97 protein-coding genes and 5 tRNA genes (2 of these 102 only partly in view) are annotated in these 115343 nt (G+C 59.9%); 78 read left to right on the plus strand and 24 right to left on the minus strand.

Annotated elements, in window-relative coordinates; all coding sequences use genetic code 11:
* The 3 genes from AC0AII_RS01740 to AC0AII_RS01750 all read left to right on the plus strand — a co-directional run.
* Positions 1-117, plus strand: partial view of a thymidylate synthase gene (locus tag AC0AII_RS01740; protein ID WP_490445861.1) — the 3' portion only. Its footprint begins 759 nt before the window's first position; the window shows 117 of its 876 coding nt (coding positions 760-876); its start codon lies beyond the left edge, outside the window; its stop codon occupies positions 115-117.
* A gap of 89 nt (positions 118-206) precedes the next feature.
* Positions 207-878, plus strand: coding sequence for a dihydrofolate reductase (locus AC0AII_RS01745; RefSeq protein ID WP_490445862.1), 672 nt, complete (start codon positions 207-209; stop codon positions 876-878).
* Positions 878-1417: a low molecular weight protein-tyrosine-phosphatase gene (locus tag AC0AII_RS01750; protein ID WP_490445863.1), complete on the plus strand. Its 540-nt coding sequence runs from the start codon at positions 878-880 to the stop codon at positions 1415-1417. Before AC0AII_RS01745 ends, AC0AII_RS01750 begins: the two co-directional genes overlap by 1 nt.
* Positions 1418-1483: 66 nt before the next feature.
* Here the strand turns inward: AC0AII_RS01750 and AC0AII_RS01755 are convergent.
* The 3 genes from AC0AII_RS01755 to galE all read right to left on the minus strand — a co-directional run bounded on the left by AC0AII_RS01755 (position 1484) and on the right by galE (position 2763).
* Positions 1484-1559: transfer RNA gene (locus AC0AII_RS01755), tRNA-Phe, on the minus strand.
* A 47-nt stretch (positions 1560-1606) separates the two neighbouring features.
* Positions 1607-1680: transfer RNA gene (locus tag AC0AII_RS01760), tRNA-Asp, on the minus strand.
* Positions 1681-1752: 72 nt separating this feature from the next.
* Positions 1753-2763 carry a UDP-glucose 4-epimerase GalE gene (galE, locus tag AC0AII_RS01765; protein ID WP_490446088.1) on the minus strand — a complete coding sequence of 337 codons (1011 nt, stop codon included), beginning with the start codon at positions 2761-2763 and terminating at the stop codon, positions 1753-1755.
* 143 nt (positions 2764-2906) lie between these two features.
* Here galE and trmB point away from each other — a divergent pair, with 143 nt between their 5' ends.
* From trmB to AC0AII_RS01785, 4 genes are all read left to right on the plus strand, one after another.
* Positions 2907-3719 carry a tRNA (guanosine(46)-N7)-methyltransferase TrmB gene (trmB, locus tag AC0AII_RS01770; RefSeq protein ID WP_490445864.1) on the plus strand — a complete coding sequence of 271 codons (813 nt, stop codon included), beginning with the start codon at positions 2907-2909 and terminating at the stop codon, positions 3717-3719.
* A gap of 41 nt (positions 3720-3760) precedes the next feature.
* The gene (locus AC0AII_RS01775) at positions 3761-5782 is read left to right on the plus strand and encodes a GTP-binding protein (RefSeq protein WP_490445865.1); all 2022 of its coding nucleotides are present in this window, start codon (positions 3761-3763) and stop codon (positions 5780-5782) included.
* 114 nt (positions 5783-5896) lie between these two features.
* Positions 5897-6283, plus strand: coding sequence for a VOC family protein (locus AC0AII_RS01780; RefSeq protein ID WP_490445866.1), 387 nt, complete (start codon positions 5897-5899; stop codon positions 6281-6283).
* Between the two features lie 57 nt (positions 6284-6340).
* Positions 6341-7873, plus strand: a complete 1533-nt coding sequence (locus AC0AII_RS01785) for a xylulokinase (protein WP_490445867.1) — start codon at positions 6341-6343, stop codon at positions 7871-7873.
* 299 nt (positions 7874-8172) lie between these two features.
* Here AC0AII_RS01785 and AC0AII_RS01790 read toward each other — a convergent pair.
* Positions 8173-8247: transfer RNA gene (locus AC0AII_RS01790), tRNA-Glu, on the minus strand.
* 60 nt (positions 8248-8307) lie between these two features.
* Positions 8308-9201 (minus strand): glycosyltransferase family 2 protein, encoded by an 894-nt coding sequence (locus tag AC0AII_RS01795; RefSeq protein WP_463427746.1) that lies wholly within the window; start codon positions 9199-9201, stop codon positions 8308-8310.
* A gap of 90 nt (positions 9202-9291) precedes the next feature.
* Here AC0AII_RS01795 and AC0AII_RS01800 point away from each other — a divergent pair, with 90 nt between their 5' ends.
* From AC0AII_RS01800 to AC0AII_RS01845, 10 genes are all read left to right on the plus strand, one after another.
* Complete coding sequence (locus AC0AII_RS01800) at positions 9292-10731, plus strand: AI-2E family transporter (protein WP_490445868.1); 1440 nt, start codon at positions 9292-9294, stop codon at positions 10729-10731.
* Complete coding sequence (locus AC0AII_RS01805) at positions 10731-11957, plus strand: glycosyltransferase family 2 protein (RefSeq protein ID WP_490445869.1); 1227 nt, start codon at positions 10731-10733, stop codon at positions 11955-11957. The genes AC0AII_RS01800 and AC0AII_RS01805 overlap by 1 nt, the downstream gene beginning before the upstream one ends.
* Before the next feature lie 53 nt (positions 11958-12010).
* On the plus strand, positions 12011-12856 hold the full coding sequence (locus AC0AII_RS01810) for an ABC transporter ATP-binding protein (RefSeq protein WP_490445870.1): 846 nt from the start codon (positions 12011-12013) through the stop codon (positions 12854-12856).
* Complete coding sequence (locus AC0AII_RS01815; protein WP_490445871.1) at positions 12853-14484, plus strand: hypothetical protein; 1632 nt, start codon at positions 12853-12855, stop codon at positions 14482-14484. Before AC0AII_RS01810 ends, AC0AII_RS01815 begins: the two co-directional genes overlap by 4 nt.
* Before the next feature lie 110 nt (positions 14485-14594).
* Positions 14595-16019 (plus strand): D-alanyl-D-alanine carboxypeptidase/D-alanyl-D-alanine-endopeptidase, encoded by a 1425-nt coding sequence (locus AC0AII_RS01820; RefSeq protein WP_490445872.1) that lies wholly within the window; start codon positions 14595-14597, stop codon positions 16017-16019.
* A 19-nt stretch (positions 16020-16038) separates the two neighbouring features.
* Entirely contained in the window at positions 16039-17148 is a 1110-nt protein-coding gene (gene tilS / locus AC0AII_RS01825) for a tRNA lysidine(34) synthetase TilS (protein WP_490445873.1), read from the plus strand.
* Positions 17135-17737 carry a hypoxanthine phosphoribosyltransferase gene (gene hpt, locus AC0AII_RS01830; protein ID WP_144085110.1) on the plus strand — a complete coding sequence of 201 codons (603 nt, stop codon included), beginning with the start codon at positions 17135-17137 and terminating at the stop codon, positions 17735-17737. Before tilS ends, hpt begins: the two co-directional genes overlap by 14 nt.
* Positions 17734-19848, plus strand: coding sequence for an ATP-dependent zinc metalloprotease FtsH (gene ftsH, locus AC0AII_RS01835; protein WP_490445874.1), 2115 nt, complete (start codon positions 17734-17736; stop codon positions 19846-19848). The genes hpt and ftsH overlap by 4 nt, the downstream gene beginning before the upstream one ends.
* An 81-nt stretch (positions 19849-19929) precedes the next feature.
* The gene (locus AC0AII_RS01840) at positions 19930-21012 is read left to right on the plus strand and encodes a dihydroneopterin aldolase (protein WP_490445875.1); all 1083 of its coding nucleotides are present in this window, start codon (positions 19930-19932) and stop codon (positions 21010-21012) included.
* Positions 21009-21563, plus strand: coding sequence for a DUF3180 domain-containing protein (locus AC0AII_RS01845; protein WP_490445876.1), 555 nt, complete (start codon positions 21009-21011; stop codon positions 21561-21563). Before AC0AII_RS01840 ends, AC0AII_RS01845 begins: the two co-directional genes overlap by 4 nt.
* A 108-nt stretch (positions 21564-21671) precedes the next feature.
* On the opposite strand, the gene AC0AII_RS01850 is transcribed toward AC0AII_RS01845, so the two are convergent.
* Together AC0AII_RS01850 and ettA are read right to left on the minus strand one after the other, a co-directional pair.
* Positions 21672-22586, minus strand: a complete 915-nt coding sequence (locus AC0AII_RS01850) for an acyl-CoA thioesterase (protein ID WP_313835767.1) — start codon at positions 22584-22586, stop codon at positions 21672-21674.
* A 39-nt stretch (positions 22587-22625) separates the two neighbouring features.
* The gene (gene ettA, locus AC0AII_RS01855) at positions 22626-24302 is read right to left on the minus strand and encodes an energy-dependent translational throttle protein EttA (protein WP_045924742.1); all 1677 of its coding nucleotides are present in this window, start codon (positions 24300-24302) and stop codon (positions 22626-22628) included.
* Between the two features lie 305 nt (positions 24303-24607).
* Between ettA and AC0AII_RS01860 the strand changes: the two genes are divergently transcribed.
* The 3 genes from AC0AII_RS01860 (at position 24608) to AC0AII_RS01870 (ending at position 27110) form a co-directional block, all read left to right on the plus strand.
* Positions 24608-25234 carry an ECF transporter S component gene (locus tag AC0AII_RS01860; protein ID WP_490445877.1) on the plus strand — a complete coding sequence of 209 codons (627 nt, stop codon included), beginning with the start codon at positions 24608-24610 and terminating at the stop codon, positions 25232-25234.
* Between the two features lie 103 nt (positions 25235-25337).
* Complete coding sequence (locus AC0AII_RS01865) at positions 25338-26966, plus strand: peptide ABC transporter substrate-binding protein (protein WP_490445878.1); 1629 nt, start codon at positions 25338-25340, stop codon at positions 26964-26966.
* A 70-nt stretch (positions 26967-27036) separates the two neighbouring features.
* Positions 27037-27110, plus strand: a tRNA-Ile gene (locus AC0AII_RS01870).
* A gap of 590 nt (positions 27111-27700) precedes the next feature.
* Here AC0AII_RS01870 and AC0AII_RS01875 read toward each other — a convergent pair.
* Positions 27701-28477: a helix-turn-helix transcriptional regulator gene (locus AC0AII_RS01875; protein WP_490445879.1), complete on the minus strand. Its 777-nt coding sequence runs from the start codon at positions 28475-28477 to the stop codon at positions 27701-27703.
* 141 nt (positions 28478-28618) lie between these two features.
* On the opposite strand from AC0AII_RS01875, the gene AC0AII_RS01880 reads away from it, so the two are divergent.
* Positions 28619-29830, plus strand: coding sequence for a MalY/PatB family protein (locus AC0AII_RS01880; RefSeq protein WP_490445880.1), 1212 nt, complete (start codon positions 28619-28621; stop codon positions 29828-29830).
* An 88-nt stretch (positions 29831-29918) separates the two neighbouring features.
* Here the strand turns inward: AC0AII_RS01880 and AC0AII_RS01885 are convergent, their stop codons facing one another.
* Positions 29919-30692, minus strand: coding sequence for a (S)-acetoin forming diacetyl reductase (locus tag AC0AII_RS01885; RefSeq protein ID WP_490445881.1), 774 nt, complete (start codon positions 30690-30692; stop codon positions 29919-29921).
* Positions 30693-30899: 207 nt separating this feature from the next.
* Between AC0AII_RS01885 and rpmE the strand changes: the two genes are divergently transcribed.
* From rpmE to AC0AII_RS01925, 8 genes are all read left to right on the plus strand, one after another.
* Positions 30900-31112 (plus strand): 50S ribosomal protein L31, encoded by a 213-nt coding sequence (gene rpmE, locus AC0AII_RS01890; RefSeq protein ID WP_015022244.1) that lies wholly within the window; start codon positions 30900-30902, stop codon positions 31110-31112.
* 103 nt (positions 31113-31215) lie between these two features.
* Positions 31216-32304 (plus strand): peptide chain release factor 1, encoded by a 1089-nt coding sequence (prfA, locus tag AC0AII_RS01895; RefSeq protein ID WP_490445882.1) that lies wholly within the window; start codon positions 31216-31218, stop codon positions 32302-32304.
* On the plus strand, positions 32301-33251 hold the full coding sequence (prmC, locus tag AC0AII_RS01900; RefSeq protein WP_490445883.1) for a peptide chain release factor N(5)-glutamine methyltransferase: 951 nt from the start codon (positions 32301-32303) through the stop codon (positions 33249-33251). The genes prfA and prmC overlap by 4 nt, the downstream gene beginning before the upstream one ends.
* Before the next feature lie 109 nt (positions 33252-33360).
* Positions 33361-34020 (plus strand): L-threonylcarbamoyladenylate synthase, encoded by a 660-nt coding sequence (locus AC0AII_RS01905; protein ID WP_490445884.1) that lies wholly within the window; start codon positions 33361-33363, stop codon positions 34018-34020.
* Complete coding sequence (locus AC0AII_RS01910; protein ID WP_445340982.1) at positions 34017-35207, plus strand: MraY family glycosyltransferase; 1191 nt, start codon at positions 34017-34019, stop codon at positions 35205-35207. The genes AC0AII_RS01905 and AC0AII_RS01910 overlap by 4 nt, the downstream gene beginning before the upstream one ends.
* Before the next feature lie 66 nt (positions 35208-35273).
* Positions 35274-36821, plus strand: coding sequence for an IMP dehydrogenase (gene guaB / locus AC0AII_RS01915; RefSeq protein WP_288804900.1), 1548 nt, complete (start codon positions 35274-35276; stop codon positions 36819-36821).
* A gap of 194 nt (positions 36822-37015) precedes the next feature.
* On the plus strand, positions 37016-37717 hold the full coding sequence (gene orn, locus AC0AII_RS01920; protein ID WP_490445885.1) for an oligoribonuclease: 702 nt from the start codon (positions 37016-37018) through the stop codon (positions 37715-37717).
* A 40-nt stretch (positions 37718-37757) separates the two neighbouring features.
* Positions 37758-39164 (plus strand): PIF1 family DEAD/DEAH box helicase, encoded by a 1407-nt coding sequence (locus AC0AII_RS01925; RefSeq protein ID WP_490445886.1) that lies wholly within the window; start codon positions 37758-37760, stop codon positions 39162-39164.
* Between the two features lie 45 nt (positions 39165-39209).
* On the opposite strand, the gene AC0AII_RS01930 is transcribed toward AC0AII_RS01925, so the two are convergent.
* A complete protein-coding gene (locus AC0AII_RS01930) occupies positions 39210-39680 on the minus strand; it encodes a GNAT family N-acetyltransferase (protein ID WP_490445887.1) in 471 nt (156 codons plus the stop codon).
* 221 nt (positions 39681-39901) lie between these two features.
* Between AC0AII_RS01930 and AC0AII_RS01935 the strand changes: the two genes are divergently transcribed.
* Positions 39902-41716, plus strand: coding sequence for a proline--tRNA ligase (locus AC0AII_RS01935; RefSeq protein WP_490445888.1), 1815 nt, complete (start codon positions 39902-39904; stop codon positions 41714-41716).
* Positions 41717-41845: 129 nt separating this feature from the next.
* On the opposite strand, the gene AC0AII_RS01940 is transcribed toward AC0AII_RS01935, so the two are convergent.
* On the minus strand, positions 41846-42700 hold the full coding sequence (locus tag AC0AII_RS01940) for an exodeoxyribonuclease III (RefSeq protein ID WP_490445889.1): 855 nt from the start codon (positions 42698-42700) through the stop codon (positions 41846-41848).
* 370 nt (positions 42701-43070) lie between these two features.
* Between AC0AII_RS01940 and AC0AII_RS01945 the strand changes: the two genes are divergently transcribed.
* Positions 43071-43580 carry a single-stranded DNA-binding protein gene (locus tag AC0AII_RS01945; protein ID WP_490445890.1) on the plus strand — a complete coding sequence of 170 codons (510 nt, stop codon included), beginning with the start codon at positions 43071-43073 and terminating at the stop codon, positions 43578-43580.
* A gap of 119 nt (positions 43581-43699) precedes the next feature.
* Here AC0AII_RS01945 and AC0AII_RS01950 read toward each other — a convergent pair whose 3' ends face one another.
* Positions 43700-45793, minus strand: a complete 2094-nt coding sequence (locus AC0AII_RS01950; protein WP_490445891.1) for a M13 family metallopeptidase — start codon at positions 45791-45793, stop codon at positions 43700-43702.
* Between the two features lie 176 nt (positions 45794-45969).
* Between AC0AII_RS01950 and AC0AII_RS01955 the strand changes: the two genes are divergently transcribed.
* The 3 genes from AC0AII_RS01955 to AC0AII_RS01965 all read left to right on the plus strand — a co-directional run bounded on the left by AC0AII_RS01955 (position 45970) and on the right by AC0AII_RS01965 (position 49161).
* Positions 45970-46668 (plus strand): HdeD family acid-resistance protein, encoded by a 699-nt coding sequence (locus AC0AII_RS01955; RefSeq protein WP_490445892.1) that lies wholly within the window; start codon positions 45970-45972, stop codon positions 46666-46668.
* 104 nt (positions 46669-46772) lie between these two features.
* A complete protein-coding gene (gene map, locus AC0AII_RS01960) occupies positions 46773-47549 on the plus strand; it encodes a type I methionyl aminopeptidase (RefSeq protein ID WP_490445893.1) in 777 nt (258 codons plus the stop codon).
* Positions 47550-47871: 322 nt separating this feature from the next.
* Positions 47872-49161 carry a citrate synthase gene (locus AC0AII_RS01965; protein ID WP_490445894.1) on the plus strand — a complete coding sequence of 430 codons (1290 nt, stop codon included), beginning with the start codon at positions 47872-47874 and terminating at the stop codon, positions 49159-49161.
* Between the two features lie 19 nt (positions 49162-49180).
* Here AC0AII_RS01965 and dapD read toward each other — a convergent pair whose 3' ends face one another.
* A complete protein-coding gene (dapD, locus tag AC0AII_RS01970) occupies positions 49181-50140 on the minus strand; it encodes a 2,3,4,5-tetrahydropyridine-2,6-dicarboxylate N-succinyltransferase (protein ID WP_490445895.1) in 960 nt (319 codons plus the stop codon).
* Positions 50141-50286: 146 nt separating this feature from the next.
* Between dapD and AC0AII_RS01975 the strand changes: the two genes are divergently transcribed.
* The 12 genes from AC0AII_RS01975 (at position 50287) to AC0AII_RS02030 (ending at position 64623) form a co-directional block, all read left to right on the plus strand.
* Positions 50287-50418: a hypothetical protein gene (locus AC0AII_RS01975; protein WP_255297770.1), complete on the plus strand. Its 132-nt coding sequence runs from the start codon at positions 50287-50289 to the stop codon at positions 50416-50418.
* A 107-nt stretch (positions 50419-50525) separates the two neighbouring features.
* Entirely contained in the window at positions 50526-51659 is a 1134-nt protein-coding gene (prfB, locus tag AC0AII_RS01980; protein ID WP_101432689.1) for a peptide chain release factor 2, read from the plus strand.
* A 98-nt stretch (positions 51660-51757) separates the two neighbouring features.
* Positions 51758-53554: a cell division ATP-binding protein FtsE gene (ftsE, locus tag AC0AII_RS01985; RefSeq protein ID WP_490445896.1), complete on the plus strand. Its 1797-nt coding sequence runs from the start codon at positions 51758-51760 to the stop codon at positions 53552-53554.
* Positions 53551-54474 (plus strand): permease-like cell division protein FtsX, encoded by a 924-nt coding sequence (gene ftsX, locus AC0AII_RS01990; RefSeq protein ID WP_024626676.1) that lies wholly within the window; start codon positions 53551-53553, stop codon positions 54472-54474. The genes ftsE and ftsX overlap by 4 nt, the downstream gene beginning before the upstream one ends.
* A gap of 88 nt (positions 54475-54562) precedes the next feature.
* Entirely contained in the window at positions 54563-55951 is a 1389-nt protein-coding gene (locus AC0AII_RS01995) for a CHAP domain-containing protein (RefSeq protein ID WP_490445897.1), read from the plus strand.
* A 93-nt stretch (positions 55952-56044) separates the two neighbouring features.
* Entirely contained in the window at positions 56045-56521 is a 477-nt protein-coding gene (smpB, locus tag AC0AII_RS02000) for an SsrA-binding protein SmpB (RefSeq protein WP_024626674.1), read from the plus strand.
* A gap of 289 nt (positions 56522-56810) precedes the next feature.
* The gene (locus AC0AII_RS02005; protein ID WP_490445898.1) at positions 56811-57749 is read left to right on the plus strand and encodes an ABC transporter substrate-binding protein; all 939 of its coding nucleotides are present in this window, start codon (positions 56811-56813) and stop codon (positions 57747-57749) included.
* A gap of 109 nt (positions 57750-57858) precedes the next feature.
* Positions 57859-58833 carry an amino acid ABC transporter permease gene (locus AC0AII_RS02010; RefSeq protein ID WP_101432685.1) on the plus strand — a complete coding sequence of 325 codons (975 nt, stop codon included), beginning with the start codon at positions 57859-57861 and terminating at the stop codon, positions 58831-58833.
* 16 nt (positions 58834-58849) lie between these two features.
* A complete protein-coding gene (locus tag AC0AII_RS02015; RefSeq protein ID WP_144085138.1) occupies positions 58850-59662 on the plus strand; it encodes an amino acid ABC transporter ATP-binding protein in 813 nt (270 codons plus the stop codon).
* A 96-nt stretch (positions 59663-59758) separates the two neighbouring features.
* Positions 59759-61651 carry a glutamine--fructose-6-phosphate transaminase (isomerizing) gene (glmS, locus tag AC0AII_RS02020; RefSeq protein ID WP_490446089.1) on the plus strand — a complete coding sequence of 631 codons (1893 nt, stop codon included), beginning with the start codon at positions 59759-59761 and terminating at the stop codon, positions 61649-61651.
* A 6-nt stretch (positions 61652-61657) separates the two neighbouring features.
* A complete protein-coding gene (locus AC0AII_RS02025) occupies positions 61658-62410 on the plus strand; it encodes a pseudouridine synthase (protein WP_490445899.1) in 753 nt (250 codons plus the stop codon).
* A 110-nt stretch (positions 62411-62520) separates the two neighbouring features.
* On the plus strand, positions 62521-64623 hold the full coding sequence (locus AC0AII_RS02030; RefSeq protein WP_490445900.1) for a beta-galactosidase: 2103 nt from the start codon (positions 62521-62523) through the stop codon (positions 64621-64623).
* Here AC0AII_RS02030 and AC0AII_RS02035 read toward each other — a convergent pair.
* Entirely contained in the window at positions 64580-65377 is a 798-nt protein-coding gene (locus AC0AII_RS02035; protein ID WP_490445901.1) for a type III pantothenate kinase, read from the minus strand. The genes AC0AII_RS02030 and AC0AII_RS02035 overlap by 44 nt on opposite strands.
* 145 nt (positions 65378-65522) lie before the next feature.
* Between AC0AII_RS02035 and AC0AII_RS02040 the strand changes: the two genes are divergently transcribed.
* From AC0AII_RS02040 to AC0AII_RS02085, 10 genes are all read left to right on the plus strand, one after another.
* A complete protein-coding gene (locus tag AC0AII_RS02040) occupies positions 65523-67169 on the plus strand; it encodes an ABC transporter substrate-binding protein (RefSeq protein ID WP_490445902.1) in 1647 nt (548 codons plus the stop codon).
* Positions 67170-67171: 2 nt separating this feature from the next.
* Positions 67172-68149, plus strand: a complete 978-nt coding sequence (locus tag AC0AII_RS02045; protein WP_490445903.1) for an ABC transporter permease — start codon at positions 67172-67174, stop codon at positions 68147-68149.
* Between the two features lie 77 nt (positions 68150-68226).
* Complete coding sequence (locus AC0AII_RS02050) at positions 68227-69177, plus strand: ABC transporter permease (protein ID WP_490446090.1); 951 nt, start codon at positions 68227-68229, stop codon at positions 69175-69177.
* Positions 69168-69962, plus strand: coding sequence for an ABC transporter ATP-binding protein (locus AC0AII_RS02055; protein WP_490445904.1), 795 nt, complete (start codon positions 69168-69170; stop codon positions 69960-69962). The genes AC0AII_RS02050 and AC0AII_RS02055 overlap by 10 nt, the downstream gene beginning before the upstream one ends.
* A complete protein-coding gene (locus AC0AII_RS02060; RefSeq protein ID WP_490445905.1) occupies positions 69949-70797 on the plus strand; it encodes an ABC transporter ATP-binding protein in 849 nt (282 codons plus the stop codon). The genes AC0AII_RS02055 and AC0AII_RS02060 overlap by 14 nt, the downstream gene beginning before the upstream one ends.
* A 246-nt stretch (positions 70798-71043) precedes the next feature.
* On the plus strand, positions 71044-71409 hold the full coding sequence (locus AC0AII_RS02065) for a GntR family transcriptional regulator (RefSeq protein WP_463427780.1): 366 nt from the start codon (positions 71044-71046) through the stop codon (positions 71407-71409).
* Positions 71406-72266 carry an ATP-binding cassette domain-containing protein gene (locus AC0AII_RS02070; protein ID WP_144085147.1) on the plus strand — a complete coding sequence of 287 codons (861 nt, stop codon included), beginning with the start codon at positions 71406-71408 and terminating at the stop codon, positions 72264-72266. The genes AC0AII_RS02065 and AC0AII_RS02070 overlap by 4 nt, the downstream gene beginning before the upstream one ends.
* Positions 72263-73225 carry a hypothetical protein gene (locus AC0AII_RS02075; RefSeq protein WP_490445906.1) on the plus strand — a complete coding sequence of 321 codons (963 nt, stop codon included), beginning with the start codon at positions 72263-72265 and terminating at the stop codon, positions 73223-73225. Before AC0AII_RS02070 ends, AC0AII_RS02075 begins: the two co-directional genes overlap by 4 nt.
* A 90-nt stretch (positions 73226-73315) precedes the next feature.
* Positions 73316-75319: a RecQ family ATP-dependent DNA helicase gene (locus AC0AII_RS02080; protein WP_198200328.1), complete on the plus strand. Its 2004-nt coding sequence runs from the start codon at positions 73316-73318 to the stop codon at positions 75317-75319.
* 78 nt (positions 75320-75397) lie between these two features.
* Positions 75398-75880 carry an S-ribosylhomocysteine lyase gene (locus AC0AII_RS02085; protein ID WP_024626660.1) on the plus strand — a complete coding sequence of 161 codons (483 nt, stop codon included), beginning with the start codon at positions 75398-75400 and terminating at the stop codon, positions 75878-75880.
* Positions 75881-75938: 58 nt separating this feature from the next.
* On the opposite strand, the gene AC0AII_RS02090 is transcribed toward AC0AII_RS02085, so the two are convergent.
* A complete protein-coding gene (locus AC0AII_RS02090) occupies positions 75939-76949 on the minus strand; it encodes a LacI family DNA-binding transcriptional regulator (RefSeq protein ID WP_490445907.1) in 1011 nt (336 codons plus the stop codon).
* A gap of 340 nt (positions 76950-77289) precedes the next feature.
* Between AC0AII_RS02090 and AC0AII_RS02095 the strand changes: the two genes are divergently transcribed.
* The 9 genes from AC0AII_RS02095 to dnaG all read left to right on the plus strand — a co-directional run bounded on the left by AC0AII_RS02095 (position 77290) and on the right by dnaG (position 88702).
* Positions 77290-78612, plus strand: coding sequence for an ABC transporter substrate-binding protein (locus tag AC0AII_RS02095; RefSeq protein WP_154312640.1), 1323 nt, complete (start codon positions 77290-77292; stop codon positions 78610-78612).
* Positions 78613-78711: 99 nt separating this feature from the next.
* Positions 78712-79632 (plus strand): carbohydrate ABC transporter permease, encoded by a 921-nt coding sequence (locus AC0AII_RS02100; RefSeq protein ID WP_490445908.1) that lies wholly within the window; start codon positions 78712-78714, stop codon positions 79630-79632.
* 8 nt (positions 79633-79640) lie between these two features.
* The gene (locus AC0AII_RS02105) at positions 79641-80459 is read left to right on the plus strand and encodes a carbohydrate ABC transporter permease (RefSeq protein ID WP_490445909.1); all 819 of its coding nucleotides are present in this window, start codon (positions 79641-79643) and stop codon (positions 80457-80459) included.
* A 37-nt stretch (positions 80460-80496) separates the two neighbouring features.
* Entirely contained in the window at positions 80497-82500 is a 2004-nt protein-coding gene (locus tag AC0AII_RS02110) for a glycoside hydrolase family 127 protein (RefSeq protein ID WP_490445910.1), read from the plus strand.
* Between the two features lie 186 nt (positions 82501-82686).
* Positions 82687-83322, plus strand: coding sequence for an N-acetyltransferase (locus AC0AII_RS02115; RefSeq protein ID WP_490445911.1), 636 nt, complete (start codon positions 82687-82689; stop codon positions 83320-83322).
* A 42-nt stretch (positions 83323-83364) separates the two neighbouring features.
* Positions 83365-84723: an alanine racemase gene (gene alr / locus AC0AII_RS02120; RefSeq protein ID WP_490445912.1), complete on the plus strand. Its 1359-nt coding sequence runs from the start codon at positions 83365-83367 to the stop codon at positions 84721-84723.
* A gap of 70 nt (positions 84724-84793) precedes the next feature.
* The gene (locus tag AC0AII_RS02125; protein ID WP_198189294.1) at positions 84794-85252 is read left to right on the plus strand and encodes an Ohr family peroxiredoxin; all 459 of its coding nucleotides are present in this window, start codon (positions 84794-84796) and stop codon (positions 85250-85252) included.
* An 18-nt stretch (positions 85253-85270) separates the two neighbouring features.
* Positions 85271-86554, plus strand: coding sequence for a deoxyguanosinetriphosphate triphosphohydrolase (locus AC0AII_RS02130; protein WP_101432664.1), 1284 nt, complete (start codon positions 85271-85273; stop codon positions 86552-86554).
* A 57-nt stretch (positions 86555-86611) separates the two neighbouring features.
* Entirely contained in the window at positions 86612-88702 is a 2091-nt protein-coding gene (gene dnaG / locus AC0AII_RS02135) for a DNA primase (protein WP_490445913.1), read from the plus strand.
* Positions 88703-88796: 94 nt separating this feature from the next.
* On the opposite strand, the gene AC0AII_RS02140 is transcribed toward dnaG, so the two are convergent.
* Entirely contained in the window at positions 88797-90716 is a 1920-nt protein-coding gene (locus AC0AII_RS02140; RefSeq protein WP_490445914.1) for an alpha/beta hydrolase, read from the minus strand.
* Between the two features lie 277 nt (positions 90717-90993).
* Between AC0AII_RS02140 and AC0AII_RS02145 the strand changes: the two genes are divergently transcribed.
* Together AC0AII_RS02145 and AC0AII_RS02150 are read left to right on the plus strand one after the other, a co-directional pair.
* On the plus strand, positions 90994-91230 hold the full coding sequence (locus AC0AII_RS02145; protein WP_231575814.1) for a helix-turn-helix domain-containing protein: 237 nt from the start codon (positions 90994-90996) through the stop codon (positions 91228-91230).
* 50 nt (positions 91231-91280) lie between these two features.
* The gene (locus tag AC0AII_RS02150; protein ID WP_490445915.1) at positions 91281-92054 is read left to right on the plus strand and encodes an HAD family hydrolase; all 774 of its coding nucleotides are present in this window, start codon (positions 91281-91283) and stop codon (positions 92052-92054) included.
* Positions 92055-92064: 10 nt separating this feature from the next.
* Here AC0AII_RS02150 and AC0AII_RS02155 read toward each other — a convergent pair whose 3' ends face one another.
* Positions 92065-92397 carry a nucleotide pyrophosphohydrolase gene (locus AC0AII_RS02155; protein WP_490445916.1) on the minus strand — a complete coding sequence of 111 codons (333 nt, stop codon included), beginning with the start codon at positions 92395-92397 and terminating at the stop codon, positions 92065-92067.
* A gap of 67 nt (positions 92398-92464) precedes the next feature.
* On the opposite strand from AC0AII_RS02155, the gene AC0AII_RS02160 reads away from it, so the two are divergent.
* From AC0AII_RS02160 to AC0AII_RS02180, 5 genes are all read left to right on the plus strand, one after another.
* Positions 92465-94615 carry a DUF2075 domain-containing protein gene (locus tag AC0AII_RS02160; RefSeq protein ID WP_490446091.1) on the plus strand — a complete coding sequence of 717 codons (2151 nt, stop codon included), beginning with the start codon at positions 92465-92467 and terminating at the stop codon, positions 94613-94615.
* 105 nt (positions 94616-94720) lie between these two features.
* Positions 94721-95665 carry a uridine-preferring nucleoside hydrolase UriH gene (gene uriH, locus AC0AII_RS02165; RefSeq protein WP_445340283.1) on the plus strand — a complete coding sequence of 315 codons (945 nt, stop codon included), beginning with the start codon at positions 94721-94723 and terminating at the stop codon, positions 95663-95665.
* 5 nt (positions 95666-95670) lie between these two features.
* Positions 95671-97119, plus strand: coding sequence for a uridine transporter UriT (gene uriT, locus AC0AII_RS02170; RefSeq protein WP_490445917.1), 1449 nt, complete (start codon positions 95671-95673; stop codon positions 97117-97119).
* Between the two features lie 244 nt (positions 97120-97363).
* Positions 97364-98545, plus strand: a complete 1182-nt coding sequence (locus AC0AII_RS02175) for an SLC13 family permease (protein WP_490445918.1) — start codon at positions 97364-97366, stop codon at positions 98543-98545.
* A gap of 100 nt (positions 98546-98645) precedes the next feature.
* Positions 98646-99848: an MFS transporter gene (locus AC0AII_RS02180; protein ID WP_490445919.1), complete on the plus strand. Its 1203-nt coding sequence runs from the start codon at positions 98646-98648 to the stop codon at positions 99846-99848.
* 47 nt (positions 99849-99895) lie between these two features.
* Here AC0AII_RS02180 and AC0AII_RS02185 read toward each other — a convergent pair whose 3' ends face one another.
* The 3 genes from AC0AII_RS02185 to AC0AII_RS02195 are packed head-to-tail and all read right to left on the minus strand — an operon-like array spanning position 99896 to position 101633.
* Entirely contained in the window at positions 99896-100501 is a 606-nt protein-coding gene (locus AC0AII_RS02185) for a DNA-3-methyladenine glycosylase (RefSeq protein WP_490445920.1), read from the minus strand.
* Complete coding sequence (gene fdxA / locus AC0AII_RS02190; RefSeq protein WP_490445921.1) at positions 100498-100884, minus strand: ferredoxin; 387 nt, start codon at positions 100882-100884, stop codon at positions 100498-100500. Before fdxA ends, AC0AII_RS02185 begins: the two co-directional genes overlap by 4 nt.
* Positions 100881-101633 (minus strand): helix-turn-helix transcriptional regulator, encoded by a 753-nt coding sequence (locus tag AC0AII_RS02195; RefSeq protein WP_490445922.1) that lies wholly within the window; start codon positions 101631-101633, stop codon positions 100881-100883. The genes fdxA and AC0AII_RS02195 overlap by 4 nt, the downstream gene beginning before the upstream one ends.
* Before the next feature lie 58 nt (positions 101634-101691).
* Between AC0AII_RS02195 and AC0AII_RS02200 the strand changes: the two genes are divergently transcribed.
* The 3 genes from AC0AII_RS02200 to AC0AII_RS02210 all read left to right on the plus strand — a co-directional run bounded on the left by AC0AII_RS02200 (position 101692) and on the right by AC0AII_RS02210 (position 106969).
* On the plus strand, positions 101692-104355 hold the full coding sequence (locus tag AC0AII_RS02200; RefSeq protein WP_490445923.1) for a DUF8744 domain-containing protein: 2664 nt from the start codon (positions 101692-101694) through the stop codon (positions 104353-104355).
* 421 nt (positions 104356-104776) lie between these two features.
* Positions 104777-106327, plus strand: a complete 1551-nt coding sequence (locus AC0AII_RS02205) for a hypothetical protein (RefSeq protein ID WP_490445924.1) — start codon at positions 104777-104779, stop codon at positions 106325-106327.
* 21 nt (positions 106328-106348) lie between these two features.
* A complete protein-coding gene (locus AC0AII_RS02210; protein ID WP_490445925.1) occupies positions 106349-106969 on the plus strand; it encodes an NUDIX hydrolase in 621 nt (206 codons plus the stop codon).
* Positions 106970-107178: 209 nt separating this feature from the next.
* Here AC0AII_RS02210 and AC0AII_RS02215 read toward each other — a convergent pair.
* Both AC0AII_RS02215 and AC0AII_RS02220 read right to left on the minus strand, forming a co-directional pair.
* Positions 107179-107255 (minus strand) — tRNA-Arg (locus AC0AII_RS02215).
* Between the two features lie 44 nt (positions 107256-107299).
* Positions 107300-109195: a 1-deoxy-D-xylulose-5-phosphate synthase gene (locus tag AC0AII_RS02220; RefSeq protein WP_490445926.1), complete on the minus strand. Its 1896-nt coding sequence runs from the start codon at positions 109193-109195 to the stop codon at positions 107300-107302.
* Between the two features lie 179 nt (positions 109196-109374).
* Between AC0AII_RS02220 and purE the strand changes: the two genes are divergently transcribed.
* The 3 genes from purE to AC0AII_RS02235 all read left to right on the plus strand — a co-directional run bounded on the left by purE (position 109375) and on the right by AC0AII_RS02235 (position 111544).
* Complete coding sequence (gene purE / locus AC0AII_RS02225) at positions 109375-109881, plus strand: 5-(carboxyamino)imidazole ribonucleotide mutase (RefSeq protein ID WP_144085170.1); 507 nt, start codon at positions 109375-109377, stop codon at positions 109879-109881.
* On the plus strand, positions 109865-111031 hold the full coding sequence (purK, locus tag AC0AII_RS02230) for a 5-(carboxyamino)imidazole ribonucleotide synthase (RefSeq protein ID WP_490445927.1): 1167 nt from the start codon (positions 109865-109867) through the stop codon (positions 111029-111031). Before purE ends, purK begins: the two co-directional genes overlap by 17 nt.
* Positions 111032-111100: 69 nt before the next feature.
* Positions 111101-111544 carry a Fur family transcriptional regulator gene (locus AC0AII_RS02235; protein WP_490445928.1) on the plus strand — a complete coding sequence of 148 codons (444 nt, stop codon included), beginning with the start codon at positions 111101-111103 and terminating at the stop codon, positions 111542-111544.
* Here the strand turns inward: AC0AII_RS02235 and AC0AII_RS02240 are convergent.
* Positions 111516-114125, minus strand: coding sequence for a bifunctional lysylphosphatidylglycerol flippase/synthetase MprF (locus tag AC0AII_RS02240; RefSeq protein ID WP_490445929.1), 2610 nt, complete (start codon positions 114123-114125; stop codon positions 111516-111518). The two genes, AC0AII_RS02235 and AC0AII_RS02240, sit on opposite strands and share 29 nt — an antisense overlap.
* A gap of 54 nt (positions 114126-114179) precedes the next feature.
* Positions 114180-115343 carry the 3' portion of an alpha/beta hydrolase gene (locus AC0AII_RS02245; protein WP_490445930.1) on the minus strand. It continues 201 nt past the right edge of the window, so the window shows 1164 of its 1365 coding nt (coding positions 202-1365); its start codon lies beyond the right edge, outside the window — the gene reads right to left on this strand; the stop codon is at positions 114180-114182.

A 115343-nucleotide genomic window follows, 5' to 3' on the forward strand; every position in this document is an offset into this window, starting at 1 on the left:
CCCTATCCGACCATGCGCATTCGCAAGGCCGATTCCATCTTCTCCTACCAGTACGAAGACTTCGAAGTGGTGGACTATCACTGCCACCCCGCCATCAAGGCCCCTGTGGCGGTCTGATGGTGCGGTGAGCGCAATACGGGCACCGTCGGATCCGCAGATTAGAATGTACTCGTATATCTACTCGCTATGAGGAGTGAACGCAACAGATGGAGCATGACAATAGTCGAAGCGGCTATCACGAACCCGAGCCCGGTCAGGCCGGGCTTCTAGGTGATGAGGAATGGCGGCATCAGGAAGAAGAAGAGATAGGCCGCCGCTCATCGGTCAATATGATCTGGGCGCAGGCGCAGGCCACTGACGGTCGGCGCGGCGCCATTGGTTACCACAACGCACTGCCCTGGCATCTGAGCGAGGACATGCGGCACTTCAAGGAGCTGACCGTCTCCCATCCGGTCATCATGGGGAGGCGGACCTGGGTCTCCATGGGGGAGCGGCCCCTGCCCAAGAGGGACAACATCATTCTGTCCAGTGATCCAGGGTTTCGGGCTCCAGGCGCCACGGTGGTATCTGCAGCTGACGATGCTCTGGAGCTGGCCAGGCAGGAAGCCATTCCCGACGATGGGATGGATCGCAGCGAAATCTGGGTCATCGGCGGCGCAGGGGTCTTCAGCACCTTCTTCCCGCTGGCTGATGCCGCCTACGTGACGGATCTGGATCTGCGGACTCCAGCCGATGCCTTTGTGCCCGACATGGAGGAGCTGGTCAGCAAGCGGTTCTGGCAGGTGCGCGACGAGAGCCAGTGGATGAACCCTGCCAAACCAGACCAGGCGGCTGCCATCCCGCGGTTCCGGTACATCACCTATGGGAAGGTGCGTTGATGGGCCAGGATTCTGAAGGAAAGGCCTCACGGGGTCCATACAACGTCATGACCGTCTGCACCGGCAACATCTGCCGGTCGCCCATGGCCGAGGTCATCCTGCGCAAGTTCTTCCAAGACCGCGGACTGGATGAGGACCTGGTCAGGGTGGAATCCAGCGGAGTCAGCGACGAGGAGTTCGGCAACCCTATAGATCGGCGTGCCCAGAAGGTTCTGAGCGAGCGGGGCTATGAGGTGCCGGCTGACCATTTCGCCCACCGGATCACCCGGGAGGAGGCCGAAGACGCCGATCTGCTGCTGCCCATGACGGCCGACCATATGCGAGCCCTGCTGCGTCTGCTGCCCTCAGGCAAGCGATCCGCCGTTCACTTGTACCGCAGCTTCGACCCGGACCTGCCCAAGCCGGCACCGGGTCGGGAGAGTCAAATCGACCTGGTGGACCCTTGGTATGGCGGCCCCCATGAGTTCGAGGTGGCCATCGATCAGATCGAGCACACGGCGCCCTACATCGTCGACTGGGTGGCACATCAGCTGTCCTGAACTATAGATCAATGGGAATATCAATTAAGCCCCTGGATTCCTCATGAATCTCAGGGGCTTAATGGCTGGTGGCTCCGAGCGGGATCGAACCGTTGACCTAGCGATTTTCAGTCGCTCGCTCTACCAACTGAGCTACAGAGCCATGAACAGTCGAAAAGACCCGGAAAAACCGGGCCAGACCATTCCCAGCGACTCCGGCCGGACTTGAACCGGTGACCTCCGCCGTGACAGGGCGGCGCTCTAACCAACTGAGCTACGGAGCCGAGGCTGCTTGAACAGCCAAGAGGAAAGTTTACATGAGCGCCGGAGGAATGCAAGCCCCGGCGCGTCGCTGCCTAGTCCTGCTGCTGCCAGCCATCGGTGTCGATGTGGTGGGCAGGATTGGCCTGCCAGGCCTTCCAAGCTGATTCGACGATCTCTTCGACGCCATACTTGGCATGCCAGCCCATCTCGGTGTTGATCCGAGTGGGGTCGCCGATCAGGTGCGGCGGGTCGCCGGCGCGGCGGGGCTTGACGGCCTCGGTGAAGGGCAGACCCGTCACCTTCTTGACCTCGTCCACGATCTGGCGGACGGATGTGCCCTGGCCGGTGCCCACATTGAAGGCATCATAGCGACGCTGATCGCGATCCAGGTAGTCCAGGGCGGCGATGTGGGCGTCAGCCAGGTCGGAGACGTGGATGTAGTCGCGCACACAGGTGCCGTCGGGGGTCGGGTAGTCGTCCCCGAAGATGGCGGGTGCCTTGCCCTGACGCAGCCTGTCGAAGAGCATGGGGATCAGGTTGAGGACCGCCGGATCCTCCAGGCTGACCGGTCCGCAGCCGGCCACGTTGAAGTAGCGCAGGGCGCAGAAGCGGATGCCGTAAGGCTGCTCGCAGGCCCGCGCCATCCACTCGCCGACCAGCTTGGTCTGGCCGTAAGGGTTGATGGGGACCATGGGCTGCACGTCCTCAGGGACCACGTCGACCGGAGGTTCGCCGTATGTTGCGGCCGAGCTGGAGAAGACCAGCTTCTTGGCCTTGGTCTTTGCCATGGCGGACAGGACGTTGATCATGCCGTTCAGGTTCTGCCGGTAGTACCAGATGGGCTTCTCCACTGACTCGCCCACCTGCTTGCGGGCGGCGAAGTGGATGACGGAGTCGACCTTGTTCTCCTGGATGATCTCGGCCAGACGCTGATCGGCGCCCGGTGCGGACACGTCAGCGCCATAAAGACGGGCATTCCCGATCCGGTCAGGCCTGCCGTAGCTGAGGTCATCGACCACGACGACCTCCTTGCCGGCCTCCTGCAGGGCGTGAACCACATGGGCGCCGATGTATCCGCAGCCGCCTGTAACCAAAACTGACATCTGCATGCCTTTCCTATCGAAAACCAGACTATTGTTCGATTTTGCAATATTTTGTTGTATTTTGTTCTGAATTGAGTATATCACGGGCACATGTGACTCTTGTGCCTGCTTGTATCCGCTTCCTAGGATATATATGAGCTGTGATGAGTGCAGAAAGACAGAGCAAGGCCCCCATGAGGTCCATCGTCTCCTATGTGAGGCGGTCCGAGAAGCTGAGCGACCGGCTGGCGAAGGCTTGGGCTCGGTATTCCTCTAGATATTTGCTCGATTTGGGCCAGGCTGAGGGTTCGTTGACGGTTGACGAGGATCTGCGTTGTGATGCAGCAATGGTCAGGTCGGTCTGGGGACGGGATGCGCCGCTGATTGTCGAGGTCGGATCCGGCCAGGGGGAGAACGTCGTGGCCAGCGCCCGGGAACACCCTGATCGGAACTACCTGGCCCTGGAGGTCTACCAGCCGGGATTGGCCCATACCATGCTGATGGCCGGCAAATCGGACTTGGATAATCTGCGGCTTGCCCAGGTTAACGCCCCGGACCTCCTGGCCCGAATGGATCCTGGACTGATCAAGGAAGTATGGACCTTCTTTCCTGATCCCTGGCCCAAGATGAAGCATCATAAGCGTCGTCTGGTTCAGCCGGCTCTGGCTGATGACTTGGCGGCTTGTCTGGAGCCGGGCGGTCTTTGGCGAATTGCAACCGATATCGAGGATTACGCTCTGCATGTGCATGAGGTGATGGATGAGAATCCGAGATTCAGAAACCTGGGCAATCTGCCGGTCAGTCTGCCCACCCAGCATGTAGGCAAGGGGACTGCTGATCAGGCCGAATCCCTGCCTCATGCCATGTTCATGGAGTCGGAGCGGTTCGACGGCAGAATTGTGACCAACTTCGAACGCAAGGGGATTCAGGCCGGCCGGATCATCCATGACCTGACTTATCAGGTTTTGGCAGACTGACCATAGAGTGCACAGAAATATGAAGAGCGAGGGAGGCCCTGATGGCCAAGAGGATAGTGGTGGGGATGTTGGCTCATGTGGACGCCGGCAAGACCACGCTCTCGGAAGCCATGCTCTACCAGGGAGGGAAAATTCGCCGTCTGGGCAGGGTGGACCATGGCGATGCCTATCTGGACACCAACGATTTGGAGCGGCAGCGGGGCATCACCATCTTCTCCAAGCCAGCCCGGCTGACCTATCGCGATGTCGACCTGACCCTCATCGATACACCCGGCCATGTGGATTTCTCAGCCGAGATGGAGCGGGTCCTGTCAATCTTGGATTATGCCCTCCTGGTCGTCGATGCTACCGCTGGATTGGAAGGATACGTTGATACGCTCTGGCGACTTCTGACAGGCTACAAGGTGCCTACCTTCATTTTCATCAACAAGTTGGATGCCCCTGGAGCTGATGCCGCCCGTATTCTTGAAAGCTGCAAGCAGCGCTGGTCTCCGGGCTGCTTCGATCTGAGCCGTGGACTTGAACATGGCGATATGGAGGATGTGGCCTTGCTCAACGAGGACGTCATGGATGAGTACCTCAAAACCGAGGGCATATCTGATGAGAGCCTGGCGCGGCTGGTTGCCGATCGTCGTCTTTTTCCCTGTTTCTTTGGGTCCGCCCTGCGTCTGGACGGAATCGACGCCCTTCTGGAGGGGTTTGAGCGGTACACCCTTTCGCCTGGGTACGGCAGAGAGTTCGGCGCAAGGGTGTTTAAGGTATCGCATGATGACAAAGGCGCCAGGTTGACCTGGCTCAAGGTGACCGGTGGCGACCTGCCGGTCAAATCCTCTTTGACCACCGAATTCCGTCATGGAGATGAACCCAACAAAGCATCGGGTTCTGTTGCGGAGGCGTACGGGACAGCTGGAGGTATGGGGAAGAACGGACACGTTGAGACCAAAGAGACAGTTGATCAGCTTCGTGTCTATTCGGGAGCTTCCTATACGTTGACGGACTGCGCCCAAGCCGGAAGCATCGTGGCGGCAACCGGCCTTGACCTGACACGTCCGGGGCAGGGGCTGGGGTGCGAGCGGAAGGACCTGACTCCTGTGCTGGAGCCGGTGCTGTCCTATGCAGTGGCTGCCGAAGAGGTGGATCCGCACCACTTGTTGAGTGCCTTGCACATTTTGGAGGATGAGGATCCACTGCTGCATGTGGTCTGGCAGGAGCAGCTTCAAGAGATTCACTTACGACTGATGGGACAGGTCCAGTTGGAGGTAATTCAGGAGGAGTTGGAGCGGCGGTTCGGTATACAGGTCTCCTTCAGTCAGGGCGGAATCCTCTATAGGGAGACCATCGCGACCCCCGTCGAAGGGGTTGGACATTTCGAGCCCCTCCGACATTATGCCGAAGTCCATCTGCTCCTCGAACCTACGGAGCCGGGCAGCGGTCTCAGTTTCGCGTCGACCTGCAGCCTGGACCGCTTGGACGGCAATTGGCAGCGGCTCATCATGACTCACCTGGCGGAGAAGGAGCATCTGGGCGTTCTGACAGGCTCGCCCATCACCGATATGCGCATCACCTTGCTTGACGGCCGCGGGCATATTAAACACACCGAAGGCGGGGACTTCCGCCAGGCCACATACCGGGCCGTCCGGCAGGGGCTGATGAAGGCCCGCAATATTCTGCTGGAGCCCTGGTACCATTTCAGACTCGTCATTCCTCAGGCGAACCTCGGCAGAGCAATGTCGGACATCTACCGGATGAAGGGCAACTTCGCAGAGCCGCAGGCAGACGGTGACACGGTTGAACTGGAAGGGGATGCGCCGGTATCACAGATGCGTGATTATGCCATCGAGGTTAGCACCTACAGTCATGGCCGCGGGCATCTGGTCTGTTTCTTCAGCGGATACCGTCCCTGCCAAGACCAGGATGCTCTTGTGGATTCCATCGGTTATGACCCCGAGTCCGACCTGGAGAACACCCCTGACTCGGTTTTCTGCGCCCACGGAGCGGGATACCCGGTCAAATGGAACAAGGTGGAGGACTTTATGCACCTGCCCGGCGGGCGGTACATCTGAAACACAGCCTTGAGGATTCGAGCTCGATCGGTCACCGGCATCGAGCGGCATGGGGCAAGGATCATTCGGGGTCGCCGACCGCTGTTGGCTGACGATTTACCTAGAATTATGGACATGATTGATCATCTGACGCTGAAGGTTCGGGACATCCAGGCTTCCATCGATTTCTATAGCAGAGCCTTGGCACCGTTGGGGTACGTGGCCAAGGCCCACCATGAGCCCACTATTGGGTTCGGCGCAGAGGACGACGGGGCCCACTCGGACTTCTATCTGACACCGAGTGAGGATGGGACCGGCTCGCCGGTGACCCACATAGCTTTAAGGGCTGACGATGCTGCAATAGTGGATGCCTTCTACAGGGAGGCGCTCGCTGCCGGTGGCCGTGACAATGGGGCTCCAGGGCTGCGCGATTACCATCCTCATTACTATTCGGCTTTCGTTTTGGATCCGGACGGGAACAATGTCGAAGCAGTGGTGGACTGGTCAGGGACTCAGGGGTAACTGCGTCAGCCCACATACGGGATCATGCCAGCATCTGAGCGCTTAGGAAAGCCTAGGATGACCGGTATGACCTATACAGCCGCATTCGACGTGGGGACCACCCAGGTCAAGGGCGTTCTTGTGGATAACCAGGGCTCTGCCAGGGTGTGCGCGTCCAGCGGTCTTCTGCCGCTGAACACAGGTGACGGGCGTATCGAGCAGAATCCCGAGGATTGGTTGCAGGCCTTCATTGAGGTGTCCCGTGATCTTTTGGCCAGGGCCGGGCGGAGCATCGAGCACTTCAAGAGCGACCAGGTCACCGGCATCATCATGAGCGGACAGATGCAGGACCTGATTGCCCTGGATGCACAGGGGCAGCCCGTCGGGCCGGCGATCCTGTACGCGGACGGCAGGGCCGAAGAAGAGTCTGCTGAACTGACGGAAACCTATGGGTCTGAGTCCTTTCACACCGTAGTGGGGAATCCCTGCGATGGGTCCCTGCCGGTGGCCAAACTGATGTGGTTGTCCAGGCATCAGCCCGACCGTTATGCGCAGGTTCGCCATGTGCTCATCGATGCCAAGGATTATCTGATTTGGTGGCTGACCGGTGTCTACTGCGGCGATATGACGGCCTGCTCGACGGCAGGCGCCATGGATCTGCGCTCGCGGAAGTGGAGAAGGGACATCCTGGAGGCAGCAGGTGTGGATGCCGCGATCTTCCCGGAAGTCTATTGGCCGTGGGAAAGCGTCGGTACCAGCACGCCGGGCGCATCCGCTGCCACGGGGTTTGCTCCGGGAACCACGGTCTATGCGGGAATGGGGGATGCTGGCGCATCCACCTTGGGCGGCGGGGTATTCCATCCCGGTCAATTCAATATCAACCTGGGCACATCCGGTTGGATTGCCACGGTGACAGACCAGGCTGTAATTGACCGCCCCGGAATGGTCAATTTGGCCTATCTGGGTACTGACAGCATCATCAATACAGTGCCCTTCCTCAATGCTGGCAACGTGCATGCTTGGGCCACCGGAGTCTTTGCAGGGGGCAGTCCGACCGTGGCCGACAGCGATCCCTATCGACGCATGGGGCACTTGTTGGAATCCAGTCCGGCAGGAGCGCGCGGCGTGATATGCCTGCCCTATCTGGTGGGGGAGCGCTTCCCTATGATGAACCCTTCGATTCGGGGAGCCTATGTCGGCGTTTCTTCCGAGACGGAGGCCTGCGACCTTGCCCGAGCCGCGCTGGAAGGTGTGTCCTATTCGATTCGTCAGGGGCTTGACTTGCTGGGCACGCCTATCGAACGCGTCACCCTGATTGGCGGCGGAACCCGCGAACCCCAATGGTGCCAGATGCTGGCGGATATCCTTGATGCGCCCGTTCAAGTGCTAGATGATGCCCATCTCATGCCTGCAGTGGCCCTGGCTCAGCTGGTCTCTGTTGGCAAACAGGCCAAGCCCTCTTCACGGCCTGATTTGGAGGGCTTGGAGAAATTGGTGGAAGCGAACCTTACAGGAGGCGTCTTTTCTCCCGACGGTGCAAACCGTCAAGTGTACGATGTTGGTTACAGCCGGTTCCGGCGTTTATATCCAGCTTTGGATGCACTTCGGTAAATGTCCATCGGATGCAGTTGTTCCTCATGTCCGGTGCGGACGATTCAGGCTGGAGTAATTTTGGCAACTATTTTGTCTGTTTTCGCATGCTCGTAGACTGCGACAAGCAAAGCCATAGAAATTCAAATAAATGTGACTTCACTATGCTGGTGGATTCTTATCGGCGATGATTATAAGTGTGTACTGTTGTGCGTACTATCTTGGTTCAATATCGACCAAAACAGCCCGATTCGAATTTTGCGCTGATTTTTTGCGAATTTGTTGAACGGCGGAATACCGCCACTTTCCAACCCTTTGCCTGGTACCCCCGGAGAGAGTCGAACTCTCGCTGTCAGATTGAAAGTCTGGTGTCCTAACCGTTAGACGACGGGGGCGAACGTGGCCATGATACCCGTCACCTATGGACCAGGCAAGCCTGGTGTGCCGTCCTCCGGTCAGTGATCCTCCTGGTCCAGTTCCTGGTCGCGGCGATGGAAGAGCTCCATCTGTTCGCGGATCCAGACACGTTCCGCAGGGTTGATATCGGCGGATTCCAGGTACTTCTGGTAGACGGGGTAGAAGGCCCTGAGGATGGGGTAGATGGCGTAGAGGGTGTGCTCGGGCTTCTGTTCCCTGGTGTGTTGCGGGTGGGCGTCGAAGGTGTTCTTGAAGCGTTGCATGTAGTGGCGGAAGGATGTGAAGGAAGTGTCCATCCGGCGGGCGCTGATGCCCACGTTCATGTCCTTGCAGTAGACCGTCTTGAACCCCTGATCAATCAGGTGCAAGGAGATATCGACATCCTCGTGCATGATGTCCTCTTTGTCCCTGCAGACGTGGCTGCGTATGGCCCGCCAGGCCGTGGCGCGCAGGGCCATGTTGGAACCGTAGAGCAGGTATTGCCCGTCGTCAGCCCGGTAGATGGCCTTGCGGATGGTGTTGTCGCCCTTGAGCCCGATCCGCTTGCCTGGCATGTCATAGTAGGCCACTGGTCCGGTGGCGCCCATGGCCTTTGGATCCCGGGTGAAGATGCCGGAGACCACTTCGACCCAATTCGGACGAAGCATGCAGTCGGCGTCAATCCTGCCCAGCACGTCGCCGGTTGCCCGGTCAAGTCCGTAGTTGCGGGTGGGGATCAGCCCTTGTTCGCTGTCCTGGTGGAGGAGCCTGACATGCTGGTCAGGGTTCTGGTCAATGAAGTGCTGGACGATGGAGGCCGTTGCGTCTGTGGAGTGGTTGTCGACTACCAGCACCTCCTTGGGTGCCTGGCTCTGCCTGGTGGCGTTCAGGAGGCAGTCCTCAATGCGTTCTTCCTCATTCCAGGCGGGTATGACTATGGAAACGGTCAACATACCCCTCAGGATACGTGTGCCCGGATACACCGTCGGCTCAACCCGTGCCCTATAGCCCGCCATGTCAACCATCTTGGGATAATGGAACATATGGCCAACGAGCAAAAGCAGCGCTTCGATTTCGCGACGGTCTTCCCGCCCAAGGGGGATCCGCGCCGACCTCCGGAATGGTTCGGCCGCGCCCTCCTCTATGTAGCGATAGCGGTCTTTTTGGCCTGGTTCGCTTACGCCTCCTGGTGGAAGATCGAATTCCTGGTGCTGGATGTGGTGATCGCCATCTTTGTCTCCCTTGCCATGGAACCTCTTGTGATCAGACTGGTCAGACATGGCTGGCGGCGGGGAGCAGCCTCTGCGGTCACGTTGATAGGGCTGATCATCATTGTGATCGTCCTTATGGGGATGTTCGGCAATCTGCTGGTTCAGCAGGTCATCGGCATGGCCAACGGGGCACCAGCGCTCTATGAGCAGGTGGCGGAATTCATCGCCAGCCGCACACCCTGGCACCTGCCGGCCATGCAGGATCTTGGCGGGGAGATCGTCAAGAACATCCAGACCTCCTGGGTGACGGACTTCGCAGGACAGGCCCTGAACACCACCGTGGGCCTGGTGGGGTCCTTCATTAATATCATGACCGTCCTGCTGGTCATCTACTACATCTCTGCCGCAGGGCCCAAACTGCGCCGCAGCCTCTGCCAGTGGCTGGCCCCCAAGAGCCAGCGCCGTTTCCTTTTTGTCTGGACCATCGCCCAGGACCAGATCTCCAGCTTCCTGTTCAGCAGAACCATTCTGGCGCTCATCTCCGCAGCCTGCATGTCGGTCTTTCTGGTCATTCTGAAGGTGCCCTATTGGCTGCCGTTGGCCCTCTTCTGCGGGCTGGTGTCCCAGTTCGTGCCAACCATCGGTACCTACATAGGCGGAGCTATTCCCGTAGTGGTGGCTTGGGGAAGCCGCGGACTGCTGGTGGCTGTGATTGTGCTGGTCTACATCATCATCTACCAGCAGATCGAAAACATGATCCTGGCCCCCAAGATCTCCCAGCGGACCATGGACCTCAACCCTGCTATCGCCTTCCTCTCCGTACTGGCTCTGGGTGCGGTCTTCGGTGCCCTGGGCGCCTTCCTGGCCCTGCCTCTGGCGGCCAGCTTCCAGGCTATATTCTCGGCTTCGGTCAGGCACTACGAGCTGATCGACTCTCCGCTCATGCAGGATCCCAAGCCGGTCGGCAAGTCCAAGGTGGTCGAGGGTGTCGAGGCTTTCAATGAGCACGTGGTTCAGCCGGTGGCAAGCCATGTGGGCAGCCGATCGGCCAAGGGGACCAGCGCCAGGGTCCGAGTGGACGATCCGGTCATGACGATTGCCCGCGAGCTCTACCCGACCTCTTCCCCGACGGCCAAGGATCTGGATGAGTCGGCCACGGTTCCCATACCCAAGTCCGCCTCAGCCCCCGTAAGGCACAGGCCGCTCAAGGGCACCGAGACTGCGGACGAGGCCTCCGAGGGGGAGGATAACCCCCGCAAGGAGTGGCGCTGATGGCTCTGCTCAAAGTACTGGACGTTCTGATGATGTTGCTGGGCGGGGTGGGCATCGTCTACCAGGCCATCTGCATCGTCATCTCCTTTGTCTCCAAGCCTACGGTCTTTCCCGAGGCCCCATTCGATAAGCGATTCGCCGTCCTTATTTCCGCCCGCAACGAGGAGCAGGTGGTCGGTCATCTGATCAATTCCATCAAGGAACAGACCTATCCATCCTCCATGATCGACATATGGCTGGTGGCCGACAACTGCACTGACGACACCGCCGGACTGGCCAGGTCCCTCGGCTGCCATGTGGTCGAACGGCAGGATCCGAACCAGGTGGGCAAGGGCTACGCTCTGACCTTCCTGCTGGAGCAGATACTCGATCGAGGTCTTGACTCCCGCTATGATGCCTACTTCGTCTTCGATGCGGACAACCTCCTGGACCGCCACTACATCGAGGAGATGAACAAGGCCTTCCAGTCCGGCTTCCGCATACTGACCAGCTACCGCAACTCGGTCAACTTCTCGGACAACTGGGTCTCTTCAGGTTCGGCCCTATGGTTCATTCGTGAGTCCCGGTTCCTCAACACCTCAAGGATGGTCATCGGCTCCAGCTGCCACGTGGGCGGCACCGGGTTCATGTTCTCCAGGGAGGTTATGGAGCGCAACAACGGCTGGAAGTTCCACTTGCTGACTGAGGACCTGGAGTTCACCATGGACTCGGTGCTGCACGGCGAGCGCATCGGTTATTGCGGCACCGCCATCCTCTATGACGAGCAGCCGGTCACCTTCAAGCAGAGCTGGCGGCAGCGGCTGCGCTGGAGCAAGGGCTTTCTTCAGGTCTTCCGCTACTACGGGCCCGCCCTGATCTCCAGAGCCTTCCGTGAACGCGACTTCTCGGCCGTGGACCTGACCATCCTCATCTGCCCGCTGACCGTCCTGGGAGTGATCCGCTGCTTCTTCGGTCTGCTCTTCCCGGCTCTGGGCTTCGTGACCTGGGCTAGCCAGGTGACCGAACTGATCAATGGCATCGCTGCCGGGGTTCTGGGTGTCTTGGCCATGATGGGCCTGGCCGCACTGACGGTCCTGGCCGAGCGGGACAAGATCGGCGCATCCAACAAGGAGCTTTTCGCCTACTGTCTAAGCTTCCCCATCTTCATGCTCAGCTACCTGCCCATCTCCTTCCAGGCCATCTTTGCCAATCCGGGATGGAAGCCCATCGAGCACTCAGGGCATTGAGGCCAGTCGTCCTTCAATCGGCATCGAGCCAGGGGTGGAATAGACTTAAGGCCATGTCCGACGAAGCGCAACCATCCAGGATGACCGCCCAAACGGCAGTGGTCCCTCCGCCAGATCCGCAGGCAGCAGTCTCTATCCGCGCCTTGGTCAAGTGCTACCGGGGTCGGCCGGCTGTCAACGCCCTCTCTCTGGATATTCCCAGGGGGTCCTTCTACGGGATAGTCGGCCCCAATGGCGCAGGGAAGACCACCACGCTGAATATGATGACCGGCCTGCTGGTGCCCGACTCCGGCAAGGTCATGATCCTCGGCAGAGATGTATGGTCGGACGTGGATACGGCCAAGCGGGTCATCGGCGTCATGCCCCAGGGCGATCAGATCTTCGACAGGCTGACAGGTCTGCAATTGCTGGTCTACTCGGGCATGCTTCGACGGATGCCGCGCAGTGAGGCGCTGGGCCGGGCCAGGGACCTGCTGGAGGCCTTCGACCTGACTGATGCCGGCGGCAAGCGGGTCTGTGATTATTCATCGGGCATGACCAAGAAGATCTGCCTGGCCACGGCCATGATTCATTCCCCTAGGCTTCTGGTGCTGGATGAGCCCTTTGAATCGGTTGACCCAGTTTCCAGCGCCAATCTTAAGGACATCCTGGCCGAGTATGTCGATACCGGAGGAACAGTGGTCATTTCCTCGCATGTCATGGCCCTGGTGGAGCGGATGTGCACCCATGTGGCCATCATCGATCATGGTCTGGTTCGGGCTGATGGCACGGTGGCCCAGGTCGCTGCCGGCGAGGATCTGGAGGATCGCTTCCTGGAGCTTGTCGGAGGCCGCCACCAGGCTAAGCGAATTGCTTGGCTGAACGGTTCCGGGTCAGAGGAAGACCAGGAGACGGAATGAGCACGGCATCCACCATCATCGCCATGCGTTGGTCCATGACCTGGGGAACCATCAAGCACTCCTCCTGGCAGATGGTCGGCGCCATCATCAGCTTGCTCATGGCCATAGGCATCTGCTTGGCTTCGTGGCAGGTCGCGCTGACACTCGGGGGCTGGCTGCCCAGTGCTAGTCCGGGCGACCGGCAGCGTATGGGAACCATATTGGTCTTGTTCCTGGTCGGGCTGACTCTGGGAATGGTTCTGATTCAACTGGCTTTTCTGGGCCAGGGGTCGATTCTGAGCTCTTCGCGATTCGTTCTGTATGGGATTCCTGACAGCCAGCTACAAGTGGGGCTCTACTTGGCCGGGTTGACTGGGCCTGCAGGATTGACCGGCCTTGGCTGCTTCCTCGCTCTGACAGCCATCTATGCCCGCACGGGTGTCGGAGCCACGATCATGGCTTTGATCGCAGCCCTGTTGGCTGTCATGGTGATGCTGGCCTTATCCCGGGCTGTTTTGGACCTGGTCGGTACCTTGATGGTTTCTCAGCGCTCCCGATCCGGACTCTATCTGCTGGTCACCGTGGTGATCATGTTTTTGTGTCTGCTGCCCTCTCTGCTGGACAGCGGGATTATGGATGGCATGGCAGTCGACACTGACTCCCTCAAGACCACGGCCGACATACTGGCCTGGACGCCGCTGGGTGCCGCTGTCCGTCTGCCGGAGGATTTCCTTTCGGGATCATGGCGGGCTCTGGTCGGCCGTCTGTGTATGGAGCTGGCCACCCTTGCTCTCTGTTTCATGATCGGCATGCTGTGTCTGCGTCATGACCGTTTATACGCGGGGGCCAGTGCTGAAAGGTCGTCTGCCCCCAGGGGGCTGGGGCTGCTGGGCCGGTCCCGGAACGTAGTGGATGCCATGATTGCGCGATCGCTGATCTATCTTCGTCAGGACCCCCGCAAGCTTGTCAGCTATCCGCTTCTGCTTGTTGTGGTGATTCTGTACGCGATAATCTTCCGTCAGATGCCCATGATGCTATGGTTGGGACCGATTGTGGGCGCCTGGGTGCTGGAGGTTCCCGAGGGCAACGCCCTGGCCTACGATGGGCTTGCCTTGCGCATGGAGATAGCGGCGGGAGTGAAAGGTCGTGAGGACCGGCTCTCCCGTGTCCGCAGCCATCTGAGTGTAGCTCTGCCCTGCATACTCCTGCTTGGGCTGGCGACTTTGGTATTCTCCGGGGCAATGAAGGGCGGACCAGATCTGGTCATCTCCTTGGATATGTTGGCCGCGACCATAGGATTGCTCCTGTCTGGGCTGGGAGTTGCCCAGGTCTTCTCGGCCCTGCTGATTTACCCGGTACCCTCCATGGACCAGCCTTTCACCTCGCCGCAGGGACGTGCCGTGGCCCAAGGCTTCCTGCCGATGCTGCAGTTGCTGGCTAGCCTGGTGATCATGCTGCCCACCCTTTTGGTGGCATTGTCGGCCATTATCACAGGCGGGATTCTTCCCCTCTGGCTGCCCGTGCCGGTCGCACTGGCGAACGGGCTGATTGTGCTTGCCGCAGGTGTCGCTTTAGGGTCCCGGATCTTCGATCGTCGACAGTCGGCCATTCTACTGACGCTGGATCGCTATGCCTCTCTGCAGTCCTGAGACAGTGACAGGACCAGTACTAGGCTAGTTGGTTGGTGCCTACCGATTCGAACTCGGTTGGCGAAGGCAAGTCTGGGAGTGAGCAATTGGGTGACAGACATCAGCTGCGCATGACACGTCGTCGGCGGATCAAGCGACGCTGGCGGGTGGCCTTGGCCATGCTTGTGGCTGTCATACTGGTCGTCGGCTATGCAGGCATGGATCTGGCCGACCTGGTGCCCGGACCGCTGACCCTGGCGAAGACCAGCCATTCTTCGATCCCCCCTGCAGTCATGGTAGGAGAGCCGCCGACTCTCGCCGCCGACAAGCCTGGGTCTGCTGTGGATGTCAGCCAGGTTCAGCAGCTGGTCGATGCCTTCACCAGCGCACCTGGCCTGGGTAATGGGTACTCATTGGTCATACGACAGGCTGACGGACGGGTGCTGGCCCAGAAAAACGCGGACCAGGCACGCCAGCCGGCCTCCACTATGAAGACCTTGACCGCAGCCGCAGCCGCCTCTGTTCTGGACATGTCTTCACAGCTGGATACTGAGGCGGTTCTGGATTCCTCCACCCCCTCGCAGGCCACGCTGACCCTGCGCGGTCACGGCGATATGCTCTTAGGGGCAGGCAAAGACGACCCCTTGCATGTCAATGGCCGGGCCGGACTAGGGACCCTGGCCGAGAAGACGGCTCAGGCTCTGCACCGGCAGGGGATCGACCGAGTGGCCCTGGCCTACCAAGACACGCTTTTCGGCGACGATCGGGAGCCGGAGGGCATTGCAGAAAATAATCCTGATGGAATCTACTTCCAGGTGCCTGTCTCCATGGCTGTGGATGAGGCTCGGCAGGGACGCACTGAGCCTGTCGCCTACCCGGATGCAGGGGTCTACTTGCCCAGGGTCGAAAACCCGGCTCAGGCCGCTGCCGTATCCTTCGCCAGCAGCCTGATGGAGTCCGGGATCCAGGTGGATCATGCCCAAGGGCCCGAACGGGCTGACCATGCCCAGGGCAGGGTTCTGGCCCGTATCCGCTCGGCGCGGCTCAGCGAGATCATGTCGCTGATGCTGCGCAACTCCGACAACAGCCTGGCCGAGCTTTTCGGCCGTCTGACCGCCTTGGCCCTGGGCATGCCCAACAGCCCAGCTGGGGCTGTGAAAGCCGTGACCAGCACGCTGAATAAACTGGGCGTGGACACCGCGGGACTCAAGATGGCCGACTGCTCGGGGCTTACCCCTGGCTCCGTCCTGCGGGTGGGCACCTTGGCTGACGTCCAGCAGCTGGCTCTTGCCGACAAGGGCTTGACCCCCCTAGTCAAGGGCCTGTCTGTAGTGGGCCTGACCGGCACAGCGGCCAGCCGAAAGGTGGATGACCAGGCTGATGGACTGATTCGGGTCAAGACCGGCACTCTGGATCAGGTGACCTCGCTTACGGGCAATGTGATTCGTCGCTCTGGCGGCGTGTTGGTCTTTGCTGTGATCATCAACGATTCCGAGGACGCGGTTGCTGCCCGACAGGCTGTGGACACCTTGGTCGGATCCTTGGATCGGATTTGAGCAGGAAGAAGCCTGAACCATGGTCTATTCAGCGGCAATGAAAAAGGCGGTGGGGCTCCTGCGTTCTACCCTTGACGGGGAGGGCTTGGGCCTGCAGGATCAGCGGTTCGCCCATCACGGGGTGCATCGGCCCGCTCCGGATGCCCCATTGATTCTGGTGGCCTGCTCGGGAGGCCGGGATTCCTTGGCCCTGGCCTGTGTGGCCCACCTGGTGGCTGATATGACCGGACTGCGGTGTGGTGCCCTGCTGATCGATCATGGTCTGATGCCTGAATCGGATAAGGTCGCTGAGCGGGCGGCTGGAACCTGCCGGAAGCTGGGATTGGATCCGGTCCGCATCACCAGAGTGAATGTACCGGTCACCTCGGCCGGCCCTGAGGCCGATGCCCGTGCAGCCCGCTACCAGGCGCTCTCCGGGCAGGCCCTAGAGCTAAGAGCCAAGGCCGTCCTTCTGGCGCACACCCGTGATGATCAGGCTGAGACGGTGCTGATCGGACTGATTCGCTCCCAAGGGTTGGATGCCATCACCGGCATGGCTCGGCGTGTGGAGCGTGGAGGAATGCGTTACCTGCGCCCATTCCTTGACCTGGACCGGAAGGATACCACGGCTATCTGCCGTCAGCAGGGGATCGACTGGTGGGATGACCCTACCAACGGCGATAATCAGCCGACTGATTCCAGGCTTCCCGAGACGCTGCCGCTGCGCTCGCGGATCCGCCACGACCTGCTGCCCGCCTTGAATCGCTTCGCTGGCCGGGACATGGCCCGCCGCCTGGCCCTTGGCGCCGATATGGCCCGTCTGGATCAGGATTACTTGGACACCCAGGTCGATGGGTTGTCCCAGCGGCTGGTCACCCGCCCCGATTCGGACCAGAGGGCCAAAGGGGTGCTGGCCCGCTTGGATGCCCGCGGATTGGCCGACTGCCATCCGGCTCTGCGCACCCGCCTGTTGGCCCAGGTGCTGACCACGCTGGGCGTACGGTTCACGGCCGTGCAGGTCCGGGCCCTGGATGATTTGGTCTGCCGATGGCACGGCCAGCAGGGCCCCCGCTTTCCCAGCTCCCATACAGCAATCCGTAAGGGTCAAGTCATTCTCATATGCAATGATGGAGACCATGCGCATCGCTGATATTCAATCCCATATCGACCATGAACTGGTGTCCAAGGAACGGATAGAAGAGCTGATCAACCGGACGGCCGAGCAGGTCAGCCGGGATTACCGGGGCAAGAACCCGATCATGCTGGCCGTGCTCAAGGGGGCTTTCAACACGCTTGCCGCCCTCTCACAGGCCGTCACCATTCCGGTTCAGATCGAGTTCATGAGCATCTCCAGCTATCCGGCAGGCAAGACCAGCGTTTCTGAGGGAGACCTGGACATCAGGATGGATTTGGACTGCGATGTGCGCGGTCGGCATATTCTGATCGTTGAGGATATTATCGATTCCGGCTACACCTTGCACTGGTTGGTTGAGCATCTCAAGGAGCGAGGGGCTGCATCGGTGGAGATCTTCACTCTGCTGGACAAGACTTCGCGGCACGAGGTGGAGGTGGATGTCAAGTATCCAGGGTTCGCTATACCCGACGAATTCGTTGTGGGCTTTGGGCTGGATTACGACGAGCAGTACCGTAATCTGGACTCGATAGCCGTACTCAGGTCCGAGGAATACATGGACCCGACCCAGGAACAGGATCATCAGGATCAGGGGGAGCAGTCATGAGCTACTCGCAGGGACCGCAGCAGGGTCCGCCCAATGGGGGCAAGGACAACGGCGACAAGGGCAACAACCCCTTCAACTTCAACCTGGGCAACAACGGTTCTGGCCCCAATGGGGGCAACCGCCCCTTCTGGCGTTCCCCCTGGCTCTGGGGGATTCTGGCCGTGGTCATCATCCTGGCCATCTTCGGCTTCTTCAGCAGCCAGAACGGCGCTCAGACCATCGATACCCAGGACGGCCTGGAGCTGCTGAACGACCGCAGCAGCATGGTCAAGAAGGCCGAGATCACCGAGAAAATGCAGGTCGTCGAGCTCAAGCTCAATAGTGACTTCGTCAAGGATGTGCCCGGCTTCCGCGGCAACCGCACCTCCAAGAACTTCGGCAAGGACGTACAGTTCTACTACGTGGAGGCCCAGGGGCAGCAGGTGGTCAAGGCCGTAGAGAAGGCCAAGCCCTCCGAGGGGTACAACTCGGTGGTGCCACAGACCAGCATGATGAGCTACTTGATTTCCTCCATCCTGCCCATGCTGATCATTCTGGGAGTCTTTTGGTTCCTGCTCTCGCGCATGTCCTCGGCAGCCGGCGGCGGCATGTTCGGCATGGGGGGCAAGAAGAACTCCGCCAAGCTCAGCGACGGGCAGACCCCCAAGACCAAGTTCGCGGACGTGGCCGGCGAGGAGGCCGCAGTCCAGGAGGTGGAGGAGATCAAGGAATTCCTCAAGGATCCCTCCAAGTACAAGGCCCTGGGTGCCCGCATACCCCGTGGCGTCCTGCTTTATGGTCCCCCTGGAACCGGCAAGACCCTGCTGGCCAGGGCCATCGCCGGTGAGGCCAGCGTGCCCTTCTACTCCATGGCAGGCTCTGACTTCGTCGAGATGTTCGTCGGTCTGGGCGCCTCTCGAGTGCGCGACCTGTTCGATGAGGCCAAGAAGAACGCGCCGGCCATCATCTTCATCGACGAGATCGATGCTGTGGGCGGCAAGCGCGGCTCCGGCATGAGCGGTGGCCATGACGAGCGCGAGCAGACCCTGAACCAGCTGCTGGTGGAGATGGACGGCTTCGACAATGACACCAACCTGATCATCATTGCAGCCACCAACCGTCCCGACATTCTGGATCCGGCCCTGCTCAGGCCCGGCCGGTTCGACCGTCAGGTGGCTGTGGAAGCCCCCGACCTTGAGGGCCGTGAAGCCATCCTCAAGGTCCATGCCAAGGGCAAGCCTTTCGTGCCTGACGTGGATCTGCACACTGTGGCCGTGCGGACGCCCGGCTTCACCGGCGCCGACTTGGCCAACGTGCTCAACGAGGCTGCTCTGCTGACCGCACGTTCCGATGCCCAGCTGATCGACAACCGGGCCATCGACGAGGCCATCGACCGCGTGCTGAGCGGACCTCGGCGGCGGACCAAGGGCATGGCTCTGGCCGAGATGCGCAACACCGCCTACCATGAGGGCGGCCATGCCATGGTTGCTGCGGCCCTGCACCACACCGACCCGGTCACCAAGGTGACCATTCTGCCTCGCGGGCGGGCCCTGGGCTACACCGCGGTCATGCCCACCACGGACCGCTACTCGCAGTCCCGCAACGAGCTGCTGGACCAGATGGCCTATGCCATGGGCGGCCGCGTGGCGGAGGAGGTGGTCTTCCATGACCCGACCACTGGCGCCTCCAACGACATCGAGAAGGCCACCAGCATCGCCCGCCAGATGGTCCTGCAGTATGGGTTCTCATCCAAGTTGGGCGCCATCAAATGGGCTGACGAAAATGACCAGGACGCCGGACTCGATGCCCTGAAGCCCCACAACTACTCAGAGAAGACGGCCGAGGCGATCGATGAGGAGGTCCACAATCTCATCGAGACGGCTCACGAAGAGGCTTGGCGGATCATCACTGAAAACCGTGACGTGCTGGATGAGCTCGTTCGACAGCTCCTGATCAAAGAGACTCTGAACAAGGACGAGCTGGCTGCGGTCTTCGCTGGTCTGCGCAAGGCTCCCGAACGTCAGCTCTGGCTGTCTGCGCCGGATCGGCCGGACTCCGAGCAGCCTCCGGTGGAGATTCCTGAGGAGCTCAGGCGCAGCGTAAACGGACCGTCCGCAGAGGACCAGCACTGAATTCTGAATCGGCTCGGTGCCCTGCATATGGTCCCGGGCTCGTGCCAGTGAATCTTCCAAGGCGAGGGAGGAGCGTACATCATGGATTCCATCCGTCTGAGTTCCATCAAGGTCGCACCCCTGCATGGCCAGCAGAAGCCTGGGCTCGGCTACCAGGTCGATGCCGTCCTCTACCTGGATTTGAGTGAGGCAGGCAGGCTCAACGACGGCACTCAGACCGTGGACTATGTGCAGATTGTCCGGCGGATCGTCAACCTGGTCCAAAACGAGCCGGCTGATGAGATTCTGGAGTCCCTGACCGCCAAGGTGGCTGATGCCATCCTGCTCTCCCATCAGATCCGCCGCACCCGGGTCACGGTCACCCGTCTGGGTGCTGACCAGGGAACAGGGGTCGGTTTCCAGGTGGGCGTCACCCTGGAGCGTGCGGCCGACGATCAGGTGGAAGGCAACCCGGCCAGCATGGAATCTGGACGAGTCAGGGGCGGCGGGAATGCTGCTCTAGGGCATCCCTCCTTCCTGCTGTCTGGTCAGGCCGATTCTGGCCATGCGGCACAGGCCCGGCTGCGTCACCCTGTGACCTCCTCCACGCAGAACGGCCTGTCCTCAGATTTGGAGAATGATAGCGAAGCGCCCAGTCAGTCGACTGTTGAGGGTGCCAAGCCACAGGGTCTTCTGATGCGTGATGTGATTGCGCTGGAGGGAGCATCGGGAACCGACCGGTTGACTATGCTCCGTGCTCTGGCGGCTCTGGACGGGATCCCCGGCAGTCAGCTGGTCGGCATCTCGCCCCTGTATGCCTACCGGGATGATCAGGGGGATCAGCGTCTATCGGCCGTGGTTATTCTGCAGACGCCGCTGAATCTGGAGGAGCTGCGGTCGGCTCTAGACATGGTGGCAGCTCCTATCAGACAGATGGGCGGGCTGGATGCCGATGTGGTGGAGGTGGAAACCTCGGACGGCTCGCTGCTGTCTTCCCAGGACCGTCCGCCTCTGCTGACCGCCGATGCTCCCTCGCGCATTGTGACTCCCTGGGCGTATTTGGAGCCTGAACACTGCCTGCCTGATGCTGGCGGATCCTGCCTGGCCAGCCTGGCCAACCGCGCTCCTGACCGGGATCGCATCAGCCTGGTTTCGGAGGACTGGATTCTGGACGGGTTGTCATGAGGGCCCGCCGCACACCGCTCGTGCACTACCTGGTCGCCCTGGTCTTGGGGCTGATCGGAGGCGCCGGCATCTCGGAACTGGGCATGTCCACCAGGACGGACCTCATGGGGGTTCCCTGGCTGGTCAGCGTATTGCTCTTCCTGCTGGGGGCGGCCATCCTGATCATGGCCTTCCAGGTGCATCGCTACGCCAAGGGAGACCGCAAGGAGATGGATTTGCGCTTCGCGGTCAACGTGCTGATCATGAGCAAGGCCTTGGGCGTTGCCTGTGCCGCCCTGTTGGGCTGGTATGGCAGTCAGGCACTGATCAGCATGGGGCATGCAGGCGCGCCCTATTACACACGGGTCATGCAGGAGTGCCTGGTCGCCTCCCTGGTCTGTCTGATCGATGTGGTGGCCGGAGCTGTGGGGGAGTGGCTCTGCCAGTTGCCCCCGGATGACGGGCCTGAGAACCCCGATCGGCGCAAGTCCTCACGAAGACCCATGGCCGATGCGACCGATACCGCTGACAGGGCGAAGATCAAAGCCAATTCAAGTAAAAGGCCGGGCTGAACAGCGTTCGAGGCCGTAGCCTAAGGCATTTCCGAAGATGGCCGACCTGCTGCAGACCAGGCTGTTGACTCGTCGCCTTGGAAAAATACGCGATGACCTTGTGGCCGCTCAGTTTTTAGGCACCCTGATCATGGCCTCCTGAACCATGTAGGCTGCCAAATCACCCTGACGGTTGTAAACCTTGGCCATGCACAGGCTGCGGCCGTGGTCGGCCACTGGGGACTCCTGAATAAAGCAGTGCCAGTCGCAAGGATCCAGATCCTGATACCACCACATGGCATGGTCGATGGAGGCGAAGGAGATCCCCGGGGTGGTCATGCTCAGCCCGGCACGGCGCAGGGCGGGCTCCATCATGATCTGGTCGCATTCCATGGCCAGCAGGGCCCGGCGCATCAGCGGATCCAGGTCGGCACTTCCCTGGGTGCGGCTCCAAACGGCCTGGCGGCTCCTGCTGTCATCCTCGGAATCCCTTTTGTCTGCCTCATCTGCATCATCCAGCAGGACCGTGCCGCCGACGTGGCGCATGTCGAAGGGGCTCTGATGGGCATAGTAGTCAGCGAAGGGGGACTGGTCGGCATAGGGTTCCATCAGCTCCCGGGAGCCAGGCAGGTCCTCCGGATCGGGCAGCCCCGTCGGCATGGGGTCGGCATAGCGGATGCCCTCCTGGCCGACCTGCTGGTAGGAGAGCAGGGCGTTCAGGATGGTCCGTTCCCCCTGGTGCAGATCAACACGTCTGGAGGAGAAGGAGTGCCCATCTCGAATGGTCTCGACTTCAGCTTGAACGTCCTGATCCAGGAGTCCAGTGCGCAGGTAATAGGCGTGCATCGAGTGGGGCAATCGACCTTCCGGCACGGTCCGCCCGCCGGCCATGATGGCCTGACCCAGCAGCTGGCCCCCGTAAAGGCGGCCTGTGGGGAAGTCCAGCGATTTGCCTAGAAAACGGGAACGGCCATCGGCAGGCTGCTGTTTTTGCAAATTCAACCCGGCGATGGCCTGGGCCAGTGCTTCATCCTCGGTGCTCATGCTTCTCCTGGGCCCTCGATCCCTCGTGATGTGCTTCGTTCAGCGGGTCAGCTTGCGGTGGATGCGGTGGGGCCTGGAGGCCTCCTCGCCCAGACGCTTGACCTTGTTCTCCTGGTAGGCCTGGAAGTTGCCCTCGAACCAGTACCAGGAGGCCGGATTCTCGTCCGTGCCCTCCCAGGCCAGAATATGAGTGGCGATCCGGTCCAGGAACCAGCGGTCGTGGGAGATGACCACAGCGCAGCCGGGGAAGGCCAACAGGGCGTTCTCCAGGCTCTCCAGGGTTTCCACATCCAAGTCGTTGGTCGGCTCGTCCAGCAGGAGGAGGTTGCCGCCCTGCTTGAGGGTGAGTGCCAGGTTCAGTCTGTTGCGCTCGCCACCGGATAGGACGCCGGCCGGCTTCTGCTGATCCGAACCCTTGAAGCCGAATGAGGCCACATAGGCGCGGGTGGGCACCTCGACGCCGCCGACCTCGATGAAGTCCAGCCCGCCGGAGACCACCTCCCAGAGGTTCTTGTTGGGGTCGATGCCCTCGCGGTTCTGATCCACATAGGAGATCTTGACCGTGTCGCCGACCTCCAAGGAGCCCGATGTCAGAGGCTCCAAGCCCACAATGGTCTTGAAGAGCGTCGACTTGCCCACGCCATTGGGCCCGATGACGCCCACAATCCCGTTTCGGGGCAGGGTGAAGCTCAGATCGTCGATCAGGACGCGGTCGCCGAAGGCCTTGTGGATGTGCTCGGCCTCCAGCACCTTGGAGCCCAGACGGGGACCCGGCGGAATCTGAATCTCGGAGAAGTCCAGCTTCTTGTTGTTCCGGGCCTCGTTCTCCATCTGCTCATAGCGCTCCAGACGGGCCTTGTTCTTGGCCTGCCGGGCCTTGGGGGAGGAGCGGACCCATTCCAGTTCGTTGTTGAGACGCTTGGCCAGTTTGGCGTCCTTCTGCCCCTGGACCTCCAGACGCTTGGCCTTGGTCTCCAAGTAGGTGGAGTAGTTGCCCTGGTAGGGGTAGAGGTGGCCGCGGTCCACCTCGCAGATCCATTCGGCCACGTTGTCAAGGAAGTACCGGTCGTGGGTCACGGCCAGGACAGCGCCCTTATAGGTGTGCAGGTACTGCTCCAGCCAGAGGATGGACTCGGCATCCAAGTGGTTGGTGGGCTCGTCCAGCAGGAGCAGGTCGGGGGCTTCCAGCAGCAGCCGGCATAGAGCCACCCGGCGGCGCTCCCCTCCAGAGATGACCGAGACCGGGGTGTCCGGGTCGGGGCACTGCAGGGCATCCATGGCCTGATCCAGCTGGGAATCCAGATCCCAGCCGTTGGCGGCATCTATCTGCTCCTGGAGCTGGCCCATCTCGGTCATGAGGGCGTCGTAATCGGCATTGGGATCGGCCATCTGCTCGCCGATCTGGTTGAAGCGGTCCACCTTGCTCATGATGTCGCCGAAGGCCATGCGAATGTTTTCGCCAACGGTCTTGTCTTCGTCCAACGGCGGCTCCTGCTGGAGGATGCCTACCGTGTAGCCGGGGGTGAGCTGAGCCTCGCCGTTGCTGACCGTGTCCAGGCCAGCCATGATCCGCAGCAGGGTGGACTTGCCCATGCCGTTGGGGCCCACCACGCCGATCTTGGCGCCGGGCAGGAAACTCAGGGTCACATCGTCCAGGATGACGCGGTCGCCGAAGGACTTGCGCGCCTTGATCATCTGATAAATGAATTCGGCCAAGAAGCTACCTCACAGAACCATAGAAAGGACAGTGGAAACTGCATTCATGGTAGTGGGAACTTCTGACTTATGCGCCGGGCTGATAAGCAAGGTCAGGCAGGCGGATGGCCGCTTATAAACAAGACCTATGACCAGACCCTGGTTCTGCCGCCGTGGTCGGGGTAGCCTTGAGTCGACGTTCCCGCCCGGCATGCGCAGGTCAAGGAACGCCGGACGGACCTTTGCCGGCTTGGGCGGGTTCCCTCCTATCGCTGTGCGCATGAGGAACGGGCCGTCCGCTCTATGACGGTCGCAAGGGAGTATCAATGACGGAGAAACAGCAGCAGGGTCGGATTTCCACAGCTCATCGGTTGCGTTGGAGGCCGCTTGACATAGCGGTCGGCGCCGGCCTGGGCGCGGTGTCGGGGTTGATTTACTGGTTGGCCAGCCTGCTTGCCTCGTGGATATTCCCGCTGATGACGGCCCTTCTGCCCGGGGCGGCGGCTCTTTTGCATGGGGTCTTCTACTTTCCCTGCACCCTGTCCCTATTGATACTGCGCAAGCCAGGCGCGGCCGTCTATGTCGGCATCATCAGTGTCCTGGTCGAGATTCTGCCTGGCAACGCCTACAACGTGCCGATGATTTTGGTGGAGGCCATCGTCGAGGCCCTGTGCGCGGAACTGGCCTTCGGAATATTCCGCTACCGTCGTTGGACCCTGGGAACGACCGTTCTGGGGGGTGTCCTGATAGCCTTGGTCTATAACGCTTTTCTCCTGGCCTTCTACTATCAGGGGGTCTCCCTCCTCAGCCCGAGGGGGATCATCGGCACCATCTGCGAGCTGATCAGTGGAGTGGTTCTGGCTGGACTGGTCAGCTGGTTCCTCTTCCGGGCCATCGGCAGCACCGGTGCTCTGGATCGGCTGGCATCCGGGCAGGATGTCAGGCAGGTCTGAATATCGGCATCCTCGCCCAACCGACCGTATTGACCATATGTTTATTGACTCAGTGTTTCCCGTGCAGCTGTGACAGCCCATACCGGGCAGGAAGGGCCCTACTATGACCAAACTTCGTTCCTACCTTGCAGCAGCGGTGCTTCCGCTCATCCTGGCAGCGGGCGCCTGCGGCCCCTCCCAGGCCTCCCAAGGAGACAGGATTGACCCTCAGGCCGCCATCAGCGTCAACAATGCCGAACCTACGGCTCCGCTGATTCCCTCCAGCACCAACGACACCGCGGGCTGGAAGGTGGTGACCCAGCTCTTCGACGGGTTGGTCACCTTCGATGCCAAAGGCGGGATGACCCTGGTGGAGGCCAAATCGATTACTCCCAATGAGGATGCAAGCCAGTACACGATTGTCCTCGAACCAGGACTCACCTTCAGCGATGGGGAGCAGATCACAGCCAAGACCTATGCGGATTCCTGGTCCTTCGCGGCGAATGCAGCCAATGGGCAGCTGGGCGCCTCGGCTTTTTCGACCATCGCCGGGTACGGGCAAGTGCAGGATGAGCATGGCGACCCCAAGGCTCCCCTGTCCGGTCTCTGGGTGGTCGACGACCTGACCCTGGAGGTGACCATGGACAAGCCGGATTCCTCCTTCCCCTACAAGGTGGGAGATGTGGCCTTTCTTCCCCTGCCGGCATCCGCCTACAAGGACATCAAGGCCTTCGGCAAGAAACCGATCGGGAACGGACCCTACCGCTTCAAATCATGGGTGCCCAATCAGGGGATCAAGCTGGAGAAAGATCCTGCATACAAGGGACCGCGCAAGGCTCGGAACGGAAGCCTGGAGTTCAGGGACTACCAGAGTCTCGATGCCGCCTATGCCGATGTTCAAGCCGGTCACCTGGATGTGCTTGATACGGTTCCGGTCTCCCGCCTGAAAACCTTCCATAGCGATTCGGGCCTGCAGCCCTTGATCAAGCCGGGGCCGGCCTTCCGGTCCCTGACCATCCCGCAGGGCTTGCAGCATTTCCAGGGGCAGGAGGGCGCCCTTCGCCGGGCGGCCCTGTCGTATGCTCTGGATCGCGCGAAAATAGCTGACAAGGTCTTCGCTGGTACGGTGACGCCGGCCACTGATTTCCTGGCACCCACCATCAAGGGCAATGCCTCCGACATCACTGGCAAAGAGGTGCTGGGCCACGATCCGGACCAGGCCCGTAAACTGTGGAAGCAGGCTGATGCCATATCTCCCTGGGAGGGCACGCTTCGCATTGCGTACAGTGCCGACGGGGCAGACAAGGACTGGGTTGATGCGGTTCTGCATGAGTATGCCCAGGTTCTGGGAATCAAGACGGCACCGAATATCTTCCCGACTGGCAAGGAATTCAATACTGCAGTTCATAACCGTCAGGTCAACAGTATTTTCAATTCGGGCATCACCTCGGACTATCCCCACCCCGAAGGCTACTTGGTTCAGGGATATGCCTCCAGCCAGGCCGATGGCAAGGGTCTGAACAATGGGGACTACAAGAGCGCCGAATACGATGCCATTCTTTCCCGTGCCGCGTCAAAGACCGATCAGGACGAAGCCATGCAGGATTACCGCGAGGCTGAAGCCGTTCTCTTCAAGGATCTTCCGGTGCTGCCGCTCTGGTACAGGAAGGTCTCAGCAGTGGCCGGCAAGCAGGTTCGCCAGGCTCCTTTCGGATACATGGGTCTGCCTGTCTACAACCAGGTCACCAAGTAGGTCCGACAACCCGGATCTGGCTGATGACGAGTCGTTTTGATACCATGACTCTGGCCGGTACGAACGGCGCGGGGCCTTAGCTCAGTCGGTTAGAGCAAACGACTCATAATCGTTCGGTCCAGGGTTCAAGCCCCTGAGGCCCCACACAAGCAAGCCCCGGAACTTTCTAAGTTCCGGGGCTTAAATTCATGGTATGAATCAAGAGTTCAAAGTTTTTATCTCAGAACTGGCGTGCGTCTTCGGTGACTGCCAGTGGAATAGCGAAGGTTTTGCGCCCCGAACTTTCTTGATAGTCTTAGTAGAAGGACCAGCCCCGGCTAATGTCGGGGCCGTCCTCTCGCCGCCTAGCTCTAGCATCCATGATTCACCGATGCACATATGTATGGCTTCACATGTAAGCCGGGGGAAAAGAGCTAGGCGCGTTTTTTATCTCGGATCATAGAGCACCCTCGGTGTATATCCACTTCTCGGTGCCCCAAGCGTGCATACGTAGACAGCCATAAGATCTGCGCATGACACAATAATCCGGAAGCGTTTCCGTAGAACCGCTAAGTATGGGAATTTATCAGGGAAAAGAATACGGGACGTGCTCGAGTCGGAGCCGTCGGCTTATGCCGGGAAACTATACGCATGTACATCTCCTCTGGGCCTGAAAATAGTTCAGCCCCTGTAGGTCCATCGTGTATACGTCCCCCGTATATCTGTTGTTAATCATACACCTTGGAGGGGGTGTGTCAAAGCTGAGCAGGGCGAGCCGAGGTGCTCTGATCAGGGTCTGCAGCCGCATTGCGTATCGTATGCAAATAGCGATAGACGCTGGGGGCGGAGATCCCCAGAGCCCGGGCAACGGTATCCACCGAGCCCTTGACCAGAAAGACCCCTGACCCATCCAGGCGCATGATCAGCTGCAGTCGCTCCTGCCGGTTCATCCGTACGGGAGGAATGCCAAGATCTGCGGCGAATTCGGCAATGTTATGCGTAACTACTTCATCTGTGTTGACCGAGAGCACTTCACGGGTCGATCGGTCGGTCCCGTTCTCGGCCTCCGATTCTCCTGGAACGACTCTATCGTTTTTTAGCTCAGCAGTAGGGTCGGCCAGTCCCAGGGCGTCCAGATAGGCACTGGCCCGCCTGAGCTCTTGACTGGCCTGTCGGAAGCCGGAATTGTCAAAATTAATGCAGAGAAAGCCGATCACCCGTCCCCTCGAATTTCGTACGAACAGAGTAGAGGAGACCATAGGGTGTCCCTGGACGGTGTAGCTGGTGCAGTGGGTCAGATAGTTGTGCTGGTCGTATTCGTGGTTCTGCCAGATGTGCAGGACCAGGTCAGTGGCGGGGCTGCCTATGGTGCGTCCGCTCAAGTTGCCGTTGGCGATGGCAACCACCGAATGCGAGAAATCCCTGACGCTCTGAAGCACTACTTCCGTCTTGGGCCCGAGGATTTTCCCCAGGAAGTCCACTAGCGGGACGAAAAGCTGCAGAGAAGATGAAATGGGCTTTGATACACTCATTTGGTCACCCCATCCACTGACTAAAGCCAGATAATACCATCGCTGCTCTGGTATTAGACGCAGACACTCGGACGGAGCCCACGGCTGTAGACTGGCGGAAGGTCGCTGCGAGCACATCTGCACGGGATGAGAGGTTGACTAATGACATACGATTTCACCAGCATCATGGACAGGCACGGCAAGGACGCCATTGCGGTTGACGGCCTGGGCGCCGAGCCTGGATTCGCCCCCGACCCTCCCAAGGAGGGCTTCGATGTCATCCCCATGTGGGTGGCCGATATGAACTTCCCTACGGTGCCGACCATACCCGAGGCCATCATCGAGCGTGCCAAGCACCCGGCCTTCGGCTACTTCAATCCCACTGACGAGTACTACGACGCCATCATCAACTGGCAGCGCACCCGCAATGGTGTGGAAGGCCTGACGGCTGAGGACATCGGCTATGAGAACGGGGTCCTGGGCGGGGTTGTCTCGACTTTGACTGCCTTCGCGGCTCCCGGCGATGCGGTTTTGCTCCACAGCCCGACCTATGTCGGCTTTACCTCCTGCATCGAGAACAATGGCTACCACATCGTGCACAGCCCCTTGAAGAAGGACGAGCAGGGCGTCTGGCGCATGGACTTCGAGGACATGGACCGCAAGCTCAAGGAGAACAACATCCATGTGGCGGTCTTCTGCAGCCCGCACAACCCCTGCGGCCGTGTCTGGGAGAAGTGGGAGATCGAGAAGGCCATGGAAGTATATAAGGAGAACGACTGCGTGGTCATCTCCGACGAGATCTGGTCAGACTTGATCCTGTCGGGCCACAGGCACATCCCCACCCAATCGGTCAGCGAGGATGCCCGCAACAGGACGGCTGCCTTCTATGCACCCAGCAAGACCTTCAACCTGGCCGGGCTGGTCGGCTCCTACCACATCATCTACAACAAGTATCTGCGCGACAGGATTGTGGCCAAGGGGTCCAAGGCCCACTACAACGATATGAACGTGCTGTCCATGCATGCCCTGATCGGGGCCTACAAGCCCCAGGGACAGGAGTGGGTGGATGAACTCCGGCAGGTTTTGACCGGCAATGTGGACTACGCCTACGATTACATTCGGCAGCATTTCGAAGGAGTCGAGCTTTCCAAGCCCCAGGGCACCTACATGCTCTTCCTTGATTGCACGCAGTGGTGCAAGGACCATGATCTCAACCTGGACCAGCTGCTCAAGCGTGCCTGGGATGTGGGTGTGGCCGTCCAGGACGGGCGGCAGTTCAAGGCTCCCTGCGCCATCCGCATGAACCTGGCTCTGCCTTTGAGCCGTGTCCAGGAGGCCATGGACCGTCTGGGCAAGTACGTCTTCAACGCCTGAACGATCCCTGAATGATCGTGGACCCTCGCTGTCGGACAGAGCCGATCGGCGAGGGTCCATCATATGCGGGCGAATCCTTGCTACAGAATCACTGGAACTGCATGCCGCCGTCCACAATCAGGGTCTGGCCGGTGATGTAGTCGGAGTCGTGCCCAGCCAGGAAGGCTACGGCATTGGCCACATCCTCGGGCTCGGAAAGCCGTCCCAGGGCGATGCCGTCCGAGAAGGTGGACATGCCCCACTCGTCATCCTTGCCGGCGTTGACCCCCACCTGATGAGCGATGTCCATCATCATGGGCGTCTTGACAATGCCGGGGGCGTAGGCGTTGGCGGTGATGCCATCCTTGGCCAGATCGCGAGCAGCCACCTGGGTCAGGCCGCGGATGGCGAACTTGGTGGAGGAATAGAGCATCAGGTTGGGGTTGCCCACCACGCCGGCCTGGCTGGCGGCGTTGATGATCTTGCCCCCGTGGCCTCGATCACGGAAGGCCTGGACAGCGGCCTGCATGCCCCAGATGGTTCCTGCCACGTTGACGTGGTAGACCTTGTCGAACAGTTCCGGGGTGATGGAATCGATGGGGGTGGTCGGTCCCAAGCCAGCGTTGTTGACGATCACATTGAAGTCGCCCAGTTTGGTGGCCGTCTTCTCTACCGCCGAGCGCACCTGGACACGATCGGTCACGTCCAGGGTGACAGCCATGGCCCGTCCCTCAGATTGATTGATGGAGTCGGCCACTGCCTGGGCCTTGTCGGTGTTCATGTCCGCCACGGCCACGGCGAACCCGTCCTTGGCCAGACGGCGGGCAATGGCCTCGCCGATTCCCTGAGCCGCCCCTGTAACGAACGCCACTTCCTGCTGCATTGCTGCCCTCCTTTGTCGCCTCGCCGGGCCGGTCGGTCCGACTGTTTGATTCTAAAGGGCGCGCGGTCCGCCACACCGGTTGGCTGATTCGGCGTGTGGCGCAAGGGGGTCGTATTCTCCCCGGGTTGCGCTAGACTATTACGCGGTTGCCGGTTCACGTCCGCCACAGGGGCGGTCGACCCGGGGCCCTTGAATCTAGGAGTAACCATGAAGCAGGGAATTCATCCCGATTATCATCCCGTTGAGGTCACGTGCTCGTGCGGCAATACCTTCATCACCCGTTCGACCGCTCCCGGCGATCATATGACGGTTGATGTCTGCTCGCACTGCCACCCCTTCTACACCGGCAAGCAGAAGATTCTGGACACCGGTGGTCGCGTGGCTCGGTTCGAAGCCCGTTACGGCAAGAGGACCAAGTAGCACTTCCAACGCCAGTCCCTTCCGGGTCGCTCTGCTATGCCCGGCGGGGACTGGCGTTTTTTATGACTTGAACCATGCGGATGAGCGGACGGGAAGGGTGTAGATGAGCGAGGAGCAGTTTCCGGCGGCGGTGGCTGCCGTCGAGGAGTACGGTCGCCTGGAAAAGCAGATGAGTCAGCCCGAAACGGCTTCAGATCCGGCGCAGATCCGCAAGTTGGGCCGCAGGCATGCTGAGCTCGCACCCATCGTTGAAGCCTACAAGGCCTATCAAAGCGCCTTGGAAGACAGCCAGGCCGCCGAACAGATGGCACGGGAGGATCCTGACTTCGCGCAAGAGGCCAAGGCCATGGCTGACCGAATACCGGACCTGGAACAGGCCCTGCGCACCGCGCTTATTCCGCGTGATCCCGATGACGGCCGCGATACGATCATGGAGATCAAGGCCGGCAGCGGCGGCGAGGAGGCGGCCCTCTTCGCTGGCGATCTGATGCGCATGTATGTGCGTTATGCCGAAAAACGCGGCTGGGCCACTGAGATCATGAGCGAGAACCGTACCCAGCTGGGCGGGGTCAAGGATGCCCAGCTGGCCATTCGCGCTCGCGGCCAGGTGGCTCCGGCCGACGGCGTCTGGGCTTCGCTCAAGTACGAGGGCGGCGTGCATCGGGTCCAGCGCATCCCCGTCACCGAGTCCCAGGGCCGTATTCAGACCTCAGCTGCCGGAGTCATCGTCTTCCCAGAGGCGGACGAGGACGACGACGAGATCGAGATCGACCCCAAGGACCTCAAGGTTGACATCTTCATGAGCTCCGGCCCGGGAGGACAGTCCGTCAACACCACCTACTCGGCTGTGCGCATGACCCACATTCCCACCGGCATCGTGGTCTCCATGCAGGATGAGAAATCCCAGATACAGAATCGTCAGGCCGCCCTGCGGGTGCTCAAGTCCCGTCTGCTGGCCATGAAGCACGAGGAGGAGGCCGCCCAGGCCGCAGACATGCGCCATTCCCAGGTCCGTTCCCTGGATCGGTCCGAGCGTATCAGGACCTATAACTTCCCCGAGAGCCGGATCGTGGATCACCGTACCGGCTACAAGGCCTACAACCTGGAGCAAGTCCTGGACGGCGACCTGCAGGCCGTCATCGACTCCGATATTCAAGCTGATGAGGCCCGCAGAATGGCTTCGCAGGGGTGAATCAGCAGGAGCGCGGGACCAGTCTGGTTGAGCTGGTCGATAGGGGCCATCACCTGCTGGCCCAGGCTGGCATGCCCACTCCGCTCAATGATGCCAGGCTGCTGCTGGCCGATGCCCTTGGGTGCGATCTGCACCAGCTGGATCAGGCGCTGCTCTTGGATCGGACTGCTGAGGAACTGCTGACGAACGGTGTTGGTCGCAGACAGGCCGAAGATTCCCAGTCGGCGGCCCTGGACCGTTATCAGTCCTATCTGCAAAGGCGGGTCGGACGCGAACCCTTGCAGTACATTCTTGGCCACGCCTGCTTTCGTTATTTGGATCTCCGCCTGGGTCCGGGGGTCTTTATCCCCCGTCCTGAGACCGAAACGGTGGCTCAGGCAGGTATCGATGCCTTGACTGGAGTGGATCATCCACTGGCAGTGGATCTGTGTTCCGGCAGTGGAGCCATCGGCCTGTCCTTGGCCACAGAGGTTCCAAGGGCGCGGGTTCGGGCCGTGGAGGTGGACAAGGATGCATATCGGTGGGGTGCGTTGAATGCCGCCGCTCAGGAGGCTGCCATTCGGGAGGCTGGATCCGACTATCATCTGCTCTTGGCTGATGCCACGGATTCCGCCGCCCTGTCTGATCTGGATGCCCATGTGGATTTGGTCATCAGCAACCCTCCCTACGTCCCCATGGATGCGATTCCTAGCCAGCCCGAGGTGCGTGACTGGGATCCGGACCTGGCCCTCTATGGCGGTTCACCCGACGGGTGCCTTGTGCCCTGCCGCATTCTGGACAGGGCCATGGTTTTGCTGGCACCCGGCGGTCTGCTGGTCATGGAGCATGACGCCTCCCAGGGGGCGGCCATGGTTGCAGCTGCACAGGAGCGAGGGTACCTGGATGCGCACACACACCGGGATCTGACTGGCCGCGACCGCTATCTGACAGCCCGACGGCCAGGGTGACGGGACGCAGATCCGCGGTTCTTCAGATCCTGGCGGGCTGCCGGGGTCCTGGGATAGATTGGTAGCTGGTCACATGAACATGTCGAGCCGAAAGGTCGTGATGCAGGGTATGAGCCAGGTGATGACCTATGACAGTCGGTCGCCGCAGTTACTGGCCCAGGTGGTGGCCGCCGGGGGGCTGGCGGTCATTCCTACCGACACGGTCTATGGCATCGTCTGCGATCCATGCAATGACGCGGCCATCGATAGGCTCTTCCAGGCCAAGCACCGTCCCAGGACCAAGTCCATCCAGGTGCTGTTGGATGGGGAGGAGGCCATGGACCGGCTGGATCTTAGCCTGCCTGCGCCTCTGGATCGCCTGTCCGATGCCCTGTTGCCGGGCCCCTTTTCGCCTATTGCCCTTGTAGGAAGTTCCTGCCCTCTGCGCACCCCTCGAAGGGAGCCCGAGGGTCCCACCCAGGCCGTCAGGGTGCCTGACTCGTCCATTTGCCGGGCCCTCCTGCAGGTGACCGGCCCCCTGGCTGCTTCCAGCGCCAACCGATCCGGCAATCCCAGCGTGGAGACCGTCCAGCAGGCCGAATCCGAGCTGGGTGACAGCGTCGATCTCTACCTGGACGGGGGGCCGACCCCAGGCTCAGTGGCCAGCACGGTGGTGGAAGCCGACAAGAATGATCCTGACGGAATACACGTGCTGCGGCAGGGCGTCATAGGCGAGACTCGGGTCCGCGCAATACTGTCCGGCCAGACCAGCAGAGGGGAGGGTCAGTGAGGGTATACCTGTTCATTGCTGCCATCGCTGGCGGAGCCACCTGGCTGGTCATGCCCATGGTTCGTCATCTCGCCATCCGGGTCGGTGCCGTAGGTGTGGTCCGCGCTCGGGACGTGCACAAGGTGCCCACTCCTCGTATGGGCGGCTTGGGCATGCTGATAGGCTTTGCCGTGGCCATGTGCTTCGCCTCCCGCATTCCCTTCATCACGGGTCTCTTCCAGTCCGGACATCAGGCCTGGGTCATTCTGGCCGGGGCCGTGGCCATCTGCCTGCTGGGCATAGCCGACGACCTTTGGGACCTGGACTGGATGCTCAAGCTGGCCGGCCAGCTGCTGATTTCGGTCTTCGTCTCCTGGGGTGGCATCCAGATCATCTCCCTGCCTCTGGGATCCCTGGTGGCGGCCTCGCCCAGCCTGTCCATGGCCATCACAGCCTTTCTGATCGTGGCCTCCATCAATGCGGTCAACTTTGTGGACGGCCTGGACGGCCTGGCTGCAGGCATCGTAGCCATCGGGGGCATCGCCTTCGCCATCTACTCATATATCATCGCCCGCATCTCGCCCGACTATGCCTCCCTGGCGACCCTGATCGACGTGGCCATGGTGGGCATTTGCGTGGGATTCCTCCTGCACAACTGGCATCCGGCCAAGCTCTTCATGGGCGATTCAGGATCCATGCTGCTGGGATACTTGATCACCTGCGCTTCGATTGTGGTGACTGGTCGGCTGGATCCGGCCACCATTCACGCCAGCATCTATTTGCCGGCCTTTATGCCCATTCTTTTGCCCATCCTGGTGCTTTTCCTGCCCGTTCTGGACATGTGCTTGGCCATCGTCCGGCGGCTCAGCCACGGGCAATCACCCATGCACCCCGACCGCATGCACCTGCACCATCGTATGCTGCGCATCGGTCACACGGTTCGGTCCGCGGTCCTCATTCTCTGGGGCTGGGCCGCCCTGATTTCCTTCGGCTCGCTCTTTATTCTTTTCTTCCCACTGAGATATGTCTTGATCGGTCTGGCCCTGGCCGCCATACTGCTGACCTTCGCTACCCTCTACCCCTACTACCGTCGTCGCCTTCCCGAAATCAGACGTGAGAACGCTCTTCTCGCCACCCAAGGTTCGCAGCATGCGGCCAGACCGCACAGGCATCGCAAGAGCCGCCACGACAAAGATGAGGACAATTGATTCGCCCAATGAAATAGTGCGGACACGGTGCGCTGAACGGTCAAGAAGCACTTGTAGCATGGTGCTATGGCTATGGAAAACCCACAAAGCGAACCCTCCTCCTACACTCAACTTCCCGACGCCTTCCAGAAAATCGGTCTGGCTTATGACGACGTCCTCCTGCTGCCCAACGAATCCGATGTCATCCCCTCCGAGGTAGACACCACCACCCGGCTGACCCGGAACATCACCATGAAGTCCCCGGTCCTTTCGGCTGCCATGGACACTGTCACGGAGGCCACCATGGCTGTGGCCATGGCCCGAAACGGCGGCATCGGCGTCCTCCACCGCAATCTCAGCATCGAGGATCAGGCCAATCAGGTCGACATCGTCAAGCGGTCCGAGTCCGGCATGATCTCCGACCCCCTGACGGTCACCCCAGATGCCACGCTGACCGACCTGGACAAGCTCTGCTCCACCTACAAGGTCTCCGGTCTGCCCGTGGTGGATCGTCGGCAGCGGCTGGTGGGCATCATCACCAACCGTGACATGCGCTTCGTCAATCCCGCTGACTTCGACAGACTCAAGGTCAGCGACATCATGACCAAGGACCATCTGATCACCGGCCCGTCCAACATCACCAAGGAAGATGCCCATGAGCTGTTGGCCAAATACAAGGTGGAGAAGCTTCCCCTGGTCGATGACGAAGGCAAGCTGACCGGGCTGATCACCGTCAAGGACTTCGTCAAGACCGAGCAGTACCCCGAAGCCACCAAGGATGAGCGCGGACGGCTGCGTGTGGCTGCAGCCGTGGGCTTCTTCGGCGATGCCTGGCAGCGCATCACCGCCCTGGCCGATGCCGGGGTCGACATCCTGGTCGTGGACACCGCCCATGGCCACGCCAAGCTCATGCTGGACATGATCCGCAGGATCAAGGCTGACCATGCCTTCGACCATGTGGATGTGATCGGCGGCAACGTGGCCACCCGTGAGGGCGCCCAGGCGCTGATCGATGCCGGCGTTGACGCGGTCAAGGTCGGCGTGGGCCCTGGCTCCATCTGCACCACCCGCGTGGTTGCCGGTGTGGGCGTGCCCCAGCTGACCGCCGTCTACGATGCAGCCCTGGCCTGCCGCCCTGCCGGGATTCCCCTGGTGGCCGACGGCGGAATCCATTACTCCGGCGACATCGCCAAGGCCATCGTGGCCGGGGCCGATTCGGTCATGCTGGGCGGTCTGCTGGCAGGCACTGAGGAGGCTCCTGGCGAGAAGGTCCTCCTGCATGGCAAGCAGTACAAGGTCTACCGGGGCATGGGCTCGCTGGGCGCCATGGCTCCGCGCGGCAAGAAGAGCTACTCCAAGGACCGCTACTTCCAGGCCGATGTGACCAGCTCCGACAAGGTGGTGCCCGAGGGTGTTGAGGGCGAGGTGCCCTACCGCGGTCCGCTCAACTATGTGCTCTACGAGCTGGTCGGCGGCCTGCATCAGACCATGTTCTACACCGGTGCCCGAACCATCCCCGAGCTGCAGCGCAAGGGCCGGTTCATTCGGATCACCGATGCCGGTCTGCGTGAATCGCATCCCCATGACATCGTCATGACCAAGGAAGCCCCCAACTACTCAGGCTTCCACAACTGAGCCAAGATAGGCAGGTGATCGGCGCAGGATCTCATCAGGACCTGCGCCGATTGCATATCACAAGTCAGTCATGGTCCGGTCGGCTGTGCTGGCGTACCCCCCGCCGGTCACGTGCTGGCGGTATCTTGTAATGTTCCGTTCAAGACGGCGGAAGAAGCGATCCGGTGCGCGACCCGGATCTGAAAGGCGTACAGATGAGCGATAACAATGATCTGACTTTCTCTGCGGAGGAATCCCGCATGATCTGGATTGACTGCGAGATGACCGGTCTGGATATCTTCCATGACGAGCTGTGTGAGGTCTCCGTGGTGCCTACCGACTTCAACATGAAGGTCCTGGACAAGGGCATCGACCTGGTCATCAAGCCCTCCCAGGCGGCCCTGGACCATATGGGAGACTTCGTCAGGAAGATGCACACCTCCTCCGGCCTGATCGAGGAGATGAAGACCGGCCTGGATCTTGAGGAGGCCCAGCGTCAGGTGATCGAGTACGTCAAGCCCTTCCTGCCCAAGAACGGCAAGGCTCATCTGGCAGGCAACTCGGTGGGCTCCGACAAGAAGTTCCTCGACAGGTACATGCCTGATCTGATGGATCTTCTGCACTACCGGGTCATCGACGTAAGCACCCTCAAGGAGCTGTCCCGCCGCTGGTACCCGGACGTCTACAAGAACAAGCCGGCCAAGCATGGCGGCCACAGGGCCCTGGCCGACATCATCGAGTCCATGGACGAACTGCGCTACTACCGCTCCATGTTCTTCCTTCCGGCTCCCGGACCTGACCAGGCGCAGTCCAAGGCCGGGGCGGAACAGATCGAGCAGACCAGCCTGCTGCGTCATTACGAAGAGTCCGGCAATCCGGTCGAGGACGCCAACAAGCCTGAGAAGACCGACTACTGACAGGCATGGCCATGTACCTCTGACGTGGCACCATGGAGGCATGCAGCAATCCGAAGCCTTGACCATATTGAGTGCGGGGGCCAATGCCTTCATCACGGGCGCCCCCGGGTCAGGCAAGACCTTTGTGCTCAACGAGTTCGTCGCCCAGGCCCGTCAGGCCGGGGCGGTGGTGGCGGTGACCGCCTCGACCGGCATCGCCGCCACGCACATCAACGGCCAGACCATCCACTCCTGGAGCGGAGTGGGTATCGCCACCTGCATGACCGAATCGCTCTTGAAGCGGATCAAGACCCGCCGTCGCAGACAGATCGAGGGCGCCGACATCCTGGTCATCGACGAGGTTTCCATGATGCACGCCTGGCTCTTCGACATGGTGGACCAGGCCTGCCGTGCCGTTCGCCACAGCCCTGAACCCTTCGGAGGGATCCAGGTGGTCCTTTCCGGGGACTTCTTCCAGCTGCCGCCGGTGACGCGATCCAACCGAGCTGCAGGAATACCGCCCAGCCCTGAATTGCAGGCTGCCCGGGAACGCTATGCCCAGGCCGGCAAGGATCCGGACGGGTTCGTCACTGAATCATTGGTCTGGCAGGATCTGGACCCGGTCATCTGTTATCTGACCGAGCAGCACCGCCAGGACGATGGCCAGCTCTTGACCGTCCTGACTGACATCAGAGAGGGTGGCGTCACTCAGGAGGATCATGAGGTCCTGGCCGCCCGTGTGGGCGCAGTGCCCGCTCCTGGCCAGGTGGCGGTCCATCTCTTCCCGGTCAACAAGCAGGCCGACATGCTCAACGACCAGCGCCTGGCCTCCATCGACGAAGAGGCCCACCATTACCAGGCCACATCCCGAGGTGAGGCCAGGCTAGTGGAACGGCTGAAGAAGAACATGCTGGCCCCCGAGGATCTGGCCCTGAAGACCGGGGCCGCGGTCATGGCCCTGCGCAACGACCAGGACCATCAATATGTCAACGGCTCTATCGGCACCGTCAGTGGATTCACCAGCTCGGCCAAGGGGGGATGGCCGATCGTCTCCTTCCAGAACGGCAACGTGGTCACCATGAAGCCGGCCGCCTGGGAGACCATGGACGGGGACACGGTCTTGGCCGCCGTCAATCAGGTTCCCCTTCGCTGTGCCTGGGGAATCACCATCCACAAGTCCCAGGGGATGACCCTGGACAGGGCAGTCATGGACCTGAGACGGACCTTCGCGCCAGGGATGGGCTACGTGGCCCTCTCGCGTGTGGAAAGCCTGGATGGGCTCTACCTGACGGGCATCAATGAGCACGCCTTCCTGGTCTCTCCCGATGCCGTCGTTCTGGATGCGGGTTTGAGGGCTGAGTCCAAGGCGGCCTGCGCCCGTCTGAAGGATGAAGGTCCTGAGTCCTTCACCAAGCGAGCCGTCGGTCAGGAGCCAGAAGACGAATTCAGCCAGGACCAGCTTTTCTGAAGGGTGGCCCTTATTAGTCTTGGCCTGGTGTAGTTATTGGGGTCGCTAGAGATGCCATGACAAGCGAACCATGTCTCTAAGGCGAATTCCGTTCTCGACAATGGGTCGCTGGTAGCGATTGAGAAAATAGTCCCGTTCAATGCGGTCCATGCGAAACCCGCATGTTTGGTAGAAGCAAAGGGCTCCAAAACTGGTGGATCCGGTCCCGACTTCCAGCCTTCTCAGACCCAGCCTGACGGTCTCCATCTTGGCTCGGTCTATTAATCTGCTTCCAACTCCCAGTCTGCGTAAAGCGCGGTCCACGCTGATGTTGGCAATTTCCAAGGTATCCGTGTTTGGTCTGACAAGCAGCATGACACCGGCCAGAGTTTGTCCCACTCGGATTTCGTAGGCGCGGGAATGGGTGAAAACGTCATGGATTATCCGTTCTGAGGGATCGGCCTCCAGGAGGAGCGTCATGTGCTCTGCGTCGAGGTTGGTAAAGGTCTGGATGGTCACACCCGGCTCTGATGACATAGGTGCCCGCCTTGTCCTGGTAAATCAGAAAACCTGTTCGATATACACCCATCATATCTTGGCTGTCTTGATGGAGGGGGCTTGGAGCAGGGTGGATGCCCGGTTATGAATTGACCGACTTTCACCTGCCTATGCTGTTTGGTTTCGGGCTTGGTTGCGCGAATCGTCATGTAGCTTCCCCTGCAGCTGCTTGTCCCTTTGCGCGCATATCTTTGGGAGGTATGAGAACCAAAGCCATGCGCATGTCAACCCTCTTTCTGCGGACCCTCAGGGAGGATCCGGCCGACGCCGATGTGGACTCGGCCAAACTCCTGCAGCGGGCCGGTTATGTCCGCAAGGTGGCCCCCGGCATCTTCACCTGGCTGCCGCTGGGTCTGAAGGTCCTTGACAAGGTCCAGGCCGTCGTCCGGGAGGAGATCAACGGCATTGGCGCCCAGGAGGTTCACTTCCCAGCCCTGTTGCCTCGCGAGCCCTACGAGGCCACCCACCGCTGGGAGGAGTACGGGGAGAATCTCTTCCGCCTCCAGGACAGGCATGGCGCCGATTATCTGCTGGCCCCCACCCATGAGGAAATGTTCACCCTTTTGGTCAAGGACATGTACTCCTCATACAAGGACCTGCCCGTGGTTCTCTACCAGATCCAGACCAAGTACCGCGACGAGTTCCGTCCCCGTGCCGGGCTGATCAGGGGTCGCGAGTTCATCATGAAGGACGCTTACTCCTTCACCGTGGACAAGGAGGGGCTGAAGAAGGCCTACCAGGATGAGCGCAGCGCCTATGAGCGAATCTTCAAGCGTCTGGGCGTCAATTACGTGATCGTCCACGCGGTCTCCGGACCCATGGGCGGATCCGAGTCGGAGGAATTCCTGGCTCCGCTGCCCATAGGCGAGGACACCTTTGCCCTGGCTCCCTCGGGGAAGGCATGGAACGTGGAGGCGCTGACCACCCCGCGTCCCGATCCCATCGATTACACTGCGACCCCGGCCATGCAGGAGCTGGACACTCCCGACTCGACCACCATCGACACTCTGGTGGAGCGGTTCAACCAGCTGCATCCTCGTGAGGACGGCCGGGACTGGACTGCTGCCGATACTCTGAAGAACCTGGTTGTGGCCGTCAAGCACCCTGCGGATGATGACCATCCCGAGGGCTGGCGGGAGCTGGTGGCCGTCGGCCTGCCGGGCGACCGTCAGGTGGACATGAAGCGGCTGGAGGCCCAGTTCGCCCCGGCCGAGATCGAGGAGGCCAGCGAGGCTGACCTTGCTGGCCACCCCGAGCTGGTCAAGGGATACATCGGACCCCGCGTTTTGGGTCCTCAGCGTTCGGACACTGAGTCCGCCGCTCACATTCGCTACTTCCTTGACGCCCATGTGGCGCCCGGTTCAGCTTGGGTGACCGGGGCTGATGCCGAAGGCGTGCACCTGGCCAATGCGGTCTACGGGCGTGACTTCCAAGCCGACGGAGTGGTGGAAGCCGCCGAAGTGCGTCACGGTGACATGAGCCCTGACGGTTCCGGGCCGCTCAGCTTCGAGCGTGGCGTGGAGATCGGCCAGGTCTTCCAGCTTGGGCTGAAATACTCTGACGCATTGGGTTTGAAGGTCCTGGACCATAACGGCAAGGCTGTGCCGGTCTGGATGGGTTGCTACGGCATCGGCATCTCCCGTGTGCTGGCCTGCATCGCCGAGATGCATCACGATGACAAGGGTCTGGCCTGGCCCAAGGCTGTCGCCCCTGCCGCGGTGCATGTGGTGGCCACCGGCAAGAAGCAGGAGGCCTTCGATGCCGCTGAGAAACTGGTCGCCGACTTGGAGGACCGTGGCGTTGAAGTCATCTATGACGACCGGCCTAAGGTGTCTCCCGGGGTCAAGTTCAAGGATGCCGAGCTGATCGGGGTGCCCCTGGTCGCCATTGCCGGTCGAGACACCATCGCCAACGGCACCATCGAGATCCGCAACCGCGACGGCTCGGATGTGCAAGCAGTTCCTGCCGATCAGGCCGATCAGGTGATCGTGGATAGGATAGGCGCCCTAGAGTAGGTTATGCCGCACTCATATAGTTGCTTATCGCAACTGATACAGAAGGGTGGGGTCTTGGTCACGTCATGATGTATGCGACCAAGACCCCACCCTTCTGGTTTATCGGTTTGGGTTCAGGAATCTATCAGGTCAGATGCGCAGCAGAATGGGCAGATGATCCTGGCGCTCGCCGGTGTCCACCGGTTCGCTGGTGCTGACTTGGCCAGCGATCCGGTTGGAGGTCAGCCAGTAGTCGATGCGCCAGCCGGAGTTGTTGATCTTGCTCTTTGGGGCCCGCTGGGCGAACCAAGTGTAGACGCTGCGGTGATCGTCGTAGAAGCCGGCGGCATCGCCATGGATCTTTCGGAAGGTGTCGGTGAAGCCCGCATCCAGCAGAAGGCCGAACTTCTCGCGCTCCTGGTCGGTGAAGCCGGCGGAGTGATGGTTGGAACCGGGGTTGGCGATGTCAATCTCCTCATGGGCCACGTTGAAGTCGCCACAGGCCAGGACCGGCTTGCGGGCATCCAGCCCCTGCAGGTAGCGGCGGTAGCAATCGTCCCAGACGCCACGTGGTTTGAGCCTGACCAGTCCCGATCCGGAATTGGGGGTGTAGACCGTGGTGACGAAGCAGTCCGGGAACTCCAGAGTGAGCATGCGGCCCTCGTCGTCCATGGTGTCCGGAGCGTCGATGCGGGGGCGGGTCACAGTAGGCTCCGGCAGGCTCTTGCGGTAGAGCATGAGCGTGCCTGCATAGCCTGTGCGGGCCGGGGCCTCGGAGCGGCGATCCACTTCCTGGTAATCGGGGAAGTAGCGCATGAGCGCCTTCAGGATGCCTGCGGATTTTTTCTGATCGCCGTTGAGCTTGGTCTCCTGGATGGCTACGACATCAGGGTCCAGATCCCGGATGGTCTCCACCACCTTCAGGGAGAGGGCGCTGCGGCTGCTCTTGCCCAGCAGGGCGGCGTTGAGCGAATCGATGTTCCAACTGACCAGCGTGTGAACCATGACTGCGGGTCCTTCCAAACCGTGCCGACATATCTGCTCTCACAGTGTAGCCCAGGACCGATGTTCGATGTCCTTGCGCAGTGAAAGAGCCATTGCCAAACCAGCCGTGGGCAGGGTTGTCCACCACGCAAACAGGCCGAGCCCATTCGACCACAATGGCCTTCGGGTCGGGTGCGCGGAACCTGTGCGGAGGCAGGATGGAGTCACCGTTCGACGGAGGGTTCCTGGCCGGGGCCAGTCCCTTCCCCCGCTCCGATTATCCGCGCTCTGGCTAGGGATTCTCCGTGGGACGGCTTCACTGCTATGCAATGAGTAATCGACCGGCAGGTTTACAGCGTCGGATTCATACCATCGACAGAGAGGTTCCGATATGTCCATCAACGAAATAAAAACGACGGTCTTCGGTTTTATGGGGACCCAGCCAGCTCGTCTGGGACAGCCGGGAGCCACGCCGGTCTGCTCCTTCAGGCTGGGCTCTACACCGGCCTATTACGATGCTGCGGCTGGGGTATGGAAACGAAAATCCACTACCTGGCTGACAGTCAAGGCTTTCAGGACTCTGGCGGTTAATGCTCTGGCCTGTCTGCACAAGGGCGATCCGGTCATGGTGACGGGATCCTTGGTGACAGAGGAGTGGACCAGCGACGGCCAGCCGCATAGCAGCCTTGTCTTGGTAGCGGATGGCATCGGTCACGACCTGGCTAGGGGACAGGATACCTTCACCAGGATCCGATCGGGCACTGCATCTATCGATGAGGGGGCCGCCGGTGCGGATCCTTGGACCACTCCGCTGACATCTTCACCCTCTGAAACCGCCCCAGCATCATCGGTATCATCTGCAGCCGAGCGGACACCAGTGGGGGCTTCCAATGCTGGATGAGCAATGGTTGTTTCGGCCGAGCGAGACGAAGGCGGGAGGCCGGCTGATTCCAGTCGACATCCCGCCTTGATCAACAGGCTGATTGAAACCGTCAACCGATGATTTCAATCAGAACAGGCTTACCAGATCTTGACCCGTGCTTCGGGTTCCAGCCACATGCCGTCGTCGGCGGTGACCCCGAAGGCCTGGTAGAAGCGATCCACATTCCTGACGATGCCGTTGGTGCGGAATTCAGCAGGGGAGTGGGGGTCGATCTGCAGATACTGTTCGGCCAGCTGATCCCTGTTCTTGGTCCTCCAGATGGAGGCATAGGACAGGAAGAACCGCTGCAGGCCAGTGTAGCCGTCCATGACCGGAGCCGAGGCCAGTGCCTGATCCATGACCGCGTCGTCTGACCTGGCCGTGCCGCCCTGCCGCTTCTGCAAGGCGATGGCATAGGCCTTGATAGCGATGTTGACGCCTCCCAGGTCTCCTATGTTTTCGCCGATGGTCAGCGCCCCATTGACATGAGGTGCCTGCTCGGGCTTGTCGGCGTACTTCTCGGCAAGCTGCTGGGGGACGAACCCGTTGTACTGTTCGATGAGCGCCTTGGTCCGCTGCTCGAAATTCTCACGGTCCTGCGGGGTCCACCAGTCCTGCAGACGTCCGTCGCCGTCGTACTTGGAACCCTGGTCGTCGAATCCGTGGCCGATCTCATGACCGATGACCGATCCGATGCCTCCGTAGTTGACGGCATCGTCGGCTTCAGGATCGAAGAAGGGCGGCTGCAGGATGGCTGCCGGGAAGACGATGACGTTCAGGGTGGGCTCGTAATAGGCGTTGACCGTCTGAGGGTTCATCAGCCACTCTTCCTTGTCCACAGGCTGGCCGGCCTTGCCGAACTGATAACCGGACTCGTAGAGGTTGGCCCGCCGCACGTTGTCGACCAGGCCCAGCTTCTCGTCCACAGCCAGGGCCGTGTAGTCGCGCCAGTGCTCGGTGTAGCCGATCTTGGGCGAGAATTTGTCCAGCTTGGCCAGAGCCTTGACCTTGGTCTGTTCGCCTAGCCAGTCGCTGGAGGTGATGGAGACCCGGTAGGCGTCGATCAGGTCTGAGACCAGGGCCTCCATGCGGGCCTTGCTGGAGGCAGGGAAGTGCCGACGCACATATTCGCGTCCGACCTCCTCGCCGCAAATGCCGTTGACCAAAGAGACGGCTCGCTTCCAGCGGTCCCGCATCTTGGTCGTGCCGGAAAGGACCTTCCCGTAGAAGTCGAACCTGGCCTGATCGAAGTCGCTGCTGAGCAGACCTGCCCACTCGATCAGAGTGTGCACGCGGGCCCAGAGCTTAAGGTCATCCAGGTCGCTGGTCTTCCATAGCTCGTTCAACCCCTGCAGGAAGGAGGGTTCATGCACGATGGTCCTGGACAGGGCTGCGTTCAGATCGACTGGTTGCAGATTGGCGACCGGGCTGGAGGCATAGGCCCTCTGCCAGGACTCGATCCAAGTGTGCAGATCGAAATCGGCAAGCGTTGACTCCAAGTCTTTTAGGGTGGTGGGATTGTAGGTGCGATCCTCATCTCTGGTGGATACATTGTCCCAGTGGCGTGCCGCTACGCGCGTCTCGACCTCAAGGAAAGACTCCGCCTGCCTGTGGGCTTCCTCCTGGTCGTCGGCGTAGCCGGAGAGCCTGAGCAGTGAGGCGACCATGTCGATGTAGGCCTGGCGGACTGGAGCGTAGCTCTTCTCCCGGTAGTAGGCCTCGTCGGGGAGCCCCAGCCCGGCCTGCTCCATATGAGCCACGTTGACGCCGGCGTTGCCTGGATCGCCATAGATGGCGATGCCGAACAGGTCGGGGCCGCCAGTCGGATTGAGCTGGCCAAGCAGGCTGGTCAATGCCTTCTTGTCGGGTGCAGCATCGATGGCCTGCAGGTCGGAGCGGATGGGTTCCATACCCGCAGCCTCGATGGCATCGGTGTCCAGGAAGCTGCGATAGAGCAGGGCCGATTTGACGGCCGGGGATTCCGGATCCTCAAGGATTTCATGGATCTGTGCTTCGGCATCCTCGGCAAGCTTGTCGAAGGAGCCGAACCGGGAGCGGTCCTCGGGCAGACTGTAGGTGTCGATCCAGGGGCCGTTGACGAAGCGGAAAAGATCGTCCTGAGGGCGAATGACCGAAGAGAAGGAGGCCGGATCAAGTCCGGAGGAGGTCGTGGATTCTGTAGATTGTGCCATGGTACAAGCCTAGCCATCTTTGGTGACATGCCATGCCCTGTGGTCACCGGAAATCGGCGGATCGACGAATCATCCGCCGAAGGGAAAAGCCGCGATTGCCTCTGTTGGTGATTTACACTTGGAAGACGGTAACAGGGCGGCCCATCAGCTGCCCTGAGCGAGCGAAAGAGGACGGTATGACGGATCCCATGCAGGGCGGTCAGCCCAATCAGTACGATGGTCAGGATTCTGGGCAAAATAGCGGCCAATACCAGAATAATCATGGTCAGTATGGGCAATACCCCGGCTATCAGGGGCGCCCGCCACGCATGGATCCTTTCTCCATGATCGCTGAGGACCTGGGATTCAGAACCCTGCGGGCCATCCGCGTCATCATGGGTGTCATGGGCGTGATTGGAGTCATCCTGGGTCTGGCCTTGCTGCTCAGGCCGGACAAGACCCTGATCGCCGTGACTGTGGTGCTGGGCATCTACTTCATCATCTCCGGCGTGGTCCGTCTGGCCACCTCCATCGTGTCCAAGGGACTTCCCGGCGGTTGGCGGGTGCTGGGTGTCCTCTTTGGCGCTCTGATCGCCGTCGGCGGCATCGTTATCGTCAGGAACACGGCCCTGTCCGCTTCAGCGCTGACCCTGCTGGTCACCATCATTGTGGGCATCAGCTGGATCATGGAGGGCGTGATGAGCCTGGCCGCCTCCTGGGGGCTCCCGCATTCAGGCTGGGCCATCTTTTCCGGCATCGTCTCCATCATCGCCGGGGTCATCGTAATGATCTACCCGTTGAGCTCCGTTATCTTCCTGGTTATCTTCAGCGGGTGCGCTCTTCTGGTGCTGGGAGTCGTCTCCATTATCAGGGCCTTCACCTTCGGCCGGAACTGAGAGCCGGACTCGTCCGAGTGACCCGATAATACTGAGAGGTAGTACTTGGGCAGGATCCTGAGGGGGCGGCACCCGCGGGCACCAATCATGAAAGGACGCAGAGGATGATCGAGCTCAAAACCAAGCAGGAGATCGAACAGATGAAGCCGGCGGGCAGGTTTGTCGGCAGCATTCTCAAGGAGCTCAAGGCCATGAGCAAACCTGGGGTCAACCTTCTGGAGCTGGATAACTACGTCAAGGACAGGATCAACTCCCGCAAGGGAGCCACTTCCTGTTATGTGGATTATGCGCCTGATTTCGGCACCGGACCCTTCGCCCACTACATCTGCCTATCTGTCAACGATGCCGTCCTGCACGGGGTGCCTTATGACTACAACCTCAAGGACGGCGACCTGCTTTCCCTGGATCTGGCCATCAACGTGGACGGATGGGTAGGCGACTCGGCCATCAGCTTCGTGGTGGGCGAGCATGCCGATCCGGAGGATCTGCGGCTGATTCGGACCACCGAAGAGGCCCTGAAGGCCGGCATCGCCCAGGCTCAGCCCGGTAACCGCCTAGGCGACATCTCCGCTGCAGTCGGTGAGGTTGCCCATGAAAACGGATACAGCGTCAACCTGGAGTTCGGCGGACACGGGGTAGGGCGGATCATGCATGGTGATCCCCATGTGCCCAATGACGGCACTCCCCATCACGGCTACAAGCTGCGCCCGGGTCTGGTCATCGCCATTGAGCCTTGGTTCCTAGCGACCACCGATCAGATTTACCAGGATCCCAAGGATGGGTGGACCCTGCGTTCTGCAGATGGATCGCGCGGTGCCCACAGCGAGCACACCATCGCCATCACCGAGCAGGGGCCTGTCATCCTGACGACCAGGGACTGAGTCGAGTGCTGTAAGGACTATAGGGGACCTAGGAATGTCCACAATGTGGATGTTCCTGGGTCCCTGTTTTATGTCGGCCCTTTCCTCCTGGGAGTTGCCATCTGCAGGCTGGTGCGGGAAGGAAGACGGCACTGCCTTGGGCTCGCGCGTCGTGACCAGGGGCGACGGATTGCTGCTTGCGGTTACAAGCCGGTAATCGAAGTCGTGATTGTTTCTGTTAGCATGTCGGCAATTCCAAGCCGGTACAGGTGCCGGTAGCCTGATCCGGCATGGCCGTCGACGCTCACTGGCACCTCACTGGTTGATTGACAGGAGGTGCGTGGTGTCTACAGCACGGTTGTCCATCGGTTCCGACCAGGTTGATCTGCCATTGGTCCGCGCCACCGAGGGGCCCGACGGCATTCTGGTCTCCTCCCTGCGCAATGACGGCTGGGTCACGCTCGATCCCGGCTTCCAGACCACAGCTCAGTGCGTTTCGGGAATTACCTTCATTGACGGCAAGCGGTCCATACTGCGCTACAGGGGCTATGCCATAGAGGACTTGTGCGCCCAGTCCAATTTTCTCGAAGTGGCCTGGCTGCTGTCCCATGGCGAACTGCCTGATGCCGAGCAGTACCAGCGGTTCCGCAGCCATGTCCTGGGTTACACGGTCGTGGGGGAGGACTTCCGCCATCTGCTCTCGTCCTTCCCCCGCCAGGCTCACCCCATGAGTGTGCTGGCCGCAGCGGTCAACGCACTTGCAGGCTTTCATCCTGACACCTGCAATGTTGATGATCCTGATCAGCTGGAGGAGGCCAGCGCCATCATCATGGCCAAGGTGCGCACCATCGTCTCCCTGATCCACCGTCGTCGCCGCGACCAGCCTCTGCTCTACCCGGACAGAACCTGGGGCTATGTGGAGGACTTCCTGCGGATGAGCTTCGCTATGCCCTACCAGCCCTATCAGGCCGATCCTCTCAAGGTGCAAGCCCTGGACAAACTCCTGATCATCCATGCCGACCATGAGCAGAACTGCTCCACCTCAGTGGTGAGGATTGCCGGATCGGCCCGCGCCAACCTGTATTCTGCGGTGGCTGCCGGCATCAACACTCTGTCAGGCCCCTTGCACGGCGGTGCCAACGAGGCCGTGCTTCGTCAGTTGAAGAACATACGGGATTCGGGCCTGGGCGTACGAGGCTATGTGGACCAGGCCAAGAGCGAGGGGCGGAAAATCGCGGGTCTGGGCCACCGGGTCTATAAGTCCTATGACCCGCGCGCGGCAATAGCCAAGCAGTGGCTCTACAAGCTCATGGACGAGCCCGACCAGGACAGGAACGCCGAGGATGCAGAGCTCTTCGACGTGGCCCTCCAGCTGGAGGACCTGGCCCTGCATGACGACTACTTCGTCGAGCGGCACCTGTATCCCAACGTGGATTTTTACACCGGGCTCATCTACCGCGCCATCGGCTTCGACCCGGAGATGTTCACCACGCTCTTCGCCTTGGGACGCATCCCCGGATGGATCGCCCAGTACCGGGAGATGCTGGACGATCCTGACACGAAAATAGGTCGACCCAGGCAGGTCTATACCGGTCAGGGGCCACGCGACTACCTGCCCATAGAAGAGCGCTGAGTCTTATGACCGCCTGGGTTCAGTTGGCGTGCAGCCGCTCGTTCAGCTCGATCCCCTTCTTGCGAGGCAGGGCTCTGACCTGGCCCGTGCGGGAGTCGCGGATGAAGAGCAGATGATCCCGTCCGCTGAGTGCTGCCCCCTTGACCTCCTGGTCGCCCAGGCCGATCTTGGTGCCGGCGGTGACATAGAGGCCGGCTTCAACCACGCAGTCGTCGCCCAGGGAGATGCCGATGCCGGCGTTGGCTCCCAGCAAGGAGTGCTGACCGATGGAGACCCGATGGCGGCCTCCGCCGGACAGGGTGCCCATGATGGAGGCTCCGCCGCCGATGTCCGAACCGTCGCCGACCACGACTCCCTGGGAGATCCGTCCTTCGACCATGGAGTGGCCCAGAGTTCCAGCGTTGAAGTTGACGAAGCCCTCATGCATGACCGTCGTTCCCGGCGCCAGATGGGCGCCGAGCCGAATCCGGTCGGCGTTGCCGATGCGGACTCCCTCGGGAACCACGTAATCCACCATGCGAGGGAACTTGTCCACGCTCAGCACTGTTACTTGTGTCACCGGGATGCCCGGCATGGACCGGCTGGCTGCGGCCATGACCGCTGACCTGCGCAGGGCGAAGTCCTCAACGGCAAAGGGTCCGTAGTTGGTCCAGACCACCGTGTTGAGCTGTTCGAAGATTCCATCCAGGTTCATGCTGTTGGGAGGAGCCAGGCGCATGCTGAGCAGATGAAGCCGCAGATAGGCATCGGCTGCATTGGCTATCGGGCCATCCAGATCGGCCACAGTGAAGACCGGAACCTTTCGGATGCCGCGGGCGTCCGGCTGGCTGTTGACTTGGTCGCCAAAGCCGTGGTTGGGACGGCTTGCCGGGGTCGGCGGCGTCGAGATCTCGGCCTTGGGGTACCAGACGTCCAGGGTCCGGCCCTGCTCGTCCTGGCTGGCCAGGCCCCAACCCCATGCGGTGCGTGCTGTGCTCATCGTTCCTCCTTCAGGCGGTGCTCTCGTATTGGCATAAGCTGTCTTACAGGATAAACCGGTCGACGCTCAAACAGAGACGGTCCGTCCGACAGTCGGGTCTGGAGGGTCGCCAGCCAGGTCCCAGCCGATAGGTAAAATTATCAACTATGAGTGCCTACAGTCATGAGCGCGAGCGCCGGGAACGTCGGCGCCGCAACACAGCCAGGGCGGTCTGCCTGGTCATTGCCGTGGCTTTGCTGGCCAGTCTTGTCATTCCCGCCATCTTCAGCGGCCTTTGACCCGGTCCGTCAGGTCGGCGGGAATCCGGCCGTCACAGTCAAAGGCAAATGGGAATGAAGACGTCGACCGACTCGTGCGGAGCCGGTCTGGAAAGCGGTGAGACGGTATGGCAGAGATGGATTTTGCTCAAGCATTGGAGCAGGCCAAGGCCAAGTACGAGATGATTTCCAAGGCGCTGGATCCAGAGGGTTTGCGCTCGCGAATTGCAGATCTGGAGCGTCAGGCCAGTGCGCCTGGACTCTGGGATGATCAGGAGAATGCCCAGAAGGTGACCAGCAGGCTCTCGGCCCTGCAATCCCAGCTCAAGCATCTGGAGTCTGCATCCTCCCGGCTGGAGGATGTCCAGGCTCTGGAGGAGCTGGGCCAGGAGGAGCATGACCAGGACACCCTGGTGGAGGCCCGCAAGGAGATCGACTCCTTGAGGTCCGACCTGGCTGACATGGAGATCCAGACCTTGCTGGACGGGGAGTACGACGAGCGCGCCGCCGTGGTCACTATCCGCTCTGGTGCCGGCGGGGTGGACGCGGCCGACTGGGCCCAGATGCTCCTGCGCATGTATATGAGGTGGGCTGAGCGGCACGGCTTCTCCACCAAGGTCATGGACACCTCATACGCAGAGGAGGCCGGCATCAAGTCGGCCACCTTCCAGGTGGATGCCCCCTACGCCTACGGTCGGCTGTCGGTGGAGGGCGGCACCCATCGTCTGGTGCGGATTTCGCCCTTTGACAACCAAGGCCGAAGGCAGACTTCCTTCGCTGCCGTCGAGGTCATTCCCCTGGTGGAACCCACTGACCACATCGACATCCCCGACTCGGATATCCGAGTGGACACCTACTGCTCTTCCGGCCCCGGCGGCCAGGGTGTCAACACCACCTATTCGGCCGTGCGTATCACTCATTTGCCGACCAATATCGTGGTCACCATGCAGGATGAGCGCAGCCAGATCCAGAACCGTGCGGCTGCCATGGCCGTTCTGCAGTCCCGTCTGCTGGTGCTGCGGCACGAAGAGGAGGCCAAGAAGAAGAAGGAGCTGGCCGGCGACATCAAGGCCAGCTGGGGGGACCAGATGCGCTCATACGTCCTGCATCCCTACCAGATGGTCAAGGATCTGCGCACCGGATACGAGACCTCTGATACCCAGGGCGTTTTCGACGGCAACATCGATGCCTTCATAGAGGCCGGCATCCGCTGGCGGCATCAGCAGCGGGTTCAGGCCCGTGAGGAGGAAGCCAGCAAATAACCCTGCGCTCGGCCTCATCCGGGTCGGTGTTTCATGAGTGTGTAGTGTCGGTCTTCTTGATAGCCTCTGTAGGGGGAATACCGAGGAACGGAGAGTCAATGGCGTTGATTTCGCTCAAGGACGTGACCAAGATCTACCCCAAGGGGTCCCGTCCCGCCTTGGATGACATCAGCCTGGATGTCGATCGTGGGGATTTTGTCTTCCTTGTGGGCGCCAGCGGGTCGGGCAAGACCACCCTGCTCCGCCTGCTTCTGCGCGAGGAGGAGGCCACCGAGGGGGAGATCCGCGTGGCCGGCAACGATCTGCGACGCCTGCGCAACCGTGAGATTCCCGGGTATCGGCGCTCCATCGGCTTTGTGTTCCAGGATTACAAGCTGCTCAACAACAAGACCGTATGGCAGAACGTGGCCTTCACGCTGGAAGTCATCGGCGCTCGTCGATCCACCATCAAGACTCTGGTGCCTCAGGTGCTCAAGACCGTGGGGCTGACGGGCAAGGAGCAAAACTACCCCCATGAGCTTTCAGGCGGCGAGGCGCAAAGGGTGGCTTTGGCCCGCGCCTACGTCAATAATCCGGAAATCCTGCTGGCTGACGAGCCCACAGGCAATCTAGATCCCACAACCTCCTTGGGCATCATGGAGGTTCTGGATGCCATCAACCGGACCGGCACCACCGTGGTCATGGCCACCCACAATGAGGAGATCGTCAACTCCATGCGCAAGCGGGTGGTGGAGCTGCATACGGGTCGGATCATGCGCGACGAGGCCCACGGCTCCTACGATTCTTCGCGCTTCTTCCCCGATGCCGAAGTTGCTGCGCGCTCTCATCATGCCATCGGGGATCCCGCTGACGGCGATGCCCTGGACCGTGCACGTGAGGTTGGAGTTGGGGGGCGCCGTCCGGTGCAGGTTGTCGTGCAGGAGGGGAACAGCTCGGCTACCGAGCCCATCGCGGATGGTACCCAGGGGGCCAAGCAGGTGGTCCAGGCGGCGGCACAGGCCGTCGACCAGGGTCAGTATGGCGATGAGGGAATCGCACGGCTGGCCAAGTCCATGCATTCGGGGAGGACAGGACGTTATGGACAGGTCTTCACCTCGGTGGAGGACACCCTCACCTGGGGGAAGGGCCTGGGCAGTCTTGAGTCTGCGCAGGAAGATTCCAGTCAGCATGAAGAAGCCTCTTCGGGGCAGCCCGATCGGAAGGCCGACTCCGATTCTGACGAACGATTCCGCAGACCTGCACCGGTGTCCCAGGGCAGCCCGGATCGACCGAGTCAGTCGAGTGAAGGTCCCAGCGACAAAGACCAGGGCAAGGCAGGAACTGATCGCGCCGAGTCCGGGAATCGTCCCCAAGCAGAACCTGCAGAACCTGCAGCCTCCAGGAAGTCTCGGAAGTCCGCTCGTGGTTCGGAAGCTGCTCCGCGGCCCGAAGATGCGGGCAGTCAAGAGCAGGATAGGAACTCAGGTCGTGACCGCAAGGGTCTCGCGCATGACGATCACAATCTTGACCATGGTCAAGGCGGGCCCAAGAAAGATGACAAAGTCAAAAACCGCCAACGGTTGAAGGAATCCTCTGCTGAGGCTTCTGATCGTGAACAACAGTTCAAGAGGCCCGATGTCTCCAGCCCAGCCCAACCGACCGGTGAATCCGGTCAGGCTGCGGTCCACATGAAGCAGGACGGCGCGCAATCCTCAAAAGAGCCCTCCGGCAAGAGCAGGACCGGTAAAAAGGACTCGACGAATGAAATAGATCATGATGTCGAGTCTTACGATGCCGAGTCCATGGGGGCCCCGCCCGCTCCCCCTGAAGCCCCCAAGGCGGCCAGGAAGACCCAGCAAAAGAGCGGCGCACGGGCTCGGGATGAGCATCATGACAAGAAGAAGGCGGCACGATGAGACTGCGGTTCATCCTTTCCAGCACCTGGGACAACCTGCGGCGCAACGGGTCCATGATCCTCTCGGTCATGCTGGTTACGTTCATCTCCTTCCTCTTCATCGGTGCTTCGGGCCTCATGCAGGCCCAGATCAGCAAGGCCAAGGGGGACTGGTACGACCAAGTAGAGGTAGTGGTCTGGCTATGCCCGGACGGCGCCAGCCAGGCGGCATCCTGCGCGACCGGCAAGGCGCCCACCAACGACGAGATCGTCAAGCTGGAGAACACCATCAATACTGAGCTGCGCGACTCTGTGGCAAAAATCACCTACCAGAGCCGGGAGGACTTCTTCAAGAACACCTTCCTCAAGCAGTACCCCAACGGCACATATGAGGGAAGGACCATGACCGCAGCGGACATGCAGGCCTCCCTGCGGCTCAAGCTCAAGGATCCAACCAAGTACCAGGTGGTCTCCGAGGTGCTGTCCGGACGCGACGGCGTAGAGGAGGTGTCCGACCAGCGCCAGATATTCGATCCGGTCTTCAAGATCCTCAACAGGGCTACGGCAGTCACCCTGGTTCTGGCCGTAGTCATGGTGATCGTGGCCATCCTGCTGACTGGCACCACCATCAGGATGAGCGCCGCCTCGCGTCGCAACGAGACCGAGATCATGAGACTGGTGGGAGCCTCCAACTGGACCATACGGCTGCCCTTCATCCTGGAGGGCGTGGTGGCATCCTTGCTGGGATCTCTTCTGGCTGTCGGCGCTCTGAGCGCCATCGTCAAGCTTTTCATCACGGATTGGCTGGCCCGGACGGTCCAGTGGATGCCCTACGTGGACCAGTCCACGGTCCTGCTCATGGCCCCGGCGCTGATCCTGGGGGCCATGCTCTTGTCCGCATTGGCCTCTTCCATCTCCCTGCGGCGGTATCTGAGGACCTGATCCCCAGCGACGGGCCGGGTTGACCTTATGGGCACGAACTCTGCCATAATGATGACTAGCATGGATAAGTGATAGTGAGGACTTGACCATGAATCGTACGAAGCACTTGGAAGCCATCTGCGGCCTGGTGGGGTCGTTGGCCATGATGCTGGGCTGTGGGATCCTGGGGTTGACAGTGGCCCCTGCGCCGGCCCGGGCCGATTGGAGTAGCTATCAGCAGAAGGTACAGAGCCATCAGGCTCTGAAGAGCAAACTGGCAGGTGTCAACAGCCAGCTGGCCGACCAGATTCTCAGCCTCAACGATCTGACTGCCAACCAGATCCCGGCGGCTCAGCAGAGCGCTGTCGAAGCTCAGCAGCAGGCCGAACAGGCCGACAGTCTGGTTCAGGCCACCAACGACCGACTGCAGGCGGCCCGCAAGGATCGTGCCGACCTGGAGGCCAAGATCCGTCAGACCGGCATCGACTATGACGATGCCAAGGCCGGTGTGGCGCAGATGGCGAGAAAGAGCTTCCACGGCTCTGAGGCTTCCCAGGTCATGGACGTGGTGACCAAGTCCTCCAGCACCAAGGACTTTGTGGACAAGATGCAGTCCGATGCAGCCGTGACCCGATCCGAGGCCAACACAGCCAATGATGCCGCCAACACCCTCAATTCGTCCATGAATCGCAAGCAGCGTCTCGAGGCCATCGAGGAGCAGATCAGCACCTTGAAGGCCAAGGCCGACCAGCAGCAGGCGGCAGCCCAGCAGGCGGCAGCCGCGGCGCAGGCCAAGCAGGACAGCCTGCAGGCCTTGCGCGACCAGGGAACTGCAGCACGCAAGCAGCTGGAGGGGCAGAAGGCTGCCCTGACCACCCAGTCAGCCCGTGAGGCCGCTGACATCGTGGCCACCGAGTCGATGATCGATTCCCTCAACACAGGCAATGCCGGCGGCGGTGCCGATCCCCATGCCGGCGGCGCCCAGCAGGTCGGCGGTGGCGGCTCCGCACCATCGCCGGCTCCGCAGCCGGCTCCGCCGAGCAACGGGGGCGGTGGAGGTGCCTCCGGTATGAATTACGGGGTACCTGGCAGCTGTCCTGAGGGTTCTGGGTTCTGCTACGGCCATCCCACCGGCAACTCAGTGGGCGGCAGCGCTTATCCCGCCCGTCAGTGCACCCTCTGGGCCTACATCCGCCGTTCGCAGCTGTCCCTTCCTGTGGGATCCTACATGGGCAACGGGGCTGAATGGGCCAATACCGCACGCAGTCTGGGCTACTTGGTCAACAACACTCCACACGTCGGAGCCGCCATGGTCTTCGCCCGTGGCCAGCGTGTCGGTTACTGGAACGCCGACTGGACCTATGGTCATGTGGCCGTGGTCGAGCGGGTCAACGGGGACGGGTCCGTGCTCATCTCCGAGGGAGGCACCGGATTTGCCTCGTTCCCTGCCTATGAGACGGTTTACGGGGCTGGCAACTACCAGTACATTCATTACTGACATCGAAGCGGACCAGGTCCGCCACCTGGGACGCCACTCCTAGCCGTCCGGCCTACCAGGCGACATGATCGGCATGGTCCGGAGGAGGACATCATGGCTAAGGAGACTGGCACGTCGATGATTGCCCAGAATCGCAGGGCCCGTCATGACTACCAGATCGAGGATCGGTATGAGGCCGGCATCGCCCTGACCGGGACTGAGGTCAAGTCCTTGCGCGAGGGGCGGGCCTCCCTGGCCGAGTCATTCGTCAGCATCGACCGTCGGCACGAGGTCTGGCTGGAGAACGCGAATATCCCTGAATATCTCAACGGCACCTGGAACAATCATGCCCCCAAGCGCAAGCGCAAGCTGCTTCTGCATGCCAAGCAGATCATTCGCCTGGAGCGGCAGATTCAGGCCAAGGGCTACACCATCGTCCCACTGAGCTTGTATTTCAAGGATGGCAGAGTCAAGGTGGAGATCGCCGTGGCAAGGGGCAAACGTGAGTATGACAAGCGTCAGTCCCTGCGGGAGGAACAGGACCGCCGTGAGGCCCAAAGGGCCATGCGCTACCGGAACCGTCGGGGCTGAGATACGTGCTGATGCACTTTCCGATGCTCAGATGACTCTTGGATAGGGACGGTTGTCTGCTGATATTCCCTTGCACTATGCAGGTCGACACGCCCGGGGCTAAGGCGATTGGCGGTGTTCTATAAGGTCCTGAAGCTTGATCTGGAGCCAAAATCCGCCCTGCAGAGCAAACCGCAATGGAAGATCAATAGTCAGCCGCGTGCATAAAAATACAAATGTGTGCATAATAGTGCATGTCGATCAAGGGACACGGAGGGTCGCCTCGGGGCGGTCCGGAAGAGGAGAAGACATGGGCAAGATCAAGGCGATGCTGACGGCGGCTCTGAGTGTCGCCCTGCTGGCCTCCATCGGGGCCTGCGGAACCACCGACGAGGCGGACAACAACAGTGCGTCGGGCAAGGCCACAACAAGTTCCCACCCGGCGGCTTTTGACGTCAGCGGCATCAAGAAGGATCCGGCCATCGCGGCCAAGGTGCCCGAGTCGGTTGCCAAGGACGGGAAGCTGACCGTGGGCATGGAGACCTCATATGCGCCTGGTGAATTCATGAATGAGGACGGCAAGACACCGATCGGCTTTGACGTCGACCTGTCCAACGCCATTGCCAAGGTGATGGGGCTCAAGGGGGAGATGGTCAGCGCCTCCTTCGACACCATCATCCCAGCCATCGGCAGCAAGTACGACGCAGGCATCTCCAGCTTCACCATCACCAAGGAGCGGATGCAGTCGGTTGACTTCGTCACCACCTTCAAGGCAGGCACGGCCTTTGCAGTCAAAAAAGGCAACCCCAACAAGATCAATCCTGACGACATCTGCGGCGTCAAGGTCGGTGTGCAGACGGGCACCATCGAAGAGCAGCAGGCGACCGACAAGATCTCGGCCGAGTGCAAGGCCAAGGGCAAGAAGCCGGTGGATGTGCAGTCCTACAAGCAGCAGACCGATGCCGCCACGGCGGTGGTCAACGGCAAGATCGACGTCTTCTACGCCGACTCCCAGGTGACCGGATATGCCATCAAGCAGACCGACGGCCAGTTGGAGAAGCTGGGCAAGGATACCGACATCGTCCTGCAAGGAGCTGCTCTGAAGAAGGGCAGTGGCATGGCTGAAGCCACTCAGGCGGCACTCCAGAAGCTCATCGACGACGGCACCTACGCCAAGATCCTCAAGAACTGGGGCGTTCAGAGCGGTGCTGTCGAGAAGGCGGAGATCAACCCTGCAGTCTCTGACTGAGGCAAGCTGCTAGGCGCGGGTCGGCTTGACAACCGGTCTGCGCCTAGCGGTTGGCCCGGCTGGATAGGCTGGGCCTGAATACGTTCAGCGGTGCGGAAGGAAGCAGGAGATGCATACCAAGAAGGGGACGGACCAGATTCAGATCCCCGGCAGAATAGAGGCCAGGCCGGTGCGCAAGCCGGGGCCGATCGTGGCTGCCGTCATCGTGGCCATTTTCGTGGCCATGCTGATCCATGGCATGGTGACCAATCCCAACTTTGATTGGCCCACGGTCTGGAAGTACCTCTTTAACGAGCATGTCCTGGACGGCATCAAGTGGACCCTTCTGCTGACTGTCTACGCCATGGTTCTGGCCACAATCCTGGCCATCATCCTGGCAGTCATGCGCAAGTCGTCCAATCCGGTTCTGCGCTGGGTCAGCTGGTTCTTCATCTGGTTCTTCCGTGGCACTCCTGTATATACCCAGCTGGTCTTCTGGGGCCTGCTTTCCGTGCTGATTCCCAAGCTGGCAATCGGCATCCCCTTCGGGCCAGAGTTCTGGAGCATCGACACCAAGACCGTGCTCAACGCCACCGTGGCCACGGTGCTGGGCCTGGGACTGAACGAGGCTGCCTACCTTTCCGAAATCGTCCGTGCCGGCATCGAGGCTGTGGACCCTGGCCAGGAGGAGGCCGCCAAGGCTCTGGGCATGCCGCCCTCCATGATCATGCGGCGGATCGTCCTGCCTCAGGCCATGCGCATCATCGTGCCGCCTACCGGCAATGAGACCATCGGCATGCTCAAGACCACATCCCTGGCTCTTGCCGTGCCCTTCACCCTGGAACTCCAGTTCGCCACCAACGCCATCGCCAACCGCATCTACAAGACCATCCCGCTGCTGATTGTGGCCTGCATCTGGTACTTGGTCATCACCTCCGTTCTCATGGTCATCCAGGCCCAGCTGGAGAAGCACTACGGCAAGGGCTTCGACTCGCGGCCCCTGGCAGGGTCGGGGAACAAGGACGGCAAGGATGGCGAGGACCCGCAGACCCGCCAGGAGACTGACAAGGTCAACAAGGTCATGATGGCCGGGCTGAACGCCTGAGCGCAGGAGGAGAATCATGGACGAGGACAGGCAGACCAAGAAAGATGGTCAAGGCAATAAGAATCCGGCCATCGTCATCAGGAATGTGCATAAGGTATTCGGCGACCAGCATGTACTGCGGGGAATCAACCTGGAGGTCATGCCCGGCACGGTAACGGCCGTCCTAGGGCCTTCTGGTTCGGGCAAGTCAACGCTGCTGCGGCTGATTAACCAGCTGGAGACCCGCACGGCTGGCGAAATCTATGTGGACGGCGAGCTGACCGGATACCAGAAGATCGATACCGGCAAGGGCCCTGTGCTGCAGACCCTGGACGACAAGGCCATTGCCAGGCAGCGCTCCAAGATCGGCATGGTCTTCCAACGCTTCAACCTCTTTCCTCATATGACTGCCTTGGAGAACGTCATGGAGGCGCCGGTCCATGTGGGCCGGGTTCCTAAGAGCGATGCCCGAAAGGAGGCACAGGCCCAGCTGGAACGTGTAGGGCTGGAGGACAGGATGGACTATTATCCTGCCCAGCTCTCCGGCGGTCAGCAGCAGCGTGTGGCCATCGCGCGAGCCTTGGCCATGCACCCTGACATCATGCTCTTCGACGAGCCCACCTCAGCCCTGGATCCGGAGCTGGTAGGGGAGGTCCTGGGGGTCATGCGGCAGGTGGCCCAACAGGGCATGACCATGGTGGTGGTCACCCATGAGATGGGCTTCGCCCGCGAGGTGGCTGAGCAGATCGTCTTCATGGACCAGGGTGTCGTGGTGGAGCAGGGAGGCCCTGACATCATCGACCATCCGCACTCCGAGAGGTTCGCTGAATTCTTGCATACCGTACTCTAGCCTCAGCAGGCTCAGGCCCTGTCCAGGTTGTAGAAATTCCGGCAAGAAGCCTTCCGGACAGGCGACGGCGGAGCTCCCATGGCTAGACTGGGGTCCATGTGCGGAATCGTCGGTTATGCGGGATCGGTGCGGACGGCCTGCGGCAGGCCCCTGGAGGTCTGCCTCAAGGGTCTGGAACGTTTGGAGTACCGGGGCTATGACTCGGCTGGAGTGGCTCTTGCTGCCCCGGGAATGACGCAGGTGGCCATACGCAAGAAGGCGGGGCGCCTGGGCAATCTGGTTGCTGATCTGAAGACCAAGCCCATGCCCGAAGCCACCGTGGGCATCGGGCACACCCGCTGGGCCACCAATGGCGAACCCACTGATGTCAACGCTCATCCCCACACCAGCCGTGACGGCAAGGTCGCGCTGATCCACAACGGGATCATCGAGAACGCCTCAAGGCTGCGGCTGGACCTGGAGACCGAGGGATACACCTTCGTGTCCTCCACGGACACCGAAGTGGCGGCCAAGCTTCTGGGCAAGATTGCCCAGGAGATCGTCGATGCCACCGGCCAGCCCGATATCTTCGAGGCCATCAGGCGGTTGGCCCGCATGCTCAAAGGAGCTTTCACCATCCTGGCTGTGGACTCACGTCAGCCTGATCTGGTGGTGGGCATCCGACATGATTCGCCGCTGGTGGTCGGTCTGGGAGACGGGGAGAACTACCTGGGCTCCGATGTGGCGGCCTTCGTAGCCTATACCCGTCAGGCCATGGAGCTGGGGCAGGACCAGGCTGTCTGCATCAGTGCGGACCAGGTCCTAGTCACCGACTTTCAGGGGCATCCGGTGGAGCATCCGCGCCGCTACACCATTGACTGGGATGCCTCGGCCGCCGAAAAAGGAGGCTGGGACTCCTTCATGGATAAGGAGATCCACGAGGACCCGGCTGCCGTCTCCAATACCCTCTTGGGCCGATACGACGAGTCGGGTGACTTGGATCTGGACGAGGTTCACATCGATGAGGAGGTCTTCCGCCAGATCGACAAGATCATCGTCGTGGCCTGCGGGACGGCCTCCTACGCTGGGCTGGTGGCCAAGTACGCCATCGAGCACTGGGTCCGCATCCCGGTGGAGGTCGAGCTGGCCCATGAGTTCCGTTACCGCGATCCCATTCTGACCCCGCGCACCCTGGTTGTGGCCATTTCCCAGTCCGGGGAGACCATGGACACGCTGATGGCGCTTCGGCATGCACGGGAGCAGGGTTCACGGGTTTTGGCCATTTGCAACACCCAGGGGTCCACCATCCCCAGGGAGTCCGATGCGGTGCTCTACACCCACGCCGGCCCCGAAGTGGCTGTGGCCTCGACCAAGGCTTTCCTGGCCCAGATCGTGGCGGCCTACCTGCTGGGGCTGTACCTGGCCCAGGTCAAGGGGACCATGTATCGAGACGAGATCCACCAGACCATCGACAGCCTCAAGGCCATGCCTGCCAAGATCCAGAAGGTGCTGGACGGACAGGCCGAGGTCATCAGCCAGACGGCTGAGCGCATGTCCAAGGCCCGTTCCTTCCTCTTCCTGGGTCGGCATGTGGGCTATCCGGTGGCGCTGGAGGGGGCGCTCAAGCTCAAGGAGATCGCCTACATCTTCACCGAGGGGTTCGCCGCTGGCGAGCTCAAGCATGGGCCCATCGCCTTGGTGGAGCCAGGGGAGCCTGTGGTGGTCATCGTCCCCAGCGCACGGGGCCGCAATGTACTGCACGACAAGGTCATCTCGGCCATCGAGGAGGTCAAGGCCCGCGGTGCTTTCACCATTGTCGTGGCGGAGGAGGGCGATCCGGACGCCGGCCGCTATGCTGACGTGGTCTTTTGGCGGCCGCCCTGCCCGACCCTGCTCAGCCCCCTGGTTGATGTGGTCCCCCTGCAGCTGTTCGCCTTGGACATGGCCCGGCTCAAAGGTCTGGATGTGGACAAGCCCCGCAATCTGGCCAAGTCGGTCACGGTGGAATAGGGTCCCATGGCTGTCGGGTCCGGGCAGCGGGGGCACCGGATGGTCCTTGAGGAGCCGCGGATCCCCTTCGACCCCCGAATCATATACGAGGACCAGCGCATCATCGTGGTCGATAAGCCCCATTTTCTGGCCACTATGCCTCGAGGGATGTGGTACGCCAGTACTGTGCTGATCCGGATGCGCCGGCTCTACGGGGAGCCCGCCATCATACCCGCCCACCGGCTTGACAGGGCTACTGCAGGCGTGCTGGTTCTGGTTCGAGATCCGGCTGCCAGGCGGGCCTATCAGATGCTCTTCCAGGAGCATCGCGTGCGCAAGGTCTACCAGTGCCTGGCGCCGGTGCGACCCATAGTGCGTCCGCGGACCGGCACTGTGCGACACCTGGATTCGCCCCGGGTCTTCCCGCTGGAGCGCCGTTCCAGGATGATCAAGCACCGTGGGGTTCTCCAGGCCTGGGAGGAGCGAGGGCCTGTCAATGCTGTTACCAGGGTCGAGCTGACGGCGGGCCGAGGATGTCTGGCCACCTACACCCTCTACCCGAAGACCGGCAAGACCCACCAGCTTCGGGTGCATATGAACGCTCTGGGCCTGCCCATAGTGGGCGACGATCTTTACCCCCGGATCCAGACCCGGGCCTATGACGACTTCTCCCAGCCGCTGCAATTGGTGGCCCGTCGCCTGGAGTTCACCGACCCCTTCACCGGGGTTGATCGCATCTTCAACTCTTCTGTTCCCTTGGAGCCTCAAGGAGAAGTCTGAACAGTCAGCCTGGTGGGTCATAATGGTCAAGGGGTTCCGGAGCGGCGGGACGACGTAGACGCGGCAGGCACCCCCGTCCGAGGATTGAGACGGACCAGGAGGTTCTACCCATGAGCAAACCGACACGGCGGGCCTATCGATGGCCCAAGCACCTCAAGGGTCAGCAGTCCCTCTGGTACGGATGCGACTACAACCCCGACCAATGGCCCGAGGATACATGGGATGAGGACATCAGGCTGATGACCAAGGCAGGGGTCAACGTGGTGGCCTTGGCGGTCTTCTCCTGGTCGCGCATAGAGCCCAGCCAGGGTGTTTTCGATTTCGACTGGCTGGACCGGATCATCGACAAGCTTGGCCGGGCGGGCATCGGGGTCAACCTGGCCTCGGCCACGGCCTCGCCGCCGCTCTGGCTCACCCAGGCCCATCCTGAGGTTCTGCTCAGGGACGAGCGAGGCGACACGGTCTGGCCCGGGGCCCGGCAGCACTGGCGGCCCACCTCGCCGATCTTCCGCTCCTATGCCTTGAAGCTCTGCCGGGCCATGGCCGAGCACTACCGGAACAACCCCTATCTGGTGGCCTGGCATGTGGGCAATGAGTATGGCTGCCACAATCGCTTCGACTATTCCGACGATGCCATGCGGGCCTTCCAGCGCTGGTGCCGCCGCCGCTACAAGGACATCGAGGCCGTCAACCGCGCCTGGGGCACGGATTTCTGGTCACAGAGGCTGAGCGACTTCTCGCAGATTCTGCCGCCGCGCTTTATCGGTCAGGGGAATTTCCAGAATCCGGGCCGCATGCTGGACTTCGAGCGGTTCAGCTCCGATGCCCTCAAGGATTTCTACATGGCTGAGCGTGACACCCTGGCTGAGATCACCCCGGACATCCCCCTGACCACCAACTTCATGGTCAGCGCCGGCGGATTCGCCCTGGACTACGACGACTGGGGCGACCAGGTGGACTTTGTGGCCAACGACCACTATGTGACGCCGGGCAGGGATCATCTGGAGGAGCTGGCCTATTCCTCCAGCCTGGTGGACGCCATCGCCCGCCGACGTCCTTGGTGGCTTATGGAGCAGTCCACCTCGGCGGTCAACTGGCGGCCGGTCAACCTCCGCAAGGAGCCTGGACAGCTGGAGCGCGACTCTCTGGCCCACCTGGCACTCGGTGCTGATGCCATCTGCTACTTCCAGTGGCGGCAGTCCCGGGCCGGTGCGGAAAAGTTCCACTCGGCCATGCTGCCTCATGCCGGCGAGGACACGGCAGTCTTCCGCGACGTCTGCCAGCTGGGAAGGGATCTGCAGGGCCTCTCGCAGGCTGGTTTGGCTGGTACCACGCTGGCCAAGGCCCCGGTGGCCCTGGTCTTCGGCTATGCAAGCCAGTGGGCCAGCTCTCACGCAGCCTCACCCAGCGACCGGGTCGAGCATGGCCAGGAGCCGCCGGTCTGGTACCGGGCCTTTCTGGACAACGCCATCCGACCTGATGTCCTGCCGGTCAGGGCCGCCTGGGAGGAGTACCCGCTGGTGGTCCTGCCAGCCCTCTACCTGATCGACGCTGACCTCTCCAAGCGGTTGCACAAGTATGTACACAGTGGGGGGCGGCTGATCGTCACTTGGGGTAGCGGTATCGCCGACGAGCAGGATCGCGTCTGGACCGGAGGATATCCGGGGCCGCTTCGGGACCTGCTGGGGCTGTCCGTCGAGGAGTTCGCACCCATGGCCTCCGGCACGCTTGGTCTGCTGGACCATCTTGACCTGACCAACGGGGTCAGGGCGCAGGACTGGGCCGATGTCATCGGCCACCTGGACAAGGACACCAAGGTCCTGGCTAGCTACCGGGCGGATCCCTGGACAGGGATGGATGGCATGCCGGCCATGACCGTCCATGACGGGGGTCACGGCAAGGCCGCCTACCTGGGCTGCCGTCTGGATGCCCAGGATCTGGCCAAGGTCCTTCCTGCCCTCTTGGAGGCGCTGGATATCGCTGATATGAGGTCAGCCCAGGGCGACCCCGATCTGTTGAGAGTTGAGCGAGTCAGCAAGGATGATCGGACGCGTTTCGTCTTTCTGTTCAACAGGACCAGACATCCGGTGCAGGTTCAGCTGGAGGGCCAAGCCCTGGTGGGCTCACTGGCCAGCGTTGACGGGGAGGGCAAGCAGGCCAGCCTGCAGGTCAATGGCGCGCTGGTGCAGCGTGTGGTCGGCCATCGGCATTGAGCTGGTGAATCCTGTACATGCCAGCGAAGATCAGCTCGGGATCGTAGACCCCGATCAGGTCAGTGTCCTCTGAGAAGGTGCGACCCATGCCGCCCGTGGCCACCACGTGGAAGTCTCGGCCGATTTCGCTGCGGTATTGGCGAATGATCCGCTCCAGGCCGCCGAGGAAGTTGTAGTAGAGTCCGGCCTGCATGGCCGTCCTGGTGCCCGTGGCCATGATGGTCTGAGGACGGGTGATCTCCACCTGGGGGAGCTGGGCGGTCTGACCGGCAAGGGCCTGGGCTCCGGAACGGATGCCTGGCACGATCAGGCCGGAGCGGATGGCGCCCCTGTCATCCACATAGTTGAAGGTAGTGGCCGTGCCGAAGTCGATGACCAGGACCGGCCCTCCGTAGCGGTGGAAGGCGCCCACGCAGTCGGCCAGGCAGTCGGCGCCCAGGGAGCGCGGGTCGTCCAAACGAATGTTCATGCCTGTCTTCACGCCGGGGCCTACCACCATGGGGTCGATGGAAAAGAAACGGATCAGGCAGGATCTGACGGCGTGCATGACCGCAGGAGCCACCGACGAGATGATGGCATCCTGCACATCCGCAGTCTTGTAGCCGGCCAGGGCCATGAGCTGCCCCAGCAGCAGCCCGAACTCATCGGCCGTGTGGTCGATCCTTGTGGTCAGCCTGTAGGAGGCGGCGACCTGGTCGCCCTCCATGAATCCGACCTCGATGTTGGTGTTGCCGATGTCGATGGCCAGCAGCATGTCTCTTCCTCCTTGCCGTCGTCCGGGCGCGTGGCGCTTTCCTGATCCATCCTAAGCGCATAGATCCGGGTGATGGCTTCGGGGAGTATGCTGGTGGGCGGTGATCGACCAGAATGGCGGTCAACCGCAGCATAAGGATTCGTCAATGAATGCAGATCGACACGGCACGCATGCCCACGGCAGCGTGACCGCAACAGATACAGACTCGGCCCAGGAGCCAGGCCCCAGCACTGACCCCGAACTCAACGCCAGGATCAGGCCCATGAGGTCGGGCGGCAACACCCTGCCCTGGAAGCTGCTCAGTCTTCTGCTGGCCCTGGCTTTGGCACTCTCCCTGTGGACCGGACATCGTGGGTCCGCCGGTCTGGCTCAGGGAGGAACCGTGGCGGACACGGTCACGGTGGGGCTCAAGCTGGCTCCCACCAATCTGGACATTCGCAACCAGTCGGGCACGGCGCTAGATCAGCTTCTGATCGGCAATGTCTATCAGGGCCTGGTGTCACGGGATTCCCGGAACCAGGTGCGCCCAGGCCTGGCCAGAACCTGGAATGTCTCCGAGGACGGCCTAGTCTACACCTTCCACCTGTATGAGGGCATCCGCTTCTCCAACGGTCATGCTCTTCGGGCCCAGGACGTGGTCGACTCCATTCGTGGGCTCATGGCAGGACACTATCAGGGCAGTGAGATGCTGGAGGGTTTCCAGGGCGTTCAGGCTACGGATCCGCTGACAGTGCGCCTGATGCTGTCCAGACCCTACCAGGACCTGCTCTGGCAGCTGAGCGGCCGGGCTGGCCTGGTCTTTGACCGGCGGGCCCATTACGACATGAAGACCCAGGCCGTGGGATCCGGCCCATACCTGCTGGAAAGCTTCCGGCCAAACGATTCGGTCACCCTCAAGGCCGATCCGCACTACTGGGGCAGCGACAAGCCTAAGACGCCAACCATCGTCATCCGCTACCTCAATGACGACAACGCCGCCGTCAACGCCCTGCGCAGCGGGGATGTGCAGGTGCTGGCTCCGGTCACCGAGAACCTGGCCAGTCCCTTCCGCAAGAACCCGGACTTCCAGGTCAAGGCGGGCGACGACACCGACAAGTACGTCCTGGCCATGAATGGCAAGGGTGCCGCCACATCCGACCTGCGGGTGCGACAGGCCATCCGCCATGCCATCGACCATCGGCAGCTGATCGCCTCCCGGGGCGGATCGGACAGGGCCATGGGCGGCCCAATACCCTCCCTGGATCCCGGCTATCAGGATCTGACCGGGCTCTACCCCCACGATCCGGAGCAGGCGCGGCGGCTACTGGCCCAGGCCGGGTATGGTCCCGGTCACCGGCTCAAGCTACGACTGACCTATGCCAACACCTATGGCAGCGAACTGGGCGATCAGCTGCGCTCGCAGCTGCGTCAGGTGGGCATCGACCTGGATGTGCGGGTGGTGGAGTTCTCGGTCTGGCTGCAGGACGTGCATGCCAACAAGGACTATGACCTGTCGCTGGTGGATCATGGCGAGAGTCACGACTTTCATCAGTGGGCCAACCCTGGCTACTACTACAACTATGACAATCGTCAGGTCCAGGAGCTCTACCGGAAGGCCATGGCCACGACCTCCGCCGATGACTCGAACAGGCTCCTGGCCCAGGCCGCTCGGATTGTCAGCAGCGATGCGGCGGCGGACTGGCTCTTCAACTACCGGGTGACCTCGGCCTGGCGGACTGGGTTGGAGGGCTTCCCGGTCGACCTGAACCAGTCCCTCATGCCCTTGTCCGACGTGACCTACAGGCGGGGATAGCCATGGCCAAATTCCTAGTGCGGCGCCTGGTGCTCTTCATCTTGGCGCTGATGGGCATCTCCCTGCTGATCTTCCTGGCACTGCGCATCCTGCCCGGTGACGTGGCCGCCGTCATGGCCGGGCTGGATGCTCCGCCTGGGCGTGTTGACCGGCTGCGTCGGCAGATGGGCCTGGACCGCTCCTACCCAAGGCAGTATCTGGACTGGATCAGCGGCTTTCTGCAAGGGGACCTGGGCAGGTCCATTCTGACCAACCGTCCCATCGCCTCCCAGGTTGGTGTCCGGGCCCAGATCACCTTCCCGCTGATTCTTCTGGGGCTGGGTGTGGCTCTGCTGCTGGGCATTCCTCTGGGCTGTGCGGCCGCTTTGGCGCGCTCGTCACAGATGCAGTCCTTCAGCCACATGGCCGCCATCGTGGGCGGATCCGTACCAGCCCTCTGGTCAGGACTGCTGCTGATCATGCTCTTCGCCAAGGGCAGCGGCCTGATCGGTCTGCTGCCCTCCCAGGGCTTTCCTGCTCTTGGCTGGGCTCAGCCGGGTCAGGCCTTGGCAGCTTTGATTCTGCCTGCTCTGTCCACCGGCATCATCGTGGGTGCAGGCATCATGCGGTACACCCGCTCCCTGCTGGGCGACATGCTCTCTTCGGGGTATGTGGACATGGGCATGGCCTGCGGGATGACCCGAACCCAGGCTGCGCTGCGCATTGGTCTGCGACTGGCTTCTCCCCAGTTGGTTTCGGTGGTCGGGCTGACCATGGCCGAGATGATCACCGGGGTCATGGTCAGCGAGAACCTGTTCGCCCTGCCGGGACTGGGCTCCATGCTGATCACCGACGTGGGCAACCGGGATCTTCCGGCCGTTCAGTCCGAGCTGCTTCTTCTGGCGGCCTTCTTCCTCTTCCTGGGACTCTTGGTGGACGTTATCCATAGATTGATCGATCCGCGTTTTCGAGGTGCGGTCAGGCAGGAGGTGGCTGACTGATGAGCTGGGAACACGCAGACAGGCCGCGCTTGGGACCCAGGGCCGCATTCCCGGGCCGACTGGGATTTTTCGGGCGGATGCGGGTGGTGTTGTCCAGCATGTGGCGCAAGGCCTCGGGGCGATACTCGATGACTGTTCTGGCCATATGGATCCTGGTCTCCCTGATCTCCAGGTTCTGGACACCGGTTCCTATTTGGACTACCGACGGGTACCGGATCTGGCAGGCCCCCAGCCGCGACCACCTGCTGGGAACGGATGGCACCGGGGCAGACATTCTCTCCTGGCTGATGGCGGGATCGGCCACCAACCTGGCCATCAGCCTTCTGGCGGTCCTCCTATCAGGCGTTCTGGGGCTTCTTCTGGTTATGGCCATGGTCTCGCGCCGTTCAGGAGTGTCGCAGACCGTCGTGGTCCTGGTCGACGCCCTGATTTCCCTGCCTACGGTTCTGCTGGCCCTGATTCTGGCCGTCCCCCTGGGACCTAGCATCGCCGTGGTTGTTGTGGCATGCGGATTCGGCTACGGACTCAACCTGGCCCGGATCGTACGGCCCCAGGCGCTCCTGGCGGCAGAGTCGGACTATGTGCAATCCGCCCGGCACAGCGGGGTCGGATCCTTCAGAATCTTCTGCACCCATCTGGTGCCCAATGTCATTCCGGTCCTGTGCGTACAGCTTTCCATGTCGGCGGGGACCTCTGTGCTCGCTGAGGCAGGGTTGACCTACCTGGGGGTGGGCGTTCCCTCTGGTCTGCCCTCCTGGGGGCACTCGCTGACCACCTCGGTCAAGTTCATCAACGTCTTTCCGCTGACTGTGCTCTGGCCTGGCCTGGTGGTCACGATGGTGGTGGTTGCTCTGAACCTATTCGGCGACGCTCTGCGTGATGCCATCGATCCGGTTACCAACCCCAGGCTCAGGGCTGCCGTAGCTGCCGCCGGACGGTCCACTCTTCAATCCGGGCAATCAGATGACGCTGATCATCATGTCGAGAATGCGGTCCATACAGGCGAGGGAGGCCAATCATGTCGCTGAATATTGACGGCCTGAGCCTGTCCATCAATGGCCGCACCATTCTCGACCAGGTGGACCTCAAAGTCAGGGACGGCCAGCGGGTAGGCCTGATCGGCTCCTCAGGCTCCGGGAAGTCGATGATCGCCCGCAGCGTTTTGGGCACCACACCACTGACGGCCTCCCTGTCGGGATCCATTCTGGTGGACGGGCTCCAGATTCTCGGTTCGGACGACCGGTCCCTGGCGGATCTGCGCGGTTCCCGGATGGGCATGATCTTTCAGAATCCTTCCACGGCCCTGAACCCGGTCAAGAAGATCTACAGCCAGGTTGAGCTGCCTCTTCGCCGCCACTATCGTCTGAGCGTCCAGGAACGGTGCAGGCGGGTCATGGAGATATTGGCCCAGGTCGGGTTGGATGCGGATCTGGCTGGATCCTATCCGCATGAGCTGTCCGGGGGACAGCAGCAGCGGGCGGCCATAGCCACGGCCCTGGTCACCAAGCCCAGACTGATTCTGGCAGACGAACCGACCACGGCCCTGGATGCCATAACCCAGCGGCAGATTGTGGACCTGTTGGTCTCCTTGGTCGACCAGAGCGGGGCCTCCCTCCTGTTCATCACCCATGATTTCTCAGTCCTGGCCCGGGTTGCCGATTACTGCTACATCCTCGATGCAGGGCGAGTGGTGGAAAGCGGACAGACGCAGAGCATTCTGCGTAGTCCATCCAGTCCGCAGGGCAGGACCCTGGTGCGAGCGGCCAGAGAGTTGACGCTGAGCACAGATGGAGGCAAGCATGAGGCTGACTGACGGTGCACATGCCGATCCGATCCTGATCGGGGAGGGCCTGACCAAGGTCTATGCCTCCACCGGCAGTGGAACGGCTCGAGAAGCTGCAGTTGACGGCATCGATGTTTCCCTCCTGCCGGGGGAGTGCTTGGCGATCATAGGGGAGTCCGGTTCAGGGAAGACCACGCTTTCTCGTATGCTCCTTGGTCAGTTGAGGCCTGATGCCGGGCAGGTGGCATATGAGGGCAGACCAGTTCTGCATGGTTCCCCGGCCGCCAAGGAGCTTGCCCGAGACTCCGCTCTGGTCTTTCAAAACCCCTTCGCCTCCCTCGACCCGCGGTGGACCATCGGTCGATCGGTCGCCGAACCTCTTCTGGCTGCCAGGCGCAGGGGAAGCGGGCACCTATGGCATCGTCGTCAGGGTGGGACGGGCTCTGCTGATCAGGTGGCCAAGGTCTTGTCAGAGGTTCAGCTTGATCCAGGCAGGATCATGACGGCTTATCCCTCCGATCTGTCCGGAGGCCAGGCTCAGCGGGCGGCCATAGCCCGAGCCCTTGTTGTCAAGCCCCGGATACTCTTGGCCGATGAGCCCATGAGCGCCATTGACGTTTCAGCACGCGTTGGGATTCTTCATACCCTTCAGTCCATCATGGCCCAGTCCAGAAAGCAGAGCAATCCGTCAAATGGCATGTCCATGATCATCATCTCCCATGATTTGGGCGTGGTTCAGCACATCGCGGACAGGGTCATGGTGCTCAGTCAAGGAAAGGTGGTGGAGGAGGGGCCTGTGAAAGCCATCCTCGATCACCCCAGTCAGTCTTATACCCGTCAGCTACTGGCAGCTGCGACCATATAGGTACCGGTGCTCATCGGCATTCTGGCCAAGCAAAATTACATGAGTGCATGCCCGTCCTTGACGGAATGAAGGAGGGCAGCGAGAGCATCTGTGCAGAGAAAACGGACGGTTAAAGACTGCACCTGATTTGACGGTTGGTAGAGCAAATCGTAGACTGTTGGTTAGTTACTCAAGTAACTAAGTAATAAACAGTAATGCAGATCCTAATTCGACGCCCCGAATCAAGGCAGACAAGGCGGTCAAACGATGGCGATCGAAATACCGGATGGTCGGCCAGTTTTCGTGAAGGTGGCGGACATGTTGGCCGAAGCCATAGCCGAGGGTTTGGTCGCCGATGGTGAAAGGATTCCCAGCACCACGGAAATCTCGACCGCTTACCAGATCAACCCGGCAACCGTCCTCAAGGGGATGAACCTGCTGGTCGACCGGGGCCTTCTGGAGAAACGGCGGGGGCTGGGCATGTTTGTCACTGCCGGTGCTGGCCGGAGCGTTCGTGAGCGTCGGAGGAGGGAACTTCTGAACGGCAGGTTCCAGGATCTGGTCGAAGAAGCCAAGTCTCTGGACGTATCTCGTGAGGACCTGGACGCCATCATAGAAAGGGTCTACCAATGAGTCTGACAGTTTCCAAGGTGGACAAATCGTACGGAAAGCTGAAGGCCCTGGATGAGATCTCACTCTGTTTTGAGCCTGGCAATATATACGGACTTTTCGGGCGGAACGGAGCCGGCAAGTCCACCCTGTGCAATCTGATGACGGGCAGGACACTTCCTGACCAGGGGCTGGTCCACCTGGATGGAAGCGATCTGGTCAGCGACTCAAGAATCGCTCGCCGCGTGGCCTTGGTCAACGAAACCTGGCCCTATCCATCCCGACGACACATTAGACAAGCATTCGCCATGGCCGAGGGGTTTTACGGTGATTTCGACTGGCACTTGGCTGAGCGTATTCTTAAGAGCTTCGCATTGAGGCTGACTGACACTTTTGCTTCCCTCTCCATGGGGCAGCGTCAGGTGGTCAAGGACGTCATCGGACTCTGCCTGCCTGTGGAATACCTCATTCTGGATGAACCGACAACAGGAATGGATGCGGCGGCCAGGGAGAGGATCTACTCCTTCGTTCTGGAGGCCTATCAGCAGCGCGGACCGACCATGATCATCGCCACCCATATCATCAACGAGGTCAGCCAGCTCATCTCCCGCGCCACGATCATCGACCAGGGGCGGGTCCTGCGATCTTTCAGCGTGGATGATCTGTCAGCCCTGGGGACCACTGTCACTGGCCGTCCGCGTGACGTGGAGGGCTACCTTGCCCAGGGCGACCCACAGCTGCTGAGCAGGCAGCGCATCGGCGACCTGCTGCGCGTCAGCTTCGAGGGGCCAGTGTCCGACGAGCAGCCCAAGGGGCTTATTGTCGCCCCCATGGATCTGCAGACCTACTTCGTCCAGATAACGGAAGGAGCGGCACAATGAATAACACGCAAGTTGCGGGGGTAGTGCGGACGAAGACCAAGCTGGGGCCAGAAAGCCCCGACCTGGGTGCTGGACCAGCTGAAGGGTGGGCCCGAATCAAGAGTTTCCTGTCGCCTGCGGTGCAGACCCGGATGGCTCTGCGCGTACAGGTGATGCCGAGGCTGATCGTCTTTTTGATTTGGGTTCTCGTCCTCACTCTGGGTGTTATGGGGTTCATCCCCTTGAGCTCCGGGTTCACCGGTCTGTTCACCGAAATGGTGCTCATGGCCACCGCCCTTGCCTGCTCACTGACGACTTTCCGGCCCCTGATCTCCAACGCTGTGACTCGTTCTACAATCGCATGGACCCAGATCATCTCCAATGTGGTCATGGCCCTGGCGACAACCACTTTCATGATCGTGGTCGCGATTATCAGCAGCCTAGGCCAAATAGGATGGATGCCCTTTACAGAAAGTTACCAAAGGTTTCTCGTACAGGGCTGTTCGCCTTGGAGACTGACTCTTGATCCCTGGAGTGTGTCATGCTTTAACCAGTCGTATGCCCAGCAGCCGTCCCGTTGGCTGGCTCTGGCGCTGCATGTCTTTATGGTGCAGGTAGCCTTCGTTCTGCTTGGCCAGGTGCTGGGTGACCTGGCCGCCCGTCTTGATCGAAAAGGCAGATGTCTGCTGCTGGTAGGGCTGTTGATCTGTGTTGGTTTCTGGCATTCGATTTCCGGCTGGAATTTCTGGGGGTGGCAGCAAACGGCGGTTCAGATGATCAACCTTATGCGCGGCCATTGGATGTACAAGACCTTAAGCCCCTTCATGAATGTTGATTTATGGGGATACGTCACCGTGTATTTACTCTGGCCCCAAGTGGTCTTCACATTAGTCTTCTCCGCCATATGCATCCTGTTCAGCTACTGGCTCACCAGCCGTCGGCAGCTACCAGCTATCCAGGGGCTCAGCATTCTGGGTTAGTGGCAGGATAGCTAAGAATTCTAGCGACGATTGACCACATGGTCGTTCGCCCACTGCTTGACTCCTGCCGAGGCAATAGACTGGGGAATCATGGTGGACATCCAGGATGCAGGGCAGGCGCTGAAGAGGTATTTCGGATATGAGTCCTTTCGCCCGGGTCAGGAGGATTTGGTCAAGGCTATCCTGAACGGGCAGGACTGCCTGGGTGTTATGCCGACCGGTGCCGGCAAGTCTATTTGCTATCAGATTCCTGCCACTCTTCTGGACGGTCTGACCATCGTCATCTCTCCCTTGGTTTCTCTGATGAAGGACCAGGTGGACGGGCTTGAGGATGCCGGCATTCATGCTTCGTTCGTCAATTCCACCCAGGACATGGATGAGCAGTCCCTGGCCCTGGCTCAGGCTGCCCAGGGACGCAGCAAAATCCTCTACGTGGCTCCGGAACGGCTGGATGCCCCCAGATTCAGGGAGTTCGCCCAGCATACAAAAATTTCCCTGCTGGCTGTGGACGAAGCCCACTGCGTATCCCAGTGGGGCCAGGACTTCCGCCCTGCCTACCTAGGCATCGGTGATTTCATCAGGTCCCTGCCCAACCGACCTACGGTGGCGGCCTTCACAGCTACGGCGACCGAGAAGGTTCGGCGCGACATCGTATACATGCTGGGTCTTGACGACCCCTACGTGGCGGTGACGGGTTTCGACAGGCCCAACCTCTTCTTCGACGTGATCAAGTTGGAGAGCAAATACAAGAATCGCTGGGTGGTCCAGTACGCACTGAAGCATTGCGATGATTCTGGCATCGTCTACTGTGCCACCCGCAAGGAGACCGAGGCTCTGGCTGATGACCTGACCAAGGCCGGTGTCAGTGCTGTCAGCTACCACGCTGGCATGGATGCACAGGACAGGGAGCAGGCGCAACGGGACTTCGTCAACGACAAGGTGCAGGTGGTTGTGGCTACCAATGCCTTCGGCATGGGCATCGACAAGTCCAACGTGCGCTATGTCATTCATCACAATATGCCTGAGAGCATCGAAGCCTACTACCAGGAGGCCGGCAGAGCGGGACGTGACGGCGAGCCAGCCCGTTGCTCCCTGCTGTGGAACGAGAGCGACATCGTCACCCGCAGGCGCCTGCTGGACATGGACAACGGCAACGACAGACTGACCGGTGAGCAGGCTGAAGCAGTCAGGGCCGAACACCGGCGTCTGCTCAATGTCATGATCGGTTACTGTCGAACCACCGGCTGCCTTCATCAGTACATGCTGCGGTATTTCGGCGAGGAGGTGGACCAGGCTGCCGCAGGTCTTTCGCCTGCCGAGGCCGACAAGGGCAAATCCGTCCCGGTCGGGCATCCTGACACGGGCAGTGGCGGCTGCCAGAACTGTTCCAATTGTCTGAGCACTTTCACGACCATCGATGTCAGCGATGTGGCCCGTGCCATCAGCCGGTGCGTTCATGATGTGAATCAGGGATTCGGCTCCGGCAAGATCGCGCAAATTCTCAGGGGATCGCGCTCGCAGGATCTTCTTCGTCGAGGGTTGGATCGGTGCCCTAGCTATGGTGCTCTGGATCAGGTTCCAGAGGCGCGCATCCGCGACGTGCTCAACCAGATGGCCTCGGACGGGTATCTGTACATCACGGAGGGGCGGCTGCCTATGGTCCATTTCGGGCCCAAGGCCGCGCAGACGGTCAGTCCGGACTTTCACTACGAAATCAAGCGGACGGAACGCCCACGTGCCTCGGGCAAGGTCTTCGGCGGCAGATCCTCTTCAACCGTCGACGATGATGGTCTCGACCAGGCCGGTGCAAGCGATGCCAACCCAGAAAATGAGGAACTTTTCCAGAAGCTACGCGACCTGCGGACCAGCATAGCCCGCAAGATCGGCAAGCCTCCCTACATTGTCTTTTCCGACAAGGCACTGCGGGATATGTGTCGCCTTCGGCCCGCCGATGAGGCCACCTTCCTGGCCGTCAATGGGGTGGGACAGCACAAGCTGGAGCAGTATGGACCCCAGTTCATGGGGGTCATCGCTGAGTTCTCGGCCGGGAGAGGAGTGGATGTGGCCAGGGGAACTGCCGAATCTGATAGGTAGGTCGGCCTACCATGAGACATACACGACTTCATCAAGGTTGCCTTTCATACCGGGCGCCCGACAGGAAAGGAAATAACAATGGCTGACAAACCTATTGTAGAGAGCTTCCAGCTGGATCACACCAAGGTCAAGGCGCCCTACGTTCGTCTGATCGACGAGGAGAAGGGCCCTCAGGGAGACATCATCTCCAACTATGATCTGCGCCTGGTCCAGCCCAATCAGAACGCCATTCCAACTGCTGGGCTGCATACCATCGAGCACACCATCGCCGTGCTCCTGCGCGAGCGCATCCCCGGATACATCGACTGCTCGCCCTTCGGCTGCCGGACGGGCTTCCACCTGCTTGCCTGGGGCCGTCATTCGACCGAGGATGTGGCCAAGGCCCTGAAGGAGTCGCTGGAGTTCATCGCCGAAAAGGCCACCTGGGACGACGTGCCCGGCACCGAGATCACCTCCTGCGGCAACTATCGCGACCATTCGCTCTTCTCGGCCAAGCAGTGGAGCCGCGACATCGTGGCTGCCGGCATCAGCTCCGATCCTTTTGAGCGCAAGCTGGTCTGATCGCTGACAGAGGGGCCCAGGCTGAAGATGAAAGTTCGGCCTGGGCCCCTGTCTTGCTTTAATCCATGGGCACCGTTGACTCGCGTTGAATCAGACGGCAGGGTACGTATTCAATCCCATGGTGCGGCTGTCCTTTGATGGCATCCATGAGCTGCCGAGCGGCAATGCGGCCAATCAGCTCGGTGTTGTTGTCGATGCTAGTCAATGAAGGCCTGGAGGCGTTGACCAGCACATCCCAGTTGTCGTGGCCTACTACCGCCACATCATCGGGAATCGACAGTCCCTGCTGCTTCAGTGCGTCGATGCAGCCCCTTGCCAGTTGGTCGCTTTGGCAGACGACTGCATCAAAATCGACGCCTTGGTCAAGCAATAGCCTGGTAGCTGCGCGTCCCCAATTCTCATTCCAGCGGCCATATCGAATTGGCCCAGCAGGTTCAAGGCCGAATTCTGCTAGCGCCTCAAGTGATCCCTTGGTCCGGTCTGTGGCTGCCGTAAAAGTTTCGTCGCCTCCAATGATGGCTATTTTGTTGCGTCCGCAGGTGATGAGCGAATTGACTGCGATTCGTCCGGCATCGACATTATCGCAGGTGACAGAAGCATCATTGAGATTGGTTGACGGTCCATATGCATAGACCAAAGGAACACCTACGCTTCCCAAACTGGAACGGGGATTGGTCTCCCTTTGCACGATGAGCAGACCGTCCACATTCAACGAGAGTAGTTTTTCCACATGGCTGCGCTCCAGGGCTTCATCACCTCGGGCGTTCGCCAGCAAAACAGATACGGAGCCAGCGCGCAGCTCGTTTTCGGCCCCAATCAGGATAGGGGTTGAAAAACGGCCGGTCAGGTCGGAGGTGACGAGGCCGATGATGCCGCTCTTTCCGCTGGCCAGGGACTGAGCCATCTTGTTTGGACTGTAGTGTAAACGCTCTGCCGCTGCCCGAACCTTTTTTTTGGTCGCGGGACTTACCCTGGGCTGGTCATGAAGCGCTTTAGAAGCTGTCGAAAGTGACACCTGAGCCATTTGTGCCACATCCGACAGCCTGACAGTCCGTGTTGTCTTCCCCATGTCCGACTCCAGTTCGCGATTTTTCCGAGCAGTTGATTGTATTGTGTGTTAACCCTTATGCTAGTGCGGCCTTACGAGGATTTCAGTAGTCGCGAAAACTCGGAAGCGATATTTTCGCATTAGTACGTCAAAAGTAGAAGAAAATACATCACTTAGAAATAATCAATAGGCTTATAACATTATGAGAAAGCGATTTTGCATTTTCGCTTACATCACATATGATGAAAGGGCTTTCGGCGTGGACCATTCGGTTGGATTCAAATGACACTCGTCGAATGCTAAGCGGAGTTTCCGCTGCCAGCTCTCAACGATGAGCGGGAACGTAGAGAAAGAAGCAGATATGATCTCGATGAAGAGCATCGTACGTACGACGACAGCCATAGCCGCTGCCGCCATGCTCCTGCCATTGGCCGCATGTGGAGGGGGATCGCAGTCCGGTGCGGTTTCCGACAAGATACCGGCCAAAGGTACGGACGACGGGGCGCAAATCACCCTGTGGACCAGATCGCCACTGGAGCGGCAGGCAAAAAATGTGGTTGGGGTATACAACAAGTCCCATAAGAACAAGGTCAAGTTGGAGATCATCCCCAACGACGACATGGAAGGCAAGGTAGGTGGAGCCTCCCAAACTGGTTCGCTGCCGGATATTCTGGCGGGTGATGTGGTCCGTATTCCCTATTGGGCTTCTGAAGGCATCTTCAAGGACATCACCAAGCAGATCGATGCCCTGTCAAATAAAGCCGATCTTCAGCAGGGACACATCAAGGCTGGGACCGTGGATGGCAAGAAATACACACTGCCCTTCATCACCGATGTATCGATCATGGTCTGGAACAAGGACCTTTACCAGCAGGCAGGCCTGGACCCGGAGAAAGGTCCGGCCAGCATAGAGGAGTTTACCAGTCAAGCCAAGAAGATTGCCGGTTTGAACAAGGACGGGGTCTCAGGATCATATCTGGCAGGTCAATCAGGCGGGGCGCTGGCGTTCGATCTTTTCCCGTCCTCATGGGCCGATGGTCATGAAGTGATGAATGATGACGGCAGCAAGGCCTCTCTGGACAACCCCTCTATGAAGGCCACCCTGGACGCCTACCATCAGCTTGCTGAGACCACCAATGGCCTGGGAGCAGGCTCCAAGGAGGAAACGGGCGCTACCTGGACAGCCCCATTCGCCAACGGAAAGGTCGGTGTGATGCCCTATCCCAACACCTCGGTGACCGCAGTCATTGAGGCAGAGAAGAAGGGCGGTTTCAAGGTTGGTGTGGCTCCTATACCAGGCACTGAAGAGGGCAAGACTGCAACTTTCCTCGGCGGGGATGCCATGGGAATCTCCAAGGACAGCAAGCATGTCGCTCAGGCTTGGAACTTCCTTTCCTGGCTGATGCAAGCAGATAGCCAGAAGCAGGTGTTCGCCGACAAAGGTGATACCGCCTCGAACATTCGTACCCTGAAGACCGCTTACACCGATGCTGACCCGCGGGTGCAGACCATCAATTCCGTCATTATCGATGGTCATGGCCAGACCCCCAAGTCTCCGGCCTTCAACGAGGCATTCAATGCCGCCGGGTCACCCTGGCAGCTGCTGATTCAAAATGCCGTCTGGGGCAAGGGTAATTTGCAAGCCGACAATCAGGCGGTCAGCAAGGTCCTGTCCAAGGAGTGAATGGCCGTAAATACGGATCCATCGGTTTCGCCAGAAGGGTTGCGGAGGAACCTTTCTGACGATAGCCGACGATTGGTATGACCAACGAAGGGGTGCAATATGTCAGGCAGCAGTGAGCAAGCAGTAACACGAAGACGAAGCAGGGTACGCGGAAGAAGAATGCGCCGAGGGATGATTTATGCTCTCCCGGATTGGCTGTTCATTATCGTTCTTTTCGTCGTTCCCATTGTCCTGCTGATCGTCATGGCGGGTTCTCGCTGGACCTTGATGGGTGGTAATCGGGGTTGGAATTTCCCGACGAATTTCATCAAGGTTCTGCACAATGAACTGCTTGGCCATGCCATCGGGTTCACATTGGAGTACACGGTCATAGTAACCGTTATTCTCCTGGTTCTCGGACTGGGATTAGCCTTGCTCGTGCAGGAGTCCAGTGCATGGAACAACGTGCTTAGGACCTGCTTCCTGCTGCCTAGCGCCACCGGACTGGCTTCAGCATCGTTGCTCTTCTATGCCTTGTATTCGCCTCAGGTGGGACCGGTCACGAAAATCCTGGCTCATCTGGGACTCATGGATGCCAATGGTTCTGTGCTGGCTACCGGGCAGAGTGCTCTTTGGGCCACCATCATTGTCATTGTCTGGCGGTTCTCGGGGTACTACATGCTACTCATAATGATAGGTCTGCAGTCCATTCCGGGTGATCTTTACGAAGCTGCGCGCATGGATGGGGCGGGTACTTGGCGGATTTTCAGGTCAATCACCCTTCCTTTGATGCGGCCGACCATCATCATGTGTTTGGTCTACTGCGTAACGGGGTCCATTCTTGCTTTCGATCAGTTCTTCATCCTGACCAAGGGTGGACCCAACAACGCGACCATGACCGTAGTCGAGCTCATATACAACTTTGCCTTCGACTCCAAGAAAGACCTGGGCATGGCTGCAGCGCTCTCTTTGATTGTGCTGCTGGCCTTGGTCATCATCAATTCAATTCAAATGCGCGGTCTGCGCGACAATACCAAGTAAGGGGAATCATGACTACGCCCTTGTGGAAACGCTGTATAAGCAGGATTCTTCAGGCCCTGCTGGCTCTGGTCTTCGTCGCTCCCCTGATATGGGTGGTCATCTGCTCCTTCAGTCCGCAGACAGGATCTGCCCAGACGGACGGCTGGGGACCGGGCAATTATCTGACCTTGTTGCATTACCAGGATGGGTTGCCCACCTACCTGGCCAATTCGGTGGTAATCACCCTGGTTACAGTGGTGCTTTCCGTAATTGTCTGCACTATGGCCGGGTACTCCTTCTCCAGATTCGAATATCCAGGCCATGATCTGGGATTTATGGTAACGCTGTCCATTCTTATGGTGCCGTATGCATCCCTGCTGATACCGCTCATGGTTTGGTACAAGGATATCGGTCTGAACGATTCCTTGGTTGGCGTCGGTCTTGTCCTGACTCTTTTCCAACTTCCCATGAGCACTTTCATTATGCGGATAGCTTTTGACGCCATTCCCAAGGATATGGAGGAGGCGGCCATGGTGGACGGATGCAACAGCCTGCAGGCGCTGATCAAAATCCTGATGCCTGTGGTCAAACCTTCCATGGTGACCGTGGGGCTGCTGGCCTTCCTTGAAGCATGGAATAATTTCATGATTCCCCTCTACCTTGTCGGGTCCTCGCACGCCCCCCTGCCGTTGGCCTTGGTCAACATGCGTCAGCAGACCATGGGCGTCATTGACTACGGGGCTACAGAGGCCGGTGTGGTTGTGTTGCTCTTGCCTGCGGCAATCCTCTTCCTGGCGCTTCAAAAGTATTACGTCAAGGGATTCATGGCAGGCGCAGTCAAGGGCTGACGGTTCGTGTTGACGATCGTGGACAGAAGGAGAACGAATGAGAAAATCACAGTTGCGTGGGAAGCCACTGCCTAGTGAACCCCGAGTCAGGATCACATCAACTTTTTGGAAACAACGGCGGGAGCAGATCGCACGCGTGGTTTTGCCCTATCAGTGGCAGGTTCTCAATGATCAAGTCAATGTAAATGTGCCTGATGATCCAGCCGGCAATCAGGGTTCCGACCCACTCAGTCATGCCGTCAGCAATTTGCGCATTGCCGCTGGTGAGCAGGATGGAGAATTCAAAGGCATGGTCTTTCAGGATTCCGATGTCTACAAGTGGCTGGAGGAAGCCGCCTATGTACTGAAGTACCATCCGGATTCCCACCTGCAAGAGGTCTGCGATAGCACTGTGGACATTATTTCCCGGGCGCAGGCTCCAGACGGGTACCTGGTCACCGCTTTTCAGATTGGGACGGGTCCTTGGGCAGATCGCAGGCCTTTCACGCAGCTGCAGCAGTCCCATGAAACCTACAGCATGGGTCATTACATAGAAGCGGGAGTGGCCTATTACCAAGTCACCGGCAACAGGCAGGCACTGAATATAGCTTGTCGGATGGCTGATTGCATTGGTGCGCATATAGGACCTGAAGAGGGGAAACTCCACGGAGCCGATGGTCATCCTGAAATCGAGCTTGCCCTCTGCAAGCTCTTTGAGGCCACTGGTGAAGAGCGGTATAAGCAATTGGCTGCCTATCTCATCGATGTTCGTGGGCGGGATCCACGTTTCTATGCAAAACAACAAGAAAGCGCGCCAGGTGAGCAAATCGCGCCGGACATGGCCGGTTATCCTTTGCAGTACTTTCAGGCTGACCGCCCGGTTCGCCAGCAACAAACAGCCCATGGCCATGCAGTGAGGCTGATGTATCTATGTACGGGTATGGCCCATTTGGCTGCCATTACCCAAGATGCAGATTTGGAACGCACAGTACGCCGACTATGGCGCAACTTGGTCGACAAGCGTATGTACATCACCGGGAATATCGGGTCCACCCATGTCGGCGAGTCCCTTACCTACGATTACGACCTGCCTAATGACACTATGTACGGTGAAACCTGTGCATCGGTCGGGGCTACCATGCTGGCCGAGAGAATGCTTGCGTTGGATGCAGATGGTGAATATGGCGACATACTGGAGCGCGAGCTTTTCAACGGTGCCTTGGCAGGCATCAGTCTGGATGGACGTCAGTACTTCTATGTCAATCCGCTCCAGGTTGATCCTGAGGGCATAGACAATCCGGATCGTCATCACGTTCTGGCACATAGAGTGGACTGGTTTGGCTGCGCCTGCTGTCCCGCCAACATTGCCAGACTGATCGCGTCCGTGGATAGATATATTTATGCAAGGCCCGATGACTCCACAGTGCTCAGCCATCAGTTCATCGCCAATCAGGCCAGCTTTGACAATGGCCTTGAAGTTGTGGAGTCCACAAACTTCCCATGGAGTGGGCTTGTCGACTACGACTTGGCAATGTCCGCGGATGCGCCCAGGCCAGTTCGTTTCGGCTTAAGAGTGCCCAGTTGGACGGCCGATTCGTACAAGTTGACCTTTGACGGATCCGAAGAGTCGACGGAGCTTGACCGCGGATTCATCTATGTGGATCTGGCTCCGGGCCAGAAGAGCCATGTTCACCTGGAAATGGATATGGCCGTTAAGCTCATGAGAGCCAACTCGCGGGTTTCGTCGGATGCCGGAGCTGTTGCGCTTATGCGAGGCCCTCTGGTTTATTGCGCCGAGTCGACTGATAACCCAGGGAAGCTTTGGCAGTACCGGGTCCTTGTCGATCCTCAGAAAGTGACATCTGAATTTCACCAGGAACTGCTCGGCGGCATCGAGGTGCTGACCGTACCAGCCGTGTTTGATTCCGAGGATAGCCCTGATGATCCTCTCTACATCCCTCTGTCGGATAAGCACGAGCGATCGGTAAATATGAAGTTGGTTCCTTACTATGCTTGGGCAAATCGGGAGACAGGAAGCATGAAAGTCTGGTTACGGAGCTGATGAAGAAAGGTTTTGACTTTTTATGAGGGCCGCACAATAGCCCAAACTATTCCCCGATTCGCTCAATGCGTACTCACTTCGTGACTGCCTGCTGATGGATACACTCGTACTTCGGCAATCGCGGGGGCGGGTTTCGTCCCTGCCGCACCGGTCGAGAAAGAGGTAGCCACAGTGAGCAGCTACACGATGGAAACTGCACGTTGGATACGTCATGCCACCATGGACGACTTTGAGGCGATCATGCCTGTCTACGCCTATGCCAGAAAACGGATGGCTGAAACCGGCAACCCCCGTCAGTGGGGGGACAAGTACCCCCTGCCTGAACGCATCCGCGAGGACATCGCTGGGGGTCACACCATGCTCTTGGTCGATGATGCGGCTGGTATGGACCAAATTCCTGAGGATCCTGCCTATCCTGAACCTGAGTTGGACGAGCACAAGGGCAGCCACGAGCGCGTCATCGGCGTTTTTGCCCTCTTTCATGATCCGGAACCAGATTATAAGGTCATTGATGGCAGCTGGCTGGACGACCGGCCCTATACCACCATCCATCGGGTGGCTGCCTCGGGACTGGGGCGCCATGCCGCCGGGGACCTGCTTGACTGGAGCATGCGCCGGTACGAGAACATACGCGCCGATACGGGACTGAAGAACTACGCCATGCAGCACATCCTGGAGACCCACGGTTTCACCCGCTGCGGCAACATCATCATGCCTGAGAACAAGGAGATCGAGAATGTGCGGGTGGCTTACCAGCGGCACGATCGGCCCCTTGACCTGGCGGAACATGAAAGGGCGGCCAGGCATTTGGTTGCGGTCTGAGGGCAGCGACCAGCCGTCACGGCACCGTCGCACAATGGTGCCATGACATTGAGTGCAGCACCAGCATGGCGGTTCTCCGGGCCCGAGGGCAAAAGGCATTACGAGCAGGCTTTTCGGGCCTATCCCGGACAGATCATCGTGGACTTGCGAACCCTGAAGGCCAATATGGCCACCCTGGTGAATCTGGTTCATTCCACGAACCCTGGTACTGCGGTCATGGGTGTGGTCAAGGCCGATGCTTACGGACACGGGCTCATTCCTGTCGCCCTGGCGGCTTTGTCCGGTGGGGCAACTTGGCTGGGAACGGCCCAGTCCAGCGAGGCCCTGCGTCTGCGTCGTGCAGGCATCGGCCCCGACCGTTGCCGGATTCTGTCCTGGATGTTCAATGGGGACCGCGCCCCCTTTGATCAGTTGATCCAGGCTGACATCGATCTGGGCATCGGTTCCCTAAAGACCATGGACATGGCAGCCCAGGCGGCAGATCGGGCCGGCAGACCTGCACGCGTCCATATCAAGGTGGACACCGGCTTTGGACGCAACGGCTTCACCCCTGAAGCCTTCGGGGATGCCCTGCACGAGCTCTCCCGCCTGGCCGCCAAGGGGCTGTTGGAGCCTGTGGGGCTTTTCAGCCATCTGGCAGTGGCCGACATGCCTGGCGTGGACGAGTTTGTGTCGTCCACTGACGAGCAAATCGCGCTCTTCGAGGAGTTCTCCGACAAGATGACGGCCGCAGGCATGAAACCCGAAATCCGGCATTTGGCCAATACCGCCGCCACGCTCACCCGTCCTGGGATACGTTACGATCTGACCCGTCCGGGCATCGGCCTGTACGGATACGAGCCTGATCCCTCCATGGGGGTTTCGGCCGATTATGGTCTGCGTCCGGCCATGACCCTCCAGGCTCAGCTGGGCACCGTCAAGGATATGCCGTCCGGCCACGGCATCTCCTATGGGCGCACTTATCTGACGGAGAAACCCACCAGCACGGCCATCATGCCCCTGGGCTACGCCGACGGGATCCATCGGTCTGCCTCGGGCTTTGACCGCCAGGGCGCCATGGGCCGGGAGCACCGGGGCGGACCCGTCCGTCTGATGACTCGTCAAGGGCCCAAGTTGGTTCGCGTCGCTGGCAGGGTCTGCATGGACCAGTGCGTACTTGACCTCGAGGGCATGGCTTCCGACTTGGGAGTGAGCGAAGGCGATACCGTTGTTCTCTTCGGTCCAGGCAGTGGAGAGAATCAGGCTGAGCCAACCGCTGATGACTGGGCCCGGGCCGCCGACACTATCAGCTATGAGATCTTCACCTGTCTGCGTAGCCGGATTCCTCGGCTCTACCTGGGTGTGCATGAGGTGGTCGACCCTGCCGATCTGCGCTTGTTTGCCCCGGAATCCATTCTTTGAGACCACTATCACAGGTCGAACCCAGGCTTGGGGCCTTGTCAAGGGGCAATATAAGTGGTGAGATGAGGTTATGACTACATATACAGGAAATGAACCAAGCAATATCTCATACACAGCCGTAGCTGACATCACCGGAGGCCGCGAGGGCCATGCGGACAGCCATGAGCCCGATCTCTCCCTGGATCTGGACACACCAAAGGCCATGGGCGGCAAGGGCCAGGGCACCAACCCCGAGCAGCTCTTCGCCATCGGTTGGGGCGCCTGCTTCCAGGGAGCCATGGGACTGGCCGGCAAGGAGCTGCGTGTGCCAGCCACCAAGTTGGCCCAGAGCAAGGTGCGCACTCATATCTCCCTCGGTGACCAGGGCGAATCCTTCGGCATCAAGGCGCAGATTGAAGTCTGCCTGCCAGGCGTCGATCGTGATCTGGCCACCCGCCTGGTGGAACGCACCCAGGAGCTCTGCCCCTATTCCAAGGCCACGGCGGGCAATGTGCCCACTGAAGTGGTGGTCGTGGACAATCTGGACTGAACGGAGCGGGCGCGCCTGATGGGCACTGACGAGGAGGGCGGATCCCGCCTGCTGGCCGAGGGCTACTCTGCCCAGGATCAGGAACGGTGGGCCCCAGAGCCCCCAAAGACCAGCAGCAGGACCGCCTTTGAACGCGATAGGGCGCGCCTGGTTCACTCTTCGGCGCTGCGTCGGTTGGGGGCCAAGACGCAGATTCTGGTCGCTGGAACTGACGACTTTGCCCGTACACGGCTGACCCACACCCTGGAGGTGGCCCAGATCGGCCGGCAGATTGGCACCATGCTGGGCTGCGACCCCGACGTGGTGGACTGTGCCTGTCTGGCCCATGACCTGGGCCATCCGCCCTTCGGCCATAACGGCGAACGTGCCCTGTCCTCGCTGGCCTCGGATATTGGGGGATTCGAGGGCAATGCGCAGACCCTTCGACTGCTGACCAGGCTGGAGCCCAAGGTCTTCCATCCGGACGGACGTTCAGCAGGAGTCAACCTGACCAGGGCCGCCCTGGACGCTGCGGTCAAATACCCCTGGACCCTGGCTGAGGCCTCGGCTCATCCCAAGGGGGAGAGGACTGCCAAGTTCTGCGTCTACCCTGACGACCAAGAGGTCTTTCATTGGCTCAAGCAGGGGGCGCCGCAGGCCAGCACTCCTATGGAGTGCCAGGTCATGGATTTGGCTGATGACATCGCCTACAGCGTCCATGACGTGGAGGATGCCATCGTGGTCGGTTCTTTTGTGCCTGAGCGGCTGGCTGAGCCCCGGATTATCGATGGCGTGGTTCGGGCCGCCCGATCCTGGTATGGCGACCGATGGGATGCCGACCAGCTGGTACGAGCTTTGGAAACCGTCCGTGGCATGTTGCCGTTGGGTTTCGACGGTTCACGTCGGGCCCTGGCTACGTTGAAGAACACCACCAGCTATCTGATAGGGCGCTTTGCCGACTCCGTGGAGGCGGCCACCCGAAGCCGCCATGGCCAAGGTCCACTGACCAGGTACTCGGGGGGGCTGGTCATTCCTCCCCGGACCTCCTATGAGATTGTGGCCTTGAAGGGGATTGCTGTCTACTTCGTCATGGCTCCCCGTGAGAAGGAGCCCTTCCATGCAGAGCAGCTGAAAATCGTGACCGACCTGGTTGAGGTGATGATGGCCGACTCGCCAGCACCTTCGGATGCTCTGGAGGATGTCTTCCTGGAGGATTGGCGCCAGGCGGGTTCGGATGAGGAGCGCCTGCGGGTGGCCATCGACCAGGTGGCCTCCCTGACCGACGGCTCGGCCTTGGCCCTGCATTCCCTGGTCTGCCCCTAGGCCTGCGGCATTTATGCCGGGCGCAACACATCGGCCTGGGCCGGTAGGCTGGATGTCATGTCCGGAATGATCAAGAAGGAAGACATCGAGAAGGTCAGAGCCAAGGCCGATCTGTATGAGATCGTCTCTGAAAGTGTGACTCTGAAGCCTTCAGGTTCCGGCACTTACATGGGCTTGTGCCCCTTCCACGATGAGAAGTCCCCTTCCTTTTCGGTGCGTCCATCCATGGGGGTCTGGCACTGCTTCGGCTGCGGTCTGGGCGGCGATGTCTTCACCTATGTTGAGCAGGAGGAGAACGTCGAGTTCGGCGATGCCGTCGAGATCCTGGCAGACAAGTACCAGATCGAGCTGCATTATGAAAACTCCCGTCAGGACAAGCGCCGTGGGTCCAAACGTTCCCGGTTGCTGGAGGCCAACGAGGAGGCCCAGCGGTTTTTCGTCTCGCAGATCATGAGCAAGGAGGCGCTGGCGGCGCGCAAGCTCTTGGCGGGCAGAACCTTCTCCCAGGCTGACAGCGCCCATTTCGGCTGCGGATACGCCCCACGCGGATGGGACAATCTGGTTCGCCACCTGGCTACCAAGGGTTTCACACAGCAGGAGATGCTGGATGCCGGTCTGGCCAGGCAGGGGCAACGGGGGGTCTATGACTACTTCCGGGGCAGGGTCACCTGGCCTATCAGGGATTCCACGGGCCGCACCCTGGGCTTCGGCGCTCGCAAGCTCTACGAGGACGACGGCATCAACGCCAAGTACATCAACACGCCGGACACCCAGCTCTACCGCAAGAACCAGGTGCTCTATGGCATCGACCTGGCCAAGGACGCCATTGTCAAAAAGCGGCAGGTGGTCATCGTGGAGGGTTATACCGATGTCATGGCCTGCCACCTTGCTGGGGTCGACACGGCTGTAGCCACCTGCGGCACTGCCTTCGGCGAGGATCATGCCAAGATCGTCCGCCGGCTCATCTCCGACGATGCCCTCGGCGCCATCCAGCTGGTGGGGCCGGTCCAGGGCTCCCGGGTGGTTTTCACCTTCGACGGTGATGCTGCCGGGCAGAAGGCTGCCCTGCATGCCTTTGGCCTTGACGGGAGCTTTCTGACGCAGACCTTCGTGGCAGTGGCTCGGGAGAATCTGGACCCCTGCGATCTGCGCATCCGCTACGGCGATGAGGCCGTGCGTTCCCTGGTCGAGCACGCCCGACCGCTGTATGACTTTGTCATCGACACCGCCGTGGCCATGTTCGACACCCAGTACACCACCGGGCAGATGGGGGCAGTCAAGGCCGTGGCACCCATCCTGGCTCAAATCAGGGACCGCTCCCTGGTGGGGGCCTATACCCGTAAGACCGCCAGAAAAATCGGCGTGGATCTGGATCTGCTGCGTCAGGAGGTCAACAGGGCACGTCGTAAGCTGCATGTGAAGGACCAGGATGCCTATGCGGTCCGAACTCCTCACCGCGGTGCGGGTGAATCAGAGGGTCGTGCGGGCCAGGGCAGTGACGATGCCATGCGACGCCGCAGGATACAGCGTGAGGACGCCCTTCGACAGGGCTACCACCACATCGATGATGCCGTCTTCATCTGCGAGCAGCAGTTCATGGGCGTGCTTATCCAAATTCCCAGAGCGGTCGGGTCGGATGCCTTTGGCCAGCTCAGCCCAGACAGTTTCGAGGTTCCGATTTTCCGCTCCCTCTATCGGGCTGTGCAGGCCGCCGGAGGACTGCCTGACAGGAAGACGCCCCAAGGACTGTGGATGCACAATCTCACCAAGGCGGGCGGGCCCATGCTGGAGTCGGCCATCAATGAGCTGGCCGTCATGCCCCTGCCGCTGAATCTGGATAAGCAGGAGGATAAGCAGAGGGACTCGGGACCGGGTTCCAAGAGAGGCAATAAGAAAGAAGACCAGGGCGAGGGCTCCAAAGAAGCGGATGTTCAGCTGAAGCAGCCTAGCCCGGAGGAGCGTCAGTATGCCTCCGAGCTGTTGGCAAGGCTGTTGGATGCCACCTACATGCGGCTGATCGCCTCAGTCAAGCACCAGATGAATCAGTTGCCCGACGGTCAGGAAAAGTTCGACCTTCTCGGCCAGCTCACTCAATACGAGACCCAGCGCAACGAATTGCGCAACCAGGTCTTCGGCAACGCCGAGTGATCTGGTGGCCAGAAAAGTTGATCCTCCCTGTCCTTGTCGAAGTTTTCCTTGTAGACAGGGACGGAGAGGACCTGGGGTTGGTGTGGTCTCTCCGTTAGGCGGGGAAGGATATCTGTGAGTTGATGCAGGTCATCACAGTAACAATGATCGCGGTAATGATGCCACCCAGATAGGGATTTCTGGTGTGACGGTAGATCGCCCGGGTCACCAGAGGCATGACAGCCAGCGGGACCAAGGGTGTCAGCATCCAGTCTGGTATCTGTGTGTTGTTACCGAACAGGCCGTTGACTCCAGTGACGAAGAAATACCCGTATCCAACCACTGCTATAAGCAGAGCCGGCAGCATGTTGAAGAATGCCAGCAGACCTATGTTGGCTGTTGAGTTCCTCCCGAACGAGGTGGAGTAATTCAGGCTATTGATGAAGACCGATGTAGTTCCGTAGGCTACAAGGAAGAAGGGCAGTAGCTTGAGCATCTCAGGAATCTTGTCAGCGGTAAATGGTCTGGCGGCCCAGTACCAGAAGCGGAAATCGGAGTTGAAGAGGAACTTGCATGTGAAGATCAGCAATATAGCCAGAAGACTGACTGTCAGTGCAAGCGTTATTGTCTGCCAAAGTCTTCCTCCACCGATGGGCAGATCAAGATCCGAGACTTTAGTCCCCCTCTTTCGCGCATACAAGCGGTACCACAGAATTGTCAACGCGATCATGAATATGGCATTCAGGCAGCCCCACACACCGTAGAACAAGGGCATACCTTGCCGAAAGTAGTTGCCGATATGCTTGTCGACTTTCAGCCCGAACAACGTCAAGGCGCTGGCAACTGAGAAGGCGGTGGCCGACAGTAGGCAGACCCAAAGCCATACTGAACCTCCCTTATGAGCATCAGCTTGACGCATGCGTGCCGGTTCCTCTGAGCCGGCCTTTTTGAAGAGGCTGGTTCTGACTAGACAGAGTGTTCCATAGACCATGAAGAGCATGAGGCCGATCAGTCCAAGAAGCCCTCCGACCATTTTGACAGGATAGATATGATTGCTGTCGGCAAGGTCGGTTTTCATGTTGAAAGCCCTAACCATGAATTGAACAGCATCGGTGCATGGTTGGGATAGGAAGAGCACTGTTCCGTGCGTCCCGTTCTCCATATAAATGACGTGTGAGGCTTGATGGCCATTGATCTGCTTGCGGTACCACCGGCCGCTGATCCCCGCAGGTGTATGGTCAGTGGGCGTAATGCCGAAGTTGAGGAAGGACCGTGCGTTATTTGATTTGAGGTACTGCGGGTTGGGCTTAATTTTGCCAGTCGACGTATCTTTTTCCTTGAAAGAGTAGTCGTCGTATTTGCCGGCGAGTACTCCTACGGTGCGCTCGCGATAGTAGTTGAAATACTTACCGTTGGTATTCTTCTTGGCTGCTTCGACGACGTTCGTCTTGCCGGGAACATACCCGAAGGCGGCCGTCTCGTTGTCCTTATAGACCGGGTCTCGGCTGACATAGAGCACGGTCTTGATCAGTGGATGCTGGCGCTTGTTGTCGATCAGGATGGATTCATGGATGGTGTTCCCGCCTCTTGAATGCCCTGAAACCCCTATCCGATCAGCATCGACAAAGGGGAGAGAGGTGAGGTATTCCACCGTGTCATACAATCCGCGTCCGTTCACAAGCCATTCCTGGTCATTGAGAATTTCGGATTCACCATGGCCATAAAGGTCGAAAGATACCACCACGAAACCTCTGCGAGCCCACTCAATCTGGAAGTCATCGCTTTTTTCCTTGTTGGTGTTGCCTCCGTGAGCAAAGACAATGGCAGGTGCCGGGTGCTTAGGAGAAGCCGATTTTGGCTGGAGCATATCCATGCTCAATCGGTGGCCTGAGGGCGATTCAATCTGTAGCGTCTCCTTGGTAACGCGTCCCCCATCGGTTTGAGCCAGATTGGACATAAGTCCATACGCCAGACAGAGAATTAGGGAAATGACCAGACCGATGGCCGGATTATGAATAATGTTGGTTTTTCTCATGGGTTCATCCTTTTCACGATGTTTGCGTAGCCGTCCAGGATTGTTTCTTTCATTGATGATCCTCTTTGTTCATCGGATATATGGGTGCCGAAACCAGCAACGACTACGACAGGCCCAGTTTTGGTGCAAGACAGAGCACAGTAATCGTTCCCCGTTTAGATAACCGGTGATGCCTTACTGATATAGTATTACCGGTAAGGCATGACAACATGTTTTTTATGAATACCTTGGCCTTGTGGCACATTCTCAAGTACCGAGCGGATGGGCGGAATACGCCGTGGTATTAGGCTTGAACATACAACGTCGAAGAACGGCTTTACATTACAGCCAAGAGTTCGTCGCCTATAATGCCAACCTTTCTCGGTTTGCATATCAACAGTTGGAGCATGGCCAGTCACGGCCTGGGAGTCCAGCCAATCCCAGTTTGATCAACATAATGGCAGTTGCTCAAGTACTTAATGTGAGCCTGGACGAGTTACTGCCTGCTCCATGGCCAGATCTTCATGCTAAGTAGTGCGGGGATGGAGCCATTCTCAAGACAAGCCCTGCCGATAGGGTGAATGCATGAACAAGGAGCATCAAAAGAGAGCAAGTCGTGCCGGTTCGGCTGACAAAGCCTGGTCTGTTGAAGGTCGTCGACCGCTTGCTGTCTTCTGGGATATGGACGGAACCCTGATCGACTCAGAGCCTTACTGGCATCAGGCCGAGGTAGATCTAGCGCGCAAGCATGGAGGAGACTGGAATACTGACATGGGTTGGCAGGTTTCCGGCAAGCCTCTGCCCAAAGTGGCAAGGGTGATGCGCGAGCGGGGTCTTGACCTTCCAGAGGATAAGATTCCGGATCTGTTGATCGACGGGGTGATTGCCATGGAGGAGCGTCACATGCCTTGGATCGACGGGGTCCGCGACATCCTGGCAGATCTGGTTGAGGCTGGCATCCCCTCCATTCTGGTCACTACTTCGCCACGCCGAATGGCTGAGGCTGTGGTCGCCAAGGCTCCTGACGGAGCTTTTGCCGACTATGTGTGTGGGGATGACGGACTGGCGCAAAAGCCTGATCCCGCTCCTTATCTGCATGCGGCGGGTCTGCTGGGCATCACAAGTCCTGATCAAATGGTCTCTTGCTTGGCTTTCGAAGACACCCTGACTGGCATCACTTCTGCTGTGGCATCGGGAGCCACCACTGTGGCCTATACCGGCACCAACCCGGTCGACACCTCTTCGGGTCCTCAGTTCGCTTCCATGAATAGCTATGTTGGAGTCACCTTGGATGATCTTTCCGCACTGATCGCCAAGCGACTCGGGCAATCGGGGTCGCCAGCTGCGCAGACTTGCTAAATCGATCCGCCTACTGCAGGGGCCGGTATTTTCGGCTGGAGCCGCGCGAAGTGGCCACTGGATACCTGTCGGCCGTCCTGTGCAGTTTGTCCATGATGATTCGATCCATGTCGAGGTTCAGCCGATCCGCCAGCTGGATGCAATAGGTGAGCACGTCAGCCAGTTCGTCGCTCACATGGCCTTCATCCCCGTCCCTGGGATCGTCCCCCCACTGATAGCATTCCAAGAGCTCGGCAGCTTCGATGCAGATTGATTTGGCCAGGTTGGCGGGCGTGTGGAATTGATCCCAGTCGCGCTCGTGCACAAAATCCATCACCGCTGTTTCCGTTTCCTTGCTGATCATGATTTCGAGCCTATCAGCCGGCCCTCCTGCCATCAGATTGGTGTGGGTTCGTGGCATAGTGAAAACCATGGATTCATCAAGCGCGCCGCAGCCTGTGGTGATGACGCTGCCCTATGGCGATTTCAAAGATGAGGATTTTTCCAAGGCTATTACCGAGTACAAGCGGACGAAAGTTGTTGGCGGTCAGGGCAGTAAGGTGGAGAGGAGGCTGCTTGAGGAGCTGTTCCTACGATATCCCACCGTGTATATCGTCTCTGCCGACGAAAGGGACAGCAGCAAAAAGCATGGCGGTGAGCCTCCTTATGTGGTTTACGTCGGGGAAACCAACGATATCCGTTCTCGAACCAGGCAGCATATTGAGCTGGACCCACGGACCCGGACGGATTGGGAACGCCTGGTGCGATTCATGCGCAATCATCAGGACAGGGTTTGTCAATACATCATCGGCGATCGCCACTTCAATAAGTCCTTGACCTTGGATATGGAAAATCGGCTGATGGGGTATATGCAGAGCGTCGACGCGGTCAAACTGGTTATGAACCGTAGAACCAACGCTCAGGACATGTACTACACCAGCGATGAATTCGACAGCATCTTTTCCAAGGCTTGGCAGACTCTGCATGAAATGGAGCCCGATCTGTTCCCGGAAGAGAAGACGATCCTGGACTCTGCTCTGTTCAAAGCCTCGCCCTTCCGCAAACTCACCGACGAACAACGGCGGGCTGAAGAGGCTGTTCTTCATGTGTTGGAGTCGGTGATTATTCAAAACCCTGGCGAAGGTTTCCACTCGATGACGGAGTCGACGGGCCCGGTGCAGATTGATGGTGACGCCGATACCCAGGTCATTGTCGTTCAGGGTATGTCAGGGACTGGCAAGACCGTTTTGCTCAGCCATCTCTTCTATCAAATATGTGCTAGATATGGCATCTATGGAAATTTGAACGACAAGGACGATAACCATTCGTCAAAGGCCAGGCAGCGTTCCTACATTATTGTCAACCAGACCGAGCAGGCTAATGTCTACAACCAGATGGCTCTGAAGCTGGGATTGCAGAAGAAACGCGGTCAGTGTGTGGTTGGAGCTGTCCAGTTCATCAACCGATTCAGCAAGCACACCAATCGAAATGGCCGGTCCACAGGCAGGGCAGCTGACCCCATGAATAGCGTCGATGCCAAGGCGGATGTGGTGCTGATTGACGAGGCGCACCTGTTGCTGACGCAAGGGTCGCAGAGCTACTCCGGAAGCAACCAGCTCTATGACATCCTACGGCGGGCAAAAGTAGCCATCGTGGTCTTCGATCCCGAACAAGTCTTGCGTGGGTCCCAGTTCGTGGATGCCCAGGAAAGTCGGCTTCTGGGATTGACTGGTTCCGAGCATGACAAGGCCTTCTCGCAACCAATGCATATCCGCGAAAAGTCACGGGACGGTCAAGCGCACGAGGATACCTTCCAGGTCAGTCATGTTCGTTTGGATCAACAGATGCGTATTCAGGCTGACCCTGCAACCTGCGCCTGGCTGGATCGGATGACAGCCAAAGATGGCGTCATTGAACCACTGCATCCGGATCCTTGGGAGCATCCTTATGAGATTAAGGTTTTTGATTCGCCCAAGGATTTAAGGGAGTTTATTCGTTATAAAGACAGGGAGCAAAGGGGAGATGGCTCCTTGGGCCTTTGCCGACTCCTGGCCACCTATGACTGGCCTTACAGCAGCAAGAAACACCCGGATCCACTGGATTCCTCCCGTCATTGGCAGGTTGTACTGCGCCAAGGGGATTCAGGCCAGTGGGTGTGGGCTGAAGAGGGTCAGGAAGGGGATGGTGAATTCGCCATGCCTTGGAATTACGAGCTATATGAGGCCCAGGGAAACTCTGCTGCAAATCACCGGATTGCCTGGGCCGAGCTGCCCTTCACCATCGATGAGGTGGGCTCCATATTCACCATCCAAGGTTTTGACCTCAACTACGCGGGGGTCATCATTGGACCATCAGTCACTTATAGGAATGGAAAGATCAAATTCGAACCGAAGTTCAGTTGCAACACACTGGCGACTAATCATCGGTCGGAGCCAGAGATGAATCCTGTGGATAACCTTCGTCATGAGTTCAATGTGTTGCTCAAACGAGGGGTGCACGGATTGGGGCTATTCGCAGTCGATCCCGAGCTTCGGAATCGACTGGCCTGGGCAGTGGGTGGGTTCGCCCGCGTCCAGGACTGACCAGCTTAACGCGCCTACAAGGATTGAATGCCAATCAGGGGTATCATGTCCTGGGCCATGATCCATGGCCCAGGACATATTCATGAGAAAGGCGCAGGCGAGTATATGACGACGCGCAAGATCATCCTGGACTGCGATCCAGGTCATGACGATGCGGTGGCTATCCTTCTGGCAGTAGGCGATCCGCGGATCGACCTGATCGGAGTGACTACGGTTGGCGGCAACCAGAGTCTGGACAAGGTTACCTACAACGCGAGGGCTGTGCTGGAAAAGGCTCATGCGCGCCAGGTGCCGGTCCATGCCGGATGTGATAGGCCCTTGGTGCGTCCTCAGGAAGTAGCCGCCTCCATCCACGGCCAGACGGGTCTGGACGGTGTCGAGCTCCCCGAGCCTACCCGACCCCTGGATCCTGGCCACGCTGTCGATTGGATCATCGAGACCATCATGCGCGAGGAGCCGGGCACGGTGACTCTGGTTCCCACTGGACCCCTGACCAACATCGCTATGGCCGTTCGCAAGGAACCCCGCATTGTCGATCGCGTTCAAGAGGTTGTGCTCATGGGTGGCGGCTACCATGTGGGCAACTGGAGCGCTGTTGCTGAATTCAACATCAAGGTGGATCCCGAGGCCGCACATATCGTCTTCAACGAGCCCTGGCCGGTCACCATGGTGGGGCTGGATCTGACTCATCAGGCACTGTGCACCCCCGAGGTTCAGCAGCGCATTGAGGGCATCGGCACCGATCTGGCCCATTTCGTCAGCGGGTTGATGGACTTCTTCCGCAAGTCCTACCAGGACAACCAGGACTTCGTGGATCCGCCTGTGCATGATCCCTGCACTGTGGCCTATTTGATCGACCCCTCTGTTGTGAGCACCCGTCGTTGCCCGGTTGATGTGGAGCTGCGCGGGGACTTGACCTGCGGGATGACCGTGGCCGATCTGCGCGGCCCTGAGCCCTCTGCTGAGGACTGCCACACCCAGGTGGCTGTCAAGCTGGACTTCCAGGGATTCTGGGACCTGGTGGTCAAGGCCATCACCACGATTGGTTGAAATCAATGAAGACTTCGAACGCAGCCGCACCCAAGACTGACAAGCCCGCTGCCACGACCGCTGGTGGCTCTGGCGCTTCTATTGTCGCCTTGATGACGGCCCTGATGGCCGCCGTCTTCGCCTTCCAGCTCAACGCCTCCATGCTCTCGCCGGCCCTAACGACCATGGAAACCGAGCTCAATGCCAGCAGCTCCAGCATTGGTCTGACACAAACGGTGTTCTTCACCTCCTGTGCCGTCTTCTCCCTCTTCCTGCCTCGGCTGGGCGATTTGGCCGGCCGCAAGAAGGTGCTGCTGGGCATGCTGAGCCTGACGGCGCTGGGATGCGTGGTCTCCGCTCTGGCTCCCAATGTGACGATGCTGATGATTGGGCGCGTCATTCAAGGAGTGGCCGGTCCGGTCGTACCCATGACCCTGATCATGCTGCATGCCGAAGTGACCGATGAGGCCCGCTACGCCAAGCTCATGGCCGTTTTGACGGCGGTCAACGGTGGCATCGGAGGCGTGGATGCCATCCTAGGCGGTTGGCTGGCCGGCACCTTCGGCTTCCGGTCGGTCTTCTGGTTCATGGTGGCCATTGCAGTGATTGCTGTCCTCCTAGTAGCAGTTTTCGCCCGCGAGAGCTATGCAGACGATCGTCCCCGCATGGACTGGGCCGGCGTGGTCTTCCTCTGCATAGCCTTCCTGGCGGCCTACCTGGCTATCAACGAGGTCGAGAAGCTGGCTCAGGCGCGCTGGATCCTGGTGGTCGTCGAGATCCTGGTTGCTGCGGTCTTCTTCATGATCTTCTGGAAAGTCGAAAGCACCACGTCGGCACCCATGGTCACTACCACCTACCTCAAGCAGCGGCGCACCTGGGGCCTTCTGCTGACGACTCTGACCACCATGGTCGGCGTCTTCGCCATCATGAACGGGATCGTTCCGGCGCTTGCTCAGGATGGCGAGGTCGGCGTCGGCTTGAAGGCCAGCATCGTCTCCTTTGCGACGCTGACCCCATATGCCCTGGTCGGTCTGGTCTTTGGCCCTGTGGCTGGGATGCTGGCCTCGCGCTTCGGCTATCTCAAGGTTCTGAGAGTCGGTCAGCTTGTCAGCGTTCTGGGACTGGTCTTTGGCATCTACGTCTGCCTGGTTCCCAGCATCTGGAGCCTGGTGGCGCTCTCCCTGATCCTAGGTGTCTCCTACGCAGGGACGGCTAACATTATGCTCAATGGGCTGGGCGTGGTTCTGTCTCCTGCGGACAACACTGGTTATCTGCCGGGACTCAACGCCGGAGCCTTCAACCTGGGCTCAGGCCTGAGCTATGCGGTCCTCTATGCATGCATGAGCGGCTTGGCAGTATCCGGCGGAGCCCGTACTGGATACATTGCGGCTATGATCGGCGGCGGCGTGCTGGTGCTGATCGCCTTGGCTCTGTCCTATCTGATTCCCGAACCGGGACAAATGAACGACAGGTAATATTCCGGTGTGATAGGGGTCCTGCGGATGTACTGATTCGCAGGACCCCTTTCCATGTCTCATAGGCATCCGACTCTATGCGTATCCGACAAGGGTCAAAAGTCGGGGCCAGTCAAGCTAGCAGCCAGTAGCGCCGAGTGTCCCCGACCCCGGGCTTAGGGGCGGAAAATAGCGCCAGGAGAGGCCCTGTAAGCAGTGGGCGGGCGCGTAAACTAAGTGAGGAATTCGTTCGCCGGAGGTGACCATGCAACATCGGGTGATCGGACTGCTGAAGAACGAAACCGTCCTGGTCGTCGCGGCAGTCATCGCTCTCGTATCCTGCATCCTCATTCCTCCCGACCGGCAGTATCTTGGCTACATCCACGTCAATACCCTTACCCAGTTGGGATCCCTCATGATGGTGGTCTGCGGATTTCAGCGCATCGGGGTCTTCCATGCCATTGGTGCCGGCCTGCTGAGTCGTGTCCGATCGGTGCGGGGCCTGGCCTTGGTGCTGGTTTCCCTTCCTTTCTTCTCCAGCATGTTCATCACGAACGATGTAGCCCTGGTCACCTTCGTGCCTTTCGCCATTGCTGTTCTCATCATGGCCGGCCTGGAGAACCATGCCCTGCTGATCGTCGCCCTGATGACCTTGGGCGCCAATGTGGGTAGCATGCTGACGCCCATCGGCAACGCCCACAACTTATACCTCAAGGCCCGCTCCGAGATGCCTGCCGGGGAGTTCCTCCTCCTCATGGCGCCTTATGCCCTGGCTGCAGCCCTGATGCTCTTCCCATGCTGCTGGTTCGTTTTCAGGAATCAGCATTTGAACAAGTTCGAGGGCATGGATGCGCAAGAGATTCGCCGCAGCATACTAGCGCCCAGGGAGGAGGGCATACAGCCTCAGGTCAAGGAGATGCAGCAGTCCAGCGGATGGCGCATCGCCATCTACCTCCTGCTCTTTCTTGTCTGCCTGCTCGGTGTGGCCAAGCTGATTCCCCAGTGGGCCATGGTCCTGGTGGTGGCAGTGACCTTTCTGATCTGCGACAGGCGGGTCTTTCTGCATGTGGATTGGGGACTGCTCCTGACCTTCGTGGCTTTCTTCATCTTTATAGGCAATGCCAGACGGATCCCCCAGTTCTACAACCTGGTCAGCAGCCTGGTCAATATCCACCCTTTGATTACCTCGGTCCTGTGCAGCCAGGTCATCAGCAATGTGCCCACAGCCCTGCTGGTCTCAGGTTTTTCGACAGCCTGGCGCCCGATCATTCTGGGTACCAACCTGGGCGGGCTCGGCACCCTGGTTGCTTCGATGGCCTCACTGATTTCCTACAAGGCTGTGGTCAAGCAGTATCCGGGCAAGAAAGGCGATTACCTGAAAATCTATACCGCTTTTAATCTGCTCTTCCTCGTCGTGTTGGTTGGCATGGCCCTGCTGCTGGAGTAGACTACCCCCATCAACCAGGAATGGTGCCGCTGATATTGAGAGGGAGGCAGCAACGGTGGAACCGGACCCGTGCGCGTCTAAGCCTAAGAACACAGGGATATTGACCAGACGGAATCTTGGGGTTCTGGTCGGAATCATGGCCTTGGCCATCATGTCGCGGTTTGACTCCATCATCTCTCCCTCCGTGGCGGCCATTCAGGCATCCTTTCCTCGCGCCGATGCTTCCACTGTCGAGTCGGTGGTTTCCATAGGCTCCTCGGCTGCCATAGTTTCAGCTCTTCTGTTCGGTCAACTTTTGACCAGAATGAGTTTCAGAACAGCTGCCTGCATCAGCTGTCTGTGTGTCGCCCTGGGCGGCTTGATGCCCTTGGTTGTGCATGGCAGCGTGAGTCAGCTTCTTCTCTTTGCTTTGGTTGTCGGGTTCGGCGTGGGTATCGCCACTACAGTTCTGCCCAGCCTGTCGGCCAGGTTCTTCCGCGGGAAGCAGTTGGCGGCGCTGATGGGGCTGGTCCTGGCTGTTCAGGATGGCTCTTCCATGCTGGTCCTCGCCCTGGGTGGTGTTCTGGCCAAGGGAGGTTGGCTGCACAACTATTGGCTCTATTTTCTGGCCTTGCCTGCCCTGGTCTTGGTCATCTTCATGGTCCCCGGGGTCGGCGCTGTCGAGGAGGAGTCGGAAAAGGCCGTAAGATCCGAGGCATCGTCCTCTCAAAAAAGCGGACAATGCTGGTGGGCTACCATTTCCTGTATTCTCATCGGGTTTCTGAGCATTTTCCTGGTCGCGGTCCTGTACAACAAGCTCGCGGTCTACATAGCCAAGTACGGCTTGGGTGGCACCAGCGCAGCCGGGGTGGCCCTGATGTTCAACACGGGTTCCTCGGTCGTGGTCGGGCTAAGCATCAACGGCATCAAGCGGGTATGCCGGCAATGGACCATTCCGGTCGCCTTCCTTCTGATGGCCTTGGGCGCCCTGCTTTTCCTGACCACCCGCTCATTCCCGCTGGTTTGTTTATCGGCGTTTCTGATTGGGTCGGGTAGCGCCATCAATATGGCCACCTGCCCCTTCTATCTGTCCAATCTGACTGAGCACAAGCGCTATCCGCTGGTCATGGGGGTCTTTTCAGCCACCACCAGCCTCGGTTTTACGGCATCCACCTGGGTCTTCAAGGCTTTCTCGTCAGCGTTTGGTCTGGATCCGGTGACCGGCAGTTTCATGGGCATGCTGATCATCGCTCTGCTGGCTGCAGTCATGCTCTTGCTCGTCCGCTTCCAGAGCTGTGTCGAGTCACGCTTCATTGAGCAATGACCCACGCTGTTAGACCGTGGGAGCCAACAGTGAAGCATTTCGCTCGCTTATCGAGACAGATAGGGATTGCCTGTGATGACGAACCTTCGCAGAGTCTCTTTGGCGCGGGATATGCCTATTCGGGGGGTTGCCTTGATGGTCTCGTCCTGGGCCAGCCCGGCGGCTGCCAAGCGGATGGGCGGTATTCTCAGGTCATGGCCGTAGTAGCGCTTGTCGATGTCCAATGCCTGACAGAGCTTGGCGGGCCCGTTGGTCAGATCCCGGTCCGGGTGACGACCGCGCCTGTGATTGCGCAGAAGGCCCAGACCCTGCACTGGCTGGCAGGCTCGAATCAGCACCCCGGCGCCGAATCCGTCCTCCTGGCAGGAGATGTTCAGGCAGTAGTGCATTCCATAGGTGAAGTAGACGTACATGTGTCCGCTGGGGCCGAAGAGGGCAGCGTTGCGCGCCGACCGCCCGTGATAGGCATGGCTGGCCGGATCATTCTGATCGTAGGCTTCGGTTTCCACGATCCGAACCCTGGCCTGTTCGCCTTCCGGATCGTAGTCCCGAATGATCAGGCAGCCCAGAAGCAGGCGGGCGGCCTGATCGACAGGGCGGTCCAGAAAGTCCGGGAAGACCAGATGATCGTCCTGGCTTGAACCGGCTTTCATTCCGCCTGGTCCTTGCGGACCCAGACCGCGCGCTGGCCGCGTGATTCGGGCTGAACGCAGACGAAGTTATCCTGGTGGGGCAGGGCGGCGATCTGTGGATGGTCGTGATCGTAGGGTTCCTGGGCCTGGGCGCCGCCGGCATCACCGACCTGGGCAAAGAAGTCTTCGGAAGCATCCTTGAACCAGGTCCATTCCTCTGGCAGGTCCTCTTCATAGAAGATCGCCTCCACAGGGCAGACCGGCTCGCAGGCGCCGCAGTCGATGCATTCGTTGGGGTTGATGTACAGGTTCCTGGGGCCCTCGTAGATGCAATCCACCGGGCACTCATCTACGCAGGCCTTGTCCTTGACGTCCACGCAAGGTTGGGCAATCACGTAGGTCATTGCTTTGCTCTCCTTTTTGATTGGTTGTCCGCTTTTGCTGCTTTCAGGAAGCATCCTTTTGGCGATGACAGGGGTTTCAACACTACATGGGCTTTTTTGTCGCCGGCCCCCTTATTGCTGCCGTTTGCCAGCCCTTGGATCATTCCTAAATGAATCTTGCAGATAATGGGATGGTTGCTGACGCTTTCCAGAAAGGGGCATGCGGTCAGATACCAGCTTGCTGAATCCGGCCGCACTCTCACCGGTGCAAAACCTAAGGTGGTCAGAGCATCCAGCAGCGTCTGCGTCATGCTCGATGGCACACTTTTTCCTGCATTGATCTTGTCCCGCTGAGCTAGGGCACGACCCCATGCCTGCCCCGCTTTCAAGGCGGCCTCATCCTTGCTCCGTGCATCAGGACAGGCAGTTTCCAGAGCCGTGCAGAGCGAGGAGATCATATCCTCCCTGGCTTGGTTCATGGATGTGGGGGAGTAGATGACAGCAGGTCTGCCTCGACCGGCTGACTGGCTGTCACTGCCTGTTCTTTGACGGACTGCCTTACCCTGTTCGACCAGGCGTTCAAGATGGAAACGAGCGGTCGTCGGATGGATGCCGAAGGCTGCTCCGATCTGCTGCGCGGTTAGTCCTGCACCGGTCTGTTCGGCTGCCGTATGCAGGTAATCCATGATTGCGGAGCGGATCTCCTCCCCGCTTCTGCGCTTGGCGGGGGCTTGGATCCATTGCTTGCGGGCTTGAATTTCCTGACTCATCGATTAAATTGTATAACTATCCAATCAATTATCAACCCAGGACAAGGCGGACAGACCCATGCAGGATGACCCAAAGATGCGCAAATCCGGCGGTAGGACGGCCTTGCCCAGGTCCAGGATGGCCCTCCTCATCGGCGCAGGTCTGGCTGCATTGCTTGGCCTTGTTGCGGCGCTGATTCGCGCGGATCTGATTCGCCCTTCAGGCAGGGTGCCGCTGGCTGACCTGCACGGCGGGCTCATGGTCTATGGGTTTTTGGGCGCAGCCATTGGCCTGGAGAGGGCAGTGGCCTACCGTAGCGGCGGATCCAGCAAACCCTCCTGGGGATTTTTTGCTCCTGCCTTGGGCTTGCTGGGGTCTCTGCTCTGCCTGCTGTCGTTGATGGTTTCAAGCCATGGTGATGCCCCAGCATGGGTCAGGGTGGAGCTTTTTGGCGGAATTCCGTGGACGTTGTCCATGTTGGTTCTGACAGCCATGTACTTGGCCATCTGGCGTCGGCAGCCTTCTGCAGAGGTGCTCATACAGGTCCTCGGATCCCTGGTTGGTCTGGTCGGAGCTGCTGCATGGGTTGTAGGATTGGATGCCTCGGTTCTGGCTCCAACCTGGCTCTTCTTTCTGATTCTGACCATCGTGGGGGAGCGGGTGGAGCTGGCCAGGGCGGTCTTTTCGGATATTCGTCTCGAATCGGGAATTTTGGGGCTCAGTCTCCTGACTGTCCTGATGCTGCCGATCCAAGCCATGGCGCCTTCGGTCGGCTATCCGCTTCTGGGCCTGTCATTGGGCTTGCTCCTCCTGGTCATGGCCAGTCATGATGTGGCCAAGGGCACCTTCCGTCATGGCGGCCTGCCGGGATTCATGGGCACCTGCATGCTGTCGGCCTACGCCTGGGGACTTCTGGCTGCCCTCATCTGGATGGCGGCACCCCTGGATTCCAGCACCTACTGGGGCGACATGGCACTGCACGCGCTGGCTGTGGGATTCATCATGACCATGGTCATCGCCCATGTCTGCATGATCGTCCCTTCGGTCATTCGCAGGCCTCTGCCCTTCCATCCCCTCCTTTGGGGTGCCTGGGCGCTTATGCAGATTGGCTTGCTGATCAGGCTCCTCGGAGCCATCCGACTCTACACACCCTTGTGGAAGGCGGGAAACCTGCTGAATGTTCTGGGAATCCTCTCCATGATGCTGACTGTGGTCTACCTGGCTGCTCGTGGCAAGCAGATCCTGGCATCCAAGCGCTACCGTCGGCGCCAGCCCAAGGGTTCGCAAAGCGAACGCGTGGGGACCCTGGCACTGAGAACGGACCTGATTGCCACCTCGGCTGCTGTGCTGGTCCTCGTGGCCGCCGTGACCGTGATGGCCCTGCGGCCGACGTTGGCTGTCTCGGTCGGGGCAGCACCTCGTGCCGGAGGCGTCCAGGAGGCATCGTCGAAGAGCGTCCAACCGACGGGTCACACCAGCAGAGCCTCGATCAAGGTAAAGGGGATGGCCTTTGTGCCGGATACTATCACCATCAAGGCAGGCGACCGGCTGGTTGTGGATTTTCGCAACACCGGAGATCAGCGGCACGACCTGGTTTTCGCCAATGGCAAGAGCACAGGATCCGTCCCTGTAGGTCAGAGCGTCTCGGTCGACGTGGGGGTCCTAGGTGCGGATACCTTGGGATGGTGCTCACTGGCAGGACATCGCCAGATGGGCATGGAGCTCAAGATCGAAACACAGGGCGGAACTGTTGCCGAGCCAGGTCAGTCCTCCACTGGGAAGACAGCCCTAGGCCATGTCCCATCAGCCGCCAAGCTCAAGTTGCAGGCCGAGAAGAGCGACCCGGCCAAGGCGGGTCTTCCACCCTTGGATGACCAGGGGAAGGCAGGAACCAGAAAGTACACGCTGGAGGTCAAAGAGCGCAAGGGGCAGGTGGCGGCAGGGATTGAGCACACGGTCTGGAGCTTCGACGACGCGAGCGATCCACGCGATAAGGGGTCGCGGCCCCTGGCTCAGGGTCCGGTGCTCAGAGGCCGGGTGGGAGACACCTTTGAAGTCACCATCAGGAACATGGGAAGCATGAGCCATTCCATCGACTTTCATGCCGGCCCGGCCGTTCCCCAGACCATGATGCGCAACATAGAGCCGGGCAAGGAGCTCCTGTACACCTTCACCGCTGATCGGGCTGGCATTTGGATGTACCACTGCAGCAGCGACCCCATGTCAAACCATATAGCCAACGGCATGTATGGGGCGGTGGTCGTGGATGACGGCACCCTACCGCCAGTGGCTGCGGAGTATGTTCTGGTTCAGTCTGAAATTTATCTGGGATCCAATGGAGGGACTGCCGATCCCGAAAAGGTGGCGGCCATGAGCCCGGACATTATGACCTTCAACGGACGGGCCTTTCAATATGACGCCCACCCGCTCAAGCTGGGGAAGGGGCAAAGGGTCCGCATCTGGGTTCTGGATGCCGGACCCAACCAGCCGTTGTCCTTCCATATTGTGGGAACCCAGTTCGATACGGTCTGGACTGAGGGCCGCTATCTGATCGGTGGAGGTTCTCGAGGGAATTCCACTGCTGCCTCATCCTCATCAGCCGGAGCCCAGGTCCTGCCCCTGCTGCCGGCCCAAGGCGGCTTTGTAGAGCTCAAGGTCGATCAGCCTGGCGACTATTCCATAGTCAACCACGTGATGAGCCTGGCTGAAAAGGGCGCTCACGGTATCCTGCGGGTGTCGTGACGCGATCAGACGACGTCTGTGCCAAGCTCTGCTGATTGTCTGTCTTCTCCAATCCTGCAGCTGGAGTACCTTGCCGTCCATGTGGTAAGGCAAACCTGGATGTGAGCCAAAAACTTGCGCACCTTCAACGATGTCCTAGATCGAAGAGATGAGAGAGTTGATGAAGAGAACGAAGATGGTGATCAGCAGCTGTGTGACCCCATGCCTGGTCTTACCAAAAGATAAAAGTTCTGTATGCCGAAGCAGTCCAAGAAAAAAGCCAGGATGGCTGCCGTAACCTTCAACTTGTTCGATCTGCCCGGTCCGCTGACATGTCGGACCTGAAGCTGCCAAGGCTAAACTTGGGCCGGACCACTGGCGCCGTCGGTTTTAGGGGGAATGTGCTAGACAAGCAGGCAAACACGAGGTCTAGCATATAGATATGAGTCAGAGCGGATGTTCATATGCCATCATGCTGACCAACTTCGATTCAGAGGAACAGCTGAGCGATTGGAATCGGGTCAGGCATCTATGCAACCACAATCTAAAGTGCGAGCAAAAGCGCGTTCCAGAGGTGAACTCGAAGTTCTGGTCAGAGGGTTATGACGGCGTAAGCATCTGCGAGAGAACCATTCAGCAGCATCCAGAGTTTCTTGAACGATTTGCCGGCATTCTCAGAACGGCATTCCTTTATAGTCCTCAGGTTCTTGTCACTGACGCGGAGCTCTTTGATGGTATCTATTTTCTGGCATTTGGTCCTGATGTAGTTCTTGACCTTCTGGGACAAAATGGTTATGAAAAGCCTTTCCTCACCGTATCCGGCAGACAACCGACCTTGGAGCAATGTTTGTTGCGGTTCACTACAGTGCCGCCTGATAATCAGCAGCAACTTTCGGCTGAAGGAGAGGTGGTTGACTTGACGGATATAGGTACGCTGCGTCCGCTGGAGTATCAAGTTTTACAAAAGACCGTCACTTCTGAAGAAAGTCAACAATTTGCACCACAGGCTAGAGCTGTCTTGAATGGGCATGCAGGCGATCATCGGTCGATAGCTCAGAGGATCGCTTGCTTGTATGCTGCATACTGCCAGCAAGACCCGTCTGATGGTACCTGCCGATTGCTGGCTCAGCGCTGGCAGGAATGGATAGATGCGGAACGGAAGGGTCTCATTAGGTATGAGCAACAACGTTCTCAAACCGAGTCGAATTGCGGCATCGTCCGCAGCTTCAATGATGCCTTTCTTCCTGTTGTCAGTGAAAACGCCGATTGCCTGCGTTCCTGGTGTTCTGCTTCCAAGGCGAACGAGGAAGAAAAGACCGCATTCCGGAGTGTTTTGGACAAGATAAGTCATGAGCCGAGACGATCCAAGGCCTTTGCGCTTATCAGGCAGTCGGCTTTGCCGGTAGGTAGGGCTGATTGCAGTAGGACCATGGAATGCGACCAGCAAACGCTGGTAGACTGGTACCAGTTCGTCTACCGCTTAGCAATGGCGGATTATCTGGGCTGTTGCCTTATGGCTGTACAAAGCAAACCGAATTCGTATGAGCGCTTTGCTGGCCGGACAGGCGGGCGCTCATTGATGCTGTCGGGCAAAGTCACAGAATTGTTGGGGCATATGCCTTCCTCGTGTTTTGTGCAGTTCTGTTATCAGTCAAGAGACGCGATCCAACAGTGGCGTAATTGTCGACCGAACGCTCCGGACTCTGACCAGCAGCGGCATATTCGCAACATTGCCTATTGTGTGCAGAAGTTTGCATCGCAGCTTGATCGAAAGCAGGACAACTCAAGAATCATCAAACAGTTCATTGTGACCCTGATTCTCGCATCCATATCTGTTATCTGTGACAAGGTTATTTTTTCAGGATCAATGTCCATTATCCTGATATTGATTGCGGCCTGGTTCATTGAAGTATTTCCCGAGTTGCTGACAATGGTGGAGTGGATGCACGACCAGCATACGGCAACACAAACTATGGTATTTGCTCAACGGTAATTATTGACCAGGAAGGTGACTGTGAAAAAAGCTGATGAGCTGAGGCCCGGTAGTCCTTTACAGGAAATAAGGCGTAGAAAAGTCTTCGAGGAAGCGGGGGGAGCTGACTTTACCGTGACTGCTGTGGATGTCAAAGTGAGGGACACAGGTGCAGGTATGACCTTGCACGTGGCATCTGTCAAACAGGGTCAACCAGGCGTGATTTGCGTGACAGTCGTAGAACGAGGGGGAGAGGATTTCTACCTGATAGCGCGCCACTGGCGGGTCGCTGTAGAAGACTGGCTGTGGGAATTTCCGCGAGGCATGGGGGAGCAAGGCGAGAATCCCCAGACCACAGCCATTCGCGAATTGCATGAAGAGACTGGATTGCGGGCTCAGCCTGACGCCGTCCGTCAGTTGCACAGGCTTCATGCCGATGCCGGGGTGCTTCAAGACGACGTGCGAGTGATGGAAATACGGCTTGATGACGTTCCATCTATTCCTATGCTCGATAGCCTCAAACAAGGCGGTGATTGGGAACTAGAGGATTTCCAATGGCTGCGGTCAGCTGATATTGCCAATATGATCTGTGATGGACGACTGATTGATGGGCCTACCATATCTGCATTCTCAATACGAGAGATTGATAAGCAAAGGCAATGAGTCTGTAGTGTGATTTGTATATTTGCGGTCTGCTGCGCAGAGCTCGGATTAATTGCGTGCTTGATATGACAATTGCCACCAATGAGTGAACCGTTGTCGGCAGTCGTCAACTACTGCGAATCGTCTTACTCATTATTTTCTTCCTCATTTTTTAGAAGATATGAGTTTGTTTGTCTCCCTGCTTTTGTTAGAGGAGCAGGGAGGGCTATTGGTGACCCCGGAGAGATTCGAACTCTCGACCTACAGATTAGAAGTCAGTTGCTCTATCCAGCTGAGCTACGGGGCCAAACCCTTTCATTGTACCCGCCTGGGTCCACCGGCGGGTCAGATCTATGAAGCCTGGTCGCCAAGGGCATCAGATATGGTTTGCGTCATTGCGGGAACGGTCATACCATACCTTTCCAGCAGGGTGGCCTGGGGAATCCGGTCATTGAACTCCTTGGCCGCTCCGAAGGTCAGGGTGCGAACCTGGCTCGGTCCGTAGTAGGCTGCCACGGCCTGTCCCCAGCCGCCGTCCAGCTGGCCGTCCTCGATGGTGACCACCAGGGAGTGGGTGCTGGCCAGGTCATCCAAGGTCTGCTCATCCAAACGGTCATAGCGATGAGGATCCACCAGTGTGGGTTGCACCCCTGTGAACCTCTCCAAAGAATCAGCAAGGTCGCGGCCCAGCGGCAGGGCATCGCCGAGAGCCAGCAGGGCTACTGTTCTGCCCCCTTGCAGGATGCGATAGCGATCCCAGGGAGCATCGTCCGATCTGCATTCGGCATCGGTCTTCGAGGAATCTGGAGACCCCGCTATCGGCTTGCCCGCGCGTTCTGCAGCCAGCGTGCGCTCGCCGGGCACCCTGATGACCACAGGCTGCCGGGCCGGGCCAGTAGCCCAGGCCAGCATGTCCAGAAACTCGGATCCGTTGGTCGGGGCCAGGCAGGTCAGTCCGGGGATGCCTCGCATCATGACCATGTCGGCCGTGCCGGAATGTGTGGCATCGGTTTTGGCGATGCCGGTGGAGAAAACCAGCAGGGTCACCGCACTGCCGTTCAAGGCCATCTCCTGCTCGATCTGGTCGTAGGCCCTCTGGAAGAAGGTAGCTGAGGTGGCGATCACGGGAGTACCTCCGGCCTTGGCGATGCCAGCGGCATAGGCTATCGCGTGGGATTCGGCGATGCCCACGTCCCGGTAGTGGTTGCCGGCCCGCTGGCGGAAGTCGGGATCGATGCCGTTGGACAGCGGTGTAGCGGGGGAGATGACCGTCAGACCAGGCTCTTGAGAGAACCTGGCCTCCAGGGCCTGCATGGCCATTCTTCCGTAGGTCTTTCGTGAGTTGGGCAGACGGTTAAGGGAGTCCAAGCCGTCCTGCCAGTGGTTGGCCTCCACCGGACCCTCGGCGGGCAAATCCGGCAGGGAAGTCATATGAGCTGTTTGCCCATCGCTCTGGGCCATCGAAGTCGATCCTATCTGTCCTTGGCTGCCCTGGCCCAGTCCCAGTCCCTTGCGGGTATGGATATGAACCACCACCGGATGGTCGGTGTCTTTGACCTGGCGGAAGGCCTTGATCAGGTCCTCAATGTGGTTGCCCTCCTCCACGTAGCGGTAGTCCAATCCAAGGGCGCGGAAGGGATTGTTTGAGCTGTGTCCCCCGCTGGCACGCAGGGCCGCCAGACTCTTGTAAAGCCCTCCGTGGTTTTCGGCGATGGACATTTCGTTGTCATTGACCACGATGATCAGGTTGCCGCCCTGTTCTGCAGCCCAGTCCATCCCCTCGAAGGCCGGTCCGCTGCTCAGGGAGCCGTCACCGATGAAGGCGATGATGTTGGCCTTGCCGCCGGTCGCATCCCGCTGGGCGGCCATCCCGCAGGCCAGGCCGATGGAGGTGCCGGTGTGCCCCAGCATGAAGTCGTCGTAGGGGCTCTCCTTGGGCGAGGTGAATCCAGACAGATCCTCCTGTGACTCAGGATCTGTATAGGCCCGGCGCCGACCGGTCAGAATCTTGTGGGTGTAGGCCTGATGGGAGACATCGAAGATCAGATGATCATGAGGCATGTCGAAGACATAGTGCAGGGCGATGATGGGCTCGATGGTGGCCAGGTTGGAGCCCAGGTGGCCGCCGTGACGTCGACAAAAGCGGATCAGCAGCTGACGGATCTCGTCGGCTAGTCGATTCAGCTCTTCCAAGGAGAGAACCTTCAGATCCTGTGGGGAGTCGATGCTGTCCAGAAGCTTGCCCATAACCCTCCTGTCGGTTTCTGTAATGCAATCCAATGATTCTAGGTCTGGGAAGGGGGTTTGGAACCGTTGAAAGCCCGATGTTCACCAGGCCCGGCCCTTACATTCATAGGACCGTCACGATTAATCGGCTTCTCCCCGGCCTTGCGTAGTATCGGATGTGCATGAACATTGGAGGGCCAATGGCTGACAATACACATGAAGGGGCACGCGTCGCAGTGATCATGGGATCATCGAGCGACTGGGAGACGATGAAGGAAGCCTGTCGGATGCTGGACCGGTTCGCTATCGTCTATACCAAGGAGGTCATCTCCGCCCATCGCACACCTGGGCGCATGGCGGAGTTCGCGCATCAGGCCCGGAGCCAGGGCATAGGGGTCATCATCGCCGGGGCTGGAGGAGCTGCCCATCTGCCGGGCATGGTGGCGGCTCAGACCACGCTGCCGGTCATCGGGGTGCCAGTGAAATCTCACGCCCTGAGCGGGGTTGATTCACTCCTGTCCATCGTGCAGATGCCCGCCGGCATTCCTGTGGCGACCACGGCTATTGGGGCGTCCGGGGCTACCAACGCCGGCCTGTTGGCGGCTTCGATTCTTTCCATCAACGATCCAAGGCTGGCTCAGGCCCTGGATGACTACCGTGCCGAGCTGGCCCGATCCGTGGAGGCGTCCAATGCCCAGCTTGTCTGAGGAGACCAAGGGAAGAATCGATCATTTGGAGCCGGGGTCAGTCATCGGGATCGTGGGCGGCGGCCAGCTGGGACGGATGATGGCCCTGAGCGCCCGCTACCACGGGTTCCGCATCGGTGTGCTGGACCCCACGCCCGATGCTCCCGCGGCCCAGGTGGCCGACTTCCAGGAGACAGCCGACTATGGGGACTTGGATGCCCTCAAGCGGCTTGCCGAACGCAGCGATGTGCTCACCTACGAATTCGAGAACGTGGATGCCGACGCACTGGATCAGGTGAGGGACCGTGTGGCCATCCCCCAGGGGACCGACCTGCTCAGGGTCACCCAGGACCGGGTCCACGAGAAGACCTTCATCAACCGCCATGGCATCGATACCGCCCCTTGGAGGCAGGTTGACAGTCTTGACCAGCTTGACGCAGCCCTAAAAGAGCTGGGAATGCCCGCTGTGCTCAAGACGCGAACCGGCGGCTATGACGGCCACGGGCAGGCAGTCCTGCGCACCAAGGAGGATCTGCAGGCCCTGAAAGGACGGATGGAAGGCCGTGACTTCCCGTCCTCCGTGCTGGAGGGGTTCGTGGACTTCGCCTTCGAGGCCTCCATACTGGTTTCAGGCAACGGGAAGGATTATGTGACCTTCCCCATGGTGCGCAACGAGCATCGTCACAACATCCTGCACATGACTCTGGCGCCGGCAAAGGTCGAGCCTGAGATGGCTGACCGGGCGCGTGACATGGCCTTGACTTTGGCCGGCGGCTTCAAGCTGGCCGGGACCTTGGCCCTTGAGCTCTTTGTCATGCCCGACGGCGGTCTGGTGGTCAACGAGTTGGCCCCGCGCCCTCATAACTCCGGTCATTACACTATCGAGGCCTGTGCCATGGACCAGTTCGATGCCCACGTCCGGGGCATCGCTGGGTGGCCCCTGCCTGACCCTCGCCTGCTCAGCCCGGCGGTCATGGTCAACGTTCTGGGCCAGCATGTGGCTCCGGTAAGAAGGCTGCTGGGTGAGCACCCTGAATGGTTCCTGCATGATTACGGCAAGGCCGAAGTGCGCACCGACCGCAAGATGGGGCATCTGACGGTGCTGACCGACGATCCTGAGCGTACTGCCCAGGATCTGGAGGCCACAGGCTGTTGGTCCGACCTGGACTGAACCGAATCCTCACATCTGCCCTGGCAATCCGGATGTAGGCTTGGTGGAGCCCAAGGAGTGTGTCTCATCATGAACGCTGGCTCATCCGTCAGTCGCCGGACGCGGCAGAAGAACGCCATCTGGAAGGTTCTTCAGGCCCAGAACGACTTCGTCTCAGCCAAGGAGCTGCACAGGCTTCTTCGGGATTCAGGCCAACGAATCGGCTTGGCCACGGTCTATCGTCAGTTGGGTTCCCTGCATATGTCCGGCAGCCTGGACTGCATTGAGCATGGAGGCATCCGCCTCTACCGGGTCTGCCTGGCCCAACGGAAGCACCATCATCATCTGGTCTGCGAACGCTGCGGCAGGACCGTGGAGATCAGCCCGCCTGATGATGGCTGGCTGAAGGCCGTGGCGTCTGAGCATGGCTTTACCGTCTCCTCGCACACCTTGGAGGTCTACGGGCTGTGCAGCAGCTGTCGAGACCGCTCCGTTCAGGCAGACGTCAGTGATCCTCCCGGCCCTTGGGCATGATGGTCTTGATGGCATCCCAGGCCTGAGAAGCCTTGAGATTGGGCAGGTAGGCCTGGACTACAGCCAGTCCGATCTGAGCCAGCTGAGCCGGGTCGGGATAGCAGATATAGACCGGGTGCTCGCTGGGCTGGAACTTCTTCTTAAAGAAGAAGAGCGAGCGGAAGCCATAGGCCGGCTCCATCAGGTCGGCCACCAGATGCAGGGCGTGCTGCAGGAAGGCAGTCCGATCTTCGCTCTGATCGTCCCCATCGTCTTCGCTGCTGTCCATGCCGGCCAGGGGAGCGGCCGATAGGCTCATGAATTCCGCCGTGCCCTGGTCGCGCAGCCGCTCGGCCATCCGCGCTATCAGGAACTCCATGATCCCATTGGGACTGTCGGTCCTGTGCCGCATGAAGTCCAGGGTCCATCCAATTACCTGGCCCTGGCGGTAGGTGGGCATCCAGCTGGTCACGGCCAACACCTTGCCTTGGTCGTCCACGGCGTAGAGGATGGCCATGCGCGGGTCCCTCAGCTCATCCAGACCGCCCAGGGTGAACTTCATCTCAGGCAGCGCCTTGAGCTCGGCCCACTGCTCGGAGATGTCCACGATCTGCGATTGGACATCCCATGAAGCATCGTTGAATGTGGTCAGCACGTCGGTGATCTTGTCGCGCTTGGCCTTGTTGATGGCTGTGCGAATGTCCTGCCACTTCTTGCCCTTGGTCTGCCAAAGACTGGGGGTGACCACCATCTCCGAACCGACTGTCAGGGTGGACCAACCATGGGAGGCAAGCAGATCGCGCTGAGGCTTGTGGACGCTGTAGAAGACCGGTGACCAGGAATGGGCGTTGCAGAAACGGGTGAATTCGTCCAGATCGTCCGCATACTCGTCAGGGTCGCCGAATGGGCCAGTGGTAGTCAGGGCTATGCCGTGCAGGAGCCGGTAGGCAATGGCTGAGCGGCCGCTGTCAGAGAACCAGTAGCTGTTGCCCTCCCAAGTGGTCATGAAGGACATGCTCTCGCCCCCGTACTCGACCAGCCGATCGGCCTCCTGGCGCTCGTTGCCGTTCTGGATGACCGAGCTGCGCATCCAGGAGAGCAGAACCACCAGGACCACCAGCCAGAAGATCAGTCCAACCCCATGGCTGACGATCATACCCGTGGGCGTGCGCGGTGTCAGGGCTGGGCGGAAGCGTGAGGCCACTCCATTGGGCAGGTAGAGTTCGGGCAGCTGGGAGAGTGCCCTGCCGGTGGTGGGCCAGGGGTGGAACGATCCAGGGCTTGCGGCAGTGAAGGCCAGATAGCCCATGGCTGTGGCCAGAAAGGCCAGGACAATGGCTGCCCAGCCCACCTGTAGACGCGAGGTCTTGGTTCGCACTAGGAAGATGCGCAGGTTGCGTGCCAGGAACCAGTTGAGAATCAGCGGCGGCAGGGTGATGATCAGCAGGGAGGGCAGGGCTCCGTGGTGGATGACCCGAGACAGGCCGTCGCCGATGGTCAGGGGGAAGACCAGGAAATAGAGCACGGCCAGGACGATGGTCAGGGTGTTGAGCACCAGACCGGTGACAGCGGCAACCCGGCGGCCATGGTAGATGCCCCAGGCCACCACCAGCAGTACCAAGGTGGGCATGATCAGGGACGAGACGCCGGTGGGCGCTCGGCCGGCGACCAGACCGTACTGGGCGTAGCAGCTGGCCTGGTTGTTCTCGGCCAGGCAGCGGGACAGGGCAGCGCTGCCGCCGGGGTCCGAACCCAGGAACATGCCCAGCGGAGTGAAGAATCCTGCGCGAATCCTGGAGGAAACGGTGACCAGAGGGCCGAGAGCCAGAACCGTGGAGATGGCCCCCAGCAGGTGGCGGGTCTCATAGGAGCCGCTGCGGCCATGCGGATTGGCGTCCTGGACCGGTCCGTGCCAGAGGTGGCCGGTCAGATGGCCGATCAGGGCTGCAGCCAGGGCGCAATAGTAACCAGGATTGCCGGTATACAGCACCATCAGTATCAAGGCCGTGTAGCCTATGGTGGCGATCCTGCGTCGCCAGAGGAAGTCGCTGAAGGGGATGGAGGCCATCAGGGATCCGACCACCAGGATGATGGGGCTGAGCGTCATGGGCACTCGGATGAACCAGGCCCAATGGTCTTGGAGTGCATTGATCAGGGTGCAGATGATCAGCCCGACAGCCACGCCGCCTATCGTGCTGATGACTGCAGCCAGCACGGTGCGCCTGCGACTCAGTCGGGTCTCGGCGATGCACAGCATGACCAGGACCAGGACCACATCTATGGCCAGTTGCAGGGGGCCAGGGGTGATGACCAAGGATATCAGCAGCCGACCGAACTGGACCAGAAGCGAGGGGCGGCCCTGGCTGTGGACCGGATGCGGAACCTGGTGAAGGATCAGGTCGGACAACGGCATGCCCAGCCGTGTCCTGCCGGGGATGCGCAGCAGCCAGATCAGCAGCCAGCTGATCAGGTTGAGCAGGACCAGTGCAAGGCTGAAAGCCAGTGCAAGAGCGTGACGTCTGACCCATCTGGTCAGGTCCCGCAGAAGCACGGTCTTGGCCGAAGGCTCCATCAGCCTGGATCCCTTATGTGTTGTCTCCATGATTGCGGCGGCTCTTTCTGCTTATCGGTTTGGACGCTCTGACCTGTCGGCGGTTCAGCCGATGTGTGTTTCGGTAATGTTCGGGAAATCTTCAATTGGTTGGGACATAGGCCCTAGTCCCATGGCTTCGCCCACCCACTCCAGCCCGGGTTTCCAAGCGGTCTTGACGGTATGCCAGTCATGGCCCGACCCCTGGGTGATGACGGCCCGCACCTTCATGCCCGCCTGGTTGGCGGCCTTGGCGATGACCATCATATTGTGCTGGGACTCTTTATCGTTGGACCCGGCTGCGGTGAACAGAAGCTGGCGGGATGGCGCCCGCTCCAGCATGGCCCTGGCAGGAACCTGGGCCAGGAAGCGCTTTCGGTCGCCGCCGAAGTAGTCGCGGATCATCTGTTCCTGCCGACCTTGGGTCGGTTCCAGCTCCCCATCAGCCGGGAGCATGCTTCCATAGACGTCTGGATGCCGTGCTCCGAGCTGGGTGGAGCAGGTCCCGCCCTGGGAGAATCCGCCGATGGCCCATTGCCGGGGCTGGCTGGCGACGGGCAGTTCAGCGCGGATCCAGGCGGGCACGTCACTGCTCAGGTAGGTTTCAGCCTTCCCGTAGACGGGGGAGTCCACGCATAGGCTGTTGTGAGAGGATGCACCGTTCTGGTCGGGGGAGACCACCACTGGTGCCAGGCCGTCGTGCTGGGCGGCGTAGGCATCCATCATGGCTGGAATGGCTCCGGCGGTGAAGAGCCGGTCGGGGCTTCCGGGCTGGCCGGCCAGAAGCACGAACACAGGCAGCGCGGGCGGTTTGTCGCTCAGGGCGGCAGGCGGCAGGTAGATATCAGCTGGCCGTGCTGCGAATTGGGAGCGGCTGTTGGGGATGCGCATGCTGTAGGAGCGGCCGACACTGGGATGCGAGGGCAGTTCGCCCCGTAAGGCCAAGGATCGCCACTGTGCCACGCTCATGGCCGGTCTGGCTGCCTTATGGTCTCTGTAGTCGGGGTAGAGGGAGACGCTGAACAGGGATCCCAGCGTGGTGAACTCCCCGTAGATGATATCCACTCGAAGCCCGGTGGACAGCAGGCAAAGCAGGACGGTCAGGGCAGCCAGGATCCGGCGCCAGCCCCGTGCAGTGATCAGGATGCAGACGGCAAACCCCACTGCCAGGAATCCCAGGGCCACGCTGATGATGACCATCCAGCCCAGGGAGACACCGAAGAGCATAAA

The organism is Bifidobacterium sp. VU/mBH4 (B4) (genome assembly GCF_058199535.1).

What these genes read in the sequence shown, in the direction of transcription:
- AC0AII_RS01745 (WP_490445862.1), top strand. Translation starts at nt 207, where the DNA reads ATGGAGCATGACAATAGTCGAAGCGGCTATCACGAACCCGAGCCCGGT.
- AC0AII_RS01750 (WP_490445863.1), top strand. Translation starts at nt 878, where the DNA reads ATGGGCCAGGATTCTGAAGGAAAGGCCTCACGGGGTCCATACAACGTC.
- galE (WP_490446088.1), bottom strand. Translation starts at nt 2,763, where the DNA reads ATGTCAGTTTTGGTTACAGGCGGCTGCGGATACATCGGCGCCCATGTG.
- trmB (WP_490445864.1), top strand. Translation starts at nt 2,907, where the DNA reads ATGAGTGCAGAAAGACAGAGCAAGGCCCCCATGAGGTCCATCGTCTCC.
- AC0AII_RS01775 (WP_490445865.1), top strand. Translation starts at nt 3,761, where the DNA reads ATGGCCAAGAGGATAGTGGTGGGGATGTTGGCTCATGTGGACGCCGGC.
- AC0AII_RS01780 (WP_490445866.1), top strand. Translation starts at nt 5,897, where the DNA reads ATGATTGATCATCTGACGCTGAAGGTTCGGGACATCCAGGCTTCCATC.
- AC0AII_RS01785 (WP_490445867.1), top strand. Translation starts at nt 6,341, where the DNA reads ATGACCGGTATGACCTATACAGCCGCATTCGACGTGGGGACCACCCAG.
- AC0AII_RS01795 (WP_463427746.1), bottom strand. Translation starts at nt 9,201, where the DNA reads ATGTTGACCGTTTCCATAGTCATACCCGCCTGGAATGAGGAAGAACGC.
- AC0AII_RS01800 (WP_490445868.1), top strand. Translation starts at nt 9,292, where the DNA reads ATGGCCAACGAGCAAAAGCAGCGCTTCGATTTCGCGACGGTCTTCCCG.
- AC0AII_RS01805 (WP_490445869.1), top strand. Translation starts at nt 10,731, where the DNA reads ATGGCTCTGCTCAAAGTACTGGACGTTCTGATGATGTTGCTGGGCGGG.
- AC0AII_RS01810 (WP_490445870.1), top strand. Translation starts at nt 12,011, where the DNA reads ATGTCCGACGAAGCGCAACCATCCAGGATGACCGCCCAAACGGCAGTG.
- AC0AII_RS01815 (WP_490445871.1), top strand. Translation starts at nt 12,853, where the DNA reads ATGAGCACGGCATCCACCATCATCGCCATGCGTTGGTCCATGACCTGG.
- AC0AII_RS01820 (WP_490445872.1), top strand. Translation starts at nt 14,595, where the DNA reads ATGACACGTCGTCGGCGGATCAAGCGACGCTGGCGGGTGGCCTTGGCC.
- tilS (WP_490445873.1), top strand. Translation starts at nt 16,039, where the DNA reads ATGGTCTATTCAGCGGCAATGAAAAAGGCGGTGGGGCTCCTGCGTTCT.
- hpt (WP_144085110.1), top strand. Translation starts at nt 17,135, where the DNA reads ATGCGCATCGCTGATATTCAATCCCATATCGACCATGAACTGGTGTCC.
- ftsH (WP_490445874.1), top strand. Translation starts at nt 17,734, where the DNA reads ATGAGCTACTCGCAGGGACCGCAGCAGGGTCCGCCCAATGGGGGCAAG.
- AC0AII_RS01840 (WP_490445875.1), top strand. Translation starts at nt 19,930, where the DNA reads ATGGATTCCATCCGTCTGAGTTCCATCAAGGTCGCACCCCTGCATGGC.
- AC0AII_RS01845 (WP_490445876.1), top strand. Translation starts at nt 21,009, where the DNA reads ATGAGGGCCCGCCGCACACCGCTCGTGCACTACCTGGTCGCCCTGGTC.
- AC0AII_RS01850 (WP_313835767.1), bottom strand. Translation starts at nt 22,586, where the DNA reads ATGAGCACCGAGGATGAAGCACTGGCCCAGGCCATCGCCGGGTTGAAT.
- AC0AII_RS01860 (WP_490445877.1), top strand. Translation starts at nt 24,608, where the DNA reads ATGACGGAGAAACAGCAGCAGGGTCGGATTTCCACAGCTCATCGGTTG.
- AC0AII_RS01865 (WP_490445878.1), top strand. Translation starts at nt 25,338, where the DNA reads ATGACCAAACTTCGTTCCTACCTTGCAGCAGCGGTGCTTCCGCTCATC.
- AC0AII_RS01875 (WP_490445879.1), bottom strand. Translation starts at nt 28,477, where the DNA reads ATGAGTGTATCAAAGCCCATTTCATCTTCTCTGCAGCTTTTCGTCCCG.
- AC0AII_RS01880 (WP_490445880.1), top strand. Translation starts at nt 28,619, where the DNA reads ATGACATACGATTTCACCAGCATCATGGACAGGCACGGCAAGGACGCC.
- AC0AII_RS01885 (WP_490445881.1), bottom strand. Translation starts at nt 30,692, where the DNA reads ATGCAGCAGGAAGTGGCGTTCGTTACAGGGGCGGCTCAGGGAATCGGC.
- rpmE (WP_015022244.1), top strand. Translation starts at nt 30,900, where the DNA reads ATGAAGCAGGGAATTCATCCCGATTATCATCCCGTTGAGGTCACGTGC.
- prfA (WP_490445882.1), top strand. Translation starts at nt 31,216, where the DNA reads ATGAGCGAGGAGCAGTTTCCGGCGGCGGTGGCTGCCGTCGAGGAGTAC.
- AC0AII_RS01905 (WP_490445884.1), top strand. Translation starts at nt 33,361, where the DNA reads ATGAGCCAGGTGATGACCTATGACAGTCGGTCGCCGCAGTTACTGGCC.
- guaB (WP_288804900.1), top strand. Translation starts at nt 35,274, where the DNA reads ATGGCTATGGAAAACCCACAAAGCGAACCCTCCTCCTACACTCAACTT.
- orn (WP_490445885.1), top strand. Translation starts at nt 37,016, where the DNA reads ATGAGCGATAACAATGATCTGACTTTCTCTGCGGAGGAATCCCGCATG.
- AC0AII_RS01925 (WP_490445886.1), top strand. Translation starts at nt 37,758, where the DNA reads ATGCAGCAATCCGAAGCCTTGACCATATTGAGTGCGGGGGCCAATGCC.
- AC0AII_RS01930 (WP_490445887.1), bottom strand. Translation starts at nt 39,680, where the DNA reads ATGTCATCAGAGCCGGGTGTGACCATCCAGACCTTTACCAACCTCGAC.
- AC0AII_RS01935 (WP_490445888.1), top strand. Translation starts at nt 39,902, where the DNA reads ATGAGAACCAAAGCCATGCGCATGTCAACCCTCTTTCTGCGGACCCTC.
- AC0AII_RS01940 (WP_490445889.1), bottom strand. Translation starts at nt 42,700, where the DNA reads ATGGTTCACACGCTGGTCAGTTGGAACATCGATTCGCTCAACGCCGCC.
- AC0AII_RS01945 (WP_490445890.1), top strand. Translation starts at nt 43,071, where the DNA reads ATGTCCATCAACGAAATAAAAACGACGGTCTTCGGTTTTATGGGGACC.
- AC0AII_RS01950 (WP_490445891.1), bottom strand. Translation starts at nt 45,793, where the DNA reads ATGGCACAATCTACAGAATCCACGACCTCCTCCGGACTTGATCCGGCC.
- AC0AII_RS01955 (WP_490445892.1), top strand. Translation starts at nt 45,970, where the DNA reads ATGACGGATCCCATGCAGGGCGGTCAGCCCAATCAGTACGATGGTCAG.
- map (WP_490445893.1), top strand. Translation starts at nt 46,773, where the DNA reads ATGATCGAGCTCAAAACCAAGCAGGAGATCGAACAGATGAAGCCGGCG.
- dapD (WP_490445895.1), bottom strand. Translation starts at nt 50,140, where the DNA reads ATGAGCACAGCACGCACCGCATGGGGTTGGGGCCTGGCCAGCCAGGAC.
- AC0AII_RS01975 (WP_255297770.1), top strand. Translation starts at nt 50,287, where the DNA reads ATGAGTGCCTACAGTCATGAGCGCGAGCGCCGGGAACGTCGGCGCCGC.
- prfB (WP_101432689.1), top strand. Translation starts at nt 50,526, where the DNA reads ATGGCAGAGATGGATTTTGCTCAAGCATTGGAGCAGGCCAAGGCCAAG.
- ftsE (WP_490445896.1), top strand. Translation starts at nt 51,758, where the DNA reads ATGGCGTTGATTTCGCTCAAGGACGTGACCAAGATCTACCCCAAGGGG.
- ftsX (WP_024626676.1), top strand. Translation starts at nt 53,551, where the DNA reads ATGAGACTGCGGTTCATCCTTTCCAGCACCTGGGACAACCTGCGGCGC.
- AC0AII_RS01995 (WP_490445897.1), top strand. Translation starts at nt 54,563, where the DNA reads ATGAATCGTACGAAGCACTTGGAAGCCATCTGCGGCCTGGTGGGGTCG.
- smpB (WP_024626674.1), top strand. Translation starts at nt 56,045, where the DNA reads ATGGCTAAGGAGACTGGCACGTCGATGATTGCCCAGAATCGCAGGGCC.
- AC0AII_RS02005 (WP_490445898.1), top strand. Translation starts at nt 56,811, where the DNA reads ATGGGCAAGATCAAGGCGATGCTGACGGCGGCTCTGAGTGTCGCCCTG.
- AC0AII_RS02010 (WP_101432685.1), top strand. Translation starts at nt 57,859, where the DNA reads ATGCATACCAAGAAGGGGACGGACCAGATTCAGATCCCCGGCAGAATA.
- AC0AII_RS02015 (WP_144085138.1), top strand. Translation starts at nt 58,850, where the DNA reads ATGGACGAGGACAGGCAGACCAAGAAAGATGGTCAAGGCAATAAGAAT.
- glmS (WP_490446089.1), top strand. Translation starts at nt 59,759, where the DNA reads ATGTGCGGAATCGTCGGTTATGCGGGATCGGTGCGGACGGCCTGCGGC.
- AC0AII_RS02025 (WP_490445899.1), top strand. Translation starts at nt 61,658, where the DNA reads ATGGCTGTCGGGTCCGGGCAGCGGGGGCACCGGATGGTCCTTGAGGAG.
- AC0AII_RS02030 (WP_490445900.1), top strand. Translation starts at nt 62,521, where the DNA reads ATGAGCAAACCGACACGGCGGGCCTATCGATGGCCCAAGCACCTCAAG.
- AC0AII_RS02035 (WP_490445901.1), bottom strand. Translation starts at nt 65,377, where the DNA reads ATGCTGCTGGCCATCGACATCGGCAACACCAACATCGAGGTCGGATTC.
- AC0AII_RS02040 (WP_490445902.1), top strand. Translation starts at nt 65,523, where the DNA reads ATGAATGCAGATCGACACGGCACGCATGCCCACGGCAGCGTGACCGCA.
- AC0AII_RS02045 (WP_490445903.1), top strand. Translation starts at nt 67,172, where the DNA reads ATGGCCAAATTCCTAGTGCGGCGCCTGGTGCTCTTCATCTTGGCGCTG.
- AC0AII_RS02050 (WP_490446090.1), top strand. Translation starts at nt 68,227, where the DNA reads ATGCGGGTGGTGTTGTCCAGCATGTGGCGCAAGGCCTCGGGGCGATAC.
- AC0AII_RS02055 (WP_490445904.1), top strand. Translation starts at nt 69,168, where the DNA reads ATGTCGCTGAATATTGACGGCCTGAGCCTGTCCATCAATGGCCGCACC.
- AC0AII_RS02060 (WP_490445905.1), top strand. Translation starts at nt 69,949, where the DNA reads ATGAGGCTGACTGACGGTGCACATGCCGATCCGATCCTGATCGGGGAG.
- AC0AII_RS02065 (WP_463427780.1), top strand. Translation starts at nt 71,044, where the DNA reads ATGGCGATCGAAATACCGGATGGTCGGCCAGTTTTCGTGAAGGTGGCG.
- AC0AII_RS02070 (WP_144085147.1), top strand. Translation starts at nt 71,406, where the DNA reads ATGAGTCTGACAGTTTCCAAGGTGGACAAATCGTACGGAAAGCTGAAG.
- AC0AII_RS02075 (WP_490445906.1), top strand. Translation starts at nt 72,263, where the DNA reads ATGAATAACACGCAAGTTGCGGGGGTAGTGCGGACGAAGACCAAGCTG.
- AC0AII_RS02080 (WP_198200328.1), top strand. Translation starts at nt 73,316, where the DNA reads ATGGTGGACATCCAGGATGCAGGGCAGGCGCTGAAGAGGTATTTCGGA.
- AC0AII_RS02085 (WP_024626660.1), top strand. Translation starts at nt 75,398, where the DNA reads ATGGCTGACAAACCTATTGTAGAGAGCTTCCAGCTGGATCACACCAAG.
- AC0AII_RS02090 (WP_490445907.1), bottom strand. Translation starts at nt 76,949, where the DNA reads ATGGGGAAGACAACACGGACTGTCAGGCTGTCGGATGTGGCACAAATG.
- AC0AII_RS02095 (WP_154312640.1), top strand. Translation starts at nt 77,290, where the DNA reads ATGATCTCGATGAAGAGCATCGTACGTACGACGACAGCCATAGCCGCT.
- AC0AII_RS02100 (WP_490445908.1), top strand. Translation starts at nt 78,712, where the DNA reads ATGTCAGGCAGCAGTGAGCAAGCAGTAACACGAAGACGAAGCAGGGTA.
- AC0AII_RS02105 (WP_490445909.1), top strand. Translation starts at nt 79,641, where the DNA reads ATGACTACGCCCTTGTGGAAACGCTGTATAAGCAGGATTCTTCAGGCC.
- AC0AII_RS02110 (WP_490445910.1), top strand. Translation starts at nt 80,497, where the DNA reads ATGAGAAAATCACAGTTGCGTGGGAAGCCACTGCCTAGTGAACCCCGA.
- AC0AII_RS02115 (WP_490445911.1), top strand. Translation starts at nt 82,687, where the DNA reads ATGGAAACTGCACGTTGGATACGTCATGCCACCATGGACGACTTTGAG.
- alr (WP_490445912.1), top strand. Translation starts at nt 83,365, where the DNA reads ATGACATTGAGTGCAGCACCAGCATGGCGGTTCTCCGGGCCCGAGGGC.
- AC0AII_RS02125 (WP_198189294.1), top strand. Translation starts at nt 84,794, where the DNA reads ATGACTACATATACAGGAAATGAACCAAGCAATATCTCATACACAGCC.
- AC0AII_RS02130 (WP_101432664.1), top strand. Translation starts at nt 85,271, where the DNA reads ATGGGCACTGACGAGGAGGGCGGATCCCGCCTGCTGGCCGAGGGCTAC.
- dnaG (WP_490445913.1), top strand. Translation starts at nt 86,612, where the DNA reads ATGTCCGGAATGATCAAGAAGGAAGACATCGAGAAGGTCAGAGCCAAG.
- AC0AII_RS02140 (WP_490445914.1), bottom strand. Translation starts at nt 90,716, where the DNA reads ATGAGAAAAACCAACATTATTCATAATCCGGCCATCGGTCTGGTCATT.
- AC0AII_RS02150 (WP_490445915.1), top strand. Translation starts at nt 91,281, where the DNA reads ATGAACAAGGAGCATCAAAAGAGAGCAAGTCGTGCCGGTTCGGCTGAC.
- AC0AII_RS02155 (WP_490445916.1), bottom strand. Translation starts at nt 92,397, where the DNA reads ATGATCAGCAAGGAAACGGAAACAGCGGTGATGGATTTTGTGCACGAG.
- AC0AII_RS02160 (WP_490446091.1), top strand. Translation starts at nt 92,465, where the DNA reads ATGGATTCATCAAGCGCGCCGCAGCCTGTGGTGATGACGCTGCCCTAT.
- uriH (WP_445340283.1), top strand. Translation starts at nt 94,721, where the DNA reads ATGACGACGCGCAAGATCATCCTGGACTGCGATCCAGGTCATGACGAT.
- uriT (WP_490445917.1), top strand. Translation starts at nt 95,671, where the DNA reads ATGAAGACTTCGAACGCAGCCGCACCCAAGACTGACAAGCCCGCTGCC.
- AC0AII_RS02175 (WP_490445918.1), top strand. Translation starts at nt 97,364, where the DNA reads ATGCAACATCGGGTGATCGGACTGCTGAAGAACGAAACCGTCCTGGTC.
- AC0AII_RS02185 (WP_490445920.1), bottom strand. Translation starts at nt 100,501, where the DNA reads ATGAAAGCCGGTTCAAGCCAGGACGATCATCTGGTCTTCCCGGACTTT.
- fdxA (WP_490445921.1), bottom strand. Translation starts at nt 100,884, where the DNA reads ATGACCTACGTGATTGCCCAACCTTGCGTGGACGTCAAGGACAAGGCC.
- AC0AII_RS02195 (WP_490445922.1), bottom strand. Translation starts at nt 101,633, where the DNA reads ATGAGTCAGGAAATTCAAGCCCGCAAGCAATGGATCCAAGCCCCCGCC.
- AC0AII_RS02200 (WP_490445923.1), top strand. Translation starts at nt 101,692, where the DNA reads ATGCAGGATGACCCAAAGATGCGCAAATCCGGCGGTAGGACGGCCTTG.
- AC0AII_RS02205 (WP_490445924.1), top strand. Translation starts at nt 104,777, where the DNA reads ATGAGTCAGAGCGGATGTTCATATGCCATCATGCTGACCAACTTCGAT.
- AC0AII_RS02220 (WP_490445926.1), bottom strand. Translation starts at nt 109,195, where the DNA reads ATGGGCAAGCTTCTGGACAGCATCGACTCCCCACAGGATCTGAAGGTT.
- purE (WP_144085170.1), top strand. Translation starts at nt 109,375, where the DNA reads ATGGCTGACAATACACATGAAGGGGCACGCGTCGCAGTGATCATGGGA.
- purK (WP_490445927.1), top strand. Translation starts at nt 109,865, where the DNA reads ATGCCCAGCTTGTCTGAGGAGACCAAGGGAAGAATCGATCATTTGGAG.
- AC0AII_RS02235 (WP_490445928.1), top strand. Translation starts at nt 111,101, where the DNA reads ATGAACGCTGGCTCATCCGTCAGTCGCCGGACGCGGCAGAAGAACGCC.
- AC0AII_RS02240 (WP_490445929.1), bottom strand. Translation starts at nt 114,125, where the DNA reads ATGGAGACAACACATAAGGGATCCAGGCTGATGGAGCCTTCGGCCAAG.